We start from the raw sequence: 99120 nt of genomic DNA, 5'->3' as shown, positions 1-99120 counted from the left end.
TTCCGCGTTCTCAATGTCGTCGATGATGTCACGCGCGAATGCCTGGCTGCGATCCCGGACACATCGATCTCCGGACGGCGTGTGGCGCGAGAACTGACGACGCTAATCGAACGACGTGGCAGGCCCGGAATGATTGTCTCCGACAACGGCACCGAACTAACGTCGAATGCCATCCTTGCCTGGTCGAAAGATCACAAGGTCGAGTGGCACTACATCGCGCCGGGAAAGCCGATGCAGAACGGCTATGTCGAGAGTTTCAACGGTCGCATGCGCGACGAACTGCTCAACGAGAGCCTGTTCTTCGGTCTCGATCATGCCCGAAGCGCCATTGCTGAATGGGCGGACGATTACAACCATTTCCGGCCGCACTCATCGCTCGGATACCAAACCCCGGCAAGCTATGCCGGGACCATCGCCGCAACCGGCTCCAACGCTGCGCAAGATGAAAGCTACGCGTTTCCGCCGGTTGCTCACACCGCGCCTGTTGGCGTATTCAAAACCACCGGGGCTCTAGTCGCCGCTGGATGAAAGTTCAGTGGCAGGTCAGATTCAATATAGGTGAATTCAATAGTTACGGGGATTCCATGGAATGCACGTCATAAAGGCCGGGATGGCAATTCCCGGCCTTTATCGATTTCAGCAAGATCGAAATGCTGCAGCATCGGCCCGAAAACCGGAATCGGCTTTCGGAAAACACGATGTGTGGATTCAATAACTTACAACATCCTTTGTGCGTCCCAAAGGACGCACGGTGCTGCAGTGCCGGCTATTCGGCGGCGATCTTGAAAACCGGTTTGGAATGACCTTCGGCCGGCAGGGCAGCGGCGACATGGCCCGCCACCATGTCCGCCGTCGCCGCCGAAAGGGTCCAGCCGAGATGGCCGTGGCCGGTGTTGTAGAAGACGCGGGAGCGTTTGCCCGGCCCGACACGCGGCAACATGTCCGGCATCATCGGGCGCAGCCCGGCCCAGGGAACGATGCTCGACGTGTCCATGCCGGGAAAGAGATTGGTGCTCCAGTCGATGAGAGGCTTGATCCGGTCGTAGCGGATATCGCGGTTTTCGCCGTTGAATTCCGCCGTGCCGGCAACGCGCAGGCGGTCGGCGCCGAGGCGGCTGGTGACGACCTTGGCATCATCGTCGAGCAGGCTCACCCAGGGTGCGGCCTTCTGACTCTGGTTATCGGGGAGATTGATGGTGATGGAATAGCCCTTCACCGGATAGATGTTGACCCGATCGCCGAGCTGGGCGGCGAATTTGCGGCTCGCGACCCCGGCGCAAACGACGATGCCGTCGAAGCGCACCTTTTCGGTTTCCGCTGCTTCACCCTCGGAGGTGATCTGGCCCCACTCGACGTCGATGCCGTCATCGGCATGCGTCAGTTGCCGCACATCCGCGTCGGTGATCATGGTGACGCCCCGGCGTTGACAGGCATCCGCCAGGCCGCGGGTGAATTTATGGATATCGCCGGTGGAATCCGAAGGGGTGAAGAAGCCGCCATAAAGCGGTCCGCCGAGCGCCGGTTCGATGTTGCGTATATCCGCCGCCGCAACGGGATTGCGCTCCAGGCCGCCCGCCGCCAGCAATCTGTTGACGCGCGCCGCGTGATCGTAGCCTTCCCTGCTACGATAGATGTGGAGGATGCCGCGGCGCTCCAGATCGAAATCGATCTTTTCCTCCTCGGCGACCGCGAAGAGATGCTTGCGCGCTTCGATCGCCAGCCTGGTGGTCGCGATCGTGTTCTTTTCATAGTTGGGGATGTTCATGACGAACTCGGCCATCCACGAATATTTGTGCCAGGACGGCATGGGGTTCATCAAAAGCGGCGCATCCCGGCGGAACATCCATTTGATGCCCTTGAGCACGGTCGACCAGCTGTTCCAGACCTCGGCATTGGAGGCGGAAAGCTGTCCGCCATTGGCAAACGAGGTCTCCATCGCCGCATAGCGATTGCGGTCGAAGACGGTAACGTCATAGCCCTGACGGGAGAGCGAATAAGCGGTGGTGATGCCGGTGATTCCGGCTCCGATAACAGCAATGCGGGTCATTTCCAGAGTTCCTTGTGACGCCGGGTTTCTGCCCTGCCACCCCATCGGGCGGCAACGAAACCCCATCTGTCACGGAACCTGAGAGTTTGGCCCGGAGCGGAAGGCCAGGTGTTCTTCACCTGTGTTCCAACCGCCAGCTCCCATCGGCCATGAAGGCACGATCGGATCGGGCTTTCTCCTTCGGTGGGCGCCACATCAGCCCACATCGGTAAAGATGCGGGGACGCCACTCTCCAGATGTTCAAAACCATTCTGGTCCTTTTGCCTGAGAGTTTCCGGGGCGGTTGCTCCGTCGGCGCCGGATTTTACCGGTCTCTCCCAGATGGTCTTTACGAACGCCGACATCATATCGCAGTTGCGAAGGCCAGACAACTCCCTTGCTGCAAGCGCGACGATTTCATTGGCGATTTCGACACATGCCGCGCGCCGTGGTAAACGCGCAATGGCCAGCCTTGATTTCCCTGATGCAACGGTGTTTTGGTTCGCCTGTCCGATGGACCCCGAAATGACCCCAGAAATGGAGATGAGTGATGAAGCCGGTTTTTCTGCAGCTGCAGTGCGCTCCTGGCAAGACATATGAGGTCGCCGACATGCTGTTCGAACGTGAGATCGTCTCCGAACTTTATTCCACCAGCGGGGAATTCGATCTGTTGATGAAGATTTATATCGAGGAAGACAATGATATCGGCAAATTCATCAACGAGAATATCCTCGATATTCCGGGCATCGTCCGATCTTTGACCACGCTCACCTTCAGGGCATTCTGAAACCTCTGTCGATTGACGGTGAAGCCCGTTTAACGATTGGTTTACCGCGATTGCCTCATATTCGAACGATTGCGGAACCTCCGCCTGTGGCGTGCATTGTCTGTTCAACCGTGCCTGTGAAGTATCGCCGCATCGGTATGGAAGAGGAAAGCACAATGGATGATCTTGAGCGCAAGCGAGTTCTCGTCGTCGAGGACGAGGTGTTCGTCGCGCTCGATATGGCGGCAAACATCGAGGATGCGAACGGTACCGTGGTCGGGCCCGTCGCCACCGTCCGTCAGGCTTTGGACCTCCTCAGGGGTGGTGAAGTCGATGCGGCTATTCTCGATGTCAACCTGCCCGATGGTGACATCGGGCCTGTCGTGGACCTACTTTCCGATCAGCACATCTTCACGGTCATCTATACCGGTGGGGGCCTGCCGGACCGGCTCGCCAAGCGCTATCCGGAGCTGCCCGTCTTCCACAAGCCGACGCCGCCGTCGGTGCTGACCCACACCGTCGCCTCAGCGCTGATGCATCCCGCCGGGTAATCCATGATCGGGCTCTTGCAACTTGCCGATGGATATGCGCTTCTCCAGACCTGTCTGGTGTCCGTCGAAAGACGGAAGAATCGGAAATCCGGTGAGAGACCGGAACGTGCCCAACGCTGTGAATGGTGATGGCTGCGCATGATGCCACTGGAATTTACCGGGAAGGCGCGCAGACCAGTTGATCCTCAGTCAGAAGACCGGCCGGACAGGATGGCTCATGCCGCGCGGACAGCGGCGGGAGCGTCGACGCCCAGTCCCGTCATGCGGGCCGGGGCAGTCATTGTTGGGGATCAAACAATGCTTGATAAATCAGCTTCGGATGCATTCGGCGACGCCGAGGCCTTTACAGCCGAGGAACGTGCCGCACTCTATAAGGCGATCTACACGCGCCGCGATGTGCGCGATGAATTCCTGCCGCGTCCCGTTCCGGACGATGTGCTGAAGCGGCTGCTCGATGCCGCCCACCACGCGCCTTCCGTCGGTTTCATGCAGCCCTGGAATTTCGTCGTCATCCGCGACGAAAGCCGCCGTGCGCATATCCATTCGCTTTTCATGCACGCCAATGAGGAGGCGGTGGCGATGTTTCCGCCCGAACAGCGAGCGCTCTATCGCTCGCTCAAGCTCGAAGGCATCCGCAAGGCGCCGGTCAATCTGTGCATCACATGCGACCGGACGCGCGGCGGCAAGGTCGTGCTCGGGCGCACCCATAATGCCCAGATGGACCTCTACAGCACCGTCTGCGCCGTGCAGAACCTCTGGCTCGCCGCGCGCGCCGAAGGCATTGGCGTCGGCTGGGTCAGCATCCTGCATGACGATGCCCTGCGGCAGGCGCTTTCCATCCCGGCGCATGTCGAGATCATCGCCTATCTCTGCCTCGGCTATGTCGACCAACACTATCTCAGGCCCGAACTCGAGGCGAAGGGCTGGCGCCGCCGCCTGCCGCTCGAGGAACTGATCTTCGAGGAAGAATGGCAGCAACCAAAATGAAAGAAATTTGGCCGTAGGTTCGAACATGAATCGGGAGCAGATCGAGAGGCCGGATGGACGCGCGCAGCAGCAGGCAGGATAATCAGGTCGATTTCGCCTCGATTCTGGACGAAATTGCGCGTCAGTCCGCCGCCGAGCCGGAAAGCCTGCGCCCGCTCTCCTTCGATTTTCTCGACGGCCTGGTTCATCTCGGCGCGGCACATACCACCGACCGGCGGTCCGATTTCATCCTTCTCGAACCGGACAGCGAAACCGAATTACCGCTCTTGAGCACCGATCCGGACGATATCGCCCGCGAATTAGGGTTGTCGTCAGGCATGACCCCCACGGCGCTTGCACGGGTCCGTCGCCGGTTTGCGGCGCAGAACCATCCCGACCGGGTGGCCGCACCTTTGCGTGACCGCGCCGGTGACCGCATGAAGGTCGCCAATGCGCTGATCGACAGGGCGATGGCGAGGGCATGATCCCGAACCGAAGGTCGGCGTCAGAAAAAAATGGCAGACTTCCAGGTAAGATCATGCGGCTGAAAACGAACATCACGCGAAATTTAATTTCGTCCAGCCGTCTGTTCTTTTGCTTTATGTTGCGGTTGTGCTAGAGCGTGCCTTTGAAAAGCGCTGATTCAATAACATACAGCGTCCTTTGCGCGTCCAGTGGACGCGCGGCGCTGTATGGGGCAATTTGCGCTTTGCGTGGCTTGTCCTGCTTTAGTAAGACCGGCCGCCACACATAAAACGAGACCTATTCCGGCAAGGATTTGCACGATGCCCGCATATCGTTCACGCACCACCACCCATGGCCGCAACATGGCCGGCGCGCGCGGCCTGTGGCGCGCCACAGGCATGAAGGACGGGGATTTCGGCAAGCCGATCATCGCGGTGGTGAACTCGTTCACCCAGTTCGTGCCGGGCCATGTGCATCTGAAGGATATGGGCCAACTCGTCGCGCGCGAGATCGAAAGTGCGGGCGGTGTCGCCAAGGAATTCAACACCATCGCCGTCGATGACGGTATCGCCATGGGCCATGACGGCATGCTCTATTCGCTGCCGTCCCGCGAGATCATCGCCGACTCGGTCGAATATATGGTCAATGCGCACTGCGCCGACGCCATGGTCTGCATCTCCAATTGCGACAAGATCACGCCGGGCATGTTGATGGCGGCGCTGCGGCTCAATATCCCCGTGGTGTTCGTCTCCGGCGGCCCGATGGAAGCCGGCAAGGTCGTCTGGGACGACAAGGAAAAGAAGCTCGATCTGGTCGATGCCATGGTGGCGGCCGCCGATGACCGCATCTCGGACGAAGAGGTCACCGCCATCGAGCGCTCGGCCTGCCCGACCTGCGGCTCATGCTCCGGCATGTTCACCGCCAATTCGATGAACTGTCTGACGGAAGCTCTTGGCCTGTCGCTGCCCGGCAATGGCTCGACGTTGGCCACGCATGGCGACCGCAAGCGGCTTTTCGTCGAGGCCGGCCATCTGATCGTCGATCTGGCGCGCCGTCATTACGAGCAGGACGACGAAAGCGTGTTGCCGCGCGCCATCGCCAGCTTCGCCGCGTTTGAGAACGCCATGACGCTCGACATCGCCATGGGCGGCTCGACCAACACGGTGCTGCATCTGCTCGCTGCGGCGCACGAGGGCGAGATCGATTTCACCATGTCGGATATCGACCGCCTGTCGCGCCGCGTGCCCGTGCTCTGCAAGGTCGCACCCGCCATCGCCAATGTGCACATGGAAGACGTCCATCACGCCGGCGGCGTCATGGGCATATTGGGCGAACTCGACCGCGCCGGGCTGCTCGACACATCGGTCGGCTCGATCCATGCGGCATCGCTGGGCGATGCACTCGATCGCTGGGACGTGAAGCGGACGCAGAGCCAATCCGTGCATGATTTCTTCCGCGCCGCGCCGGGCGGTGTGCCGACGCAGGTCGCCTTCAGCCAGGAACGCCGCTTCGACGCCGTCGATACCGACCGCGAGACGGGCGTCATCCGTGATGTCGAGCACGCCTATTCCAGGGATGGCGGCCTTGCCGTGCTCTACGGCAATCTGGCCGAGGATGGCTGCATCGTGAAGACCGCCGGCGTCGATGATTCGATCCTGAAATTCTCCGGCCCGGCGCGCATTTTCGAAAGTCAGGACACCGCCGTTCTGGGCATTCTCAACGGCAAGATCGCGCCGGGCGATATCGTGCTGATCCGCTATGAAGGACCGCGCGGCGGCCCCGGCATGCAGGAGATGCTCTATCCCACCAGCTATCTGAAGTCGAAGGGGCTGGGCAAGGCCTGCGCGCTGATCACCGACGGCCGCTTCTCCGGCGGCTCATCCGGCCTTTCCATCGGCCACGTCTCGCCGGAAGCCGCCGAAGGCGGTGCGATCGGCCTGGTCGAGGACGGCGATATCATCGAGATCGACATCCCCAACCGCGGCATTCATCTGGCGGTGGACGACGCCGAACTCACCCGCCGCCGCGAGGCGATGCAGGCGAAGGGCGCCGATGCCTGGAAGCCGACCGAACAGCGCAAGCGCAAGGTGACGACGGCGCTGCGCGCCTACGCGGCCATGGCGACGAGCGCCGCCAAGGGCGCGGTGCGGTTGGTGCCTTGATAGGGGCCAACCGTTTCGAATGAATGAGAGCGTTTAGGTGCAACGCCGACGTCCTTCACCCCCGTCCTTCGAGGCTCGCTTCGCTCACACCTCAGGATGAGGATGAAGGACGCCGGCGTTGCAGTAGTCCTCATCCTGAGGTGTGTAGTAGAGCGAAGCGGAACGGAGCCTCGAAGGACGAGGGCGCTTGGAACCACCTACCCCGCCAGCGCCTTTGCCACCGCAGGCATCAACTCATCCCTAACCGACCGCGCATCGAACGGCCCGACATGCTTGTAAACGATCTTCCCGTCGCGCCCGACGAGGAATGTCTCCGGCACGCCATAGACACCCCATTCAATCGCCGCGCGGCCGCTATTGTCCGCCCCGACAGCCGCGAACGGATTGCCAAGATCGCCCAAGAAACGCCGGGCGTTTTCGGGGCGGTCCTTGTAATTGACCCCCACGAGGCGAAAGCGTTCATCCTTTGCAAGCTGCATCAGCAGCGGGTGCTCGGCACGGCACGGCACGCACCATGAAGCCCAGACATTGACCAGTGTCACCTCACCGGCAAAGGCTGCCGGATCGAGGCCCGGCACCGGTTGTCCGTCTTTCAGCAAGCCTTCCAGCGGCGGCAGCGTCATCGCGGGCGCGGGCTTGCCGATCAGCGCGGAGGGAATGACGGATTCGTCGCGTCCCGACAGGAGCTGGATGGTGAAGATCGCCGCCAGCGCCACGAAAATCGCCAGCGGCAGCAGCGCCAGAAGCAGGCGGCGGCGTCGGCTCGTGTTGCTGTTGCTCACGGCTGTTGTGCCTTTTGCGAGCGCCTGCGGATGCCCTGCGCCTCGAGCCGTTGCAACTCCGTCCGCTGTGCCCGCTGGTCGATCAGGAGCCATGCGACGACGCCGCTGAGGACGAGTGCCGAAACGCCATAGGAAAGAAGAACGAAGGCGAGGTGGCTCATGCCGCCGGATCCTTGCTAAAAATGGCCTCGCTTGCAACGGCATCGTTTCGATCCGCTTTGCGCGCCGCCATGCGCCGCATGGCGATGACGCGCCTGCGCCAGATTTCGTTGCGCATCGCCATCATGTGCAGCGTGAAGAACAACAGCGTAAAGCCGAGCGCCATCACCAGGAGTGGCCGGAGCAGCGAAGGGTCGATGGCCGATCCGCCGGCGCGCAGCACCGATGCCGGCTGATGCAGCGTATTCCACCAGTCGACGGAGAATTTGATGATCGGGATATTGATGAAGCCGACCAGCGTCAGCACCGCTGCCGCTCTGGCGGATTTCGCCGGATCGTCCAGCGCGCGCGATAACGCGATGATGCCGAGATACATCAGGAACAGCACGAAGACGGAGGTCAGCCTTGCATCCCACACCCACCATGTGCCCCACATCGGTTGGCCCCAGAGCGAACCGGTGATCAGCGCCAGCGCCGTGAACGCCGCGCCGATCGGGGCTGCCGCCTTGGCCGAGACATCGGCGAGCGGATGACGCCAGACGAGCGTGCCGACGCTGGAGGCCGCCATCAGCGTGTAGCACATCATGGAAAGCCAGGCGAACGGCACATGGATGAACATGATCTTGACGGTCATGCCCTGCTGGTAATCGTCAGGCGCATTGAACGACATGGTGAGGCCTACCGCCAGCACCAGCGCCGACAGCCCGGCGAGCCATGGCAGGAGCGCCCCCGCCAGCGACAGGAAACGCGTCGGGTTGGCGAGATCGAGCAATCTTGTGGGCTGTGCGGCGGTATCGGTCATGCTGTTTACATAGCGTTGCGAAGCAAATCCGGCAATTCACCTTTACCGAATGCGTCAATCGGTGCGTTAGTCAGTTGAAAACTTCAGCGCCGCCGCCGCAGCAAGCGGGCCGATCACTGCAAAGAACAGGGTGATTGCGGCGAGGATGAGAAACGGCGCAAGAAACGGCGCACTTTCCGTCACAGCACCGTAAGCCGCCGATACCCCGAAGATCAGCACCGGGATCGTCAACGGCAGCACGATCACCGAGACGAGCAGCCCGCCGCGCGGCAGCGAAACCGCCAGCGCGGCGCCTGCCGCGCCGATCAGCGTGATGGCGGGGGTGCCGACGAGAAGGGTCAGCGCCGTGGCGCCGATTGCCGTAGGCGTCATGTTCATGAAGAGGCCGAGCAGCGGCGAAGCGATGACCAGCGGCAGCACCGTGGCGGTCCAGTGCGCCAGGCACTTGGTGAGCACCGTAACGCTCAGCATGTGCCGGTCCGCGGCCATGATGAGAAGATCGAGCGAGCCGTCGTCGCGATCGGCCTGGAACAGCCGGTCGAGCCCGAGCAGCGCCGCCAGCAGCGCCCCGATCCACAGCATGGCCGGGCCGATGCGCGACAGCAACGCCAGGTCCGGCCCGACGCCGAACGGCACGACGGTGATGACGGCAAGGAAGAACAGGATGCCGACCAGCGCCCCGCCGCCGGCGCGCAGCGCCAGCCGGAAATCGCGGATGAAGAGGGCGGTCATATCCACCCCCCTTTGGCTTGCCGGGCATGAACTGTGGAATGCCCCTCATCCGCCTTCCGGCACCTTCTCCCCGCACACGGGGAGAAGGACGAGGCGGCAACGTTGGCGACCCCCTCGCCCCGCTTGCGGGGAGAGGGTAAGGGTGAGGGGCGAATGGCACCATGGCAGGAGGTGATGAAGCTCACTCTCGCCCCCCCAGCACCAATTCCCGCGCATTGCCCAACCCAAGCGGCAGATGCGTCGCGGCGATGATGATTCCACCTTCGTCGAGATGCCCCTGCATGATCCCCGCGAACCGGCCTTCCGAAATCTTGTCGAGCCCCGCCGTCGGCTCGTCGAGCAGCCAGACGGGGCGGTGGCTCACCAGAAGTTTGGCGATCGACACCCGCCGTTTCTGGCCGGTCGAGAGATAGCCGAACGGCAGATGATCGATTCCGTCAAGGCCGACGGTATCGAGTGCTTCATCGATATCCTGCCGCGCCTCGCCGTTGAAAGCCTGCCAGAAGGCGAGATTTTCGCGCACGCTTAGGGCCGGCTTCATCGCATTGTTGTGGCCGAGGTAATGACAGGCGGACGGCAGGTCGGGAAATGCTTCCGCGTCTTCCAGCCGGACATTGCCGGAATATGGCTGGAGCAGCCCGGCGATGATTCGCAGGAGCGTTGATTTTCCGGAACCGTTCGGCCCTGTTACGAGAAGTGCGCCAGCTGCGGCGATCACGAAATCGAGATCTGAAAAAATGAGTTCTCCGCCGCGCTCCCCACTCAATTTCTCGGCCACAAGCCGCATTTTCCCTCCGGAATTGGCAAGACGCGACCGGGACCAAGCCAAGTCGGGGCCAGAATGTGGATCACCGCAACAATTCGCCGCAATCGGCACTTTTGCGCAATAACAGTCTGGAACAGTTATAGGAAACTCTTTATATAGCAGCTACCACGCCAGCGGTCGGTGTGGAAACCATTTTTGGCCGATCTCAGATGCCTGTTTCCTTGATGACAGGCCGCGGGACGGACAGCGGAAATGACTGCACCCGCACCTTGAGTCGCGTCCTTGAAACGCAGCCTAGGCGTTCGTCCTGGTTTTCCGGCCAGCAGCATAAGGACGAACGTTCGTGTCTCATATCGACAGCTTCAAATGCCGTAAGACCCTCACCGTGGGGGATAAGGAATATGTCTATTACAGCCTGACCGAGGCCGAGAAAAACGGTCTGGAAGGCATTTCCCGACTGCCATTTTCGATGAAGGTTCTGCTGGAGAACCTGCTCCGCTTCGAGGACGGCCGCTCCGTCAAGAAAGCAGACATCGAAAACATCGCCAAATGGCTTTCCGACCGCGGCAAGGCCGGCGCCGAGATCGCCTATCGTCCGGCGCGCGTGCTGATGCAGGATTTCACCGGCGTTCCGGCCGTTGTCGATCTCGCCGCCATGCGCGATGCGATGGTTTCGCTCGGCGGCGATCCCGAGAAGATCAATCCGCTGGTTCCCGTCGATCTCGTCATCGACCACTCGGTCATCGTCGATGAGTTCGGCAATGCCCAGGCGTTCAAGCGCAATGTCGATCTCGAATATCAGCGCAACGGCGAACGCTACCGCTTCCTCAAATGGGGCCAGCAGGCGTTCCGCAATTTCCGCGTCGTGCCGCCCGGCACCGGCATTTGCCATCAGGTCAATCTGGAATATCTGGCGCAGGCCGTCTGGACCAAGGAAGAGGATGGCGTCAATGTCGCTTATCCCGATACCTGCGTCGGCACCGATTCGCACACCACCATGGTCAACGGCCTGGGCGTTCTGGGCTGGGGCGTCGGCGGCATCGAGGCCGAGGCCGCGATGTTGGGCCAGCCCGTTTCGATGCTCCTGCCTGAAGTCATCGGCTTCCGCCTGACCGGCAAGCTCAAGGAGGGCGTCACCGCGACCGATCTGGTGCTGACCGTCACGCAGATGCTGCGCAAGAAGGGCGTCGTCGGCAAATTCGTCGAATTCTTCGGCTCCGGCCTCGGCAATATGACGCTGGCCGACCGCGCCACCATCGGCAATATGGCGCCCGAATATGGCGCGACCTGCGGCTTCTTCCCCGTAGACAAGGAAACGCTGAACTACATGCACATGTCGGGCCGCGACGAAGAGCGCATCGCGCTTGTCGAAGCCTATGCGCGTGCGCAGGGCATGTGGCGTGATGCCGGCTCGTTCGATCCGGTGTTCACCGATGCCCTGGAACTTGATCTCGGCGATGTCGTGCCGTCCATGGCCGGCCCGAAGCGTCCCGAAGGCCGCATCCCGCTGGAAGATATCGGCTCCGGCTTCGCCAAATCGCTTGAGACGGAATACAAGAAGACCACCGGCCAGACGACGCGCTACGCGGTCGAGGACGAGGATTTCGATCTCGGCCACGGCGATGTCGCCATCGCCGCCATCACGTCGTGCACCAACACCTCCAATCCGAGTGTGCTGATCGCCGCCGGCCTTCTCGCCCGCAATGCCGTCGCCAAGGGATTGAAGACCAAGCCCTGGGTCAAGACCTCGCTTGCGCCCGGCTCGCAGGTGGTCGCCGCCTATCTCGAAAGCGCCGGGCTGCAGAAAGATCTGGATGCACTCGGCTTCAACCTCGTCGGCTTCGGCTGCACCACCTGCATCGGCAATTCCGGCCCGCTGCCCGCACCCGTCTCCAAGACCATCAACGACAAGGGCCTGATCGCCGCCGCCGTCCTCTCCGGCAACCGCAATTTCGAGGGCCGCGTCTCGCCGGATGTGCAGGCGAACTATCTCGCCTCGCCGCCGCTCGTCGTCGCCCATGCGCTGGCCGGAACGGTGACCAAGGACCTGACCAAGGAGCCTCTCGGCGAGGACAAGGACGGCAATCCGGTATTCCTCAGGGATATCTGGCCGTCCTCCCAGGAGATCCAGGAGTTCATCGCCAAGAACGTCACCCGCAAGCTTTTTGCGGAAAAATATGCCGATGTCTTCAAGGGCGACGAAAACTGGCAGGCGGTGCAGATACCCGCCGGCCAGACCTATACATGGGACGATCAGTCGACCTATGTGCAGAACCCGCCCTATTTCGTCGGCATGGGCAAGGTGCCCGGCAAGATCGACGATATCAAGGGCGCGCGCGTCCTCGGCCTCTTCGGCGACAAGATCACCACCGACCATATCTCGCCGGCGGGCTCCATCAAGGCGCAATCGCCAGCGGGCAGCTACCTCATGGAGCACGGTGTCGGCGTCGCCGACTTCAACCAGTACGGCACGCGGCGCGGCAATCATGAAGTGATGATGCGCGGCACCTTCGCCAATATCCGCATCCGCAACCACATGCTGGGCGAGAATGGACGCGAGGGCGGTTACACGATCCACTATCCCTCGAAGGAAGAGATGTCGATCTACGATGCCGCCATGCAGTACCGTGCCGAGGGCGTGCCGCTGGTGATTTTCGCTGGCATCGAATATGGCAATGGTTCGTCGCGCGACTGGGCTGCCAAGGGCACCAATCTTCTCGGCGTTCGCGCTGTGATCGCCCAGTCCTTCGAGCGCATCCACCGCTCGAACCTGGTCGGCATGGGCGTCATCCCCTTCGTTCTCGACGAAGGCGTGAGCTGGCAGTCGCTTGGCCTCAAGGGCGATGAAATGGTCGAGATCGACGGCCTGAACGATATCAGGCCGCGCCAGAAGACAGTGGCCAAGGTCACCTATGGCGACGGCACGGTGAAACAGGTGCCGATCTTCTGCCGCATCGATACGCTCGATGAACTCGACTATATGAAGAATGGCGGCATCTTGCAGTACGTCCTGCGCGATCTCGCCGCCTGATAGAGCATGATCCTGAAAAGTTGCAGACTTTTCGGATAAGATCATGCGGATAAAACAAAGATCCGTTATCGCTGAAAACGAGCCGCCGGAGCGATCCGGCGGCTCTTTCGTTGACCATGGCAACAGATAGAGCGCCGCGCGTCCAATTTGGACGCGCAAAGGACGCTCTAACACTTTGAAATGCTGCATAATTTCATCCTTAAATCGATTCCGATTTAAGGAATTATGCAGTAGTCTCACCGCAACGTGACTTCCTATTGATCCGGCCTTTTTCTAAAAGTAGATGTCAACGACAACAATTTCGGGAAACGCCAAATACGGCACCGCATGACTGCAATGTCTGGAAGAGCAGGACGGTCAAAATCGATCGCAAGCCGATATATGCTGGGCCGATACATACAGGCCCCGTTTATGCGGGTTGGTCTTTCGCTGTTCGCCGGCGTCGTCGCCCTGTCTGTGCCGCTCGCTTCGGCTCATGCGCATGATCTGGATCAGCCGAGCATAAAGCACGCACCGATCGTCACGCAGGGCGTTGTCGAGCTCTTCACCAGCCAGGGATGCAATTCCTGTCCGCCGGCGGATGCGCTGTTGAGCGATCTGGCCAAGCGGAAGGATGTCGTGGCGCTGGCCTTCCATGTCGATTACTGGGATTATCTTGGATGGCGCGACACGCTCGCATCGCCGGAGAATACGGCGCGCCAGACCGCCTATCGCAACGCGCTGAAAGGCAGCATGATCTATACCCCGCAGGTGATCCTGAACGGCCGGGTGCAGATCAACGGCAACAATGCGGAAGGTATCCGGTCAGGCCTCGCCAGGATGTCCGGCGGCCCCGGCGGTCTCACTGTGCCTGTCTCCATCACCAGGCCGGACGGACAACGCATCGTCATCGAAGCCGGTGCGGGCAAGAAACCTGCGACCCCCGTGCATCTCATCGTCGCCTATTTCGATGACAAGGCGATCGTCCCGATCAGGACGGGCGAAAATAGCGGGCGCTCGATCATCTACCGCAATGCCGTCCGCGATATCGAAACCATCGGCATGTGGGACGGTCAACCGCTTCGTGTGGAAATTCCCGCCTCTGAACTGGCAAAGAAGAAGGCCTCCGGCTGCGCCGTGCTTTTGCAGGAAGTGGGCGACGGCAACCGCCTGGGCGCCATATTGGGCGCATCGATGCTCAGGTCGAACGATATTTCGGCGATTGACGACGCGGCCGTCTCGGGCGTTTCTGATTGAAAGCACGCCGCTGTAGCGGGTTTTCCAGGCATGAAGTCCAGATAAAAAAACAGGCCGGAACATGCCAGCCTGGAGTATCGTAGCTGTTGCCATTTAGGGATGTCGGAAAGCTGAATCGTTTCCAATCATCCACTTCCTGCAGAGCACTGGCGCTCTGATGCTGGTTCGGTCTGGGCAGCCCATTGGGCGGGGGGCTTGGGGTTAGGCTGGTCCAGACCGAACCGTCTCAGGCAACAAGGGGATGTTGCTGTTATATTCGGGCTGCAATGCGAATTGTAAAAGGCGAAAATGTGGCCGAGCGTCACCAATGAAAACAATGTGTAGTGTTTCGTGAGAGCGAATTCACCGGGTTGGTGAACGAATTTTTAACCAATCACGCGCGTTTAGGGCTTGAAAAGAGGCCGCCAAGGACGCACCCTCTGTTCATCGAATTGTCACGCAACTCCTGATGGCGAAATATGGCCGTTGAACGGAAGAGTGGGTCCAGGCGCATTGGCTGACATGCATTAGCCAAGGCGCAGTGACCTCGGACGCTCTGACAAAGAGGATATGATGGACGGCGGAAACGGCGGAAAAGAAGGTTCATCCGAAGTCGAAGCTTCAGCTATATCCATCGATGCGGCGAGAACACGCCGCCAGAGTTCATCCGTGACCTTCGACAGGCACGAACTCAACAAGATCCTGCGCATCTACGGCCGAATGGTTTCCTCGGGGGAATGGCGGGATTATGCCATCGACCATTTGAGCGACCGCGCCGTCTTTTCGATTTTCCGCCGCGCCAGCGAAGTCCCCCTGTTCCGCATTGAGAAGAACCCGAAGCTGGCGCAGCGGCAGGGCGTCTATTCGGTCATCGCCACGAGCGGGCTTATCCTCAAGCGCGGCCACGAGTTGGAACGCGTTCTGCGGGTTTTCGACAAGAGCCTGCGGCTCGTCCAGGCATGAGATAATTGGAAGATTGGCGCTTCTTCACACCCCCCTCTGGCCTGCCGGCCATCTCCCCCACAAGGAGGGAGATTGGCTGTCACTGGTGACGGTATATCATTTGCTGCGTTGGCGATTAGCGAAAGCGGAAATCATAGCCTGATCTCCACCCTTGTGGGGGAGATGGCCGGCAGGCCAGAGGGGGGTATCACCGCGCCGTGTTTCCATCACAACAAAAAAGGGCAGCGTTTCCGCTGCCCTTTCGATGTGTCCGGTTCCGATGCTTATTCGCGGTTGCCCATGAATTGCAGCAGGAACATGAACATGTTGATGAAGTCGAGATACAGTCGCAGCGCGCCCATGACGGTCTTGCGGCCAGCTGTATCGGATGCATCGCCTTCGTAGTACATCTCCTTGATCTGCTGCGTATCGAACGCCGTCAGTCCGGCGAAGATCAGCACGCCGATGACCGAGATGGCGAACTGCAGCGCAGTCGAGCCAAGGAAGATGTTGACGACCGAGGCGATGATCAGGCCGAACAGGCCCATGATCAGGAACGAGCCCATCGCGGACAGGTCGCGTTTGGTCGTATAGCCGTAGAGCGACAGCGCGCCGAACGAGGCGGCGGTCACGAAGAACGTGCGTACGATGCTCTGGCCGGTGAAGACCAGGAAGATCGACGACAGCGACAGACCGACGAGCGCCGCGTAGCCCCAGAAGACTGCCCGCGCCGTGCCGACGCTCAAGTTTTGTATGCGGAAGCTCAGGAAGAACACGGCAGCGAGCGGAGCCAGCATGATCACCCAGCGAAGCGGGCTGGTGTAAAGAAGCTGGGCGAATGCCGGGTTCGACTGGGCGAGAACCGATGTGCCAAGAGCCGAGACGCCGGTGACGGCGAGACCGATGGCCATCATGTTGTAGACGCCCAGCATATAGCTGCGAAGGCCCTGGTCGACGCCTGTGTCTACGCGGACGCCAGCCGGGCTTCGGGCTTGCATGTTTCGATAGTCAACCATGTGTTTCCTCTTGCGTTGTCCCGTCCGGTGTCGGGGGCGCTCCCCAGGCGCCGCTGGCGGGACCCCAGCATGCCTACGCAGATTATGGGGATTCATCGGGCTCTACACAAGTACCAATAGCGAAAAAGCGCACTGGCGCCAGCCTGGAATATCCCGGCTTTTTCTTTTCTGTCCAAGGGGTTAACCGTTCATGGACCGGATTATTACATCTTTGTCATAGATTGCGCAGGACGGGCGCTGCCTTATGGCCGAGCACGCGCCATGTTCCGGCCAGGCCGAAGCCGACCGTCAGCGCCAGGGCAATGGCCACGGTCGAGAGCGCGACATCGGGCAAAAACTGCGCCTGCAGCCGCATGACGCGCGCCACGACATACCAGCCGGCGATGCCGCCGGCCAGAAGCGCAAAGACCGCCGTGGCAAGCCCGAGCATCATATATTCCAGTGAAAATGCCTTGATCAGGGTCCGCCGTGTCGCCCCCAGCGTCTTCAGCACCACCGCATCGTGGATACGCGCCCGGTTGCCCGCCGCCAGCGCCCCGCCGAGCACCAGAACCGAAGCGGCGAGCGCCACGGCGGCCGCAGCGCGAATGGCCGTGGCAAGCTGGCTCACCAGATTATTGGCGACATCGATGGCGTCCTTGACGCGCACCGAGGTGACGGCCGGAAAGGCCTGCGTCACCGCTCGAAGCACGTCAGCCTCCCGCTGCGGCGTCGCATCGGGTTCGGTCAGCGTCGCGAGCCATGCATGCGGTGCCCCGGCGAAGGTGTTGGGCGAAAACACCATGACGAAATTGATGGCAAGCGATTCCCACTGGACCTGCCGGAAATTGGCGATCTTCGCTGTGACATTGCGGCCCAGCACATTGACCGTCACGGTGTCGCCGAGCTTGAGGCCGAGTTCCTGCGCCTCTTGCGCGGAGAAGGAGACGAGCGGCTCGCCGGTGTAATCCCGCGGCCACCATTGTCCCTCGGTCAGCGTCGAATTCTCAGGCAGGTTTTGGGCATAGGTGATGCCCCGGTCGCCACGCAGCACCCATGCGCCCTGCGGCGGAATGGTGAGCTTGGAGATATCGGTTCCGTTGAACTGCACGATACGCCCGCGCAGCATCGGCGCGCTGACGATCTTGCCGCCGGGTGCCGCTTCCTGGAGCAGTTTCTTGAAACTGTCGACTTCGGTGCTCTGGATATCGACGAAGAAGAAATTCGGCGCGCGCTCGGGTATGCTTTGCGCGATCTGGCGGCGCAGATTGCCGTCGATCAGGGCGAGCGCCACCAGAAGCGTCAGCCCAAGGCCGAGCGACAGGATGACGGAGGGTGTCAGCGCGCCGGGGCGATGGATATTGCCGATGGCGAGCCGCAGCGCCGTCGAGCGCACGCGCGGCGACCGCCGCGCCAACCATTGCACGCCCGTGGCGACCACCTGCAGGATCAGGAAGGCGAAAACCGTCGATACGATGAAGATCGTGGCGATCATCCGGTCATAGGCGAAATAGATGGCAAGAACGGCAAGCAGCAGGATCAGGCCCGCGGCCACGGCTGAATAGATGGCGCGCGGCCAGCCGCGCTGGTCGAAGCCCTGCTCGCGGAAAAGCGCTGTGGCGGGAATGTCGCGGGCGCGGCCGAGCGGCAGGATGGCGAAGGCGAGCGTCGTCACCACGCCGAAGATGGCGGCCATCGCCAGCGCGCCGGGGAAGATGCCGCCAGCACGCGCGATCGGCAGGACGGTGGCAAGCGCGGCGGCAGCCGCATAAGGTGCCGCGATGGCCAGGATCAGGCCGATGGCGATGCCGAGCAATGCGATGATGAGGATCTGCGCGAGATAGACCACGAGCACGAAATTGGCGGGCGCGCCCAGCGATTTGAACGTGGCGATGACGCCTCGCTTGCCGTCGAGATAGGCGCGCACCGCATTCGCGACGCCGACCCCGCCGACGATCAGCGCCGTCAGCCCCACAAGCGTCAGGAATTGCGAAAAGCGCTCGATATTGGCGGAAAGGGCAGGTGCGGCATTGCTGCGGGTCCGGATGCTCCATCCGGCTTGCGGAAATTTCTGCTCCGCTTCCGTCTGGACGGCCCTGATGTCTGCATCAGTTGTCCCGGCGGGCAGGGCGAGTTTGTAGACATGCTCCACCAGGCTTCCCGGCTGGACCAGCCCCGATGCCCTGAGCCCTTCGAGCGAAACCATGAAACGCGGCGCAAAGCCGAAGCCGCCGGACAGCATGTCGGGTTCGCTGACAATGATGCTGCGCAGTTCGAACGTCGTCTGTCCGAGCGCCACCCGGTCGCCGAGCTTGAGGTTGAGCCGGTCGAGGAAGAGTTGAGGCACGGCTGCGCCATAGGCGCCGTCCTTTTCGTCGAACAGGGCGTCATGCGGCATCGCCGGTTCGACTTCGAGCTGGCCGAAGAGCGGATAGGCGCCGTCAACGGCCTTGACCTCGACCAGCGCCTGATCAGAACCATCGGTAAGTCGCGCCATCGAGCGCATGGACGCGCTTGTTCCCAGCTTTCCTTGCGCAGCCAGGAAAGCATATTCCTCAGGAGATGCCTCGCGCTGGTTCAACTCGAACCGCATGTCGCCGCCGAGGATCGACTGGCCTTGTGTGGCGATACCCCCGCCGATCGACTGCGCCACGGAATTGACGCCGCCGATGGCCGCGACGCCGAGGGCGATGCAGGCGAGGAAGATGTAGAAACCGGAGAGCCCGCCGCGCATTTCGCGCAAGGCGAAGCGGAGGGCAAGAGCAAGTCCAGGAAAAGTGTGAAGCGGTTTTCCGTCCGGACTTGCGCGAAAAGAAGGACGTAACGAAGCCTCGCCGTTCATGGGTTCACCGCGACGATGCGTGCGGCGGCGGGCGCGTCTGTGCCGTCCGTTTCGATACCTGTTTCTATCCGGCCGGATCGCACGCGGATTTCACGGTCGCAACGCGCGGAAAGCGCGGAATCATGGGTGACGAGCACCAGCGTCAGCCCGTGTTCGCGCTGCGTCTGGAACAGGAGATCGGTGATCTGCTTGCCCGTGGCGGTGTCGAGATTGCCGGTCGGCTCGTCGGCTATGAGGATTTTCGGCGATGGCGCCAGCGCGCGGGCGATCGCCACGCGCTGCTGTTCGCCGCCCGAAAGTTCGCCTGGATAATGCGTCATGCGATGCTCGAGTCCGACCGCCTTCAATTCCCGCGCCGCGATCTCGAAAGCATCCGGATTGCCCGCGAGTTCGAGCGGAACGGCGGCGTTTTCAAGCGCGGTCATGTTCGGAATGAGGTGGAAGGACTGGAAGACGATGCCGATATTGCGGCCGCGGAAGGCCGCGGCCTGGTCTTCGCTCATCGTGTTGAGCGCTGCGCCTGCGACCGAAACCGTGCCGCTGTCGATGCGCTCCAGCCCGGCCAGCACCATCAGCAGCGTCGATTTGCCCGAACCGGACGGACCGACGATGCCGACCGATTGTCCCGGTTCGATTTCAAGCGACATGCCCTTGAGGACGTGAACCGTCGAAGCGCCGCTCCCGAGGGTCAGATGGACGTTATCGAGAGCGATCACGGGTTCTGTCACGGGCAGAGCTTCCTATATGTATGGGATCATGCGGGTGTCGCACGGATTTCCGAGTACTTTCCGAGCACAGGGATTTTCTGATATGGGTTGCCGACTATGAGATTCAAACTGATAGCATCATTTGTTTTCATCCTGGGTCTTATTGTCGCGCCGATGGCGCAGGCCGACCAGATTAGCGGAAACATGGGCGAGGCGGGTCAGCCGGTTCGCATCGTCGGCTTCGGCGATAGCCTCATGGCCGGATATCAGCTCTCGCCTGGAGATGCCTTTCCCGTTCGCCTCGAGCAGGCGTTGAAGAAGGCTGGTTACGACGTGGTGATCGAGAATGCCGGTGTTTCCGGCGATACGACGGCCGGCGGGCTGGCACGGCTCGACTGGTCGGTTCCCGATGGCACGCGGATCGTCATTCTGGAGTTGGGCGCAAATGATGCGCTGCGCGGCGTTTCGCCCGAAATCACCGAGAAGAATCTGGATGCCATGCTGGCGCGGCTGAAGCAGCGCGGCATCGCCGTCATCCTGGCCGGAATGATCGCTCCCCCGAATATGGGAAAGGATTACGGCGACAGGTTCAACGCCATCTATCCTCGCCTCGCGCAGAAATATGACGTGCCGCTTTATTCGTTCTTTCTCGATGGCGTCGCCGCACAGAAGAATCTGCTTCTGGAAGACGGCATGCATCCTAATCCCAACGGTGTCGCGCGTATGGTCGAAGGCTTTTTACCGACCGTCGAGGCGGCTTTGCGAGAGCTTGGAAAGGAGAGGACATAGGCGCCTGTAATTAAGGGACCTGGAATAAACAGCTTGCTCTTGGTCCCGTTCGATGATTCGCTAGAGATGTTGAACGATTCGAGGAGGATGTGCTCATGCCGCGTCTTTTCACTGCCCTCGAAATTCCGCGCGACGCCGCGCTTTCGCTCTCGCTTTTACGGGGCGGTCTCATCGGCGCACGCTGGATCGATGTCGAGAACTACCACATCACGCTGCGCTTTTTCGGTGACATTGAAGGCCATGTGGCCGACGAGATCGCCAACGCGCTCGACCGCATCCACCGTCCGGAATTCATGCTGAACCTTTCCGGTGTCGGCGCTTTCGGCTCGAAAAAGCCGCACAGCATCTTTGCCGGCGTTTCGCCCTCGCCCAACCTCTTCGCGCTTCAGGCGGAGATCGAGCGCATCTGCCAGCGGTTGGGATTGCCCGCCGACCCCAGGAAATTCACCCCGCATGTGACGCTCGCCCGGCTGAAGAATGTCCGCGCCGAGGATGTGGCCCACTATCTTTCCTCACGCGGCAATTTCGCCACGGTACCGTTCCGTGTCGGACGTTTCGTCCTGATGTCGTCCAGGGATTCGGTCGGCGGTGGCCCCTATATCGTCGAGGAAGCTTGGCCGCTCCAGTCACGCCAGAGCAGTCAGAACGTTTCGGAAACCGCCTGGGAAGCCGCCAGGACCATCCGGTAGACCTCCTCGAAATCCGCCGGCCCGCCATGGTAAGGGGCGGGGATTTCGTTCTCCCGCCGCGCGCCTCAGAGAGGGGAGCGGCAGCGTCGCGTTTTGCGGTTCCTCTTGCGTGCCGGGCTTTGCCATCCCATGTTTCCATTCGGAGATGACTATGATGGACGATGTGAAGATAGGCGAAATTCTCGAACCCGGCAGCGAAGAACAGCAGCAACGGCGGGCCGAGCGGGTGCGTGCCGGCTTCTGGAAGACCGTGCGAAAAGCCGGTCGTTCCATACCCTTCATGGACGAGGTGGTCGCGGCCTATTACTGTGCGCTTGATCCCCATACGCCGATGCGGGTGCGCGGCACGCTTCTGGCGGCGCTCGCCTATTTCGTGCTGCCTTTCGATTTTATTCCCGATTTTCTTCTGGGGATTGGGTTCACGGACGACGTGGCGGTTTTGATGGCTGCGTTGGCTGCGATCCGCTCGCATATCACGCCGGCTCATCGCGAAGCCGCCCGCAAGGCGCTTGAAAACCGCGATTGATCATACCTCGAGTGCTGACATAACTGGTAACATATGCGAGTGACGGCTGGGGCGATCACATTCTCGCCGCTTTCTTTTGGATGAAGTCGCTTGCAAGGGTAACGCTTCAAGGCTTGGGTTTTTCATCGAGAAAAGCATAGCGTTTACGCAAAACTTCACCGTTTGGTAACCCAGATTAAGTCAAATTAAGGGGAACTGAGCGGGGGCGGCGCGCATAGCGACGACTATTCCCGGGTTAAGGCACGGGTTTGGAGCCCGGGTTTTGGATTTGAAGCAAACGAAAGAGAACCGGTAGAAAACATGCTTGGAAAATCGATCGTCGCGGCTTCTGTGTTCATGATGGGGACGGCGAGTGCTGCACTCGCGCAGACCCCGAGCCAGATCAGCCAGTTCAACGCGTGGGGCGCGTATAGCTACCAGTCGGGCAACGGCAAGGTCTGCTACGTCCTGTCTGTGCCGACCAAGAAGACACCCGCCAACGTCGATCATGGGGACAATTTCTTCCTGGTGAGCCAGAAGCCCGGCCAGAATGTCAGTTTCGAGCCGCAATTCATGGCCGGATACGAGCTGCGGGCCAATTCCAAGGTAACCGTCACGATCGGCAATCGCAGTTTCACGATGTTCACCAACGGCAAGTCGGGCTGGATGGAGAATGCCGCCGAGGAGCCGCAGCTCGTCGCGGCCATGCGCGCCGGCGCCGACATGACCGTCAAGGCGGTTTCCAAGCGCGGCACCAACACCAGCTATAGCTATTCCCTCAAGGGCGTTTCGGCAGCGCTCGCCGCTATCCAGAAATGTAAGTGAAATTCTGCATGGTTTTGGCATGAAAGGGCTGGAGGAGACTCCGGCCTTTTTGTTTTGGATGTCATGGAATGCCCCTCATCCGCCTACCGGCACCTTCTCCCCGTAAAGAACGGGGAATCGGGCGAAGCGGCAACGCTGACGCCTCCCTCTCCCCGTTCTTTACGGGGAGAGGGTAAGGGTGAGGGGCAATTGCGCCATATGCGGGTGACGCAAAGCCCGTTCCATGCTATGAGCCCGCGCAAGATGCCGCCTTGTGACTGGTGCGGCGACGGGCGAAGACCCATATATTCCGAAATTCCTTAAACGTGAAAAACCAATGTCCATTTCGTTTGACCTGACCACGCATGCAGCCCGTGACGCGCTTGGCGCAACGGCCCGCGCCAGTCTCGCGCCGAAGCCCTCGCTGATCGGCCTGACGCGCGCCGGGATGGGCGAAGCCCTGGCCGGTATCGGCGTGCCGCAGCGGCAGATCAAGATGCGCGTCGCGCAGCTATGGCATTGGCTCTATGTGCGCGGCGTGGCCGATTTCGCCGATATGCTCAATATCTCCAAGGATATGCGGGCGCTATTGGAGCGGCATTTTTCCATCGGGCGTCCGGAAATCGTCGATGAACAGATTTCCAATGACGGCACCCGCAAATGGCTGTTCCGGTTTCCCGCGCGAGGAGCAGGGCGACCCGTTGAAATTGAAACCGTCTATATCCCCGAGGAGGGGCGCGGCACGCTGTGCGTCTCCAGCCAGGTCGGCTGCACGCTGACCTGCTCGTTTTGCCATACTGGCACACAGAAGCTGGTGCGCAATCTGACGGCGGAGGAAATCCTTGCCCAGCTGATGGCCGCGCGCGACCGTCTGGGCGATTTCCCCGACAAGAACACGCCGGATGGCGCGATCGTGCCTGCCGAAGGCCGCAAGGTGACGAATGTCGTCATGATGGGCATGGGCGAGCCGCTCTATAATTTCGAGGAAGTGAAAAAGGCGCTGCTCATCGCGTCGGATGGCGACGGGCTCTCGCTCTCCAAACGCCGCATCACGCTGTCGACCTCGGGCGTCGTGCCGGAGATTTATCGCACCGGCGAGGAGATCGGCGTCATGCTGGCGATTTCGCTTCATGCCGTGCGCGACGACCTGCGCGACATGCTGGTGCCGATCAACAAGAAATATCCGCTTGCCGAGCTGATCAAGGCCTGCCGCGCCTATCCCGGCCTCTCCAACGCCAGGCGTATCACCTTCGAATATGTGATGCTCAAGGACGTCAACGACAGCCTCGACGATGCCAAGGAACTGGTGCGCCTGCTCAGGGGCATTCCGGCCAAGATCAACCTGATCCCATTCAATCCATGGCCCGGCACCAACTATCAGTGCTCCGACTGGGAGCAGATCGAGCGCTTCGCCGATTACGTCAACAATGCCGGCTATGCCTCGCCGATCCGCACCCCGCGCGGCCGCGACATCCTCGCCGCCTGCGGCCAGCTAAAATCGGAGTCCGAGCGTATGCGCAAGACGGATCGCCTGGCGCTGGAGGCCATGATGATCGCAGGGCACGGCGAGGAGTGAGCAAGTTCAGGAAAAGTGGGAACCGGTTTTCCCGGGAAAAGCAAGAGCTTTTCCATCGGGCTTGCGTGGAAAAATGAGCGACTTTTTCTATTATCTCTGGCGCTTCATCCTGGCGTCGATGGCCTGGCTGGCGGCGGTGATCATTGCTGCCTTTGTCCTGACCGCGCTGCTCTTTGCCGCGGGTAACCATGGCCCCGCCGATCAGGCCACCGTGGAAAGCATTCTACAGGTCAGCCTCGCGACCACGCCGTTTACCGTTTTTTACGTGGCGACCGGAACTTTCATTCCGTCCCTTTTCATCCTGGTGTGGGCTGAGTTCACCGCTCGCCGGGACTGGTTGTTCTACAGCCTTGCCGGACTGCTGATGGGCATGGGCATCGTCGGTTACCAGCTTTTTTACAATGCGCAGGCCGGGTCTTCGGATTACGCTCTTTTTTCCACCACCGCAGCCGCCGCGGGCATTGTCGCCGGCTCGGTCTATTGGCTGATCGCCGGGCGCTCCGCCGGGGCGCGGCGGTAGATCCCTTCATCCTCGTGGTTCGAGGCTCATTTCGCTTCGCTCCAATCGCACCTCACCATGAGGATGAAGGGAGCGCCGCACCCTTTTGCCCTCATCCTGAGGTGCGAGCGTAGCGAGCCTCGAAGGGCGAGGGCAAAAGGTTCACTTCGCCTGCGTCATCAAAATCTTGCATGCGAATGCCGAAAAGACTCCCGCAAACAGCCAGTCGGTGACCCGTGTCACCGTCGGGTTCTTCTTCAAAAGCCCGGCAAACCTGTCAGCCGCCAGAATCATCGGCACGACGAAGGGCAGCGATAGCGGGATGAACGACAGCCCGAGGAAGAACAGCTTGCCCGGCGCGTGAGGATCGCTCACCGAGACGAACTGCGGCAGGAAGGTCATGAAGAACAGGATGATCTTCGGATTGAGCAGATTGATGCCGAGCCCCGTCGCCCAGTTCCTGAACAAGCTCTGCTGCCCGCTGCTTTTGTTTTCCGGCGAGAAGGCCGAGCCTTTGCGGATCGCCTGAATGGCTAGCCAGATGAGATAGCCGGCGCCAACGATCTTGAGCGCGAAGAACGCTTCCGGTGATGCGACGATCAAGGCAGACAGACCCAGCGCCACCATCGAAGTATGGATGGCAATGCCGGTGCAGGCGCCTGCAAGGCAGGCCAGCCCCGCCGCCCGTCCTTGCGCCAGCGCCCGCCCGACGAACAGCGTCATGTCCGGCCCCGGCGTGATCGTCAGAATGAAGGTCGCGACGGCGAACTGGACGAGAACAGGCCAATCGGGGATAAAAGACATATTTGTCAGGAACGACATGGGGGGCGTGCTCCGCAAGAGTAACGCACGCTAACATATTTAACGGCTAAAGGAACAGGACCAAAATGCTGCTCATCACCGGAACCGTCCGCCTGCCGCCGGAAAACCTCGCCGACGCCCGCGAGGCCATGCAAAACATGATTCTGGCAAGCCGGGCGGAAGACGGCTGCGTCGACTATCGCTATGCGGAAGATATCCTGCAGCCCGGTCTCATCCATGTGAAGGAGATGTGGCGCGACCGCGTGTCGCTGGATCGGCATTTCACCTCTGCTCACATCGCTGAATGGCGCGCCGCGTGGCCTGGGCTCGGCATCAGCGATCGCAATCTCAAGCTTTATGAAGTCGGCGAACCGCAAGCTATATGACCTTCAGCTTGCGTGGCTGTGCTCAACTGATAAAAGACCCCACAACCCTCTATAGCCTCCATTTTACCGGACAAGAACATGAACAAGTGGAAAGACGTCAAAAAGGTCGTGCTCGCCTATTCGGGCGGCCTGGACACCTCGATCATCCTGAAATGGCTTCAGACCGAACTGGGCGCGGAGGTCGTCACCTTCACCGCCGATCTGGGCCAGGGCGAGGAACTGGAGCCGGCGCGCAAGAAGGCCGAGATGCTGGGCATCAAGGAAATCTTCGTCGAAGACGTGCGCGAGGAATTCGTGCGCGATTTCGTCTTCCCGATGTTCCGCGCCAATGCCGTCTATGAGGGCGTCTATCTGCTGGGCACCTCGATTGCCCGCCCGCTGATCTCCAAGCATCTGATCGAGATCGCGAAGAAGACCGGCGCGGATGCCATCGCCCATGGCGCGACCGGCAAGGGCAACGACCAGGTGCGTTTCGAGCTTTCCGCCTATGCGCTGAATCCGGATATCAAGATCATCGCGCCGTGGCGCGACTGGTCGTTCAAGAGCCGCACCGATCTGTTGGAATTCGCCGAAAAACATCAGATCCCGGTCGCCAAGGACAAAAAGGGCGAGGCGCCATTCTCCGTCGATGCCAACCTGCTGCACTCCTCTTCCGAGGGCAAGGTGCTGGAAGACCCGGCAATGGAAGCGCCGGAATATGTGCATATGCGCACGATTTCACCTGAGGCCGCGCCCGACAAGGCGACGATCATCAAGGTCGGTTTCGAAAAGGGCGACGCCGTTTCCATCAATGGCGAGCGGCTTTCCCCCGCGACCCTTCTGGCCAGGCTCAACGATTACGGTCGTGACAACGGCATTGGCCGTCTCGATCTGGTCGAGAACCGCTTCGTCGGCATGAAGTCGCGCGGCGTCTACGAGACGCCCGGCGGCACCATCCTGCTCGCCGCCCACCGCGCCATCGAATCGATCACGCTCGACCGCGGCGCGGCGCATCTGAAGGACGAGCTGATGCCGCGCTATGCGGAGCTCATCTATTATGGCTTCTGGTTCTCGCCGGAGCGCGAGATGCTTCAGGCGGCCATCGACAGGAGCCAGGCAAATGTCGAGGGCGAAGTGACGCTGAAGCTCTACAAGGGCAACGTCATGGTGATCGGTCGCGAGAGCGACAAGTCGCTCTATTCCGACAAACTGGTCACCTTCGAGGACGACCAGGGCGCCTACGACCAGAAGGACGCCGCCGGCTTCATCAAGTTGAACGCCTTGCGCCTGAGGACGTTGGCGGCGCGTGACCGCAAGGGCTGATTGCCCCCTTCACCCTCGTCCTTCGAGGCTTGGCTCACGCTCGCACCTCAGGATGAGGGTGAAGGGACGCCGCGCTTCAGTAGCCCTCATCCTGAGGTGCGTAGTGAAGCGAAGCGGAACGCAGCCTCGAAGGGCGAGGGCGCTTGGCAGTGGTTCCGTTTAGAGCGGTTCATGTTTTGATGGAATCGTTTGCGCCATGCCCCTCACCCTTACCCTCTCCCCGTAAAGAACGGGGAGAGGGAGGCATCAACGTTGCCGCTTCTTCCTTCTCCCCGCGTGCGGGGAGAAGGTGCCGGCAGGCGGATGAGGGGCATTCCAGTTACACCGACGTCTCCATCTAAAAATGAAATGCCCTAAGCCGCCCGCTTGAGACCCGCCAGCATCTTCTCCTCGCCGGGACGCAGGGTCAACACCCGAACGCCATCGGATGTCACCGCCATCGTATGCTCGAACTGCGCGGAGAGTTTCCCGTCGCGGGTCACGACCGTCCAGCCGTCTTCTTCGGTCTTCACCTTGGCGGCCCCCTGATTGAGCATCGGCTCTATGGTGAAAACCATGCCTTCGCGCAGGCGAACGCCCGTGCCCGGCTTGCCGAAATGCATGACTTTCGGCTCCTCATGCATTTTCCTGCCGATGCCATGGCCGCAATATTCGCGGACCACGCTGTAGTCATGCCGTTTTGCGTGGCGTTCGATGGCATGGCCGATATCACCGAGAAAGGCGCCCGGCCGCACGGCGGCGATCCCCTTCCACAGGGCCTCATAGGTCACACGCACCAGACGCGAGGCGAAGGGCGCGACATTGCCGATCATATAGGTCTTGCTGGAATCGGCGATGAAACCGTCCTTCTCCAGCGTGATGTCGAAATTGATGATGTCGCCTTGCGCAATGATGTCTGCATCGGAAGGCATGCCATGGCAGACGGTTCTGTTCTTCGAGCAGTTCAGCACATAGGGATAATCATATTGCCCCTTACTGGCGGGCCGCGCCTGCAGCGCGCGCGTGATATGATCCTCCACCAGGTCATTGACCTGCATCGTCGTCATGCCGGCGAGATCGGTCCGGTCCAGAAGCGTGAAGACGGAAGCCAGCAGCGAGCCGGCCACCGCCATCTTCTCGATATCCGCGGCCGACTTGATCATGACGGTCGTATCGGCATGGATGGGAAATCGAGATCGACATTGGCGGTGCGCAATTGCAGCTGGACGATCTCGTTGAAAGACATGTCCGGATTGGCCTGTGCCAGCATGCCGATCTTCATCCAATATTCGGCTTGCGCGTTGATCGACCGGCACATGACATCGCTGGCCTTGCGCAGTTCCTCATGCAGTTCGTCGCTGATCTTCACGATACCCATGGTGCCCACCTGGTTAAGTAAACAATATATGGAATATATATGATTCGTATATTTCTTCAAGGTATCGCGCTTCACAGCGTTTCTCGGCTTGACTCTTCCCTGACTCGATTCAATACTGGAACAAATAGAGAACATTTACAGGGATTGATATTGTGAGCACCGTCGACCTTTCGGCGTTGCGGCGCGCTGTTGCGGCCATTGACGGCAAGGATTCCGATCGGGATGGTTCACGCCGCTCCGTCTTCGCATCGGGCTTTGCCGAGGCGGATCAGGCATTTGCCGGAGGGCTGCCGCGGGGCGCGCTGCACGAGATATTCGCGGCGGAGACAGGCGATGCGGGTGCGGCGACGGGATTCGCGCTGGCTCTTGCATTGCGTGCTTCGGATGGCGTTCGGCCGGTCGTCTGGCTGGAGGAGGATGTCGTGGCGCGCGAGAGCGGCGGCATCTATCCGCCGGGCCTCGCCGCGCTGGGCTTCGATCCGAGCCGGCTTCTGGTCGTGCGCTGCCCGTCGGCAAGGGATGTGCTGCGCGGCGCATCCGATGCGTTGGAGGTTGCGGGCATCGGCGCCGTGATGATCGCGCCGTGGGGCACGCCGAAATGCCTCGATCTGACGGTTTCGCGGCGTCTGCAACTGGCCGCGCGCGAAGCGGATGCGCCGGCATTTCTCCTGATGCATGGCAACTCGCCCGGCGGCAGCGCCGCCCTGACGCGCTGGCGGATCGCCGCCGCGCCATCGCAGTCGAGTGGCGCGCGGGCGCCGGGCCGGCCGGCTTTCGATGTGGCCCTGCTGCGCAATCGCCAGGGCACGACCGGACATTGGATCATGGAATGGAATATCGATGAAAACATCTTCAGACACGTCGAGGCACTTTCTGGCACTGTGGTTCCCGCACCTTTCCACGGACCGGCTGCGGCGCGAAAATCCGTGGCGCAGGGCCGTTGACGCGCCGCTGATCGTTGTCGACCGGATCGCCAATGCGCTGCGGCTGACGGCGGTCGACCGCAACGCCGCGGCCGCCGGCCTCCATGTCGGCATGGCGCTGACGGATGCGCGCGCCTTGTTTCAAAACTTGGAGGTGGCCACCGCCGCGCCCGACGAAGACGCGCGGCTTCTCGATCGGCTGGCCGATTGGTGCCACCGCTATTCGCCGCTTGTCGCCTTCGATCCGCCGCATGGCATCGTGCTGGATATCACCGGCTGCGACCATCTCTTCGGCGGGCTGGAGGCCATGCTGCGCGATGTGGTGACTCAGCTGCGCAAGAACGGTTTCGCGGTCAAGGCGGCGATATCAGGCAATGCCCGCGCCGCCCGCGCCCTTGCCCGCTTTTCGCGCGGCGGTGTTTTTTCCGCTGATGACAACGATATCATTTTTAAGAATGACAATATTTTTGATGATGGTAACGATAGCATTTTGCGGAATCTGCCGCTGATTTCCCTGGAAATCGAGGAAATGAGTCTCGTCGGGCTGAAACGGGCGGGCCTGCGGACCATCGGCGATGTCGCCGCCCTGCCGCGCGCCGCGCTGACGGCGCGTTTCGGCGAGGCCGTGGTGGAGCGGCTCGACGCACTTTTCGGCCGGGCCGCCAAGCCTGTCTCGCCGCTGCGCATGATTCCGGTCTGCGTCGCCGGGCGGCGGATGGCGGAGCCGCTGATCGTCATGGATGCGGTCGAAGCGCTTCTCGGGCAGTTGGGCGATGAACTGTTTTCCTTCCTTGAAGAGCGCGGGGAAGGCGCCCGCGAGATAGAAGCTGCCTTCTTCCGCGTCGATGGCCTGGTGCGCCGCATTACCGTCGAGGCCGGGCGTCCGCTTGTCGAAACCGCGCCGTTCTTCCGCCTGATCAGGGAGCGGCTTTCCGCGCTCGCCGAGCCGCTCGACGCGGGCTACGGTTTCGATGCGGTGCAATTGTCGGCGCTCCGCGTGGAGCGCGTCGTTCATCGGCAGACGAGCCTCGACAGCCGGCGGGAAACGGCATCCGGCATCGATGCGCTGGTCGATCGTCTTTCGGCCCGCATGGGGCCGGCCCGAATCCTGCGCCCCCTGGCCGTCGATACCCATATTCCCGAGCGGGCCTTCTCGATGATGCCGGCCATCCACCAGACGGCGGATGCGTATCGCACGGGGCCGCGCCATATGGGCGATCCGCCGGCGCGTCCCATTCGCCTGTTCCAGCCGCCGCAGCGCATCGAGGCCGTGGCGGAAGTGCCTGACGGTCCGCCGATGCAGTTCCGCTGGCGGCGTGTCCTGCATGAGGTAGCGCTTGCCGAAGGGCCGGAGCGGATCGCGCCGGAATGGTGGCGCGAGCAAGTCCAGGAAAAGTGGGAACCGGTTTTCCCGGGAAAAGCAGGAACTGCTTTCCCATCGGACTTACGTAAAACCGTTCTGCAGGCCAGGGCGCGCGATTATTACCGGATCGAGGATGATGCCGGGCGCCGGTTCTGGATATTCCGCGAAGGCCTTTATGATCGTGATCATGCGCCGCAATGGTTCCTCCAGGGGCTTTTCGCCTGAAGGGAGCACGCCATGCAGGAATATTCCGAGCTCGCCGTCGCCAGCAATTTCTCCTTCCTGCGCGGGGCGTCCCATCCGCATGAACTGGTAAAGACGGCCGTGGAACTCGGCCTCTCCGGCATCGGCATCGCCGACCGCAACACGCTCGCCGGCGTCGTTCGTGCGCATATCGCGCAACGCGACCTGAAGGAGAAAGGGTTCCCCGTCAGGCTTTTCATCGGTTGCCGCCTGGTCTTCATCGACGGCACGCCGGATCTGCTCGTCTACCCCCGTGACAGAGCCGCTTATGGCCAGCTTAGCCGCTGCTTGAGCGATGGCAAGGCGCGGGCGGGTGTAAAAGGCGAGTGCCATCTTCTTTGGCAGGATTTTCTGTTCCGGGCGAAGGCCTTCCAGATCGCCGTCCTGCCGCCCGATGAGCCCGATGATGCCTTTCCCGCTTTCCTGCATGAAATCGGGCTTGCCGCACCCGATACGGTCTGGCTCGCGCTGTCCATGCCGCGCCAAGGGGCCGATGCGCGGCGGGCCGAAGCCCTGGCCCGGCTGGCGCGTGATGCCGGCGTGCCGCTTCTGGCGGTCAATGATGTTCTCTACCATGTGCCGGAGCGCCGTCCCCTGCAGGACGTTCTCACCTGTATCCGCGAGCATGTGACGATCGATGCAGCCGGGCGAAAACTCGAAAAGAACGCCGAACGGCATCTGAAGCAGCCCTCCGAGATGGCGCGCCTGTTCCGCAGCTATCCCCAGGCCATCGCCGCCACGCAAGCCTTCACCGCGCCCATCACTTTTTCGCTTGAAGACCTGAGTGAAGCCTATCCCGACGAGCCGGTGCCACCCGGCAAGACCCCGCAGCAGCATCTGGAAGATCTTGCATGGGAAGGCGCGGAAAAGCACTATGGCGCGGGAAAAACCCCGCAAAAGGTCCGCGATCTCCTGGAAAAAGAGCTGAAACTGATCGGGGAATTGCAATATGCGCCCTATTTCCTGACCGTCCACGACATCGTTCGCTTCGCTCGCGATAACAATATCCTGTGCCAGGGGCGCGGCTCGGCGGCCAATTCCGCCGTTTGCTATTGCCTCGGCATCACGGCGGTCGATCCCGCCCAGAGCGATCTTCTTTTCGAGCGATTCATTTCCGCGGAGCGGCGGGAGCCGCCCGATATCGATGTCGATTTCGAGCATCAACGCCGCGAGGAGGTGATGCAATATGTCTATGATCGTTATGGCAGGACGCGCGCGGCCATCGTCGCGACCGTCATCAGCTATCGTTCGCGCAGCGCTATCCGCGATGTCGGCAAGGCGCTGGGCCTGACCGAGGATGTGACGGCGGCGCTTGCCGGCACGGTCTGGGGCATTTCCGGCGGAGGCCTGGAGACGCGCGAGGTGCGCCAGGCCGGCCTCGATCCGGAAAACCCGATGATACGGCGCGCCGTCAGGCTCGCCTCCGAGCTGATCGGCTTCCCGCGCCATCTCTCGCAACATGTCGGCGGCTTCGTGCTGACGCAGGAGCGGCTGGACGAGACCGTGCCGATCGGGCCGGCGGCGATGAAGGACCGCAGCTTCATCGAGTGGGACAAGGACGATATCGATGCGGTCGGTCTCATGAAGGTCGACGTGCTGGCGCTCGGTATGCTCACCTGCATCCGCAAGGCCTTCGACCTGATTCACCTCCATGACGGACGGAAGCTGGAGCTTGCCACGGTGCCGCAGAAGGACAAGGCCGTCTACGACATGCTGTGCCGCGCCGATTCGATCGGCGTGTTCCAGGTGGAAAGCCGGGCGCAGATGAGCATGCTGCCGCGCCTCAAGCCGCAGGAATTTTACGATCTGGTGATCGAGGTGGCGATCGTCCGTCCCGGCCCCATTCAGGGCGACATGGTGCATCCCTATCTGCGCCGCCGCAACAAAGAGGAGAAGGTGGACTATCCAGCCCCGTCTCCCGAGCATGGCGACAAGGACGAGTTGCGCAACATTCTGGAAAAAACCTTGGGCGTGCCGCTGTTCCAGGAGCAGGCGATGCGGATCGCCATCGACGCGGCGAGGTTCACGTCCGAAGAGGCCAACCAGCTGCGCCGCGCCATGGCGACCTTCCGGCATATGGGCACGATTCATGAGCTTCAGGAAAAGATGGTCGGTAAAATGATCGCGCGCGGTTACGATCCCACCTTCGCCGAAAACTGCTTCAACCAGATCAAGGGCTTTGGCGAATATGGCTTTCCCGAAAGCCATGCGGCGAGCTTCGCCGTGCTCGTCTATGTCTCGGCCTGGATCAAATGCCACCACCCGGCGGTCTTCGCCGCAGCCCTTCTCAATTCCCAGCCCATGGGGTTTTATGCGCCCGCCCAGATCGTTCGCGACGCCCGCGAGCATGATGTCGAGGTCCGCCCGGCCGATATCAATTTCAGCACCTGGGACAACACGCTCGAACGCACTGAGGACGGCAGGCTCGCCCTGCGGCTCGGCTTTCGCCAGATCGATGGCTTTTCGGAGAATTGGGCGAAGAAACTATGCGAAAGGCGCGACAGCGGCTCTTATCCCAGCATCGAGGAGCTGCACCGCCGCATCCATCTCGAACGACGCGCCTTCATGGCTCTCGCCGATGCCGATGCGTTCGGCTCGCTCGATATCGACCGCAGGCAGGCGCTATGGGCCGTGCGCCGTCTGCCGAATGACGAAACGATGCCGCTTTTCGAGGCGGCTCAGGCCGCGGAGCTGGCGGCCGAAGCGGAAGTCCGGCTGCCGGCGATGAAAATGCCCGAACATGTCATCGTCGATTACGAGACGACGCGCCTGTCGCTGAAAGGCCATCCCATGCAGTTTCTGCGCGAGGGGTTGTCGGGCGAAGGCGCCGTCAGTTGCCGCGAGGCCGGGGCGGCAAGGAACGGCCGGAGACTGAAAGTCGCCGGCGTCGTCACCATCCGGCAGAGGCCGGGCAGCGCCAAGGGCGTCGTCTTCATCACCATCGAGGATGAAACCGGCATCGCCAATATCGTCGTCTGGTCGAAGCTGATGAAGAGCCAGCGCAAGGAGGTCATGGGCGCCCGCCTGCTCATGGTCGAAGGCCAGGTGCAGCGCAGTAAGGAGGATGTGGTGCATGTGGTGGCGAAAAGGCTTTTCGACCGTTCCGGCGAACTGCTCGGCCTCGCCGACCGGTCGCACCTGGAGCCGCCGCATGCAGGTTCCGTCCAGCCCGCCGGAAAGCCCGCCGCCCGGCACCCACGCAATGTGCGCATCCTGCCGAAATCCCGCGATTTTCATTAGAGCGGTTCATCTTTAAATGGAATCGCTTGTGGGGCAGAGGGGGTACTGTCTCGCCCGGCGTTGCCAATTCAATATGAACCGCTCTAAATGTGAGCTTTCAGGTCGAAGCGTTGGCGCCATTTCATCCCTCTGCCCGCTCCTCGATAAAAACTCGGGAGGGCAAAAGGGAGTGTCAAGAAGCGCCAACCTCAGGACATGGAGATCGAATAGAACACCGCGCAATAATGCAGGGCGGCGCCGGTGACGACGAAGCCGTGCCAGATCGCGTTCTGGAACCGCAGGCGCTCCCAGACATGGAAGATCACGCCGAGCGAATAGACGATCCCGCCGGCTGCGATCAGCCGGACCACTGTCGGCGAAAGCGACGCGGTCATCGCGTCATAGACGAGGACGCCGCTCCATCCAAGCGCCAGATAGAGCAGGATCGACAGGCGGTCGAAACGTCCCGGCAGGAACAGCTTCAACAGGATGCCGATGATGGCGATCGTCCAGATCGCCGCCAGCAGCGGCCATGACTGTGCACCCATCTTGATCGTGAACGGCGTATAGGTTCCGGCGATCAGCAGATAGATCATCGCATGGTCGAAACGGCGCAGAAACCATTTCGTCGGCGTGACCGGCCAGATATTGTAGACCGCGGAGACGCTGATCGCCGCGACGAGGCTCAAGACATAGATGATCGCCGCGGCCGACAGGACCGGCTGTTCGGCATTGAGGGACACCGCGGTCATGGTGACGGCGCCAATGACGGCGAACACCACGCCGATGACGTGAATGACGCCGTCGGCCCATAATTCGGCGATATCGTAATCCCAGCGAACCTGATGTGGCGCACGACCGGCCATCGTAAAATCCTCGTCCTCATGGCCAACGAGGGCGATGAGATATCCTATCCTATCATGAAAGGATAAACCGGAAATTTGTCAATTGGATGTACGGTCAATGGATGTAGGATTTGAAGCCGGACGAATGCGCGCCGTTCCCGCACTTTTCAGATTGAGCATGTTTCCGGCGAGGATGAGCGCGGCGCCGACCACGGTGACGGTATCGACCCGCTCGGAATAGATGAGCCATCCCGTCAGCGCGGTGAGCGGCACGCGCAGGAAGTCCATCGGCACGACCACGGTGGCATCGGCATAGAGCATCGCCCGCGCCATGCAATAATGCGAAAACGTGCCGCCGAAGGCGATGACGAATATCCAGGGCCAGACCTGCGCCGAGGGCCATTGCCAGACCGGGATCGCCGGTATGAGCCCTATCACCGATTGCACGATCAGCATCCAGAAGATGATCTTGACGACGCTTTCCGTCCGGGTGAGTGATTTGACCATCACCACCGAAATGGCGAAGCCGACCGCCGCGGCAAGGGCATAGAGCTGACCTGGATTGATCTCGCCGGCCCCTGGCCGTACGATGATGGCGACGCCGATGAGGCCGAGAACGATGGAGGCGTTCTTCCAGACGTTCATCCGCTCGCCGAGAAAGATGACGGCGAGGATCGCCGTCCAGATCGGCATGGTGAATTCGATGGCGATGAGCTGCGCCAGCGGGATCAGCGTCAGCGCATAGAGCCACAGATATTGCCCGGTATAGTGCACGACATTCCGGCCGATATGGCCGAGAGGCCGGGCCGTCTTCATCGCCGCCAATCCGCCACTGATGCGCACCAGCGGATAGAGCATGAAAAAGCCGATGACCGAGCGCATCAGCATGACCTGGAAGACGTCGAGTTCCCGCGTCGTCTCACGTCCGGCAACCGCCGTGACCAGCATCAGGGAAAGCCATCCGGCCATCCACAAGGCGGCTTTGAAAATCGAGGGTTGCGGCATCATGGCTGTCCAACAGAGCGCCGTGCGTCCATTCGGACGCACAAAGGACGCTCTAACTCTTTGTATCTACGCATCGCGCTTTCCAAAAATCGAATCCGATTTTTGACCGATGCTGTAGCCAAAGCGGCAACCGTCGGACAAATGAATTTCATTGATCGGTCGCAGCCGGTGCGCTGATGTTTGCCTGCGGCTCCGGCGTTTGCATCGGGATTGCGGGTGTAGGCTGTTCGGCGGTGAAAGCCTGCGGCCTCAGGCCTGTTTCTTCAAGCAGCCCCTTGCGCTTGGCGTCATAATAATAGCCGCGCGAATAAAGACGCACGGCCTGTGTCTCATTGCCGCCCGCCACCAGATAGGCTCCCGCCAGATATTTCACGCCATATCGAAGATTGGTTTCGGCATCGAGCAGTCCGCGCGCCGATCCCGAATATCCCATGGTCCGCGCCGTATCGTGCCTTATCTGCATCAGCCCCCAATGGGGGCCGTTGCGCGCCGATGGATTGAACCTGCTTTCACGCGCCACGACGCGCCGCACCAACCCTTCCGGCACTTTGTAGAATGCGGCATATTGGGCGATGAGCGCATCGACACCGTTCCCGGCTTCGGCTTTCGTGCCGGAGGACGCTGCCGTGGCGGGCTTTGAGGGCTTGTTTCCCGCCGTCGTGCAGGCGGAAAGGCTTAAAGAACAGAGGGCGAGCGCCGCCAGCAGAGTGCGGAAGGAAGACAGGGAAGCCTCCTCACGCAGGAAACAGAATGAAAGATCGTTGCCGTCGCATCACGAATCGAAATCGGTTCCGAGCTGCTTTTCGAGCGCCACCAGATCGTCCGGCAAGGGCATGCCGTTGGCTTTCAACTCGTTCAGCTTTCCGCGCAGCGCTTCGCGGATCTCATGCGCATCCTTGGGCTGGTTGACCATTTCCTGGAAAAGAAGCGCGATCTCCGCCTTGATGTCTTCGAATGCCATGGAGCATTTCCTCTCATTTCGGATAGGCCTAGCATGTTTGATTATCGATGCGAAAGCGGGGATTTTTATGATGCCTCGCATTCACGGATGCGGATCGGGAAAACCATGCCGTTGCGAAAGGACGGCGAGAATCCCGTCCTTGTCGGAAACCAAGGCGCGCCCGGCATGAACGCCGCTCTGGTGCACCGATGTTTCTCCATCGGCCAGCACCAGGAGGGCGCCGATCTGCTCCAGATTGGTTGCGGTGAATGTCAGCGGATCGATGCTGAGGCCGTCCGTCGCGTCGAGGAGGGCTACGGTCATCCACGCCAGAGCCAGAAGCAGGATGACCGCCAGCGCCAGCAGGATGGCGAGGCGTTTGCCGAGCGCAGATGCGGGCAGGAACTCAGGCGGCCTGTTGTTCAGATCGCCTGCCATGTCAGCCGTTCCCATATCAGTCGTCCCATATCAGTCGTCATTGCTGGCGTTCAACTCTTCGGGCGGCGTGCCTTCTTCCGGTTCCGCGGGAAGATAGCCGTGCTGCACCAGCCAGTCACGCAGGATCATGGCAATCGCTTCCGACTTGTTGACGGCGCCGTGTTTCCTGGCAATGAAGCGTTCGAGCGCATCCTGCAGATCCTGGGGAAGATAGGTACTCATGTCAGGCTTTTCCTCCAATATAGCCCTTCGCTGCAATGGGTCCATGGTAACAATTATCTGTTGCTGCGATTGTTCCACATAATCAGCGTTGCGTTTTCCGCCTGTTTTCATGCAGCCATGTGCAGGCCGCCGGCAGACTTGATGAATGCCACGACCTGATCGAGCCCGTCGCGGCGCAGCATGTCGGTGAAGACATAAGGTTTCACACCGCGCTGGCTCTTCGTGTCGCTTTCCATCACGTCGAGGTCAGCGCCGACATAAGGCGCGAGATCCTTCTTGTTGATGATGAGAAGATCGGAGCGGGTGATGCCGGGACCGCCCTTGCGCGGGATCTTCTCGCCCTGGCAGACGGAAATGACATAGATCGTCAGGTCGGCGAGATCGGGCGAGAAGGTCGCCGCCAGATTGTCGCCGCCCGATTCGATGAAGACGATATCGAGATCGGGATGGCGCTTGTTCATCTGGGCGATCGCCTGGAGATTGATCGTCGCGTCCTCGCGGATCGCGGTATGCGGGCAGCCGCCGGTCTCGACGCCCATGATTCTGTCCTCGGGCAGCGCCTGAAGCCGGCTAAGGATCAGCGCGTCCTCCTTGGTGTAGATGTCATTGGTGACGACGGCGACGGAATAGCGCTCGCGCATCGCCTTGCACAGCATTTCGGTGACCGTCGTCTTGCCCGAACCGACAGGACCGCCGATGCCGACGCGCAGAGGACCGTTGGATGATTTCATGATCGGAAAACCCTCGAATATTGCGTCTCGTGTTGCATGGCCATGATATCGGACATGATCGCGGCGGAACCGAGATCGTCCAGTGTCGAACCGGCCGCGCGGGCAGCAAGGTCAAGAATGACATGTTCGAGCGCCGCAAGCGTCGCCACGCCGTCGCTCTGGCCGAGCGGCACGAGCCTGACGGCGCCCTGGATGAGATTGGAGGCGAAGGCATGCAGATAGGCGGCAAGCGCTGCTTCGAGCCCGACGCCATGCGCGCCGGCAACCGCCCCGACCGCGATGGGATAGGCGACATCGCCTTCAAGCCGCTGCAGCACCTGATGCGGCCATGCGGCCGCCGCTTTCAGGAAAGCGCCACCCTGCAGCATGGTTTCCATGTGCCGTTCGCGCGATCCGGCGAGCGCTTCGGCGAGCCCGGCCACTTCGTCCGGTTCACCGCCATCCGTCACCTGCCTGAAGCTTTCGGCGAAAAGCACCGCATCGTTCCAGCCGGAGCCATGGCTGAGAAGGTCGCTCAGCCAGTCGCTCAGCGTCTGCCGGTCGCCGATCAGCCCGTCATGGATCGCCCGCTCAAGGCCGTGGCTGTAGGAAAAGGCGCCGACTGGAAAAGCGGGCGACAGCCATGTCAGAAGACGGATCAGCACCTGGCCGGTCGTTGCCTCAGCCATGGTGATGGGCGTGATCGTGGTGGTGCTCATGCTCATGATCGTGCGAATGGCCGTGATAGGCGCCGCGCACCGGGTGGAACGGCTCGGAGATTTCCTTGACCGTCGCGCCGAGGCCTTCCAGCATCGCCTTGATGACGTGGTCGCGCAGGATGACGATGCGCGTCTCCTCGATCTGCGCCGGCAGATGCCTGTTGCCGAGATGCCAGGCAAGTTCGGTGAGATGCAACCGGTCGCGCGGGGTAATTTCGTAGAGATATTCTTCCGCCGCGATGATCTCGACCAGCCGCCCGTCTTCCAGCACCAGCACATCGCCATGGCGGAACGCCACGGGCTCCGGGAAATCGACGAGCACCTGATCGCCATGCACCAGCGTCAGCACCTTGCGGCGCAGATGCCGCTCGTCATGAGCAAGTGTGACCAGGTCGTAGGGAATGCCCTTGGAGTGGCCGGCATGGTCGTGGGAAATGGCGCGGATCATGTTGGTTCACCTTGGGCTGGGGCGATGCCCCCGACCGCGCGGACGCGATCGGGGGGAGTTATACCATCTTAAGCGGCGACCGCTTCGCCCGCCTTCAGATTGGCGAGAATGTTCTGCGGCGCGGAGACGCCATAGGGGTCGGTTTGGCAATTGTCGGAGAAGCCTTCCTCCTCGAACCACCGTTCCACGATGCCGTTGTCGATGACGGCCGCATAGCGCCAGGAGCGCATGCCGAAGCCGAGATTGTCCTTGGCGACGAGCATGCCGATCTTGCGGGTGAACTCGCCCGAGCCGTCCGGAATGAGCTTGACGTTTTTCAACCCTTGCGCCTTGCCCCAGGCATTCATGACGAAGGTGTCGTTGACGGAGATGCAGTAGATCTCATCGATACCCTGCGCCTTGAACTCGTCGTAGAGCTTCTCGAAATCGGGAAGCTGATAGGTCGAGCAGGTGGGGGTGAAGGCGCCGGGAAGCGAGAACAGGACGACCCGCTTGCCGCCGAAATAATCGGCCGTCGTCTTGTCTTGCCAGCGATAGGGGTTCGGGCCTTCGATGCTCTCGTCGCGCACACGGGTGCGGAAGGTGACATCGGGCACTTTTCTCACGGTCATGACAGTTCCTTCGCAATCAAATAATCGGCCATGCCCGGGGGAGGGCGGGCAGGCTTCGCGGTTGGTGTTTTGGCTTTCGGCGGTTCCGGGGAGGACGGCGCCGAACTGGCTGGGCGAATAAACCATGCTGCAATTGCGAAGGAAAGGCTTGGATTGTAAAATCCGCAGCCAATTCAACTTTATCGCCATGGCCGGTTAGAACAAAAAATACCGCTGCGCCATCGGCAGGATGGTCGCCGGTTCGCAGGTCAGCAACTCCCCGTCGGCGCGCACTTCGTAGGTCTCCGGATCGACCTCGATATGCGGCGTGGCGAAATTATGCACCATCGACGCCTTGGAGATGCCGCCGCGCGTGTTCTCGACGGCGACCATTTCCTTGTCGACGCCGAGTTTTGCCTTCAGCCCCGCATCGAGCGAAGCGCGGCTGACGAAGGTCACCGAGGATTGGCTGACATTCTTGCCATAGGCGCCGAACATATAGCGGTAATGCACCGGCTGCGGTGTCGGGATCGAGGCATTGGGGTCGCCCATGGGGGCTGCGACGATGGAACCGCCGAGCAGCACCATGTCGGGCTTGACGCCGAAGAAGGCCGGGCTCCACAACACCAGATCGGCGCGCTTGCCCACTTCGATCGAGCCGACATGGCCGGAGATCCCGTGCGCGATGGCAGGGTTGATCGTATATTTGGCGATGTAGCGCTTGACGCGGAAATTGTCGTTGCCGCCCTTGTCCTCGGGCAGCGAACCGCGCTGCCGCTTCATCTTGTCGGCCGTCTGCCATGTGCGGATCAGCACCTCGCCGACGCGGCCCATCGCCTGGCTGTCCGACGCGATGATCGAGAAGGCGCCGATATCGTGCAATATGTCCTCGGCCGCGATCGTTTCCTTGCGGATGCGGCTTTCGGCGAAGGCGACATCTTCCGGGATCGACGGCGACAGATGGTGGCAGACCATCAGCATGTCGAGATGTTCGGCAATGGTATTGCCGGTATAGGGCCGTGTCGGATTGGTCGAGGAGGGGATGACGTTCGGCAGGCCGCAGATCTTGATGATATCGGGCGCATGGCCACCGCCCGCACCCTCCGTGTGGAAGGCATGGATGGTGCGGCCCTTGAAGGCGGCGACCGTGTCCTCGACGAAGCCGCTCTCGTTCAGCGTGTCGGTATGGATCATCACCTGCACGTCATAGGCATCGGCGACCGCAAGGCAATTGTCGATCGCAGCTGGCGTCGTGCCCCAGTCCTCGTGCAGCTTTAGCGAGCAGGCGCCGCCCAGCACCATCTCTTCGAGCGCCTTCGGCAGCGAGGCGTTGCCCTTGCCGGAAAGTCCGATATTCATCGGGATATTGTCGAAGGACTGGATCATCCGGCCCATATGCCACGGGCCGGGGGTGCAGGTGGTGGCGAGCGTGCCATGCGCCGGGCCTGTTCCGCCGCCGAGCATGGTGGTGACGCCCGACATCAGCGCCTCTTCGATCTGCTGCGGGCAGATGAAGTGGATATGCGCGTCGAAGCCGCCTGCGGTGAGAATCTTGCCTTCGCCGGCGATGGCCTCCGTACCGGGGCCGACGATGATGGTGACGCCAGGTTGCGTATCGGGATTGCCGGCCTTGCCGATGCCTGAGATGCGCCCGTCCTTCAGGCCGATATCGGCCTTGTAGATGCCGGTCACGTCGACGACCAGCGCATTGGTGATCACGGTATCGACGGCGCCGTCGGCCCGCGCCACCTGGCTCTGCCCCATGCCGTCGCGGATTACCTTGCCGCCGCCGAACTTCACCTCCTCGCCATAGACGGTGAAATCCTTTTCCACCTCGATGAAGAGCTCAGTATCGGCAAGCCGCACCTTGTCGCCCGTCGTCGGGCCGAACATCTGGGCATAGGCTGATCGGGAAATCCTGGCGGGCATCAACGGCTCCTTGCGTCTTGCGGCTGATATGTTGCGGAACCTGCCGGCCTTGTTTCCGCCACATTATGGTCACGGAAAAACCCGAGGGATGACCGCTTCACATCGAATTCGTCGTGTGGGTTGTGATCGTCATTCGATGACTGCCGGTCGCTGCGCATTGTCGAGCGGGCGGCGGCCGAAAAGGCTGATCGAAACGCCAACGAAAAGGACACAATATGCGCAGGATGACGATCAAAATGACTGCCCTGGCAGCATTCGCCGCGATGCCCCTTGCCGCGGTTCATGCGCAGGCCCAGCAGACGCCTTCGCAAGCTCCGGCCGCGCAGGCGCCCGACGCGAAGGCCCCGGCCACTCCCGGCCAGAGTGAATCGCAGCCGGCGAGCCCCGGCATCAAGCGTGTTGCCATCGTCGATATCAGCGAACTGCCTGCCGACACGCAGAAACAGGTCAATGCGGCGGTCGCCAAGACCGGCGACGAAGACATCAAGGCCCTGCGCAGTTCCATCGACGCCACGCCGCAGATCACCGCCGCGTTGAAGGAAAAGGGCGTCACCTCGGCTCAGGTCATCGCCGCCAATGTCGACAATAATGGAACGCTGACGCTGGTGACCAAGAAGGCGAGCTGACGTCTCGGTCATCTCAGGCGGCGACATCCCGCGACACCCGGCCATGGCGGAAAAACTTTCGCCGCGGCGGAAGGGAGTATCGCTGTGGAATGCCGCCAATATCGTCATAGCTTGCCCATGACCTGCTGCCGGAAGCCGTAGACGCCGCGCCCGCCTGAAAGTGGCGCCAGTGTCACGTCGCGCTCCTGTCCGGGCTCGAAACGCACGGCGGTTCCCGCCGCGATGTCGAGGCGCATGCCGCGCGCTTTTTCGCGGTCGAAGACGAGACCTTCATTGGTCTCGAAGAAATGATAATGCGATCCGACCTGCACGGGACGGTCGCCGGTATTGGCAACCTTCAGCGTGACGGTCGGCGCGCCGGCGTTGAGTTCGATCTCGCCATCGGCGGTAATGATTTCGCCCGGGATCATGCCATGTCTCCCGTCGCTGCCGTCCCCATCAGGCTACCGCCAGCCAAAGGCCGGCCAGCGCCGTCGCGCCACCCGCCAGGCGGGCGACAACCCTGCCCATGTCGCCGCCGAAAACACGCGGAAGCCCAAGCCCGATACCGATGCCGGCGATGTGCAGAAGCATTGTCGCAAGCGCAAAGCCCAAGCCGTAGGCGGCAGCGCCGGCCGACCCCATCTCGCCGCCATGGGCATGGCCATGGAACAGCGCGAAGAAGCCGACCATGGCCATCGCGGCTGAAGTCGGCACCTTCAGCGCGATTGCCGCAAGAAGCCCGATGGCTACGACCGAGGCCAGAATGACCGGTTCGACGAAGGGCAGCGGCGCGCCGGCGAGCGCAAGCACGAAGCCGGCGCTCATCGTGCCGACGAATGCGGCAGGCACCAGCCAGAGCGCGCGTCCGCCGAGAAGTGCCGCCCACAGGCCGACGGCCACCATCGCCAGAATGTGGTCGGCGCCGAATAGCGGATGCGAAAATCCGGCGGCGAAGGAGCCATGCTCCGCCGGGTTGAGATGAGCGAGGGCCGGCGTCGAGGCAAGTGTCAGGATTGCGGCGGTGAGCAGGGCGGATTTTCGCATCGTGTTGCCTTTTGTGGTCGGTTTGTCGTGTCGGATGATCGATGGCGTCGAATGGTCAGCGGATCGGTTCGTGCACGGTCACCAGCTTGGTGCCGTCGGGAAAGGTCGCCTCGACCTGCACGTCATGGATCATCTCGGCGATGCCTTCCATGACCTGATCGCGGGTGATGACATGCGCACCCGCTTCCATGAGATCGGCGACGGAGCGTCCGTCGCGCGCCCCCTCGACCACGAAATCGCTGATCAGCGCGATCGCCTCGGGGTGGTTGAGCTTGACGCCGCGTTCAAGCCTCTTGCGCGCCACCATCGCCGCCATCGAAATCAAAAGCTTGTCTTTTTCGCGCGGCGTCAGATTCATGTTTCATACCCTGTCTTCAGGTTGACCACACTTTGGGCAGCTCTGCTTTTTTATTGAGCAGGCCGATCAGCGGTATCAGCCTTTTTCTCAGCGAATAGGCATCGTCGTCGACCAGTCGAGCAAGAAGCTTGCCAGACCAGGCCGACACACCGCCGTCCTTGCCAATGATCGTCCGCGCGCCGTCGAGATGCCGCTCGCAATCCTCCGCGACGAGCAGCACGCTGGCGAAAACGCGCTTGCCGCCGAAAAGCGCCGGCCGCGCCAGCATCGCCCCCGCATCGGGCCCGATGGAAAAGTTTTCCGCATGCTCCAGCGTCGCGCCGCGCCTGATGCGCCAGCAATCGCGGAAAGTCGCCGTGCCGATATCCTCGCCCATCGCCTTGCGGCCGAAAACCACCGTTTCGACGATCAGCGCCGTCGCTGTCGGGGCAAGATTGACGGTCAGCCTGCGATGAAGCGCTGAGCGTTCGAAAAGGATCGTTTCCTGCGGCAGCCAGGCCACCGATCCGCCCTCGGCCACGTCGATGACCGTATCCACCGTCGCCGTCGAGCCTTCTTCCGCCTTGTAGATCTTCTCGCAGGCCTGCGTCGTCAGGCTGGCGCGGCAATCCTCACCGAGCGAGAACTGCCAGCGCATCCGGTCGCCGCCGGTCAGTCCGCCAGCCGTATTGATCATCACCGCTTCGAGGTGACCGCCCGGATTCTGCGGAAAGCGCAGTTTTGCCGAACCTTCCTGGAAAAGCCGGTCGATCCGCGTCCTGTCGCCGGTTTTCTTGACCGAAAGCCGTCCCTCGCCGGAGGTCCGTTGCGGACGGGGAGATGTTTCCGGTATGGGCATGATGTCGCTTGGAATTCTCATCGCTTACGCAATAGCTGCAAAAGCGGATGCTCTCAACGCTTTGCAGCCTTAATCCCTGATGACATAATCCGCCGGCCGCGATGACGAAACGACCAGCTCCGCATTGGGAATATCGTTGGACAGCGCGCGGTTGCCCGCCTCCTCCGGCGTGTGGCCGTGCTCGAGCCAGCGCTGGATCAGCCGCTGCTCCAGCTCCATGAACGGCACGTCGAGAAAGATGGTGAGATCGAACAACGGCTGGAGACGGCTCCACGGCGCCTCATCGAGCAGCAGATAATTGCCTTCGACGAGCAGGATGCGATGGCGGGCGGCGACCACCGCTGCCCCGGCGCGCGAAAGGTCGAGCGTCCGGTCGAAGGCCGGGATGACCACATCCTCACCCGCCATCCTGAGCCGCTTCAGCAGCACCTCGAAACCGGCGCAGTCGAAGGTCGGCGGCGAGCCCTTGCGGCTTCTCAAACCCCGTTGGTCGAGGATGGCGTTGTCGAGGTGAAAGCCGTCCATCGGCACGATGGCGGATGGCCCGTCCCCACCCTTGTTCAAGGCGTCGCGCAGATGTTCCGAAAGCGTCGATTTGCCGGCGCCGGGCGGTCCCGCTATGGCGACCAGAAGACGTTCGCCCTCCCCAAGCCGCGACAAGATGGCCGACGGCAGCATGTCGCGGCTGGTGCTCTCCATATCCTCCCCCAAAGACGAAAATCTCAGGCCGCGAGCACGTCCGTCGGCGGAGCCATGGCGCCGGTCATCAGCGCCACCGCATCCGACATCGTGTAATCGGACGGCTTGATAACGGCAAGCCTGCGCCCGAGGCGGTGGATATGAATACGGTCGGCGACCTCGAAGACATGCGGCATGTTGTGCGAGATCAGCACGATCGGCATTCCGCGCGCCTTCACATCCTGGATGAGTTCGAGGACGCGGCGCGATTCCTTGACGCCGAGTGCCGCCGTCGGCTCATCCATGATGATGACCTTGGAGCCGAAGGCTGCGGCGCGCGCCACCGCCACGCCCTGCCTTTGGCCACCCGAAAGCGTCTCCACCGCCTGGCCGATATTCTGGATGGTCATCAGCCCCAGTTCGGAGAGCTTTTCGCGGGCGGTTTTTTCCATGGCCGGGCGGTCGAGCATGCGAAACAGGCTTCCGAGCACGCCGGGTTTGCGGATCTCGCGCCCGAGGAACATATTGTCGGCGATCGACAGCGCTGGCGAAAGCGCCAGATTCTGGTAGACGGTTTCGATGCCTGCCCCGCGCGCGTCCATCGGCGAACGGAAGTGAATCCGCTTGCCGTCGAGCCGGATCTCGCCCTCGTCGGGGGAAACCGCACCTGAAAGCGCCTTGATGAGCGTCGATTTGCCCGCGCCATTGTCACCGATCACGGCGAGGATTTCGCCGGGATAGAGATCGAAATCGGCATGGTCGAGAGCCGTGACCCGGCCGTAGCGCTTGACGAGGCCGCGGGCGGTGAGGATTGGTTGCACTGATGCGTTCATGCTGCAGCCTTTCTGATCCACTGGTCGATTGCGACGGCGCCGATGATGAGCAGGCCGATCATCAGATAGGTCCATTGCGGATCGGTGCCCCAAAGCCTCAGGCCCAGCGCGAAGACGCCGACGATCAACGCGCCGAACATCGTGCCGAGGATCGAGCCACGGCCGCCGAACAGCGAAATGCCGCCGATCACCACCGCGGTGATCGATTCGATATTGGCGAACTGTCCGGCCGTCGGCGAAACGGAGCCGAGGCGTCCGATCAGCGCCCAGCCGGCCAGCGCACAGATCAGGCCGCCCAGCACATAGACCGAAACCAGGATGGGCTTGACGCGCACGCCGGAGAGTTCCGCCGCATCGGGATCGTCGCCGATGGCATAGACATGGCGTCCCCATGCGGTGTGGTTGAGGACATACCAGAGCAGCATGACGAGCAGCACGAAGACGATGACGCCATAGGTGAGCACCGCGCCGCCGAAGCGGATGCTCTGCCCGAAGAATTGCAGGATCGGCGCTTCGGCGCTGATATCCTGCGCGCGGATGGTCTCATTGGCGGAATAAAGGAAGTTCGTCGCGAGGATCACCTGCCACATGCCGAGCGTGACGATGAAGGGCGGCAGCCTGACATAGGCGACGAGAAAACCGTTGATGAAGCCGCAAAGCGCGCCGACGGCAAAGCCGCACAGCACGGCGAGTTCCGCAGGCAGGCCATAGCGGAAGGTGAACTGGCCCATGACCACCGAGGACAGGACCATGATGGCGCCGACCGAAAGATCGATGCCGGCCGTCAGGATCACCAGCGTCTGCGCCGTCGCGACGATGCCGGTGATCGCCACCTGCTGCAGGATCAGCGTCAGCGCGAAGGCGGAGAAGAACTTCGATCCCACCAGGATGCCGAAGACGACCAGCGAAGCCAGCAGGACGATCAGCGGCACGGCGGCCGGGTTCCCGTGCAGGAATTCGCGCCCGCGCTGCATGAACGTCTTGCCGGGACCCTCGAAGGAGGCGACTTCGGCAGGGCTAGCCGAAAGCGCGTTTTCGTAATCCTGGCCTGGCGTCGCCGCCGGTGTCGGCTGGGTCATGGTAGTTCCTCATGTCCTTAAGGGAATAGGGGAGTATGTAAGAAACATATTCCCCTACTGCCCTATTCCCCTACTCCCTTACAATGCGATCAGCCCCAGCACTTCTCCAGTCCGGCCTTCGTATCGATGGAGGGAACACCCTCGACCGGCTTGTCGGTGACCAGAGCCACGCCCGTATCCACGAAGCTCTTGCCTTCGGTCGGCTTCGGCTTTTCGCCCGTATCGGCGAATTTCTTGATCGCTTCGATGCCGAGCGCCGCCATCTGCAGCGGATATTGCTGCGAGGTTGCGCCGATGACACCTTCCTGCACGTTCTTGACGCCGGGGCAGCCGCCATCGATGGAAACGATCAGCACGTCCTTTTCGCGGCCGAGCGCCTTGAGCGCTTCATAGGCGCCTGCCGCAGCAGGCTCATTGATGGTGTGGACGACGTTGATGGTCGGGTCCTTCTGGAGAAGGTTCTCCATGGCGCGGCGTCCGCCTTCTTCGTTTCCATCCGTCAGGTCGCGCCCGACGATGCGTGCGTCGTCCTCGTCGCCAAGCTTCGTCTCGTCCTTGGGGTCGATGCCGAAGCCCTTGTCGAAGCCCTGGTCGCGCAGCACATCGACGCTCGGCTGCGCCGCGGTGAGGTTGAGGAATGCGACCTTGGCGTTCTTGGCTTCATCGCCAAGCGTCGCGGCGGCCCATTTGCCGACCAACTCGCCGGCAAGGAAATTGTCGGTGGCGAAGGTGGCGTCGGCGGCGTCCGCCGGCTCCAGCGGCGTATCGAGTGCGATCACCAGGATGCCCGCGTCGCGCGCCTTCTGCAGGCTCGGCACGATGCCCTTGGTGTCGGAGGCCGTGATCAGGATGCCCTTGGCGCCATCGGCGATGCAGGTCTCGATAGCCGCCATCTGGCTTTCGCTGTCGCCATCGATCCTGCCCGCATAGGTCTTGAGGTTGACGCCCAATTCCCCAGCCTTGGCCAGCGCGCCTTCCTTCATCTTGACGAAGAAGGGATTGGTGTCGGTCTTGGTGATGAGGCAGGCGCCGATATCGGCGGCACTGGCGGGCATGGCGGCGGCACCGAGCGCAAAAGCGGCAAAGGCCGACGATAAGATCATCTTCTTCATGAATTCCTCCCGAGATATGCCGGCAGCAAGCCGGCCTGGCCGAAATATGCCGGCGGCAGCCGGCCTGGATTGAGTGATGGCCGGTGTGCTCGATTGGGAGCGCTGCCAAGCCCGGTTTCAGCGCATGATCCTGCCGCAATGATCTGGCGGCTTTCAGGCAATCATAACACTAAATACGCCGGCTTCATGATCGAACATTTGATCCAGGTACCGGCACATTCGTCCGTAGGGAAACATGTGAAACAGAGCCTGTCAATAAATAAATCCGGTTGATTTATTAATCGCCTGTGCCAAACTTGCCGCCGGAGAAAAGCCGCTGCATGTTGCACGGCGCGCTCGAACGCCACGCGTACAGCGCTGACACTTTGAATTCGAGTGCTCCGTTTCCGGGCGAGGCAGTGGAAAAACGCGATTGGCGGTTCAGGAAAAGCAATGGCTGCAGATACGGGAAGAGAAAAGCAATCTGCCAGGGGAGCGCGCACCGGTGGATTCAAGCCGGAATATGCGGTCGAGCATAGCCCCGCCATCAGCCGTGGATCCAACCAGACGGGGGTGCGCGCTTATAATGAACGGCTCGTTCTGTCTCTCGTCCGCCGCCATGGCGCCTTGCCGCGTGCCGATATAGCACGGCTGACCGGGCTTTCGGCGCAGACCGTTTCGGTCATCATGCGGGGCCTGGAAGAAGACGGGCTCCTGACGCGCGGCGAGCGCGTGCGCGGCCGTGTCGGCCAGCCTTCGACGCCGATGCGCCTTGCCGCGGAGGGGGTTTTTTCCTTCGGGCTGAAGATCGGGCGGCGCAGCGCCGAGCTGATCCTGATGGATTTCCTGGGCAATATCCGGATGCGTCTCCACGAGACCTATCGCTGGCCGGTTCCCGACGCGATCAAGCAATTCACCCTAGACGGGATCGGCCGCTTCAACGCATCGCTCGACGCGGCGCAGCGCCGCCGCATCGCCGGGCTCGGCATTGCCGTTCCTTTCGAGCTATGGAACTGGGTGGAGGAAGTGGGAGCGCCGCAGGCCGATCTCGATGCCTGGCGCAATGCCGATCTCGTCCGCGAATTCGCCGCGCATTTTCCTTATCCCGTCTTCATGCAGAACGATGCCACCGCCGCCTGCGGTGCGGAACTGACCTTCGGGCGCGGTCCTGACTTCACCGATTTCGTCTATTTCTTCATCGGTTCCTTCATCGGCGGCGGCGTGGTCCTCAACAACGCGCTTTATGCCGGACGGACCGGCAATGCCGGCGCGGTCGGCTCGATGCCAGTACCGGGGCCAGTACCGGGGCCAGTTCCCGGACCAGCACTGGGCCAGCCGAGGCAGTTGATCGACGCCGCTTCGGTCTTCGTGCTGGAGCGCATGTTGCAGGAGCGCGGCGACGATACCTCCGCTCTCTGGCTGTCGCCGGAAAATTGGGAAGATTTCGGCGCGCCCGTCGATGAATGGATCGCGCTCACCGCCCGCAATCTCGCCCATGCCATTGTCGCGGCCGCTTCGATCATCGATTTTTCCGCCGCCATCATCGATGGCTGGCTTCCCGTTTCGGTGCGCCACCGCATCGTCGAGGCAACGCGCGTGGAGATTGCCGGGCTCGATCTTCAGGGCATCTCCGCGCCTGATATCGTCGAGGGCAAGGTCGGCGTCCATGCAAAGGCCGTGGGGGCTGCGAGCCTGCCGCTCTTCAACCGCTATCTGTTCGACCAGAGCGTCCTGTTCAAAGATGCGGTTTAGCTCCTTGTCCTGTCGTCATTCTCGGGCTTGTCCCGAGAATCTGCCATAAGACGAAGGAAAGTGATTACCGTTCTGATTGAACGCTTCGTCGTAGATTCTCGGGACAAGCCCGAGAATGACGGCCAGCGGGGAGCTATTTCAAGTTAGTTTTGACAAGCTCAAGCCCCTGCACAAATTGTTATTTGCATAGCGCAAACTTGATCTATGGTGCCGCAAGAACCGCAAACAATGCGGCGATATGCTGCCCTCCCGCATTCAGCCACAGGTGACCGTATGACTGTTCTGACCATTGCCACCAAGCCTTATGACGACCAGAAACCCGGCACTTCGGGCCTGCGCAAGAAGGTGCCTGAATTCCAGCAGCCGAACTACGCGGAAAATTTCATCCAGTCGGTGTTCGATTCGCTCGATGGCTTTCAGGGCAAGACGCTGGTGCTCGGCGGCGACGGGCGGTATTACAATCGCGAAATCATCCAGAAAGTGTTGAAGATCGCCGCCGCCAACGGTTTCGGCCGGGTCATGGTCGGCCAGGGCGGCATTCTTTCGACGCCCGCCGCCTCGCATCTCATCCGCAAATACAAGGCGTTCGGCGGCCTCATTCTTTCAGCCAGTCATAATCCCGGCGGGCCGAAGGAGGATTTCGGCATCAAATACAATATCGGCAATGGCGGCCCGGCGCCGGAGAAGATCACCGAAGCGATCTTCGCCCGCTCCAAGACCATCGATCGCTATCGCATTCTCGATGCGGGCGATATCGACATCGACGAGCTCGGGGACAAGAAACTCGGCGACATGGTGGTCGAGGTGATCGATCCCGTTGCCGATTATGCCGAGATGATGGAGGTACTGTTCGATTTCGACGCGATCCGCGCACTCCTGAAATCCGGCTTCACCCTGCGGTTCGATGCCATGCACGCCGTCACCGGGCCTTATGCGAAGGAGATACTTGAACATCGCCTTGGCGCGCCGGAGGGAAGCGTCATCAATTTCGTGCCGCTTCCCGATTTCGGCGGCCACCACCCCGATCCCAACCTGGTTCATGCCAAGGGTCTCTACGATCTGATGATGTCGGCGGATGCGCCGGATTTCGGCGCGGCATCCGATGGCGATGGCGACCGCAATTTGATCATCGGCCGGGGCATTTTCGTCACGCCATCGGATTCGCTCGCCATGCTTGCCGCCAATGCGCATCTGGCGCCCGGCTATGCCGACGGGTTGAAGGGCATTGCGCGCTCCATGCCGACCAGCGGCGCCGCCGACCGGGTGGCGGAAAAGCTTGGGCTCGGCATGTATGAAACGCCGACCGGCTGGAAGTTCTTCGGCAATCTGCTCGATGCCGATATGGCGACGATCTGCGGCGAGGAAAGTGCCGGCACCGGATCGAACCATGTGCGCGAGAAGGACGGTCTCTGGGCGGTCCTGCTCTGGCTCAATATCCTGGCCGTGCGCCGCGAAAGCGTCAGGGATATCGTGGTCGGACATTGGAAGACCTACGGCCGCAACTATTATTCCCGTCACGATTACGAGGAAGTCGATGCCGGCGCGGCCAATAAGCTCATCACCGAGCTGCGCGGCAAGCTTGCGACCCTGCCGGGCAGGTCATTTGGCGGCTTGACCGTCGCCGGGGCCGATGATTTCGCCTATCACGACCCGGTCGATCATTCGGTGAGTGAGCATCAGGGCATCCGCATCCTTTTCGAAGGCGGCTCGCGCGTCGTCGTCCGGCTTTCGGGCACGGGCACATCCGGCGCCACCATCCGCGTCTATATCGAGCGCTTCGAACCGGACGCCGCGCGCCACGACCTCGATACGCAGGCAGCCCTCGCCGACCTGATCAAGGCGTCACACGCCATCGCGCCGATCAAGGCCTATACCGGACGCGACAAGCCGAGCGTGATTACGTGAGAGAAGGGAATAGGGGAATAGGGGAATAAGGGAATAAGGGAATATGTTCGGAGTAACCTTACTCCCTTACTCCCTTACTCCCTTACTCCCTTACTCCCTTATTCCCTTATTCCCTTATTCCCCTACTTCCCCTATTCCCTCACTCGAAAACAATCGCCGGCGCGGCCCGTCCCGGTGTGGCGCGTGCCGTCTCCACGCCCTGCCAGACCTTGGCGGCGATGTCGCGGTAGATCTTCGCGTGAACGCCGTCGGGCTCGCTGACCGTCACCGGCGTTCCGGCATCGGACGTCTCGCGGATATCCATGTGCAGCGGCACTTCGCCGAGAAAGGGCACGTTGAGACGCGTCGCTTCCCGGCGCGCCCCGCCATGGCCGAAAATATCGTAGCGCGTGCCGGTATCAGGGGCGATGAAATAACTCATGTTCTCGATGATGCCGAGCAGCGGCACATCGACCTTGCGGAACATGTGCAGCCCCTTGCGCGCGTCGATCAGCGCCAGGTCCTGTGGTGTCGAGACGATGACGGCGCCGGCGAGCGGCACCTGCTGGGCCATGGTCAGCTGGGCGTCGCCCGTGCCGGGCGGCATGTCGACGACGAGCACGTCGAGCTCGCCCCATTCCACCTCGCGCAGCATCTGCGTCAGCGCCGAGATGACCATCGGCCCACGCCAGATCATCGGCGTTTCCTCATCGACCAGGAACCCGATCGACATCACCTTCAGGCCGTAATTCTCCATCGGTTTCAGAACGCGGCCGGAGATCGTTTCCGGGCGGCCCGAAATGCCGAGGAGCCGGGGCATCGACGGCCCGTATATATCGGCATCGAGAATGCCGACCTTCAGGCCGTTGGCCTTGAGCCCGAGCGCCAGATTGACCGCCGTCGTCGATTTGCCGACACCGCCCTTGCCGGAGGCGACCGCAATGATGGCGCCGACGCCGGGAACGCCGGGTTTGCGCGGCGGCTGGTCATGCTGCGGCACGCGCGGCGGCGGAACCGCACCCGACGGAGCCGAGCGTTGAACGATGGTTGGCGATGATGGTTGCTGCGGTGCGGATGGGCGCGCCGGCGGCGCATCGTCGCTGGTCCTGCCGCCCTTCTTTTCCGCCGTCAGCGTAACGAGCGCACCCTCGACGCCTTGTATCTCCTTCACCACCTTTTCGGCGGCGGTACGCAGCGGCTCGAGTTCCTGCGCACGGGCAGCCGGCACGGTGATCGAGAAGAACACCTTTTTGTCGGCGATGAATATATCGGAGACGAGGCCGAGGTCGACGATGTCGCTTTCGAAATCCGGCCCGGTTATCGTCTTCAGCCGTTCAAGAACCTGTTCGCGTGTCACGCCTGTCATTTTATTCCATCCCGCCTTGAAATGCAGTGGAGCGGTTCCGATCGCTCCAATCTTATTCCCTTGAGATAATGCAGTTCGGCGCAAAGGCCAATGGCACAGCCATTCAACAATTGGGGTGAGCGGCAACTGGCGGGGGAACGATCCCGTGCCGGTTCCTTCCCTCGGCGTATTTGCGCGCCCCGCCTGCTCGCGTTTGTCGCATTCCAAAGCGTGCGGTCTTGCGTTAGGGACGTTTTGCGGCGCTTAATGCCGGAAAACGGGAAAACCATGCGCGAAACTTTGTTGAACGGGCGGAATATGGTGCGCATCTTCTGCGCGCTCGCGCTCGTTCTGCTTGCTTTTGAGCACAAACCGGTTGATCTCGGCCCGGCCAATCTCGGCTATGGCGGTCAGGTCGATCTCGCCGCCTACACCTTGCCGGATGGAACCGTTCCCGTCATTTGCCAGCCCGCAGGCGGCGATGCCGGCGATCATCATCACCGTGACGACCATTTCTACGGCAATGGCTGCGAAGCCTGCCGCATTTCAGCGGCCTTCACATGCCCGCTGCCACCGAAAACGGCGGGGCCGGTTCTCAGTCCCGGTGAAATCATCGCCATCGCGCCAGTCTCTCCCGTCATCTGGCGGGATGCCTATCCGCCCTCGGCGCCGCCCCAGGCCCCGCCTCTCGTCTGACCTGAAAAACCCGAATCCGGCCGGTTCATGATCGTTTGTGCACGGCCACCGTTGATATCGCTAATTCAGGACAAGACGATGAAAAACACGACATGCGCCGCATTCGCGGCAACGCTTCTGGCATTCACGGCCGGCGCCGCCCACGCCCACGCCACGCTCGAAAAGGGCGAGGCCAAGGCGGGCAGCGCCTATAAGGCCGTCTTGCGGGTTCCGCATGGCTGCGACGCCAAGGCAACCACCGGCGTTACCATCAAGCTGCCCGAAGGGTTCGTTTCCGCCCAGCCCATGCCGAAACCCGGCTGGAAAACCGAAGTGGTGAAGGGCGATTACCAGAAGACATATAGCGTTCACGGCAAGGAAGTTCGTTCCGGTGTGGTCGAGATACGCTGGACGAACGGCAATCTGCCGAGCGATTTCTATGACGAATTCGTCGTTGTCGGCAGGTTGGCCGATTTCGACAAGGACACGACACTCTATTTTCCTGCCACCCAGTTCTGCGGAGCGGACGCTTCGGTTACCTGGACGGAAATCCCGGCCGAGGGGCAGAACCCGCATGATCTGGAAGGTCCCGCGCCTCAGCTCAGGGTCATCGCGGCTTCCGCGGAAGAACATGCCGGCCATAGCCATGGCGGCGATGATCATACCATGCATGGCGGCGCCGAGCAGACGGCCGTCAAGGCCGGGCCGATCGAGATATCAGGTGCGTTCATCCGCGCCATGGTGCCGGGCGCCAAGGTCGGCGGCGGCTATGTCACGCTTGCCAATGATGGCGGGGAAGCCGACCGGCTTGTCGCCGTGCATTCGCCCGCGGCCAAGCGTGTCGAAACCCATGAAATGACCATGGAAAACGATGTGATGAAGATGCGCCCTCTGAAGGAAGGGATCGAATTGCCGGCCGGCGGAACCGTCGAACTGAAGCCGGGCGGCATGCATCTGATGTTCATGGATGTGGCGAAACCTTTCAGGGAAGGCGATACGGTGCCGGTTACGCTCGAGTTCGAAAAGGCCGGCAAGGTGGACGTCACCTTTAAGGTCGGCGCGGCCGGGGCATCCTCGATGGAGCATCATCACTGATGAATATCAGGATCATCCGTTACGGGCTTTGGGCGGCGATAGCCGTCCTCTGCCTGTTCCTCGTCGCAGCCTCCGGGTTCGGTAAATTCCAATCAGGTCAACAGACGGCGGAACTCGGCGTCCCGTTCAATCTGGTCGATCAGGATGGCAAGCCGATGAGCGAAAAGGCGTTCGAGGGGCATCCGAGCGTGCTGTTCTTCGGCTTCACCCACTGCCCGGATATCTGCCCCACCACGCTTTACGAGCTTGCCGGCTGGCTCGGTCAGCTGGGCGAGGAAGGCAAGGATTTGCGCGCGTTCTTCATCACCGTCGATCCCGAACGCGATACGCCGGAGGTGATGAAAGCCTATACCGGCAATTTCACCGACCGCATCACCGGGATCACCGGCGATCCGGCAGAGATGGCCAAGCTGATCGCCGGCTGGAAGATCTATGCCAGGAAGGTGCCGCTCGATGATGGCGGCTACACCATGGATCACACCGCCTCGGTTTTCCTCCTCGACCGAAACGGCCGCTTCAAGGGTACGATCGCCTATGGGGAAAGCGCTGAGACTGCATTGCAGAAACTGAAACGGCTGATCGCCGGCTGATAGGCAGAAGGGTGGGAGATGCAGCCATGATTCCATCGTAGTGGCAGCGGTTCCGCTGCGCTGACGGTGCAGAATGGTTCAACGCCACGATACCGTATAGTCGGGATATGATATAATATGACTATTTTACTCTAGAATAATTCTAACCTATTGATATTTTAAGGCTTTTTCAGAAATAGTATTTGACATTCGGGCGAACTGGCGGCTTTATGCATGCGTGCCTGCATGGGCATAGCCTTTGATGTCTGGGCCTTGAACCCGTTCGATTGGAGGACCTGATGATTGGTCTTGATGTACACCGCCTCAGCGCGGTGGAAGGGCTGTCGTGGCAGCTTGATCTGTTGCCGACAGGCCGTTTTTATCCGCAGCCGGCGCTTTCGCGTCTTGGCTTATCCGGAGCTTGTGCCAAAGCTTGTGAAAGCGTGAAAAGCATGTCCTGTCACGGCGAAATGCCGGGGAGGCGGGCATGAATATCCGCATTTCCGAGCTGAGCGGTTCCAATAGCTGCTATTTCGAGCGCATCCCCGAGAAGCTTGTCCTGGAAGGTTACCGCCGCTGGACCTCGGGCTTCGAGACCGGTTCGGTGATCCCGTGGGAAATGGCGTGGACACTCTATGCTGAAGCGCTCGGCGTCTCCGCCGGCAAGCAGGCGCTGGCCGAACTGTCGCATTTCATACGCATCCTCCAGCACTGCGCCGCCTGTCCGCTCAGGGCTTTCCCGTTCGGTTCGCACCATGTCTGCCGCGAGGAATGCCTGACGCTCGGCCTGGTTTCGGCCATGCAGAATGGTGATGAGCCGGCGGCGCACACCTGCCTTGCGGCCATCTCCTGTTCGGTACGCTGCGACGAAGTGGCCGATGCCGCCCGCATTTTCGCCGACACTCTGGCCGATTTCGGTCAGACTTTGCTGCCAATACCGAAACACGCCATCGACGACATTCTCTTCCGCCCGCAGCGGGCTACCTTTCACTAAGGAGACGGACATGAATTCACGCACCGAAAAACGTCTCGGCCTCGCCGCAGCCGCCGCGCTGACCGTCGCAACGTTCATCATGCCGGCCGGCGCCGGTATGAGTCCGGGCGCCAATATTGCCGCCGAGATTGCCCATGACCGCGCCCTGATCCGCTTCGCCTATGCCGATACGCTGCCGGTGACCAGGGATTTTTCCCACATCGTGCGCAATCATCGATAAACCGGTTCCGGTCGATATCGCGCGGCGGTCATAAGCCGCCGCGCTGTTCGCCTGCCCTGGCCCAGATGCGCGAGACGCGCGCAAGCATTTATCGGTCCAGGGCGCCTTTTGGGATATAATTCCCCGTTTCTCCCGCATCGTGCGGAAAATTTTCATAAATCCTACTAAAATAGATGGTTTATAGCGTTCCCGCATTCTCCAGTGATCTGGTAGCCTCTAATGGATATCAGCACGGAGATAGCGCAATGGTTCGATATGGTCTGTTCATCCCCTGAACAGGCGACGAGGAGGCGGCGCTTGTCCTCGGCGCCGGCGGCTGGCAGACATTCCGTCATGTGACGCTGCCGAACATCAAATGGGGCTTGCTTTATGGCGCGCTTCTCTGCAATGCCCGCGTCATGGGAGAATTCGGCGCCGTGTCGGTGGTCTCGGGCCATATTCGCGGCCATATTCGCGGATTGACCGACACCATGCCGCTGCATGTGGAAATTCTCTATAACGAATATAACCTCGTTGCCGCCTTTGCGGTGGCATGCGGCTTGCGTTGTTTGATAGGGCGGTTCCTCCTGTGCGCCAAAACGGGAACCGCGTCTAGACGCTGAAAGGATTGATGATGGATGTTCGCGCTGTCGATGTGCGCAAGGAGTTCGACCGGTTTCCGGCGCTGCACAATGTTTCGCTGGATATAGGCTCGGGCGAACTGATCGCGCTGCTGGGCCCCTCCGGCTCCGGCAAGACCACGCTCTTGCGCCTTATCGCGGGGCTGGAAACGCCGACGGAAGGGACGGTGTTCTTCGGCGACGAGGATGCCTCGCAAAAGACCGTGCAGGAGCGCAATGTCGGCTTCGTCTTCCAGCATTATGCGCTGTTCAGGCACATGACCGTCCTCGACAATGTCGGCTTCGGCCTCAAGGTGCGTCCGTCTTCGGATCGTCCGGCGAAGGGAGAAATCCGCCGCCGCGCGCTGGAGCTGCTTGATTTCGTCCAGCTGGGCGGGCTGGAGAAACGCTATCCGACACAGCTCTCGGGCGGCCAGCGGCAGCGCGTGGCGCTCGCCCGCGCCATGGCCATCGAGCCGAGGGTGCTGCTGCTCGACGAACCTTTCGGCGCACTGGATGCGCAGGTGCGCAAGGAGCTGCGGCGCTGGCTTCGCGAAATTCACGACAAGACCGGGTATACGACCGTATTCGTCACCCACGATCAGGACGAGGCGCTGGAACTGGCCGATCGCGTCGTCGTCATGAGCCAGGGCCGCATCGAGCAGATCGGCACGCCCGACGAGGTCTATGATCGGCCAAATTCACCTTTCGTCTACGGCTTCATCGGCGAATCGAGCGCGCTTCCCGTCAGGATAGAGAATGGCGTGGTGTGGTGCGCCGACCGCAATATCGGTCTGTCGGCAGGCGACGTGCCGGATGGCGAGGCGACGCTCTTTTTCCGTCCGCATGATGTCGAGCTGATCGAGAGTTCCGGCGGCTGCATCGTCGGCACGGTTGCGGCGAGCCGCCGGGCCGCCGGCACACGCCGCGTCGAACTGGAAATCGGCGGCGGGCGCGATCGCGTCGAAATAGAGGTCCCCGCCGATCATCCATCTGCCGAGAAGAGCCGCGTCGCCTTCAAACCGAAGCACTGGAAGCTCTTCCCCGCCAAGCCATGACATAGGCCTTGCGTGTATACAGCGGCCGCGGCGCGCAGAAGCGCCTTGCGGATGCGTGCCTTCTAACGCAAGATTAACATGCAGAACGATTTGTGCGTTGCGGATGAAGTGATTTAGCCGAACTCGGGACCATCCGACGCAATTTGGCCAAATCTAGTCAGCAACCACGGGTCGAGGCTGGGGCGTATCCATTCAAAGGCTTCGGTACGGAACCAGCCTGTTTGCTCCGGGTCTTCGACCCGGAACGTGAAAACTGTCTCAATTCATAAGGCTGCAAGGGCATATGCCGGCTTTGTCTTTCTCCATGTCGTCGTTCTTTTCCCGCAAGCCTGAGGGGAAGCTTCTTTCCGAGTTGCCGATTCCCATCCGCGCTCCCTACAAGTCGCCTGAAGATCTGCAGAAGCTTGCGGCGGACGTCGCGCAGAATGAGAACATCCGTCTGCCGGAATACGAGCCCTTCGCTTTCGAGAAACGGCTGTCGGAAAACGCCCGGCTGATCCTGCATGCCTATCGCTCCTCCGATGCCGCCTCCCGCGCCGGAGAAACGATCACGCCGGCCGCGCAATGGCTGCTCGACAATCATTATACCGTGGACAAGAACATCCAGCAGGTGCGCCGCGATCTGCCCACACGCTTTTTGCGCCAGTTGCCGCCTTTCCCGCCCGTCGAGGGCATGCCGCGCATCTTCGCGCTGGCCTGGCTCTACGTGGCCCATACCGACAGCAATTTTTCGCTGAAGACGCTGACGGCGATCGTCAATGGTTTCCAGACCGTGGAGCCCCTGCGCATCGGCGAATTGTGGGCGCTGCCTTCCGCCGTGCGTTTCGTTCTCATCGAGAATGCCCGCCGTCTGGCGCTGCGTGTCGATCGCGCCCGCGGAATGCGCAATGCCGCCAACAAGGTGGCCGACGAGATCGCCCTTGCCCAGTCCAAGGAGGAACTGGATCAGGTCCTGTGCAAATATGACGAAGCGGCCCGTGACAGCACTTTTGCGACGCATCTGCTCTATCGCCTGCGCGGCGGTTCGACCGATGTGGGCGCTGCCGCCGATTGGCTGGAAGAGGAACTCGAAAAGCACGGCAGCGATGCCGAGGACGCCATCATCCAGGAACATGCCCGTCAATCGACAGGCGGTGTTTCGATGGGCAACATCGTCCGCAGCCTCAAGTCGATCGATGACGTGGATTGGACCTCGTGGTTCGAGACCGTCAACGAGGTCGACACCATCCTGCGCGAGCATAGCGATTTCCAGAAACTCGATTTCCGTTCCCGCAACGCCTATCGCATCACCATCGAGAAGATGGCGCGCCATTCGCGACTGGGTGAGATCGACATCACATGGGCGGCGCTGAGGCTTGCCGAAGACGGCAACCGCGCCGAGACAGCCGGCCATGAAGAAGCCAGGGGCACCGGCGCCGTCGCATATTATCTGGCGGGCGAGGGCAGGCTCGAACTCGAGCGCATCTGCGGCTACGAGCCGCCTTTGTCGCTGCGCCTGTTGCGTTTCTATCGCAGCCTCGGGCTCTGGGGCCTCGCGGCGCCGATCGGCATCATTTCGCTGATTACGCTCGCGATCGTGCATTATTGCCTGACCAGGCTTGGCCTTTCGTCCGGCACCGTCGCGGCCTTCACGCTGCTGGCCGTCTTCCCGACGGTCGATGCCGCATACGCGTTGTTCAATTCGCTGGTGCCCTGGTTCGTCCAGCCGACGCGGCTCATCGGCTACGAATACAAGGAAGGCGTGCCGGCGGAAGCGCGCACGCTGGTGGCGGTGCCGACCTTCATCACCTCGCGTGATTCCGTCGATGAGCATATCCGCAATCTCGAGGTCCATTACCTCACCAATCCGCGCGGCGAGGTCTATTTCGCCCTGGTCAGCGATTGGCTCGACTCGGACGAGGAGATGGCGGCGGCCGATATGGAGGTCCTCGAATATGCGCGCGCCGAAATCGCCAAGCTGAACTATCACTATACCGGCGAGGGACAGCCGCGCTTCTTCATCCTGCACCGCCGCCGCCTGTTCAATCCCAAGCAGGGATGCTGGATGGGTTGGGAGCGTAAGCGCGGCAAGCTGCACGAGCTCAACCTGCTTTTGCGCGGCGATCAGGATACGAGCTTCTTCCCCGCCGATGAGCAGCTGCCATCGGGCGTGAAATTCGTCATGACGCTCGACGCCGATACAAGGCTGACGCCGGAATCGGTCACCCATCTCGCGGGCAAGCTCAGCCACCCGCTCAACCGACCGGTGATCGAGGAGAAATCGGGTAGCGTGGTTCGCGGCTACGGTATCTTGCAGCCGCGCGTCACGCCATCGCTGACGACCGGCGACGATGCATCGTTCCTGCAGCGTGTCTTCTCGGTCAATCGCGGCATCGACCCATATGTCTTCGCCGTTTCCGATGTTTATCAGGATCTCCTCGGTGAAGGCACCTTCACCGGCAAGGGTCTCTACGATGTCGACGCCTTCGAAAAGGCGATGGCGGGGCGCATCGAGGAAAACACCATCCTCAGCCATGACCTTCTCGAGGGCGGCTATGCGCGCAGCGCTCTGGTCAGCGACGTCGAAATCGTCGAGGACTACCCGACCGGGTATAATGTCGACCTATCGCGCCACCATCGCTGGGCGCGGGGCGACTGGCAGCTTCTGCCCTATCTCTTCTCGTCCGGTCGCGGCGTCACGCCGATCACGCGCTGGAAGATGGCGGACAATCTGCGCCGCTCGCTCAATCCGATCTTCTGGGTTCTCGCTTCCATCGCGGGCTGGTCTCTCCTGCCGCTCGGTGCGGCGGCGCTGTGGCAGTTTTTTCTGCTGGCGAGCATGTTCGTCGCCCCGACCTTCGGTCTGGTCACCAATCTCATACCGGCCAGCATGGACTTTTCGCTGAAGGGTCATCTGCAATCCATCCTGACCGATATGACGCTTGGCATAGCGGATGTGGCGCTGCGCACCACATTCATCGCCCACTCGGCTTTCCTGATGGCAGATGCCATCGTGCGGACGGGTTTCCGTCTCGGCGTCTCGCATCGCAATCTGCTCGAATGGCGCACGGCGGCGGAGGAGAAATCATCGCCCGATACGCTCGGTTATTATGCCAGGCTGATGTGGCCCGCGATGGCCATCGCCGGTGTGGCGTTGCTGATCCCGCTTCTGCTGGAAAGCCAGGCGGTTTTGATCGCTCTGCCCTTCGTGCTCATCTGGTTTTGCTCGCCCCTCATCGCCTGGCTCGTCAGCCGCTCGGCCAAGCCGCAGGATACGCTGGAGGTCCGCTCTTCCGACAAGGGCGATCTGCGCCGCTTCGCCCGCCGGACCTGGCGTTATTTCGAGGCATTCACCAATGAGGACCACAACCATCTGCCGCCGGACAATTTCCAGGAAGAGCCTTTCCCGATTGTCGCGCCGCGCACGTCGCCGACCAATATCGGCGTCTATCTGCTCTCCGTCGTCGCTGCCCGCGATTTCGGCTGGATCGGCTTCGCCGACACGCTGAGCCGCATCGACGGTACGCTTTCGACCGTCGAGAAGATGGAGAAATATCGCGGCCATCTCTACAACTGGTACGATACGACCAGCCTCAACCCCTTGATGCCGCTCTATGTCTCCTCGGTCGACAGCGGCAATCTGGCGGGTCATCTGGTCACGCTTTCCTCTGCGCTGGAGGAATGGGCGGAGGCGCCATCGGTCTATCTGCAGAGCGACCTCGACGGCATCCTCGACGTCAACGATATCCTCGAGGAGACGATTGCGGAAATACCCGATGACAGGCGCATCCTGCGTCCGTTGCGCCGCCGGCTCGAAGAACGCATATCGAATTTCCGCCGCGCCGTCAGATCGGTCAAGGAGGAGCCGGAGACCGCCTCCTTCCGCACGATCAACCTTTCCCTCTACGCCAATGATATCGTCCGGCTGACCGATGAGCTGAACAGCGAGATCGGAAGCCCCGAAAGCCTCGCCGCAAGCCAGTGGGCCCGCATTCTCGTCGACACCTGCAAGGCGCATACCGACGATGCCATCGGCGAGCATGACACGGACGTGCTGCGTGAGCAGCTGCGCGGCCTTGCCACGCGCGCCCGCCAGCTTGCTTTCGACATGCAGTTCGATTTTCTCGAGCGCAAGGAGCGCCGCCTGCTCTCGATCGGCTATCGCGTGCAGGAAAACGAGCTCGACGAGAGCTGCTACGATCTGCTGGCCTCCGAGGCGCGTCTGGCAAGCCTCTTCGCCATCGCCAAGGGCGACGTTCCCGTGGATCACTGGTTCCGTCTCGGACGGCTTCTCGTCCCCGTCGGCTGGAAGGGCGCGCTTCTGTCCTGGTCCGGCTCGATGTTCGAATATCTGATGCCGCCGCTGGTGATGACCGAGCCGCTCGGCTCCATGCTGGATCAGACCAACAAGCTGATCGTCAAGCGCCAGATCGAATATGCGACCTCGCGCGGACTGCCCTGGGGCATCTCGGAGGCCGCCTACAATGCGCGCGATCCGGAGATGAACTATCAATACACCAATTTCGGTGTGCCGACGCTCGGATTGAAGCGCGGCCTTTCCAAGAATGCGGTGATCGCGCCCTATGCGAGCCTGCTTGCCGCCCAATACCAGCCGGCGGAAGCGGTGGCCAATCTCAAGCGCCTGCAGGCGCTCGGCGCGCTCGGCCCCTACGGCTTCCACGATTCCGTGGATTTCACCCCGTCGCGCGTTCGCGAGGGAGAGAAATGCGCCATCGTGCGCAATTATTATGCGCACCATAGCGGCATGTCGATCATCGCCGTCGACAACGTCATATTCGACGGCCGCATGCGGGAACGCTTCCACAGCGATCCGGTGATCGAGGCGGCGGAACTGCTGCTCCAGGAAAAGGCGCCGCGCGAAATTCCGATGGTGCACGCCAAGACGGAAAATCCGATGCGTGTCGACAGCGGCGGCTTCGACGACGCGCCGATGCGCATCATCGAAACGCCGCTCAAGGCGCAGCGCGCCACGCAGCTCATGTCGAATGGCCAATATGCGGTGATGCTGACGGCCAACGGTTCGGGCTACAGCCGCTGGAACAATCTGTCGATCACCCGCTTCCAGCCGGATGCCGCCGAGGACATGCAGGGCACGTTCCTGTTCCTGCGTGATGTGGAAACCGGCAATTGGTGGTCTGCGACGGGCGAACCGACGCGCAGCGTAGAAGATGAGGCGAAGGTCGTTTTCACCGACGACAAGGCGGAGTTTTTCAAGTCCGTCGGCGATATCAACACCGTCGTCGAATGCGTCGTCGCTTCCGAATCCAACGGTGAAGGCCGCCGCATCGATATCGTCAACACCAGTGCGCGCGACCGCGTCATCGAGGTCACGTCCTACGCAGAACTGGTGTTGACCTCGGATGAGGTGGACAGCGCCCATCCGGCTTTCGCCAAGATGTTCGTCGAGACCGAGATCGCCGCCAATGGCGCGACGATCTATGCCACACGGCGCAAGCGCGCGCCGACGGATCCCGATATCCATGTCGCGCATTTCGTTGCCGACCTGACCGGCGCGGCGCGCGAAGCGGAGGCCGAAACCGACCGGCGCGTCTTCATCGGCCGCGGCCGCAGCCTGCGCAATCCGGCAGCGTTCGAGGCGGGTGCGCATCTGACCGGCAGCCAGGGATGCGTGCTCGATGCGATCGCATCGGTGCGCTGCCGCGTCCGCGTTCCCGCACGCAAGAAGGTGAGCCTGGTTTTCTGGACGCTCGCCAGCGATACACGCCAGGGCATCGAGGAAGCCGCTTCGCGCTATCGTCATCCCGAGTGCTTCGCGCGCGAGTTCTCCCTGTCATGGACCCGCTCCCAGGTGCGCCTCCACCATATCGGCATCAGCCCGTCGCAGGCCGCGGAATACCAGAAGGTCGCGACCTATCTCATCTATCCCGACCGCGCGCTCCGCCAGCCGCCGGAAACCATCGCCAGCGGCCTCGGCATGCAATCGGAGCTCTGGCCGCTCAGCATTTCAGGCGATTTTCCGATATTCGCCCTGCGCATGGACAATGACGCCGATCTCGATGTGCTGCGCGACGTGCTCAAGGCACAGGAATATTGGCGCGCCAAGGGGCTGGTAGTCGATGTCGTCGCCATCAACGAACGCTCCTTCTCCTATGCCCAGGATTTCCACCGCGGCATCGAATGGATATGCGAGAATTATCGCGCCAGGGGTGCCCTCCAGGGACCGCGCCAGCACATCTTCGCGGTACGCCGCGACCTGATGAGCGAGGCGACCTATAATACGCTGCTCGCGTCTGCCCGCATCGTCATGCACGCACAGAACGGTTCGCTCACCGAACAGCTGCGCCGCACCGAGGAGATCACCGGCGATCTGGCCGCCCGCAGCGAAAGCCTCACCGAGGCCGAAGACGCGATGGCGGCAGCCGAGCGTGCCGCCGAAACGGTGAAGGCGCCATTGCCGGTCCGCGCTGCACCGAAAAGAAAACCTGGATTGCCGGAAGGCGGAGATCTGCAGTTCTGGAACGGTTATGGCGGTTTCGACGCCGATGGTGATTATGTGGTCCGCCTCAATGGACTGCGCACCACGCCGCATCCCTGGATCAATGTCATCTCCAACCCCTCCTTCGGATTCCATGTTTCGGCCGAAGGCGCGGGCTTCACCTGGGCGGGCAACAGCCGGGACTATCAGTTGACGCCCTGGGCCAACGATCCGGTGACGAACCGTCCGGGCGAGGCGATCTATATCGTCGATCTGGATACGGGCGTCGCCTGTTCGCCGGTGGCGGCCGTGCTGCGCGACGAAACGGCGACCTATGAGGCGAAGCACGGGCAGGGCTATTCCAGCTTCTCCTCCGAGCAGGACAACATGGCGCTGACGCTGACCCACATCGTCGATCCGGAAAAGCCGGTGCGGCTTTCACGATTGCGGATCGCCAATCGCGGCAATCTGCCGAAGCGGCTGCGGGTCTATGGCTATGTCGAATGGGTGCTGGGCAATGTCCGCGCCAAAAACGCACCGTTCATCGTGCCGACGCAGGATATCAAGCTCGGTGCGCTTTTCGCCCGCAACCCCTACCATGTCGATAAATCGGGGCAAATCGCCTTCTTCGCGGCTTCGATGGCGCCGACTTCGGTGACCGCGGACCGCGTCGAGTTCATCGGCGCCACCGGTGCGGTCGAACGGCCTGATACGGTGATCCAGGGAAGACCGCTTTCCAACACGGTCGAAGCCGGCCGCGATCCATGCGCCGCTCTGGCTTTCGATCTGGAGATCGCTGCGGGTGCTGAAAAGGAACTGGTCTTCTTCATCGGCAACGCTGATGGCGAGGACGAGGCACGCCGTCTCATCACCGCTCAGAAGAAGAAATCCTTCGACAAGACGCTTCAGGCAACGCAGGCGTTCTGGCTGGATTTCCTTGGCGGCTTGCAGGTCGAAACCCCGGATCCGTCCTTCGATCTGATGGTCAATCGCTGGCTGCCCTATCAGAGCCTTGCCTGTCGCATCTGGGCGCGCGCTGCCTTCTATCAGGCGAGCGGCGCCTATGGTTTCCGCGATCAGTTGCAGGACACGCTGGCGCTTCTGGCGCTCGATCCATCGCTGGCGCGCAAGCAGCTCCTCAATGTCGCATCGCGGCAGTTCCGCGAGGGCGATGTCCAGCATTGGTGGCTGCCCGCCACGGGCGCTGGCGTACGCACGCTGATATCGGACGATGTCGTCTGGCTCGGTTATGCCGCGGCCCTTTATACCGAGGTAACGGGGGATGCCGCCGTTCTCGACGAGAAGGTGCCGTTCCTTGAAGGAAAGGCGCTCGAAGAGGGCGAGCACGACGCGTTCTATGAGCCGGCGGTGTCGGAGGATAAGGCGAGCATCTACGAGCATTGCGCGCTGGCGCTCGATCTTGCCGTCGCCCGCACCGGCCAGCATGGCCTGCCGCTGATGCTCGGCGGCGACTGGAACGACGGCATGAACCTCGTCGGCATCAACGGCCAGGGCGAGAGCGTATGGCTTGGCTGGTTCCTCGCCCACACACTGCAGAACTTCATTCCGATCGCGCGTGAGCGCAAGGACGGGGCCCGCGCAACCGCCTGGCAGCAGCATGTCGACGATCTCAAGGCTGCGCTGGAAAACGCCGGCTGGGACGGCGCGTGGTATCGCCGCGGCTATTATGACGATGGTTCACCACTCGGCTCGAAGGAAAGCGACGAGTGCCGCATCGATGCCATTGCCCAATCCTGGGGCGTATTGTCAGGCGTCGCCGATCCGCAGCGTGCCGAACAGGCGATGCAGTCGCTGCGCGAGCATCTTCTGGATGAGGAAGGCGAACTCCTGCGCCTGTTCACCCCGCCTTTCGACAAGACGGAGCGTGAACCGGGCTATATCAAGGGCTACCCGCCGGGCGTGCGCGAAAATGGTGGTCAGTACACCCATGGTGCGACCTGGGCGATCCTCGCTTTGACGCAGCTTGGACAGAATGCCGAAGCCTATCGCTGGTTCCAGATGATCAACCCGATCCATCACAGCCGCAATCCCGACAGCTATCGCGTCGAACCCTATGTGGTCGCCGCCGATATCTATTCCGTCGAGCCGCGGCGCGGGCAGGGCGGCTGGACCTGGTATACCGGCTCCGCCGGCTGGCTTTATCGGGTCGCGACGGAAGGTATCCTCGGTCTGCGCCGCCGCGCCGACCGGCTCTTCGTCGATCCGGCACTGCCGCCGGAATGGGATGGCTGCAACGTCTCCCTGCGCATCGGTGAAGCCTCCTACCGCATCACGGTCAGGACCGGCGGAAAGTCCAGGTCGCTCAAGCTCAACGGCAAGAAAGTATTGCAGCCGGAGAAGGGTATCCTGCTGAAGAAGTCGGGCGATCACGAAATTATTGTAGAGCTTCCCAAATCGGCTTCAAAAAGCTAAACGAAGGAGCGGGGTTTTCCCCGCTCTTTCATTTTCCGGCGGCTTTGATCATCTTTGCATGTCGATCCGGGTGCTGGTGGTTCAGTGCGGATGGGCTGTTCCGTCAGCAAATACGACGCGTTGCTTGACAGCGCTGTCCGGCAGCCAGCACATATCACGCGCTCCATGCCTGTCCGGCGAATGGGAGCATTCGGGGGAGACCGAGGCAGCATGGCCAAAACTGATATCGCGCGGCGCGTTTACAACCATACATGGAAGCTCGATCCGATCATCCGCAGTCTGCTGGATACGGATTTCTATAAACTCCTGATGCTGCAGATGATCTGGGGCCTCTACCCCAAGGTCGATGCGACCTTCTCCCTCATCAACCGCACGACCTCCGTGCGTCTTGCCGACGAGATCGAGGAAGCGGAACTGCGCGCCCAGCTCGATCATGCGCGTACGCTGCGCTTCGGCAAGAAGGAGATGATCTGGCTCGCAGGTAACAGCTTCTACGGTCACAAGCAGATTTTCGCGCCGGAATTCCTCGCCTGGCTCGCCGATTTCCAATTGCCGGAATATGAGCTCGTCCGCCGCGACGGCCAATACGAGCTGAACTTCCATGGCCCGTGGATGTACACGACCATGTGGGAGATACCAGCCCTCGCCATCATCAATGAATTGCGCTCCCGCGCGGCGATGAAATCGCTCGGTCCCTTCTCGCTCGACGTGCTTTATGCCCGCGCCAAGGCGAAGATGTGGAGCAAGGTCGAAAGCCTGCGCCAGCTTCCCGATCTCAAGATCTCGGATTTCGGCACGCGCCGCCGCCATTCCTTCCTGTGGCAGCGCTGGTGCGTCGAGGCGTTGAAGGAAGGTATCGGCAAAGCCTTTACCGGCACGAGCAACGTGCTGCTCGCCATGGACAACGATCTCGAAGCGCTCGGCACCAACGCCCATGAACTGCCGATGGTTCTCGCCGCCCTGTCCCGAAACGATGAGGAATTGCGCAGCGCGCCCTATCGCGTGCTGCAGGAATGGAACCGCTATTATGGCGGCAATCTCCTGATTGTGCTTCCCGATACGTTCGGCACCACCGCTTTCCTGCGCGATGCGCCGGATTGGGTGGCCGATTGGACGGGCTTCCGCCCCGACAGCGCCCCGCCGATCGAAGGTGGCGAACGCATCGTCGGCTGGTGGAAGGAGAAGGGCAAGAACCCGCGCGAGAAACTCCTGATTTTCTCCGATGCGCTCGATGTCGATACGATCAAGGAAGCCTATCACCATTTCCACGGCAGGGTCCGGATGAGCTTTGGCTGGGGCACCAACCTGACCAATGATTTTGCCGATTGCGCCCCGACGGATGTCGACGGCCTGACCGCGATCTCACTGGTCTGCAAGGTCAGCGAGGCGAACGGCCGCCCGGCTGTCAAGCTCTCGGATAATCCACGCAAGGCGACGGGCGATCCGAAGGAGGTTCAGCGCTATCTCGAATTCTTCGGCGACGAGGATCGCGTGGAGCATCTTGTGAAGGTCTAAGCAAGTCCGGGAAAAGGGCGCTCGCCCGGACTTGCGTGGGAGACAATGTGCAAGTTGGGAAGCGGGAGCGGTTTTCCACGAAAGTACGGATTACTTTCCGCCCGGACTTGTGCGAGCAAAGCCCGGACTTGTGCAAGCAAAGAATGTGTTGGCCAGACGGAGGAGATGGCACATCATGTATCTTGGAATTGATCTTGGAACATCAGGCATCAAGGCTCTGCTGATTGACGACAATCAGCGCATAACCGCTTCCGCCTCCGCTTCCCTCAGTGTCGCGCGCCCGCATTCCGGCTGGTCGGAGCAGAATCCGGCACACTGGATCGATGCGCTGGAAACCGTGCTCGACGTGATGAAATCCACGTTTCCGGCAAGGCTTGCCGCTGTGCGCGGCATCGGCCTTTCCGGCCAGATGCATGGAGCGACCCTGCTGGATGGTAATGGCGAGGTGTTGCGGCCATGCATTTTGTGGAACGATACGCGCTCTCACAAGGAAGCCGCCGCCCTCGATGCCGATCCGCGCTTCCGCGAGATCACCGGCAATATCGTCTTTCCGGGCTTCACGGCGCCGAAGCTCCTATGGGTGAAGCACAATGAACCGGAGATTTTCGCAAAGGTTGCACGGGTTCTGCTGCCGAAGGATTATCTGCGCTTATGGCTGACCGGCGAATATGTCTCGGACATGTCGGATTCGGCGGGCACCGCGTGGCTCGATGTCGGTCAGCGCCGCTGGTCGCCGGAACTCCTGGCCGCGACCGATCTTGATGAAAGCCATATGCCGTCGCTCGTCGAAGGCACGCAGATTTCCGCCATGCTCAAGCCGGATCTGGCCCGGCGCTGGGGCATGCGCGAAGACGCGGTCGTGGCCGGCGGCGGCGGCGATAATGCCGCATCGGCCTGCGGCATGGGCACGGTCTCGCCCGGCCAGGCCTTTATCTCGCTGGGCACCTCAGGCGTCCTTTTCGCGGCAAACGCCACCTATTCGCCAAATCCGGCAAGTGCGGTGCATACCTTCTGTCATGCCCTGCCGAAAACCTGGCACCAGATGGGCGTCATCCTGTCGGCGACAGATGCGCTCAACTGGTATGCGAATATTGCACGCAGCGATCCCGTCAATCTGACCGCGGAGCTGGGCGACACGCTGAAAGCGCCATCGGGCGTCACCTTCCTGCCCTATCTCTCAGGCGAGCGCACGCCCTATAACGACGCTTCGGTCCGCGGCGCCTTTGTCGGCCTTGGCCGCGAAAGTGATCGCGCCGCGCTGACGCAGGCGGTTGTCGAAGGCGTCGCCTTCGCATTTCGCGACAATCTTGAAGCGCTCGCCGCCGCCGGCACGAGGCTTGAACGGGTGACGGCAGTGGGCGGCGGCTCGCGTTCGGATTATTGGCTGCGGGCGATTGCCACGGCTCTGGAGTTGCCTGTCGACGTGCCCGCCGATGGCGATTTCGGCGGCGCTTTCGGGGCTGCCCGCCTCGGGCTGATCGCGGCGGAGAAGGCCGATCCCTGGGCGATCTGCACATTACCCTCCATTGCCGAAACCATCGAGCCGGAGCCCCGCCTGCGAGACGCCTTCGATGACGCCTATGCCCGTTATCGTGGACTTTATCCGGCGCTTCGAAACTGAAATTGGAAGCCGATACTCTTCCTTGAGCGCTTCACTTTCAGGTAAAAAGCGCTGGCGCGGTAACACCCCCCTCTGGCCTGCCGGCCATCTCCCCCACAAGGAGGGAGATTACGCCTTCATAGATGTTCGGCAGCAATCGCAGGTGTCGCAGGATAAACGTGAAGGGCAGTGTCAGCCAATCTCCACCCTTGTGGGGGAGATGCCCGGCAGGGCAGAGGGGGGTTGAAGAAGCGCCAACCCCGTCTGGCCGGATTAATCCGCCATCTCGCTCTGCCATGGCGGGTTGGCGCCGGCACGCGACACTGTAATGGCGGCGGCGCGGACGCCGAGGGCCACGCAGGCATGGACCTGGTCCTCCCCAAGATTGGCGACGGCTTGCTTGGTGAGAAGGCCTTGCCGGTATAGGCCCACCAGCACGCCGGCATTGACCGTATCGCCTGCGCCCACCGTATCCGCCACGGTGACCTTGACGCCGGGAACGCTGATTTTGCCGCGCAGCGTATAGGCATCGGCCCCTGAGGCACCGCGCGTGATGATGATCAGCTTCGGCCCGCGCGTCAGCCAGTCGGCGGCGATTTTATCGTGTTCGGTGCCTTCCCCGAACCAGGCGATATCCTCGTCGGACATTTTCACGATATCGGCCATGGCGATCATGCGGCGCAGTCGCGCCAGATGCTTTTCGCGGTCGGCAATGAAGCCGGGACGGATGTTCGGGTCGAGCATGATGACCCGGCGTCCCGCCTCGCGCGCCATCAATGCCTCATAGGTGTTGCCGCAGGGCTCGGGGATAAGGCTGATCGCACCGAAAAGCAGTGCCGAGACACGGTCGTCGAGCTCTGGCAGATCGGCCTCGGTCAGCATCCGGCCCGCCGTGCTCTCGTCATAGAAGGCGTAGCTCGCCTGGCCATTGACGAGGCGCACGAAGGCAAGCGTCGTCGGGCGGTCGGCGGTGGCGCAGAAGGAAATGTCGACATTCGAGCGTTTGAGCGCCTCGCGCAGGATATCGCCGAGAAAATCCGAGGAGAGACCGGAGAAGAAGCCGGCCGGCGCGCCCAGCCTGCCGATGGCGATGGCCGTGTTGAACAATGCTCCGCCCGCATGCGGCACAAAAGCCGCCTGGCCATCCGCCGTTTCGCGCGGCAGCATGTCGATCAACGCTTCGCCGCAGGAAAGGATCATGCGGGTTCTCCTCTCTGATATCCGTTCGGGTGGATATCTAAACCGATTGAATTGAGAAAAGCGCTAAACTTTTTGCGCCTTTCAAGCAACATGGAAAATGCCGCGCGCAAGCTATACGTGCTGCCCGCCATTGATATGGATTTCCGATCCGGTGACATAGGAGGAGGCTTCCGTGCACAGGAAGTAGATCATCTCGGCCACCTCCGAAGTCTGGCCGAGGCGGCGCAGCGGCAGGCGCTCGATGAGCTTTTCGGTGCCGGGTGACAGGATGGAGGTTTCGATTTCGCCCGGCGCGATGGCATTGACACGGATGCCGTGCGGCCCGAAATCCGACGCCATCTCGCGCGTCAGTGCGGCGAGCGCTGCCTTCGACGTCGAATAAGCGGTCCCGGCGAAAGGATGCACCCGGTTTCCCGCGATGGATGTGACATTCACCACCGAACCCTGCGCCGCCTCCAACTCCTTGAAGAGGCCGCGCGCCAGCATGATCGGTGCGAAGAAATTGACCTGGAACACGTCGCGCCAGACCTGCATCGGCGTCTCGATGGAATTGAGCCGCCGCCCGCCCTCCGCCTTGGGCGATATGCCGGCATTGTTGACCAGCGCGTAAAGCTTGCTGCCCTCCGCTTCCAGCCGCCGGCGGATCTCCGAAATACCGCGGCCGATATTCTCGGCGTCGGAAAGATCGATCTTGATGTGATCTTCCGGCCCGGCGGGCCATGGACAATTCTCGGAGAAATCCTGCCGCGAGCAGGTGATGACGCGCCAGCCGGCGCGCGAGAAGCGTTTGACGGTCGCATGCCCGATGCCGCGGCTCGCTCCGGTCAGTACAAGCGTCTTCTTGGTGGTGTCGGTCATGTAAGGGTGCCTCGTTGGTGTCTTTTAATAGACGATGCCGCTCAAGATTTCGAGGCCATTGATTGCAAATAGGAAATCATCGAACGCAATGAACACGAACGGGCGCACGAAGACGCTGTAAGTGATTGAATTTGCGCATCGTATGCTTCGAAAACAGATTCCGGTTTTCGGTCCGATGCGCTAGGTTGCTGCTCGAATGGAGGAGGAATCATGCCGGACTACGTACTCGCAATCGATCAGGGAACCACCTCGAGCAGGGCCATCGTCTTTGACGGCGACCGCAGGGTCGTCGGCCTCGGCCAGCAGGAATTCCCGCAGATCTATCCGCGGTCGGGCTGGGTGGAGCATGACCCGGAGGACATATGGCGCTCCGTCGTCGCGACCTGCGGCGAAGCGATCCGCAATGCCCATATCGAGGCGGGACAGGTCGGCGCGCTGGGCATCACCAACCAGCGCGAGACGGTCGTCGTCTGGGAGAAGGCGACCGGCAAGCCTGTCCATAACGCCATCGTCTGGCAGGACCGCCGCACCGCCAATTTATGCCGCAGGCTGAAGAAGCAGGGCCTGGAGAAAATGGTCACCGGCAAGACCGGCCTGCTGCTCGATCCGTATTTTTCCGGCACCAAGCTTTCGTGGCTCCTGAGCAATGTGCCGGGCGCGCGGGCAAGGGCGCGCAAGGGCGAGCTTCTCTTCGGTACGATCGACAGCTTCCTGATCTGGCGCCTCACCGGCGGCAGGAACCATGTGACGGATGCGACCAACGCGGCACGTACGCTTCTTTTCAATATCGCCGAAAATCGCTGGGACGAGGAATTGCTCGAGCTCTTCGATATTCCCGAGGCGATGCTGCCGGAGGTCAAGGACTGTGCCGCCGATTTCGGCAGCACCGATGCGGAAATCCTCGGCGCGGCGATCCCGATCCTTGGCGTGGCGGGTGATCAGCACGCCGCCGTCATCGGGCAGGCCTGCTTCGAGCCCGGCATGATCAAATCGACCTACGGCACCGGCTGCTTCGCGCTCATCAACACCGGCTCGGAAATGGTGCGCTCGAAGAACCGGCTGTTGACCACCATCGCCTATCGCCTCGATGGCCGCACGATCTATGCGCTGGAGGGCTCGATCTTCATCGCCGGCGCGGCGGTGCAATGGCTGCGCGACGGGCTGAAGATCATCGGCACGGCGGCAGAATCCGGCAAGCTCGCCGACAGCGCCGATCCAAGTCAGGACATTTATATGGTCCCGGCATTTGTCGGTCTCGGCGCGCCACACTGGGATGCGGATGCACGCGGTGCGATCTACGGCCTGACGCGCAATTCCGGTCCGGCGGAATTTTCCCGTGCCGCGCTCGAATCGGTCGCCTACCAGACCCGCGACCTGCTTGAAGCCATGAAGAAGGATTGGAAGGCGTCGGACCGCAAGACGGTGCTGCGCGCCGATGGCGGCATGGTGGCCTCCGACTGGACCATGCAGCGCCTTGCCGACATTCTCGACGCTCCGGTGGATCGACCGGTCATTCTGGAGACGACGGCGCTGGGTGCCGCCTGGCTCGCCGGATCGAAGGCGGGAATCTGGCCGAAGCAGGCGGAGTTCTCCAAGAGCTGGGCCTTGGAAACCCGCTTCCTGCCGAAGATGGACGACAAGACACGCAAGGCCAAGATCGCCGGCTGGAAAAATGCGGTCCGGCGGACGCTGACGGTATAGGCTGTCCGCATTCAAATAAAACGCTGGCACTTGTAATACACCCCCCTCTGCCCTGCCGGGCATCTCCCCCACAAGGGTGGAGATTGACTGACGCAGCTCTGGCTGTTCATTCTTCAACGTCTGCGATTGGTGCGGACCTTGATGAAAGCCAATCTCCCCCCTTGTGGGGGAGATGCCCGGCAGGGCAGAGGGGGGTGTAAGAAGCGCTACCTCGCCAGTTTTCCTTGGAAAAGCAAAAACCGGCCTCCCGTCCTATTCGGCGTTGCCCATGATCAAATCCAGCAGCGTCGTCGACTTGCGATTGGGCTGCAGGCCGTCGCCGACATTGCCGGGCGGCACAGGGCCGCGTGAGGCGACGGGGGCGCTGTCGATCGTGCCGGTCGGGGCGGCGTCGGGTGCGGGCGGCCAATAGCCGTCATCACCGTTGGCAACAGGCATATCGCCCGCCGGGTTGTTCGGATCATAAGGGGATGGTGCATTCGAATCAGGCAGTTCGTCGCTGCCGCCCGGCAGTACGTTCTCGATATTGTAATTGCCGGGAAGTTCGGCGACCGGGACGCCCTTATGCGCCGCGACCATGAATGCCTTCCACGCCAGCACCGGTAGCGAGCCGCCGCTGACATGCTTCATCGGCGTGCCGTCATCATTGCCGAACCAGACGCCGGTGGTCAGGTTCGCCGTATAGCCGATGAACCAGGCATCGCGAAAATTCTGGCTGGTGCCGGTCTTGCCCGCTGCCGGCCAGCCGAACTTCCCCCTTTTTGCCGTTCCGTCTTCCACGGTCCGGCGCAGCATGGCGTTCATCATGCCGACATTTCTCGGGTCGATGACGCGCTCGCCGCCGCTTTGCGTGTTCTCGTAGAGCACCTTGCCATCGGAATCGGTCACGCGCTTGATGATGTGCACCGGCGCTTTGTAGCCGCCATTGGCGAAGGGGGCGAAGGCATCCGTCAGTTCAAGCAACGTCACCTCGGACGTGCCGAGCGCCAGCGATGCATTGGCCGTCAGCTTCGACTGGATGCCGAGACGGTGGGCCGTATCGACGACCGTCTGCGGGCCGACCTCCATGACGAGCTGGGCGGCGACGGAATTGAGCGAGTGCGAGAGCGCGGTCGCCAGCGTCACCGGGCCGAAATATTTGCCGTTGTAATTGCCCGGCGTCCATTTGCCGATCTTCACGGGGGCGTCATTGCGCACGGAGTCCGGCGTGCGGCCCTGTTCGAGCGCGGAGAGATAGACGAAGGGTTTGAATGTCGAGCCGGGCTGGCGCTTGGCTTCCGTGGCGCGGTCGAATTGGCTGTTGGCATAGTCGTAGCCGCCGACCATGGCGCGCACGGCGCCCGTCCCGTCGATGGAGACCAGCGCGCCCTGCGAAACTTTCTTCTTCTTGCCGTTGGCGGAGATCAGATCGCGGATCGCTTCCTCGCCGATCTTCTGCAGATGCAGATCGACCGTGGTATCGACGGTCACGTCGTTTTTTGTCGTGCCGATCAGCGCCGGCAGTTCCTGCATCACGCGGTCCGCGACATAGTTTTCCGAGCCGGACCAATAGGCGGCGGCGCGTGTCGCCGGCTCGCTCATCGCCACGGCCAACTCGTTGTCCTTGATCATGCCCTGCTCGCGCATGGCATTCAAAACCAGCTTGGCCCGCTCAGATGCGGCTTCCGGGTCGCGGGCCGGCGAAAGACGCGAGGGCGCCTTCAAAAGGCCTGCCAGCGTCGCCGCCTCCATCAGGTTGACGTCGCGCGCCGGCTTGTCGAAATAACGTCGCGAGGCGGCGGCGACGCCATAGGAGCCGGAACCGAGATAGACCCGGTTCAGATACATTTCGAGGATCTGGTCCTTGGAATATTTATGCTCGAGCCACAGTGCCAGCAGCACTTCCTGGACCTTGCGCTCGATGGTTCGCTCAGGCGTCAGGAACAGGTTCTTGGCGAGCTGCTGGGTTATCGTCGAGCCGCCCTGCACGGTGCGCCCGCTCATGATGTTGGCGACGACAGCGCGGGCAAGGCCGATCGGGTCTATGCCGAAATGCGAATAGAAGCGCCGGTCCTCGATGGCGATGACCGCCTGGGGAATATAGGGCGACATGTCGTGAAGGCCGACGGCCTCGCCGCCTGTCGTGCCGCGATTGGCGATGAGATTGCCACCGACATCGACGATCTTGACGTTGGGCGGCCTGTCCGGGATCGTCCATGTTGTCGTCTGCGGCATCTGTGCCGCGAAATAGATGACGATCCCGCCAAGGGCGATGCCGCCCCACAGTCCAAGCACCAGCGACCAATAGACCATGCGGCGGATAAGCCCGAAAAAGCCGCGCCGCTGGCCGCGTCCGGAATTCTTGCGGCTCCGCTTCGATCCGGCTTTTGCGGATTTGCGGTGTGTGGGCGCGGGCGCGGCGCGATCATCCTCATGAGCGCGCAAATCATCATCGGCCCGTGTTCCGCGGGCATCACCACCGAACGATGGTTCGATGCGCTTGCCCTTGTCTCCGCCTGAAGCCATACCGTTTAAAAACCCGCTTGCTGAATTCCTGTCGTGATCGACAATCCGGTTGCAGAGTAAATGCGGCGGTTTAAAGGGGTGTTAAGTCGCAATTTGCGCCATGCCGCGCGAAACCGGGTAGGGGCGTAAAGAAAAAGGCCCCGCGAGTGTCGCGAGGCCTTGATGCGGATTGTCGCGGAAGCGATCAGAATTTGTAGGCGACGCCAAGACGAATGTCGTGCGACTTGAAATCGACATTGTAGTCGTTGCCGCCGAGATCGTAATCCTCGTCGCCGAGATCGGTATAGCGATATTCGAGACGCAGGATCAGATTGTCCGTGGCGGCGTAATCGACACCGGCACCGAGCGTCCAGCCCGTCTGGGTCTTCTTGTCATCGAGGATGCTCAAACCTTCGAAGTTGGCATTGTGCTCGACTTCACCGAAGGCGACACCGCCGGCGATGTAGGGCAGGAAGCGGTCAACCGCATAACCGGCGCGGGCACGAACCGCACCCTCCCAGCGCAGCTTGGATTCGCCGGTGAAAAGATAGGTGCCGCCATTGAAGAAATCGCTTTCCTCCTGGAGATCGGCATAGTTGATGTCGGCATCGATGCCGAGAACGACGCTTGGGCTGACTTCCCAATTGTAGCCGCCATAGATGCCGCCGAGAAAGCCGTCCGGCTTCAGCTCAGCGGAAAAGTCGGCCGTATCGCCTTCGGACTTGCCCCATCCATAGCCGACCTGGGCGCCGATATATGCACCCGACCAGCTGAAGACCGGAGGCATGTACACCGGCGCGGGTTCCTGATCGTAAACGACGTCCGCTGCCTGGGCGCTGGTCGCTGCGAACAGCGCGATTGCGGAAGCTGCGATGAAATGCGAAATCTTCATGGCGTTTCTCCAGTAATTTGATGTCCCACTTATATACGCCAAGGTTGCAACGTGTCTGTAGCACAAAGGACACAGCGCCGGGAAAAGCGAGCCTGTTCCTGATGCGGACTCGTCACGAACCTGTCACGAGGTCGTGAACGGTTCAACCGCAGGCTGAGTATCGCGCGATAGCCCGTTTTGGCTGCGGGCGTCGCCTAAGCCCTTTGCAAATAAGGATTTCTCCATCATCGGCGAATATGCTACCCCTCTGTCGGCAGCACACGAAGAGAACCATGGAAAAGCAGAGGATCGACTGGGTCGATATCGCCAAGGGCATGTGCATCATCTTTGTGGTGATGATGCATTCCACCCTGGGCGTCGAAAAAGCCGCCGGTGCGGAAGGCTGGATGCATTATGTCGTCGCCTTCGCCAAGCCCTTTCGCATGCCCGATTTCTTCATGATTTCAGGATTGTTCCTGGGCCTGGTGATCGACCGCCCGTGGCGCCGCTATATCGACCGCAAGGTCGTCCACTTCCTTTATTTCTATATTCTCTGGCTGACGATCCAGTTTTTGTTCAAGGCGCCGGGCATTGCCGCTGAGGAAGGGGCAGGCGGCGTTGCCTCCGCCTATCTCATGTCATTTGTCGAGCCCTTCGGCACGCTCTGGTTCATCTATATCCTGCCGGTATTCTTTCTGGTGACGCGGCTCGTCAGGAGGGTGCCTGTCTGGCTCGTCTTCGCAGCGCTTGCGCTTTTCGAGACCCTGCCCATCCACACCGGCTGGACCATGATCGATGAATTCTGCGGCCGTTTCGTCTATTTCTTCGCCGGCTACGCCTTCGCGCCTTTCATTTTCAGCGCTGCCAACTGGTTGCGCCAGCGGCCGCTGATCGGGCTTGCCGGGCTCGCCGCCTGGGCGGCCGCCGAATACCTGCTGGTGTTCACGCCGGTACCGCCGATGCTCAGCTCATTGCTGACGCCCGAAGCCTTCATGGCCGGCGGGCGCGGCGGCTGGAGCGAATTGCCGCTCGTTTCGCTCTTCCTCGGCCTTGCCGGCGCGTTCGCGATCGTCGCGACGGCGGCGCTCCTCTCGCTCCTGGCCGAAGCCAATCCGCTGCACCGGGCGCTGAGTTGGCTTGGCGCCCATTCGATCGTCGTCTATCTCGCCTTCTTCCTGCCGATGGCAGTGGCGCGCACCGTGCTTCTCAAGAGCGGCATCATCACCGATGTCGGTACGATCTCATTCCTGACGACCGCTTCGGGCGTCGTCGGCCCGGTCATTCTTTATGCCCTGGTGCAATGGAGCGGCTATGGCCGTTTCCTGTTCAGGCGTCCCGCATGGGCCATCATCGACCGGGCGCCGCAAAAGAAAACGGCGGCTGTTGCCGCCGAGTAATCACTGTTTGTATGTGGGAGGGGGAGTTAGAGCAGTTCCTGTTTTGATGGAATCGTTCGTGTTCTCATCCCCCTCTGCCTTGCCAGGCATCTCCCCCTCAAGGGGGAGATTGGCTGACACAGCTTTCAAGGCCCGTTCTGCAAACGTTTGCGATTGGTGCCAAACATTCATGAAGGCGTAATCTCCCCCCTTGAGGGGGAGATGGCTGGCAAGCCAGAGGGGGGTGCAGTGCCCCGCCAGCGTTTCCATCTAAAAATGAAATGCTTCAACTATGCGCAAATATGTCCGTTTCATCCCAGCCCATCAGATCGAGCCTGGCGCGGGTCGGCAGGAAGCGGAAGCAGGCCTCGGCCTCCTTCGCCCGCCCATCACGCGTGAGCCTTGCCTCCAGCACATTCCTCAGGCGATGCAGATAGAGGACGTCGGACGCCGCATATTCGAGCTGTGCGGGCGAAAGCACCTCCGTGGCCCAATCGGAGGATTGCTGCTGCTTGGAAATCGGCACGTCGAGAAGTTCGCCGCAAAGTTCCTTCAGCCCGTGCCGGTCGGTATAGGTGCGGGTAAGCTTCGAGGCGATCTTGGTGCAGAAGACCGGCTGCGCCATGACGCCGAACGCATGGGCCATGACGGCCAGGTCGAAACGGCCGTAATGAAAGATCTTGGTGATCGAGCGGTCTTTCAAAAGCCGCACCAGATTGGGCGCTTTCTTCTGTCCGGGCGCGATCTGGATCACGTCCGCCGTGCCGTCGCCGGGCGAAATCTGCACCACGCAGAGTCTGTCGCGATGTGGTTTCAGGCCGAGTGTTTCGGTATCGATGGCGACGGCGTCGACCTGATAATGGACAAGGTCGGGCAGGTCGTGCTTGTGAAAGCGGATGCTCATGCGGCGGTTCCCTTAGCGAGCGCGGCAAGGATGCGCGCCCATGAGCGCTGCCCCTTGTGGAAGGATTGGAGTTCGTATTTCTCGTTCGGCGAGTGGATGCGGTCGTCCTCGAGCCCGAAGCCGACCAGCAGCGATTCCATGCCGAGCATCGACTGGAAATCCCCGACGATCGGGATCGAGCCGCCCATGGCGATCAGCACTGCGGGTTTTGGCCATTCATCCGAAAGCGCATCCTTGGCCTTGGTGAGAAGCGGTGAATCGTAGGAAAGCTGGATCGCCGGCGAGCCGCCATGCGCATCGAACTCGACCGAGCAATCGGCAGGGATGCGCGCGTGCACGAATTCGCGGAAGGATGCGCGGATCTTGTCCGGATCCTGGCTGTGGACGAGGCGGAACGAAACCTTCGCCGAAGCTTGCGCCGCGATCACCGTCTTGAAGCCCTGGCCGGTATAGCCGCCGGTGATGCCGTTGACCTCCGCCGTCGGCCGCGCCCAGGTCAGTTCCAGGACGCTTCTGCCCTTTTCGCCTGACGGAACGGAAAGGCCGATCGGCCCCAGAAAACTCTCCGCCGTGCGGCCAAGGCCTTCCCACATTTGCAGAATCTGCGTCGGCGTTTCCTCCACGCCGTCATAAAAGCCCGGCAGGGTGACGCGTCCGTTCTCGTCATGAAGATCGGCAAGGATGCGCGAGAGGATATGGATCGGGTTTGCCGCAGCACCGCCGAAGAAACCCGAATGGAGATCGCGGTCGGCGGCCTTGATGGTGATTTCCTCGCCCACCAGTCCGCGCAGGCCGACCGAGATGGCGGGGGTCTCGCGGTCCCACATGCCGGTATCGCAGACAAGCGCGAAATCCGCTTTCAATTCGTCGGCATGTGCCTTGAGAAAGGGCTTCAGTGATGGCGAACCGGATTCTTCCTCGCCCTCGAAAAGGATAGTGATGCGGCAGGGCAGGCTGCCATGAACCGCCTTATAGGCCCGGCAGGCCTCGACGAAGGTCATCAACTGGCCCTTGTCGTCGGAGGTGCCGCGCCCGGTGATGATCTTGCGGCCTTTTTCCACCTCCTCGATCGCGGGTGCAAAAGGGTCGTGTTCCCAGAGGTTCAGGGGATCGACCGGCTGCACGTCATAATGCCCATAGAACAGCGCATGCGGTGCGTCCGGCGCAGCCCCTTCATGATGGGCGACCACCATCGGATGCCCCGGCGTGTCGCGAACGCTCGCATCGAAGCCTATTGCTTTCAGATCCTCCACCAGCCATTCCGCCGCCTTGCGGCATTCGGCCTTGTAGGCGGGATCGGTTGAAATCGACTGGATTTTCAAAAGTTCGAACAGCCTGTCGAGGCTTTTGTCGAGATGGGCATCGAGATGGGAAAGAACGGGATCGAGCGTGGACATGCGCATTACCTGATTTCGATTCGCGAAGAAGAACCGCAGACTATTCCATTTTGCAGGATTGTGCACAGGGGTTACTTGGGGCGTTCTTGGGGGATATCCGCATCCGACAGGGAGTGCGAGGGGTGGCCATAAAAGATTTGACCGCTACGGTGAGGGGGATACCGCAGCGGCCAGATCATTATACTTTAAGCGGCAGCCCGGAGAGGGGGAAATGAGGCTGCCGCCTGATCCGGAAATCCAGCGGGGGACGGGCCAGAGAACCGGATATCGACATGTCGTCGATGGTTATGATTTGGTTAGATGAACGTGGCGATTCAAGGGCGCGGAACATTACATATTCGTAACAAAAGCGTGATATGGAGTTGCCCGCAATTCGCGCTGCCGGTTGCGCGCGCACTTTGGCGTGGATCGTTCCATCTCCTGACACAGACTTCATTCCATTTCTCGCGGGTTTGTTTTAAGTCTTGCCCCATGAAAAACGGCGATCACCTCTTTCTCGTTGACGGCTCGGGCTATATCTTCCGCGCCTATCACGCTCTTCCCCCGCTCACCCGCAAGAGCGACGGCCTGCCCGTTGGCGCGGTTTCCGGTTTCTGCAACATGCTGTGGAAGCTTCTCAAGGATGCGCGCAATACCGATGTCGGCGTGGTGCCGACCCATTTCGCCGTCATCTTCGATTATTCCTCGAAGACCTTCCGCAACGAGATCTATCCCGAATACAAGGCCAATCGCAGCGCACCGCCGGAAGACCTCATTCCGCAGTTCGGCCTGATCCGGCAGGCGACGAAGGCGTTCGACCTGCCCTGCATCGAGAAGGAAGGCTATGAGGCCGACGATCTGATCGCCACCTATGCCAGGCTTGCCGTGGAGGCGGGAGGCGACGTCACCATCATTTCCTCCGACAAGGATCTGATGCAACTCGTCAACGGCAAGGTGTCGATGTATGACGGCATGAAGGACAAGCAGATATCGGTCGCCGAAGTGATCGAGAAATGGGGCGTGCCGCCGGAAAAGATGATCGATCTGCAATCGCTGACCGGCGACAGCACCGACAATGTCCCGGGCATCCCGGGCATCGGGCCGAAGACGGCCGCGCAGCTTCTCCAGGAATATGGCGATCTCGATACGCTTTTGGCCCGCGCCTCTGAAATCAAGCAGCAGAAGCGCCGCGAGAACATCATCGCCTTTGCCGACCAGACAAAGCTGTCGCGCCAGCTGGTGACGCTGAAGAACGATACGCCGATCGATATCGGCCTCGACGGACTGGTGCTGGAGCCGCAGAACGGGCCGAAGCTGATCGGCTTCCTCAAGGCGATGGACTTCAACTCGCTGACCCGCCGCGTCGCCGAAACGACAGGAACGGACGCGGCCGAAATCGAGCCGGTCCCCGTCGAGACGCAATGGGGTGCCGAGGCGCATGGCCCGGATATGGAGAGTAGCCCCTCATCCGCCCTTCGGGCACCTTCTCCCCGCACGCGGGGAGAAGGAAGAGGCAGTGACGTGGATGCCCCCCTCTCCCCGTCCTTACGGGGAGAGGGTAAGGGTGAGGGGCGAAGCACCCCCGCGAATCTCGCCAAGTCCCGCGCCGATGCGGCGGTAGCCGAAAAGATCGACACGACGGCCTATGTCTGCATTCGTGATCTCGCCACCCTGCAGAAATGGATTGACGAAGCCGTCGAGAACGGGATCGTCGCTTTCGACACCGAGACCAGTTCGCTCTATCCGATGGAGGCCGAACTGATCGGCCTTTCCCTGGCGCTGGCGCCGGGCCGCGCCGCCTATGTGCCGCTGGCGCATAAATCCGGCGCGGGCGATCTCCTGGGCGGCGGAACGGTGGAAAACCAGATCCCGCTCGATCAGGCGCTTAGCCTCCTGAAGCCGATGCTCGAGGACCGTTCGGTCCTGAAGATCGCCCAGAACATGAAATTCGACTGGCTGCTCATGCACCGCTACGGCATCGATATCGCGTCTTTCGACGATACGATGCTGCTCTCCTATGCGCTCGATGCCGGACCCGGCGGGCATGGCATGGACAGCCTGTCGGAACGCTGGCTCGGCCACAAGACGATCCATTACAAGGACGTGGCGGGCAGCGGCAGATCCGCCGTCACCTTCGATATGGTCGATATCGAACGCGCCACCGCCTATGCCGGCGAGGATGCCGACGTGACGCTCAGGCTCTGGCGTGTTCTGAAACCCCGCCTGGCGGCCGAAGGTGCCGCTTCCGTCTATGAGCGGCTGGAGCGGCCGCTGGTGACGGTCCTGGCGCGCATGGAGGCGCGCGGCATTTCCGTCGACCGGCAGATATTGTCGCGGCTTTCCGGTGAACTGGCGCAGTCGGCGGCGGCGATCGAGGATGAGATCTACAAGCTCGCCGGCGAACGCTTCAATATCGGCTCGCCCAAGCAGTTGGGCGACATATTGTTCGGCAACATGGGCTTCCCCGGCGGTTCCAAGACCAAGACGGGCCAATGGTCGACGTCGGCACAGGTTCTGGAGGATCTGGCCGCCGCAGGCCATGAACTGCCGCGCAAGATCGTCGACTGGCGTCAGCTCACCAAGCTCAAATCCACCTATACGGACGCATTGCCCGGCTATATCAATCCTGAGACCAAGCGCGTCCATACCTGCTATGCGATGGCCGCCACCTCGACCGGCAGGCTTTCCTCCTCGGACCCCAATTTGCAGAACATCCCGATCCGCACGGCGGAAGGCCGCAAGATCAGGACGGCCTTCATCGCAGCACCTGGCAACAAGCTCATCTCCGCCGATTACAGCCAGATCGAGCTGCGCGTGCTGGCCCATGTCGCCGATATTCCGCAGCTCAAGCAGGCTTTCGCCGACGGCATGGATATTCACGCCATGACGGCGTCCGAAATGTTCGGCGTTCCGGTCAAGGACATGCCGAGCGAAGTGCGCCGCCGCGCCAAGGCGATCAATTTCGGTATCATCTATGGCATTTCCGCCTTCGGCCTGGCCAACCAGCTGTCGATCCGGCGCGAGGAGGCGGGGCAGTATATCCGCACCTATTTCGAGCGCTTTCCCGGCATTCGCGACTATATGGAGGCGACCAAGGCCTTCGCTCGTGAGCACGGCTATGTCGAGACGATCTTCGGACGGCGCGCACACTATCCGGAAATCCGCTCGTCGAACCCGCAGATGCGCGCCTTCAACGAGCGCGCCGCGATCAATGCGCCGATCCAGGGTTCCGCCGCCGATATCATCCGCCGCGCCATGATCCGCATGGACGATGCGCTCGCCGAAGCCGGGCTGGCGGCACGCATGCTTCTGCAGGTCCATGACGAACTGGTCTTCGAGGCGCCGGATAGCGAGGTGGACGAGACCATCGCCGTCGTCCGCCGCATCATGGAAAACGCCGCCATGCCGGCCGTCTCGCTCTCCGTCCCGCTACAGGTGGATGCGCGCGCGGCGCGCAATTGGGACGAGGCGCATTGAGGATACAGGCTCCATTTCGTATTTAAACGTAGTGCGCCCTTCACCCCCGCCCTTCGAGGCTCCCCTTCGACAGGCTCAGGGTCACACCTCAGGATGAGGGTGAAGGGTCGGCAACGCTGCAGTAGCCCTCATCCTGAGGTGTGACCCTGAGCCTGTCGAAGGGGAGCCTCGAAGGGCGAGGGCGCTTGGTGGTTCGCTCAAAAACAGGAACCGCCATAGTCATCCTGCAATTGACGCATGACGCATGAACCGTTAAACAGCGCCAAACACGCAATTTGTTTCCCGTACCGCCCGCCGCGCAATCGCTCGATCCGGAAGGATCATGCTCCAAGGCACATGGCGGTAGCGGTGATTTAGCGAAAGTCATCAATGTCCCTGCCTGCTTCCATCGCTCCGGCACTGTCCGGCGCTCTTGCCGCTCGTGGTTATACGGCGCTCACCTCCGTCCAGACCGCTGTGCTGGCGCCCGAAGCCGAGGGCGCCGACCTCCTCGTTTCGGCGCAGACCGGTTCCGGCAAGACCGTCGCCTTCGGCATCGCCATCGCGCCCACCTTGCTCGACGGCACCGAGCGCTTCGGCCAGGCCGGCGCACCCCTGGCGCTGGTCATCGCGCCGACGCGCGAACTCGCCCTGCAGGTCCGCCGCGAACTGGAATGGCTCTATGCCGACACCGGCGGGCGGATCGCATCCTGCGTCGGCGGCATGGATATGCGCACCGAGCGCCGGGCGCTGGAACAGGGCGCGCATATCGTCGTCGGTACGCCGGGCCGCCTGCGCGATCACATCACGCGCGGCGGGCTCGACATGTCGGCATTGCGGGCCGTCGTTCTCGACGAGGCCGATGAGATGCTCGATCTCGGCTTCCGTGAAGATCTCGAATTCATCCTGGGCGAAGCGCCGGAGGATCGCCGCACGCTGCTTTTCTCCGCGACCGTTCCCAAACCCATCGCCCTGCTTGCCAAGCGCTTTCAGCGCAACGCCCTGCGCATTACCGCGGCGAACGAAAAAGAGCAGCACGTCGATATCGCCTATCAGGCGATGGTCGTGCAGCCGCGCGAGCGCGAAAACGCCATCATCAACACGCTGCTGCTGTTCGACGCGCAGAATACCATCATCTTCTGCTCGACGCGCGAGGCGGTGAAGCATCTCACCAGCCGCCTGTCCAATCGCGGCTTCTCGGTCGTCTCGCTTTCCGGCGAGCTCAGCCAGGCGGAGCGCACCAACGCGCTTCAGTCGATGCGTGACGGACGGGCTCGTGTCTGCGTGGCGACCGACGTCGCGGCGCGTGGCATCGATCTGCCCAATCTCGATCTCGTCATCCATGCCGATCTGCCGACCAATCCCGAAACGCTGCTTCACCGCAGCGGACGGACGGGCCGCGCCGGCCGCAAGGGGACCTGCGTCCTGATCGTGCCGTACTCGCGCCGCCGCAGTGCCGAACGACTGTTGCAAATGGCAAAGCTCGACGCGGCGACCGTGAGCGCGCCGGGCATCGCGGCCATTCAACAGAAGAACCGCGAGCGCATCCTGCAGGATCCGGCGCTGTCGAAGCCGACGGCTGAGGATGAACTGGATTTGGTCAAGGAGCTTCAGGCGCTTTATACGCCCGAGCAGATCGCCGCCGCCTATCTGCGCCGCGAGCTTGCGGCACGTCCGGCGCCGGAGGAACTTTCCGACGCGCCCGTCCGCCCGCTGGACGGCGGCCGCAAGGGCAGTGAACGTACCGGTCGGGCGGACCGCCCGGAACGCGGCGATCATGCGGGACGGTTCGAGAAATTCGAAGGCGGCGGCGTCTGGTTCTCGCTTTCCATCGGCCGCAAGCAGCGTGCCGATCCGCGCTGGCTGCTGCCGCTGATCTGCAAGGCCGGGCAAGTGACGAAGCGTGACGTCGGCTCGATCCGCATTCTGGAAACGGAAACCCGTTTCGAGATCACCGCTTCGAAGGCCGGTGAATATCTGACCGCCATCAAGGAACGTGGTTCCGGCGAAAAGGGCGTGACCATTCGGCCCGCCGCCGACAGCGCCCCGTCTGGAGCACCTGCGCCGCGCCAGTCGAAACCATACTCGCAGGACCGGGGCGCCGAGCCGAAGGCGAAAAGCTGGGCGAAGAAGGACAATGCCAGCAAGCCCTATCGGAATGATAAGCCGGCCAAGGCGAAGAAGCCGTATTAGGGGTGTGTCATAGTTTAATTGAAACGCGGGCAGAACAACGCTCCTTGCTCTGCCGTCATTCTCGGGACAAGCCCGAGAATGACGGCCAGGGGGAAGCTGTTTCAAGTTAGTTCTGACACGCCCTCCAACAACTAACCCCTATTAATTCAATTTTTAAGAACTTGGTGGAGTCTGCAACCCAATGGGGAAATCCGTCGCAAGGGGAAAATGCGGCGGGTGGAAATTGGGGGATTGTGGAGATGTTCTTAAAGGCATCCAATAGAAACCGGCTGCGCAGCATAGAGCGGATGTATCTCGTTTGGGGTGTGACCCTCGGCGCGGTGCTCACGGTTTCGGGGTTCGTTCTCGACACGCGTTTCAGGCTGTTTATGGGGCTCGGTAGCGATGCCTGGGCGACCTTCACCGGTACGGTCATGCATTTTCTCATGCTGTTCCTGCCGTTTATCATGGGCGGGATCTTTCTCGAGCTTGGCCGCCGTCAACAACGTTTTCTCGATCAGATGCACCGGTTCGAGCAGGCGGAGGAGCTGACGCGCAAGCAGGCGCACAGCGATACGCTGACCGGGCTTTTCAACCGCACCTATCTGAGCAAGATGATGGAGGAGGGGCTTTCGACCGGGCAGTGGGAAGCCCGTCAGGCCTATGCCTATCTCCTTGATCTCGATGATTTCAAGCATATCAACGACACGATGGGTCATGTCGCCGGCGATCATGTGCTTGTCGCCGTCGCCGCGCAATTGAAGCAGACGGCCTCGGATGGCGATGTGGTGGTCCGCCTCGGCGGCGACGAGTTCTTCGTCGTGCATTTCCTCGACGGGAAGGAGCAGGATGCCGGCAGCTTTGCCGACCGCATCATTGCAGCCCTGACCAAGCCCATCCCGTTTGGCGACGCTCAGATAACGCCGAATGCCAGCATCGGCATCGCCAGGATCGGTCACGATGGCAAGACACGTTCCGACATATTGCGTTGCGCCGATCTTGCGCTCTACGAGGCGAAGGGAGAGCCGACCAGCACCTATCGCTTCTATAGCGCCGAATTGAAGCTCGTCAGCGATCGCCAGGCGGTGCTCGAAACGGAAATGCGTAAAGGCATCACCGATGGCGAGTTCGAGGTCTATTACCAGCCGATTTATTCTGTCTCGACGGGAAAATTGCGCAGTTTCGAGGCGCTTTTGCGCTGGAAACATCCACAGCGGGGCATGATTTCGCCGGTCGAGTTCATCCCCATCGCCGAGCGCTCGGGGATGATCATCCCGATCGGCTATCAGGTTTTGCGCGATGCCTGCCGGGCCGCCGTCTCGTGGCCGGATCACATTGGCGTGGCGGTCAACCTGTCGGCGGTTCAGTTCAAGGATTGCGCGCTTGTCGAGGGGATCGAGGAAACCTTGCGGGAAAGCGGGCTTTCGCCCGACAGGCTCGACCTCGAAGTCACCGAAAGTCTGCTGCTGGAGCCTTCTCCACGTGTCGTCAGCGCTATCGAGCGTTTGCGCGAACTGGGCGTGCGGCTGACGATGGATGATTTCGGAACGGGTTTTTCCAGCCTCAACAATCTGCGCCGCTTTCGCTTCGACCGCCTGAAGATCGACAGGTCGTTTACCCGCGACCTCGACAAGAGCGACAGCGCCGAAATCATCAAATCGATGATCAGCCTGTCGAAGGCGCTCCAGATGCAAGCGACCCTCGAAGGCGTGGAGAACGAGACGCAACTTGCTTTTGCCCGCAACGAGGGCGCGACCGAGGTGCAGGGATTTTATTATGCAAAGCCGATGACCGTCGTGGACGTTGGCATCCTTTTGCGTGATCATCTCGGCACGACGAAACAAGGCGGCATCGCCGCCTGAGCGGGCCGCTTCATGAAGGGCCGCACGGCCCTTCAGCCTGTTTCGCATTCAGCCTCACATATAGGGCGAAACGCACCGGCGGCGCGGGCCGTTATAGGGCTGGTAGGTGTTGTCGTAAGCCCTGTACGACCGGTAACGATTATAGCACCAGCGCACATGCGCGCTGCCGCCGCGATTCTGGTTGGCGATGGCGCCGCCGATGATGGCGCCGCCGAGGAATGCCGCTGGCGGGAACCACCAGCCATTGTGCCGGCGCCAGCCGCGACGGTGGCGGCGAGAGCCGCGATGTCCGCGGTAATAGCCGCGGCGATCGCGATAGCCGTCGCGGTCACGACGGAAATCACGCCGCGAGCCTCCCCATTTTCTTCGTAAACGGCGGTCTTGGACTTTTTGCACGTCCGGTCCAGCCGCTTCGACCTTCAGCGGCTGAATCGGGCCTGCGAGAGCGGGTGCAGCGACGATTTCAGCCGAGGAAACGGCCATCAGCGTCGCGCAGAACGCTGCAACGAGCTTCTTCATATTGCCCTCCTTTTCTCCCTTCAATGTACACGGATTTTTCCGCCATGCCCATACAAGGCGCCATCAGGGCTAAGTAGAAGGCATCGCCGGCAAGTCAAGCAGCCGCTCTTGCAGGTCGTGCCGGTTCATCAAAGCTTCATGGGAACGTCAATCGGCCGACATCGACAGGCTCTATCGCAGGAGGACGATAAACCTTGGACGCAGGAACTTTCCATGAAAGCGCTTCTTCTGTCGACGACCGCGGCGATCGTCGTGCTGATTTCCACTCAGGCTTTCTCCGAGGAGACGAGATTTCCCGCCAGGCTCGAAGCGCAGGCCATCCTGCCGGCCAATTCGATCATCAAGGCGCCGGAAGATGCGCCGGAGCACCTGCAGACCTCGGGCAAGTTCACCGCGCCGAACCGCCATCGCACCGCCGGCATCGGCACCGTCCCCGGCATGGATGGGAACCGTCCGACGGGGCCGGCCCTGCCATTCGACGGGCAGCCGCTGCAGGGCTTCTCCGGCATCAAATCGATGGGTGACGGTACCTTCTGGACGCTCTCGGACAATGGCTTCGGCAGCAAGCTCAATTCGCCCGACGCCGCTCTCATGCTGCATCACATCAAGTTCGACTGGGATGCCGGCAAGGTCGAGCCGATCGAAACCCTCTTCCTCTCCGATCCCGACAGGAAGATACCGTTCCCGATCGTGCTCGAAGGCACCGACAAGCGCTATCTCACCGGTTCCGATTTCGATGTGGAATCCATCCAGCCTGTGGAAGACGGCTTCTGGATCGGCGAGGAATTCGGTCCCTTCCTGGTCCATGTCGACCGGGCCGGCAAGGTGACGGATGTGGTCGAGACGATGGTGGAAGGCGAGCCCGTCCGCTCGCCGGATTACCCCTCCTTCACGCTGCCTGGAAATCCGACCATGAAAATGCCCGCCATCAACCTGAAGCGCTCCGGCGGCTTCGAGGGCATGGCGCGCTCGAAGGATGGCGGCAAACTCTACGCGCTTCTGGAAGGCCCGCGTTATCTCGCCGACGGTTCGGTCGAAAAATCAGGCGATAATCCGGCATTGCGTATTGTCGAGTTCGATATCGCGGGAAAGAAGTGGACCGGCCGCAGCTGGCTTTATCCCTTGAGCGAGGGCGGCCGGGCGATCGGCGATTTCAACATGATCGACGCGACCACCGGCCTCGTCATCGAGCGCGACAATGGCGAGGGCGTGGCGGCGAAGGCTTGCGCCGATCCGAAGAACCCGCAGCCGGATTGCTTCTCGACGCCCGCCAAATTCAAGCGCATCTACAAGATCGAGATGAATGACGCCAATGTCGGCGGCCCGGTTCGCAAGATCGGCTATATCGATCTGCTTGCCGTTGAAGATCCCGGCAAGAAGGCGCGCCAGGGCGGCGAAGAGGGTATCTACGATATGCCCTTCGTCACCATCGAGAATGTCGATGTGGTCGACGAGAACCATATCGTCGTCGGCAATGATAACAACCTGCCGTTCTCAGCCGGCCGCGCGCTCGATAAGGCCGACGACAATGAATTCGTTCTTCTCGAAGTGGGGGAATTCCTCAAGGCGAAGTAAGGCAGGTCAGTGAGTTCCGCAGTCCGGCCAGACGGATAGATTGGTACTTCACCACACCCCCCTCTGGCCGGCAGGCCAGAGGGGGGTGTTATAGCCCACTACCTAGAAATGAACCGCTCTAAACGTCCAGATTCGCGACATTCAGCGCATTGTCCTGGATGAACTCGCGGCGCGGTTCCACATTGTCGCCCATCAGGCGGCTGAACAGTGAATCGGCGTCGGTGGCATCGGAGACCTTGACTTGCAGCAGCGAACGGGCGTGCGGATCGAGCGTGGTTTCCCAGAGCTGGTCGGCATTCATTTCGCCAAGGCCCTTGTAGCGCTGCAGCGTCAGGCCTTTCCGCCCGGCGGCAAAGACCGAATCGAGCAGCGACAGCGGCCCGGAGATCATGTCGCTCTTGTCCTTGCGCCGCAGCACCGGCGGTGTGTCATAGATCTCGTGCAGCCGCGCTGCGTAGCGGTCGATCTGGCGCGCATCGGCGGAACCGATCAGCGCCATGTCGAGTGTCGTGACATCCTTGACGCCGCGCAGTATCCGCTCGAAGCGATAGCCGCCATCCTCGGCGACATGCCCGGTCCAGCCGCGCTCCGTCTCCTCGGCGATGAGGTTGAGACGCCGCGCGATATCGTTGGCTGCCTGTTGCGTCTTTTCGGCGTTGCTGACGGCTTCCGGATTGAGCCCGCCAGCGATCGCCGCCTGTTCGACGACATTGCGGCTGTAGCGCGTATGCAGTCCGGTGAGCAGCTGACGGACACTCAGCGCGTCGTTGATGACGGCGCGAAGATCGGCGCCGGTCCGCACTTCGCCATTGGCGAGCGCCAACGCAGTTTCCTCGAGGCCCGTTTCGATGAGGAATTCCTCAAAGGCCTCTTCGTTCTTGATATATTGCGTGGACTTGCCGCGCGAGACCTTATAGAGCGGCGGCTGGGCGATATAGAGGTGCCCGCGCTCGATCAGCTCCGGCATCTGCCGGAAGAAGAAGGTGAGCAGCAGCGTACGAATATGCGCGCCGTCCACGTCGGCATCGGTCATGATGATGATCTTGTGATAGCGCAGCTTGTCCGCGTTGAACTCGTCCTTGCCGATAGAGGTGCCGAGCGCCGTGATCAGCGTCCCGATCTGGTCCGACGACAGCATCCGGTCGAAACGCGCGCGCTCCACATTGAGGATCTTGCCGCGCAGCGGCAGGATCGCCTGGTTCTGGCGCGAGCGCCCGCCCTTGGCCGAGCCGCCGGCCGAATCGCCCTCGACGATGAAGATCTCGGATTTGGCCGGATCGCGTTCCTGGCAGTCGGCGAGCTTGCCCGGCAGCGAGGTGATGTCGAGCGCGCCCTTGCGCCGCGTCAGTTCGCGCGCCTTGCGCGCCGCTTCGCGGGCGGCGGCGGCCTCGACGACTTTGCCGATCAGGATCCTGGCTTCCGAGGGATGTTCCTCGAACCAAGTGGAAAGCGCTTCGTTGACCAGGCCTTCGACGACGGGACGCACTTCCGACGAAACCAGCTTGTCCTTGGTCTGCGACGAGAATTTCGGATCGGGAACCTTGACCGAGAGAACCGCGGTCAACCCTTCGCGGCAGTCGTCGCCGGTCAGTGAAACCTTTTCCTTCTTGGTGATGCCCGAGCTCTCGGCATAGCTAGTCACCTGGCGCGTCAGCGCGCCGCGGAAGCCTGCAAGATGCGAACCGCCGTCGCGCTGCGGGATGTTATTGGTGAAGCACAGGACCTTTTCGTGGTAGGAATCGTTCCACCACATCGCCACCTCGACGGTCATGCCGTCGCGCTCGCCCCTGATATACATCGGGTTTTCGAGAAGCGGCTTCTTGGCCTGATCGAGATATTTGACGAATTCCTGCAGCCCGCCATCGTAATGCAGCTCCTGCTCCTTGACGTCGGCGTGCCGCTTGTCGGACAGAAGGATGCGCACGCCTGAATTGAGGAACGCAAGCTCCCGCAGGCGATGTTCCAGCGTGGCATAGTCGAACTCGACCATGGTGAAGGTTTCGGTCGAGGGCAGGAAGGTGACTTCCGTTCCCGTCTCGCTGCCTGCATCGCCGGTGACAGTGAGCGGCGCGTCGGGAACGCCATGGGTAAAGCTCATCTCGAAGATCTTGCCCTTGCGGCGGATCTTCAATTTCAGCCAGACCGAAAGCGCGTTGACCACCGAAACACCGACGCCGTGCAACCCGCCCGATACCTTGTAGGAATTCTGGTCGAACTTGCCGCCTGCGTGGAGTTGCGTCATGATGACTTCAGCCGCCGATACGCCTTCGGAGTGCATATCCGTGGGGATGCCGCGGCCATTGTCGGTGACGGTGCAAGAGCCATCCGGATTGAGCGTGACGGTCACGAGCGTGGCGTGTCCGGCAAGCGTCTCGTCGATCGCATTGTCCACGACTTCATAGACCATGTGATGCAGGCCCGAACCGTCGTCCGTATCGCCGATATACATGCCGGGGCGCTTGCGCACCGCGTCCAGTCCCTTCAGAACCTTGATGGATTCCGCCCCATATTCGGGGGATGCGCCGGAGATGTTTTCCGGTGTCGTCTCGGGTATCTCGCTCATGAAAAACTTTCGTCTGTCTACCGAAAAGGCGGCGCGTGCGAAGTCCCCTCGAATCACGCGCCAACGATGAGGTTAATATAGGTGTTAAAGCCAGTTTTTCCAAATCTTTGCGGCGTTTTTACGGGGATTGACGCCGTTGTCGACAGCCGTGCTGGCCGCCATGTGGCGCGATGGTGTTTCAAGGCCTATATCTAGGTTTTTCATCGGAGTTTTCGTCCATGAGCGATATGGTGATGGGTAGCACGGGATGCACCAGGGCGGCGGGCCCCGCAAATCCTTTCGTTCCGCCCGCTCCCGTCCCGCGGGCAAAGCCGGTCGGCCGTCTCGAACTCATCCGCATCATCTATCGCAATCCGCTCGAACTGTGGGGCGAGCCCTCCTATAACGAGCCATGGATCGAGGTCGACTGGATGGGCATGCATACCATCATCGCCAACGATCCCGGCCTGATCCGCCATGTGCTGGTCGACAATGCGAAGAACTATCGCATGGCGGCGGTGCGCCAGCGTATCCTGCGCCCGATTCTGCGCGACGGCCTTCTGACGGCGGAAGGCGAGGTCTGGAAACGGTCGCGCAAGGCGATGGCGCCGGTCTTCACGCCGCGCCATATCCATGGTTTCGCCAAAGCGATGCAGGAGCGTTCTAAGGCCTTTGCCGAGCGCTATGAAACGCCGGGTCTCGTCACCGACGTCGCCCGCGACATGACATTGCTGACCTATGACATCCTGGCCGATACGCTTTTCTCAGGCGAGATTGCCGGCGAACCGGGCCAGTTCGCCAAGGAAATCGACAATCTGTTCGAGACCATGGGCCGCGTCGATCCGCTCGATCTATTGGGCGCGCCGCAATGGCTGCCACGTTTCACCCAGATCAGGGGCCGCCGTTCGCTCGCCTTCTTCCGCAAGATCGTCGCCGATACCGTTGCCATGCGAAAAGTCCGCATGGCCAAGGGCGATGACGTGCCCAATGATTTCCTGACATTGCTTCTGAAGACCGAAGGTCCGGACGGGCTGACGCGCGCCGAGATCGAGGACAATATCATCACCTTTATCGGCGCTGGTCACGAGACCACCGCCCGCGCGCTCGGCTGGACGCTCTATCTCTTGGCGGAGGCGCCCTGGGAGCGCGATATCGTCGAAGCCGAGATCGACGGCTTCATGCGCAGTGGTCCCGTGCCGCCGCACCAATGGCTGGACAGGTTGCCCCTGACCCGCGCCGCCTTCGAGGAGGCGATGCGGCTTTATCCGCCGGCGCCATCGCTCAACCGTGAAGCCGTGGAAGACGATCGATATCGTGATCTGAAGATCGAGAAGGGCTCGACAGTGCTCGCCATGCCCTGGACCATCCACCGCCATCGTCTCTACTGGGAAAACCCCGACGCCTTCATTCCGGCAAGATTCCATCCGGAAAATCGCGGCAAGATCGACCGTTTCCAGTACCTGCCGTTCGGCGCCGGCCCGCGCGTCTGCATCGGCGCGAGCTTCGCGCTGCAGGAGGGCGTCATCGCGCTGGCCGCTCTTTTATCCAGATACCGCTTCGATACGGTGAGCCAGACCAAGCCGTGGCCCGTGCAGAAATTGACCACCCAACCGCAGGGCGGCCTGCCGATGAAGGTGACGCCGCGGCGGTAAAGCTGACGGCGGCTTGATTTCCTGTGAAATTATTCTATATTTTGTTTCATGAGAAAGAGAGAAAGACAATGCAGGCTCCATCGATGATGCAAGGTTCATTCGGTCGGGAACAGCCCGAGCCGGCGTTGTCGGACCGCACATCCGTCATCGCCAAGGCGCTCATCCGCGCCGCAGACCTTCTGGGCGTCAGCGGTAAGGAGCTTGCGGCCATTGTCGGGCTCTCCGAGGCCACGCTTTCCAGGCTAAGACGCAGTGACGGCAAGGCCGCGCTGGCCGGAAAGCCCTATGAACTGGCTCTTCTGTTCATCCGCCTCTACCGCTCGCTCGATGCGATCATGGGCGGTGATGATGCGACGGCGGGACAATGGTTGCGCGCCGACAACACGGCCCTTGGCGGCAAGCCGCTGGAACGGATCAAAACCATAGATGGCCTTGCCCATGTTCTCGCCTATCTGGACGCCCGACGCGCTCCGGTCTGAGGCGCATCCGCATCAAGGGAGCTGCTGGCGGCTGGTCGAGGCGCAGCACCGCGTTTCCACCATGAAGCTGGTCGATACGCTGGACGAGCAGGCGCTTCTGGAACAGGAGCTCGAGGCCAGCAAACCGCCCTTGCCGCCGGAATGCCGGGGGCTCGATTATCTCTTGGCGACGCCTTTCCGCTATGGCCGCTATCCCGGGGACTCGCGTTTTCGCCGTGCCGGCTATTCGCCAGGTGTCTTTTATGGCAGCGAGGCAATGGAAACCGCCGTCGCCGAAACGGCCTTCTACAGGCTCCTGTTCTTTGCCGAGAGCCCGCAAACATCCTGGCCGCGCAATGCGCTGGAACTCACGGCCTTCCAGGCGAAATTCGCAAGCGATGCCGCAATCGACCTGACGGCCGGGCCATTCGTGAAGGACGAGGCGCGCTGGATGCATTTGACCGATTATTCCGCTTGCCTCGATCTGTGCGATGCGGCGCGGGTCGCGGAAATCGGCCTCATCCGCTACCGTTCGGTGCGCGATCCCAAGGGAGGCGCGAATGTCGCCATTCTCTCCTGCCGCGCCTTCTCGAGCCCGCGTCCGATACGCTTCGCCACCTGGCGCATGATGTTTTCCGATTATGGCGTCAGCGCGCTTTGCGACATGCCGGAACTGCGGCTTGGCTTCCCGAAAGCTGTGTTTGCCGCCGATCCACGCGTCGGACGGTAGCCGTCTATCCCTTCAGCCGTTCCGCATGCCAGCCAATATGGTCGGCCATGAAGGTCGAGATGAAGAAATAGGAATGGTCATAGCCGTCGCGCATGTTGAGCGTCAGCGCAATGCCTGCCTTGCGGCATGCGTCCTCTAGGAGCCATGGACGCAAGCCGTCATCGAGAAAGCCATCCGCCGTGCCCTGATCGACCAGCAGTTCCGGCACGCGGTAGCCATCCTCGATCAGAAGCGTCGAATCATAGGCGCGCCAGGCCATCTCGTTCGGCCCCAGATATTTCTCGAAGGCGGGCTGCGACCAGCCGGCGGTCGAAGGCTGGACGATCGGCGCAAAGGCGGAAACCGATTTGAAACGGCCGGGATGTTTCAGCGCGAGCGTGATGGCGCCATGTCCGCCCATGGAATGGCCGAAGATGCCCTGGCGCGTCAGGTCGACGGGAAAGTTCTGCGCCACCAGCGCGGGCAATTCCTCGGCGATATAGGTCGCCATGCGGTAATGGGCGGCATAGGGCGCTTGCGTGGCGTCGAGATAGAAGCCGGCGCCGCTGCCGAATTGCCAATTGTCCTTTTCATCGGCAATGGTTTCGCCGCGCGGGCTCGTGTCGGGGCAGACGATGGCGATGCCGAGTTCGGCCGCCGCCCGCCGATATTCGCCCTTGTCCATGACGTTTTGATGCGTGCAGGTGAGGCCTGAGAGATACCACAGCACCGGCACGGGACCCTTCGCCGCCTGCGGCGGCAGGAATACGGCGAATGTCATGTCGCAGGCGCAGGCCTCGCTCTTGTGGCGGTAGACGCCCTGCGTGCCTTCGAAGCTCTTTGCGGTCGAGATGGTTTCAAGTGTCATCGGCCCTCCCTTCATTGCTAGGCTGTAAGACGCATGTCGATATGCGGAATGCCGTCCTTGATGATTTCGTCCGAGATAGGCGTGAAGCCGACCGAACCATAAAATGTCCTGAGATGGCTCTGTGCGCACAATTCGATATCGAGGCCCGGAAAGCGTTCCCGGCAATGCGCGATGGCCTCAAGCATGATCTTCTCGCCGAGTTTCCTGCCGCGATGGCCGGGCGCGACGATCACCCGGCTGATCCGTGGCAAACCATCGCCCGCGGGAGCGAGCACGCGCAGATAGGCTGCGAGATCGCCATCGTCCAGCACATGCAGATGCTGTGCATGCAGATCCTTGCCGTCCAGTTCCGGATAAGGACAGTTCTGCTCGACGATGAAGGTATCGACGCGCAACTTCAATATGGCATAGAGATCGCGGAGGCTGAGCGCATCGAACTCGCTCCAGACGAACTGTAGCTGCGCCTCGGCCATCAGTAAACCACGACAGAACGAATCGACTTGCCCTCGTGCATCAGATCGAAGGCGGTGTTGATTTCTTCGAGCGGCATGGTGTGGGTGATGAGCGAATCGATATCGATCTTGCCCTCCATGTACCAGTCGACGATCTTCGGCACGTCGGTGCGGCCGCGCGCGCCGCCGAAGGCAGAGCCCTTCCAGACGCGGCCCGTGACCAGTTGGAACGGACGCGTGGAAATCTCGGTGCCCGAGGGAGCGACGCCGATGATGATCGATTCGCCCCAGCCGCGATGGCAGCATTCCAGCGCCTGGCGCATGGTGTGGACATTGCCGATGCACTCGAAGGAGAAATCCGCGCCGCCGCCGGTCAGATCGACGATCGCCTCGACCACCTTGTCGCGGCCGACCTCGTCCGGATTGACGAAATGCGTCATGCCGAATTTCTTCGCCATTTCCACCTTGGCCGGGTTCAAATCGACGCCGATGATCTTGTCGGCACCGACCATGCGCGCGCCCTGGATCACATTGAGCCCGATGCCGCCAAGGCCGAAGACCACGACATTGGCGCCCGGCCAGACCTTGCCCGTGTAGACCACCGCGCCGATGCCGGTGGTGACGCCGCAGCCGATATAGCAGATCTTGTCGAAGGGAGCGTCCTCGCGCACCTTGGCGAGCGCGATCTCCGGCAGGACGGTGAAATTGGAAAACGTCGAGCATCCCATATAATGGAACACCTCGCCGCCATCACAGGAAAAACGCGAGGTGTGATCGGGCATCAGGCCCTGTCCCTGCGTGGCGCGGATGGAGGTGCACAGATTGGAGCGCTGCGACAGGCAGGTTTTGCACTGGCGGCATTCGGGCGTGTAGAGCGGGATGACGTGATCGCCGACCTTGACCGATGTGACGCCGGCGCCGATTTCGCGCACGATGCCTGCGCCCTCATGGCCGAGGATCGCCGGAAACTTGCCTTCCGAATCGAGGCCGGAAAGCGTATAGGCGTCGGTATGGCAGATACCCGTCGCCATGATCTCGACCAGCACTTCCCCGGCCTTCGGCCCGCCGATCTCGACGGTTTCGATGGTGAGCGGCTTGTTGGCTTCCCAAGCCACGGCTGCGCGAGATTTCATGACGATACTTCCCTTCCAGTTCGATATTATTCCAAGG

85 protein-coding genes, 2 pseudogenes and 2 riboswitches are annotated in these 99120 nt (G+C 61.5%); of the genes and pseudogenes, 44 read left to right on the top strand and 43 right to left on the bottom strand.

Annotation, left to right across the window (positions count from 1 at the left end; translation table 11 throughout):
* Positions 1-528 (top strand): integrase core domain-containing protein (locus C5748_RS12250; protein WP_146119512.1); only part of this gene is annotated, 528 nt, incomplete at its 5' end.
* A 238-nt stretch (positions 529-766) separates the two neighbouring features.
* Here the strand turns inward: C5748_RS12250 and C5748_RS12245 are convergent.
* Positions 767-2047 carry a D-amino acid dehydrogenase gene (locus tag C5748_RS12245; protein WP_105742197.1) on the bottom strand — a complete coding sequence of 427 codons (1281 nt, stop codon included), beginning with the start codon at positions 2045-2047 and terminating at the stop codon, positions 767-769.
* Between the two features lie 242 nt (positions 2048-2289).
* Positions 2290-2377, bottom strand: a riboswitch (glycine riboswitch).
* On the opposite strand from C5748_RS12245, the gene C5748_RS28575 reads away from it, so the two are divergent.
* The 6 genes from C5748_RS28575 to ilvD all read left to right on the top strand — a co-directional run bounded on the left by C5748_RS28575 (position 2369) and on the right by ilvD (position 6936).
* Positions 2369-2626: a hypothetical protein gene (locus C5748_RS28575; protein ID WP_146119511.1), complete on the top strand. Its 258-nt coding sequence runs from the start codon at positions 2369-2371 to the stop codon at positions 2624-2626. It overlaps the preceding riboswitch by 9 nt.
* Positions 2577-2813: an Lrp/AsnC ligand binding domain-containing protein gene (locus tag C5748_RS12240; RefSeq protein ID WP_105742196.1), complete on the top strand. Its 237-nt coding sequence runs from the start codon at positions 2577-2579 to the stop codon at positions 2811-2813. The genes C5748_RS28575 and C5748_RS12240 overlap by 50 nt, the downstream gene beginning before the upstream one ends.
* Before the next feature lie 155 nt (positions 2814-2968).
* Positions 2969-3343: a response regulator gene (locus C5748_RS12235; protein ID WP_105742195.1), complete on the top strand. Its 375-nt coding sequence runs from the start codon at positions 2969-2971 to the stop codon at positions 3341-3343.
* A 38-nt stretch (positions 3344-3381) separates the two neighbouring features.
* A riboswitch (cobalamin riboswitch) is annotated at positions 3382-3563 on the top strand.
* A gap of 77 nt (positions 3564-3640) precedes the next feature.
* Positions 3641-4330 carry a 5,6-dimethylbenzimidazole synthase gene (gene bluB, locus C5748_RS12230; protein WP_105742194.1) on the top strand — a complete coding sequence of 230 codons (690 nt, stop codon included), beginning with the start codon at positions 3641-3643 and terminating at the stop codon, positions 4328-4330.
* Positions 4331-4383: 53 nt separating this feature from the next.
* Entirely contained in the window at positions 4384-4794 is a 411-nt protein-coding gene (locus C5748_RS12225) for a hypothetical protein (protein WP_105742193.1), read from the top strand.
* A 300-nt stretch (positions 4795-5094) separates the two neighbouring features.
* Positions 5095-6936 (top strand): dihydroxy-acid dehydratase, encoded by a 1842-nt coding sequence (ilvD, locus tag C5748_RS12220; RefSeq protein WP_105742192.1) that lies wholly within the window; start codon positions 5095-5097, stop codon positions 6934-6936.
* 197 nt (positions 6937-7133) lie between these two features.
* On the opposite strand, the gene C5748_RS12215 is transcribed toward ilvD, so the two are convergent.
* The 5 genes from C5748_RS12215 to ccmA form a co-directional block, all read right to left on the bottom strand.
* Positions 7134-7718, bottom strand: a complete 585-nt coding sequence (locus tag C5748_RS12215; RefSeq protein ID WP_199194782.1) for a DsbE family thiol:disulfide interchange protein — start codon at positions 7716-7718, stop codon at positions 7134-7136.
* Positions 7715-7879, bottom strand: a complete 165-nt coding sequence (gene ccmD / locus C5748_RS12210) for a heme exporter protein CcmD (RefSeq protein ID WP_105742190.1) — start codon at positions 7877-7879, stop codon at positions 7715-7717. Before ccmD ends, C5748_RS12215 begins: the two co-directional genes overlap by 4 nt.
* Positions 7876-8679 carry a heme ABC transporter permease gene (locus C5748_RS12205; protein WP_105742189.1) on the bottom strand — a complete coding sequence of 268 codons (804 nt, stop codon included), beginning with the start codon at positions 8677-8679 and terminating at the stop codon, positions 7876-7878. Before C5748_RS12205 ends, ccmD begins: the two co-directional genes overlap by 4 nt.
* 66 nt (positions 8680-8745) lie before the next feature.
* Positions 8746-9411, bottom strand: coding sequence for a heme exporter protein CcmB (gene ccmB, locus C5748_RS12200; protein ID WP_105742188.1), 666 nt, complete (start codon positions 9409-9411; stop codon positions 8746-8748).
* A gap of 181 nt (positions 9412-9592) precedes the next feature.
* Positions 9593-10198 (bottom strand): heme ABC exporter ATP-binding protein CcmA, encoded by a 606-nt coding sequence (ccmA, locus tag C5748_RS12195; RefSeq protein ID WP_105742187.1) that lies wholly within the window; start codon positions 10196-10198, stop codon positions 9593-9595.
* A 322-nt stretch (positions 10199-10520) separates the two neighbouring features.
* On the opposite strand from ccmA, the gene acnA reads away from it, so the two are divergent.
* The 3 genes from acnA to C5748_RS12180 all read left to right on the top strand — a co-directional run bounded on the left by acnA (position 10521) and on the right by C5748_RS12180 (position 15386).
* On the top strand, positions 10521-13208 hold the full coding sequence (acnA, locus tag C5748_RS12190) for an aconitate hydratase AcnA (protein ID WP_105742186.1): 2688 nt from the start codon (positions 10521-10523) through the stop codon (positions 13206-13208).
* 411 nt (positions 13209-13619) lie between these two features.
* Complete coding sequence (locus C5748_RS12185; protein WP_105742233.1) at positions 13620-14444, top strand: DUF1223 domain-containing protein; 825 nt, start codon at positions 13620-13622, stop codon at positions 14442-14444.
* Between the two features lie 549 nt (positions 14445-14993).
* Positions 14994-15386: a DUF2794 domain-containing protein gene (locus tag C5748_RS12180; RefSeq protein ID WP_105742185.1), complete on the top strand. Its 393-nt coding sequence runs from the start codon at positions 14994-14996 to the stop codon at positions 15384-15386.
* A 263-nt stretch (positions 15387-15649) separates the two neighbouring features.
* Here the strand turns inward: C5748_RS12180 and C5748_RS12175 are convergent, their stop codons facing one another.
* From C5748_RS12175 to C5748_RS12165, 3 genes are all read right to left on the bottom strand, one after another.
* On the bottom strand, positions 15650-16381 hold the full coding sequence (locus tag C5748_RS12175; RefSeq protein ID WP_105742184.1) for a Bax inhibitor-1/YccA family protein: 732 nt from the start codon (positions 16379-16381) through the stop codon (positions 15650-15652).
* Positions 16382-16595: 214 nt separating this feature from the next.
* On the bottom strand, positions 16596-19094 hold the full coding sequence (locus tag C5748_RS12170; RefSeq protein ID WP_245429047.1) for an ABC transporter permease: 2499 nt from the start codon (positions 19092-19094) through the stop codon (positions 16596-16598).
* A 104-nt stretch (positions 19095-19198) separates the two neighbouring features.
* A complete protein-coding gene (locus C5748_RS12165; RefSeq protein WP_105742182.1) occupies positions 19199-19930 on the bottom strand; it encodes an ABC transporter ATP-binding protein in 732 nt (243 codons plus the stop codon).
* Between the two features lie 96 nt (positions 19931-20026).
* Between C5748_RS12165 and C5748_RS12160 the strand changes: the two genes are divergently transcribed.
* The 6 genes from C5748_RS12160 to C5748_RS12130 all read left to right on the top strand — a co-directional run bounded on the left by C5748_RS12160 (position 20027) and on the right by C5748_RS12130 (position 24792).
* The gene (locus C5748_RS12160; RefSeq protein WP_105742181.1) at positions 20027-20698 is read left to right on the top strand and encodes an arylesterase; all 672 of its coding nucleotides are present in this window, start codon (positions 20027-20029) and stop codon (positions 20696-20698) included.
* 95 nt (positions 20699-20793) lie between these two features.
* Complete coding sequence (gene thpR / locus C5748_RS12155; protein WP_105742180.1) at positions 20794-21387, top strand: RNA 2',3'-cyclic phosphodiesterase; 594 nt, start codon at positions 20794-20796, stop codon at positions 21385-21387.
* A gap of 154 nt (positions 21388-21541) precedes the next feature.
* On the top strand, positions 21542-21913 hold the full coding sequence (locus C5748_RS12150; protein WP_105742232.1) for a YkvA family protein: 372 nt from the start codon (positions 21542-21544) through the stop codon (positions 21911-21913).
* Between the two features lie 300 nt (positions 21914-22213).
* On the top strand, positions 22214-22717 hold the full coding sequence (locus tag C5748_RS12145; RefSeq protein ID WP_105742179.1) for an invasion associated locus B family protein: 504 nt from the start codon (positions 22214-22216) through the stop codon (positions 22715-22717).
* 316 nt (positions 22718-23033) lie between these two features.
* On the top strand, positions 23034-24272 hold the full coding sequence (rlmN, locus tag C5748_RS12135) for a dual-specificity RNA methyltransferase RlmN (protein WP_105742178.1): 1239 nt from the start codon (positions 23034-23036) through the stop codon (positions 24270-24272).
* 73 nt (positions 24273-24345) lie between these two features.
* Positions 24346-24792, top strand: coding sequence for a hypothetical protein (locus C5748_RS12130; RefSeq protein WP_105742177.1), 447 nt, complete (start codon positions 24346-24348; stop codon positions 24790-24792).
* Between the two features lie 141 nt (positions 24793-24933).
* Here C5748_RS12130 and C5748_RS12125 read toward each other — a convergent pair whose 3' ends face one another.
* Positions 24934-25593, bottom strand: coding sequence for a LysE family translocator (locus C5748_RS12125; RefSeq protein WP_105742176.1), 660 nt, complete (start codon positions 25591-25593; stop codon positions 24934-24936).
* Between the two features lie 65 nt (positions 25594-25658).
* Here C5748_RS12125 and C5748_RS12120 point away from each other — a divergent pair, with 65 nt between their 5' ends.
* Positions 25659-25958, top strand: a complete 300-nt coding sequence (locus C5748_RS12120; RefSeq protein ID WP_105742175.1) for a putative quinol monooxygenase — start codon at positions 25659-25661, stop codon at positions 25956-25958.
* Positions 25959-26036: 78 nt separating this feature from the next.
* Positions 26037-27260, top strand: coding sequence for an argininosuccinate synthase (locus tag C5748_RS12115; protein WP_105742174.1), 1224 nt, complete (start codon positions 26037-26039; stop codon positions 27258-27260).
* Between the two features lie 353 nt (positions 27261-27613).
* On the opposite strand, the gene map is transcribed toward C5748_RS12115, so the two are convergent.
* Entirely contained in the window at positions 27614-28402 is a 789-nt protein-coding gene (gene map / locus C5748_RS12110; protein ID WP_105742173.1) for a type I methionyl aminopeptidase, read from the bottom strand.
* The gene (locus C5748_RS12105) at positions 28399-28617 is read right to left on the bottom strand and encodes a ParD-like family protein (RefSeq protein WP_105742231.1); all 219 of its coding nucleotides are present in this window, start codon (positions 28615-28617) and stop codon (positions 28399-28401) included. The genes map and C5748_RS12105 overlap by 4 nt, the downstream gene beginning before the upstream one ends.
* 152 nt (positions 28618-28769) lie before the next feature.
* Here C5748_RS12105 and C5748_RS12100 point away from each other — a divergent pair, with 152 nt between their 5' ends.
* The 3 genes from C5748_RS12100 to C5748_RS12090 are packed head-to-tail and all read left to right on the top strand — an operon-like array spanning position 28770 to position 34386.
* Positions 28770-29561 (top strand): ImuA family protein, encoded by a 792-nt coding sequence (locus tag C5748_RS12100; protein WP_105742172.1) that lies wholly within the window; start codon positions 28770-28772, stop codon positions 29559-29561.
* Positions 29458-31128 (top strand): Y-family DNA polymerase, encoded by a 1671-nt coding sequence (locus C5748_RS12095; RefSeq protein WP_105742171.1) that lies wholly within the window; start codon positions 29458-29460, stop codon positions 31126-31128. Before C5748_RS12100 ends, C5748_RS12095 begins: the two co-directional genes overlap by 104 nt.
* 12 nt (positions 31129-31140) lie before the next feature.
* On the top strand, positions 31141-34386 hold the full coding sequence (locus C5748_RS12090; RefSeq protein WP_105742170.1) for an error-prone DNA polymerase: 3246 nt from the start codon (positions 31141-31143) through the stop codon (positions 34384-34386).
* A gap of 188 nt (positions 34387-34574) precedes the next feature.
* On the opposite strand, the gene trhA is transcribed toward C5748_RS12090, so the two are convergent.
* From trhA to ureC, 11 genes and pseudogenes are all read right to left on the bottom strand, one after another.
* Positions 34575-35231, bottom strand: a complete 657-nt coding sequence (gene trhA / locus C5748_RS12085; protein ID WP_105742169.1) for a PAQR family membrane homeostasis protein TrhA — start codon at positions 35229-35231, stop codon at positions 34575-34577.
* Between the two features lie 78 nt (positions 35232-35309).
* Positions 35310-36218 carry a DMT family transporter gene (locus tag C5748_RS12080; RefSeq protein ID WP_105742168.1) on the bottom strand — a complete coding sequence of 303 codons (909 nt, stop codon included), beginning with the start codon at positions 36216-36218 and terminating at the stop codon, positions 35310-35312.
* Positions 36219-36363: 145 nt separating this feature from the next.
* A pseudogene (locus C5748_RS28855) lies at positions 36364-36804 on the bottom strand (transglycosylase SLT domain-containing protein); the annotation flags it as partial.
* A gap of 183 nt (positions 36805-36987) precedes the next feature.
* Positions 36988-37176 carry a hypothetical protein gene (locus tag C5748_RS12070; RefSeq protein ID WP_105742166.1) on the bottom strand — a complete coding sequence of 63 codons (189 nt, stop codon included), beginning with the start codon at positions 37174-37176 and terminating at the stop codon, positions 36988-36990.
* An 81-nt stretch (positions 37177-37257) separates the two neighbouring features.
* Positions 37258-37593, bottom strand: coding sequence for a hypothetical protein (locus C5748_RS28190; RefSeq protein ID WP_105742165.1), 336 nt, complete (start codon positions 37591-37593; stop codon positions 37258-37260).
* Between the two features lie 30 nt (positions 37594-37623).
* Positions 37624-37815, bottom strand: a complete 192-nt coding sequence (locus C5748_RS12060; RefSeq protein WP_105742164.1) for a ribbon-helix-helix domain-containing protein — start codon at positions 37813-37815, stop codon at positions 37624-37626.
* 107 nt (positions 37816-37922) lie between these two features.
* A complete protein-coding gene (ureG, locus tag C5748_RS12055; protein WP_105742163.1) occupies positions 37923-38546 on the bottom strand; it encodes an urease accessory protein UreG in 624 nt (207 codons plus the stop codon).
* Positions 38543-39244, bottom strand: coding sequence for an urease accessory protein UreF (locus C5748_RS12050; RefSeq protein WP_245429037.1), 702 nt, complete (start codon positions 39242-39244; stop codon positions 38543-38545). The genes ureG and C5748_RS12050 overlap by 4 nt, the downstream gene beginning before the upstream one ends.
* Complete coding sequence (gene ureE, locus C5748_RS12045; protein WP_105742161.1) at positions 39207-39692, bottom strand: urease accessory protein UreE; 486 nt, start codon at positions 39690-39692, stop codon at positions 39207-39209. The genes C5748_RS12050 and ureE overlap by 38 nt, the downstream gene beginning before the upstream one ends.
* Positions 39693-39760: 68 nt before the next feature.
* The gene (locus tag C5748_RS12040; RefSeq protein ID WP_105742230.1) at positions 39761-40303 is read right to left on the bottom strand and encodes a peroxiredoxin; all 543 of its coding nucleotides are present in this window, start codon (positions 40301-40303) and stop codon (positions 39761-39763) included.
* A gap of 195 nt (positions 40304-40498) precedes the next feature.
* The gene (ureC, locus tag C5748_RS12035; protein ID WP_105742160.1) at positions 40499-42211 is read right to left on the bottom strand and encodes an urease subunit alpha; all 1713 of its coding nucleotides are present in this window, start codon (positions 42209-42211) and stop codon (positions 40499-40501) included.
* Positions 42212-42447: 236 nt separating this feature from the next.
* Here ureC and C5748_RS12030 point away from each other — a divergent pair, with 236 nt between their 5' ends.
* Complete coding sequence (locus C5748_RS12030; protein ID WP_105742229.1) at positions 42448-42837, top strand: hypothetical protein; 390 nt, start codon at positions 42448-42450, stop codon at positions 42835-42837.
* A gap of 104 nt (positions 42838-42941) precedes the next feature.
* On the opposite strand, the gene C5748_RS12025 is transcribed toward C5748_RS12030, so the two are convergent.
* The 8 genes from C5748_RS12025 to C5748_RS11990 form a co-directional block, all read right to left on the bottom strand.
* Positions 42942-43247 carry an urease subunit beta gene (locus tag C5748_RS12025; protein WP_105742159.1) on the bottom strand — a complete coding sequence of 102 codons (306 nt, stop codon included), beginning with the start codon at positions 43245-43247 and terminating at the stop codon, positions 42942-42944.
* Positions 43248-43275: 28 nt separating this feature from the next.
* Positions 43276-43863: a HupE/UreJ family protein gene (locus C5748_RS12020; RefSeq protein WP_105742158.1), complete on the bottom strand. Its 588-nt coding sequence runs from the start codon at positions 43861-43863 to the stop codon at positions 43276-43278.
* A 55-nt stretch (positions 43864-43918) separates the two neighbouring features.
* Complete coding sequence (locus tag C5748_RS12015) at positions 43919-44221, bottom strand: urease subunit gamma (RefSeq protein WP_105742157.1); 303 nt, start codon at positions 44219-44221, stop codon at positions 43919-43921.
* A gap of 16 nt (positions 44222-44237) precedes the next feature.
* Positions 44238-45059, bottom strand: coding sequence for an urease accessory protein UreD (locus tag C5748_RS12010; protein ID WP_105742156.1), 822 nt, complete (start codon positions 45057-45059; stop codon positions 44238-44240).
* Between the two features lie 69 nt (positions 45060-45128).
* Positions 45129-45758: a nucleoside/nucleotide kinase family protein gene (locus tag C5748_RS12005; protein WP_105742155.1), complete on the bottom strand. Its 630-nt coding sequence runs from the start codon at positions 45756-45758 to the stop codon at positions 45129-45131.
* A 23-nt stretch (positions 45759-45781) separates the two neighbouring features.
* Entirely contained in the window at positions 45782-46570 is a 789-nt protein-coding gene (locus C5748_RS12000; RefSeq protein WP_105742154.1) for an ATP-binding cassette domain-containing protein, read from the bottom strand.
* Entirely contained in the window at positions 46567-47649 is a 1083-nt protein-coding gene (locus tag C5748_RS11995; RefSeq protein WP_105742153.1) for an ABC transporter permease, read from the bottom strand. Before C5748_RS11995 ends, C5748_RS12000 begins: the two co-directional genes overlap by 4 nt.
* A gap of 89 nt (positions 47650-47738) precedes the next feature.
* Positions 47739-48761: a sugar ABC transporter substrate-binding protein gene (locus C5748_RS11990; protein ID WP_105742152.1), complete on the bottom strand. Its 1023-nt coding sequence runs from the start codon at positions 48759-48761 to the stop codon at positions 47739-47741.
* A gap of 432 nt (positions 48762-49193) precedes the next feature.
* Here C5748_RS11990 and C5748_RS11985 point away from each other — a divergent pair, with 432 nt between their 5' ends.
* Positions 49194-50492 (top strand): ROK family transcriptional regulator, encoded by a 1299-nt coding sequence (locus tag C5748_RS11985; protein ID WP_105742151.1) that lies wholly within the window; start codon positions 49194-49196, stop codon positions 50490-50492.
* A 273-nt stretch (positions 50493-50765) separates the two neighbouring features.
* On the top strand, positions 50766-52397 hold the full coding sequence (locus C5748_RS11980; RefSeq protein WP_105742150.1) for an alpha-D-glucose phosphate-specific phosphoglucomutase: 1632 nt from the start codon (positions 50766-50768) through the stop codon (positions 52395-52397).
* A gap of 139 nt (positions 52398-52536) precedes the next feature.
* Here C5748_RS11980 and C5748_RS11975 read toward each other — a convergent pair whose 3' ends face one another.
* Complete coding sequence (locus C5748_RS11975; protein ID WP_105742149.1) at positions 52537-53742, bottom strand: Mrp/NBP35 family ATP-binding protein; 1206 nt, start codon at positions 53740-53742, stop codon at positions 52537-52539.
* A 267-nt stretch (positions 53743-54009) separates the two neighbouring features.
* Between C5748_RS11975 and C5748_RS11970 the strand changes: the two genes are divergently transcribed.
* The 11 genes and pseudogenes from C5748_RS11970 to xylB all read left to right on the top strand — a co-directional run bounded on the left by C5748_RS11970 (position 54010) and on the right by xylB (position 70936).
* Entirely contained in the window at positions 54010-54417 is a 408-nt protein-coding gene (locus C5748_RS11970; RefSeq protein ID WP_105742148.1) for a hypothetical protein, read from the top strand.
* Positions 54418-54495: 78 nt separating this feature from the next.
* Complete coding sequence (locus C5748_RS11965) at positions 54496-55491, top strand: DUF1775 domain-containing protein (RefSeq protein WP_105742228.1); 996 nt, start codon at positions 54496-54498, stop codon at positions 55489-55491.
* Positions 55491-56081, top strand: coding sequence for an SCO family protein (locus tag C5748_RS11960; RefSeq protein ID WP_105742147.1), 591 nt, complete (start codon positions 55491-55493; stop codon positions 56079-56081). The genes C5748_RS11965 and C5748_RS11960 overlap by 1 nt, the downstream gene beginning before the upstream one ends.
* 278 nt (positions 56082-56359) lie before the next feature.
* Complete coding sequence (locus C5748_RS27870; protein WP_146119510.1) at positions 56360-56551, top strand: hypothetical protein; 192 nt, start codon at positions 56360-56362, stop codon at positions 56549-56551.
* Positions 56548-57054 carry a hypothetical protein gene (locus C5748_RS11955; protein ID WP_105742146.1) on the top strand — a complete coding sequence of 169 codons (507 nt, stop codon included), beginning with the start codon at positions 56548-56550 and terminating at the stop codon, positions 57052-57054. The genes C5748_RS27870 and C5748_RS11955 overlap by 4 nt, the downstream gene beginning before the upstream one ends.
* Before the next feature lie 10 nt (positions 57055-57064).
* Complete coding sequence (locus tag C5748_RS11950) at positions 57065-57274, top strand: hypothetical protein (RefSeq protein ID WP_105742145.1); 210 nt, start codon at positions 57065-57067, stop codon at positions 57272-57274.
* Between the two features lie 275 nt (positions 57275-57549).
* A pseudogene (locus C5748_RS11945) lies at positions 57550-57876 on the top strand (ABC transporter permease subunit); the annotation flags it as partial.
* A gap of 11 nt (positions 57877-57887) precedes the next feature.
* A complete protein-coding gene (locus C5748_RS11940; RefSeq protein ID WP_105742227.1) occupies positions 57888-58931 on the top strand; it encodes a sulfate/molybdate ABC transporter ATP-binding protein in 1044 nt (347 codons plus the stop codon).
* Positions 58932-59214: 283 nt separating this feature from the next.
* Complete coding sequence (locus C5748_RS11935) at positions 59215-67800, top strand: glycoside hydrolase family 94 protein (RefSeq protein ID WP_105742144.1); 8586 nt, start codon at positions 59215-59217, stop codon at positions 67798-67800.
* 210 nt (positions 67801-68010) lie between these two features.
* Positions 68011-69315 carry a nicotinate phosphoribosyltransferase gene (gene pncB / locus C5748_RS11930; protein ID WP_105742143.1) on the top strand — a complete coding sequence of 435 codons (1305 nt, stop codon included), beginning with the start codon at positions 68011-68013 and terminating at the stop codon, positions 69313-69315.
* Between the two features lie 175 nt (positions 69316-69490).
* Positions 69491-70936: a xylulokinase gene (gene xylB / locus C5748_RS11925; protein ID WP_105742142.1), complete on the top strand. Its 1446-nt coding sequence runs from the start codon at positions 69491-69493 to the stop codon at positions 70934-70936.
* 252 nt (positions 70937-71188) lie between these two features.
* Here xylB and C5748_RS11915 read toward each other — a convergent pair whose 3' ends face one another.
* Positions 71189-72115, bottom strand: a complete 927-nt coding sequence (locus C5748_RS11915; RefSeq protein WP_105742140.1) for a carbohydrate kinase family protein — start codon at positions 72113-72115, stop codon at positions 71189-71191.
* A 111-nt stretch (positions 72116-72226) separates the two neighbouring features.
* A complete protein-coding gene (locus tag C5748_RS11910) occupies positions 72227-72973 on the bottom strand; it encodes an SDR family NAD(P)-dependent oxidoreductase (RefSeq protein ID WP_105742139.1) in 747 nt (248 codons plus the stop codon).
* 210 nt (positions 72974-73183) lie between these two features.
* Here C5748_RS11910 and glpK point away from each other — a divergent pair, with 210 nt between their 5' ends.
* Positions 73184-74674 (top strand): glycerol kinase GlpK, encoded by a 1491-nt coding sequence (gene glpK / locus C5748_RS11905; protein ID WP_105742138.1) that lies wholly within the window; start codon positions 73184-73186, stop codon positions 74672-74674.
* Positions 74675-74926: 252 nt separating this feature from the next.
* Here the strand turns inward: glpK and C5748_RS11895 are convergent, their stop codons facing one another.
* Together C5748_RS11895 and C5748_RS11890 are read right to left on the bottom strand one after the other, a co-directional pair.
* Positions 74927-77179 carry a transglycosylase domain-containing protein gene (locus C5748_RS11895; protein WP_105742137.1) on the bottom strand — a complete coding sequence of 751 codons (2253 nt, stop codon included), beginning with the start codon at positions 77177-77179 and terminating at the stop codon, positions 74927-74929.
* Between the two features lie 184 nt (positions 77180-77363).
* Positions 77364-78050 carry an outer membrane protein gene (locus C5748_RS11890; RefSeq protein WP_105742136.1) on the bottom strand — a complete coding sequence of 229 codons (687 nt, stop codon included), beginning with the start codon at positions 78048-78050 and terminating at the stop codon, positions 77364-77366.
* Between the two features lie 272 nt (positions 78051-78322).
* On the opposite strand from C5748_RS11890, the gene C5748_RS11885 reads away from it, so the two are divergent.
* Positions 78323-79426 carry an acyltransferase family protein gene (locus C5748_RS11885; protein ID WP_105742135.1) on the top strand — a complete coding sequence of 368 codons (1104 nt, stop codon included), beginning with the start codon at positions 78323-78325 and terminating at the stop codon, positions 79424-79426.
* A gap of 265 nt (positions 79427-79691) precedes the next feature.
* Here C5748_RS11885 and C5748_RS11875 read toward each other — a convergent pair whose 3' ends face one another.
* A complete protein-coding gene (locus tag C5748_RS11875; protein ID WP_105742134.1) occupies positions 79692-80309 on the bottom strand; it encodes a ribonuclease D in 618 nt (205 codons plus the stop codon).
* Complete coding sequence (locus C5748_RS11870; protein ID WP_105742226.1) at positions 80306-81706, bottom strand: M20/M25/M40 family metallo-hydrolase; 1401 nt, start codon at positions 81704-81706, stop codon at positions 80306-80308. Before C5748_RS11870 ends, C5748_RS11875 begins: the two co-directional genes overlap by 4 nt.
* Before the next feature lie 471 nt (positions 81707-82177).
* On the opposite strand from C5748_RS11870, the gene polA reads away from it, so the two are divergent.
* The 3 genes from polA (at position 82178) to C5748_RS11855 (ending at position 89175) form a co-directional block, all read left to right on the top strand.
* Positions 82178-85162, top strand: coding sequence for a DNA polymerase I (gene polA, locus C5748_RS11865; RefSeq protein WP_105742133.1), 2985 nt, complete (start codon positions 82178-82180; stop codon positions 85160-85162).
* 369 nt (positions 85163-85531) lie between these two features.
* Complete coding sequence (locus C5748_RS11860) at positions 85532-87334, top strand: DEAD/DEAH box helicase (protein WP_105742132.1); 1803 nt, start codon at positions 85532-85534, stop codon at positions 87332-87334.
* A gap of 239 nt (positions 87335-87573) precedes the next feature.
* On the top strand, positions 87574-89175 hold the full coding sequence (locus tag C5748_RS11855) for a putative bifunctional diguanylate cyclase/phosphodiesterase (RefSeq protein ID WP_105742131.1): 1602 nt from the start codon (positions 87574-87576) through the stop codon (positions 89173-89175).
* A gap of 54 nt (positions 89176-89229) precedes the next feature.
* On the opposite strand, the gene C5748_RS11850 is transcribed toward C5748_RS11855, so the two are convergent.
* Positions 89230-89694, bottom strand: coding sequence for a BA14K family protein (locus C5748_RS11850; RefSeq protein ID WP_105742225.1), 465 nt, complete (start codon positions 89692-89694; stop codon positions 89230-89232).
* A gap of 213 nt (positions 89695-89907) precedes the next feature.
* Between C5748_RS11850 and C5748_RS11845 the strand changes: the two genes are divergently transcribed.
* A complete protein-coding gene (locus C5748_RS11845) occupies positions 89908-91269 on the top strand; it encodes an esterase-like activity of phytase family protein (protein ID WP_105742130.1) in 1362 nt (453 codons plus the stop codon).
* Positions 91270-91387: 118 nt separating this feature from the next.
* Here the strand turns inward: C5748_RS11845 and gyrB are convergent, their stop codons facing one another.
* Entirely contained in the window at positions 91388-93832 is a 2445-nt protein-coding gene (gene gyrB, locus C5748_RS11840) for a DNA topoisomerase (ATP-hydrolyzing) subunit B (RefSeq protein WP_105742129.1), read from the bottom strand.
* 218 nt (positions 93833-94050) lie between these two features.
* Here gyrB and C5748_RS11835 point away from each other — a divergent pair, with 218 nt between their 5' ends.
* The 3 genes from C5748_RS11835 to C5748_RS11825 all read left to right on the top strand — a co-directional run bounded on the left by C5748_RS11835 (position 94051) and on the right by C5748_RS11825 (position 96651).
* Positions 94051-95463, top strand: coding sequence for a cytochrome P450 (locus C5748_RS11835; protein WP_245429031.1), 1413 nt, complete (start codon positions 94051-94053; stop codon positions 95461-95463).
* Between the two features lie 83 nt (positions 95464-95546).
* The gene (locus C5748_RS11830; protein WP_245429028.1) at positions 95547-95942 is read left to right on the top strand and encodes an antitoxin Xre/MbcA/ParS toxin-binding domain-containing protein; all 396 of its coding nucleotides are present in this window, start codon (positions 95547-95549) and stop codon (positions 95940-95942) included.
* Positions 95902-96651, top strand: coding sequence for an RES family NAD+ phosphorylase (locus tag C5748_RS11825; RefSeq protein WP_105742128.1), 750 nt, complete (start codon positions 95902-95904; stop codon positions 96649-96651). The genes C5748_RS11830 and C5748_RS11825 overlap by 41 nt, the downstream gene beginning before the upstream one ends.
* Positions 96652-96655: 4 nt before the next feature.
* On the opposite strand, the gene fghA is transcribed toward C5748_RS11825, so the two are convergent.
* The 3 genes from fghA to C5748_RS11810 are packed head-to-tail and all read right to left on the bottom strand — an operon-like array spanning position 96656 to position 99083.
* Positions 96656-97498, bottom strand: a complete 843-nt coding sequence (gene fghA / locus C5748_RS11820; protein ID WP_105742127.1) for an S-formylglutathione hydrolase — start codon at positions 97496-97498, stop codon at positions 96656-96658.
* 17 nt (positions 97499-97515) lie between these two features.
* Positions 97516-97971, bottom strand: coding sequence for a GNAT family N-acetyltransferase (locus C5748_RS11815; protein ID WP_105742126.1), 456 nt, complete (start codon positions 97969-97971; stop codon positions 97516-97518).
* Positions 97971-99083: an S-(hydroxymethyl)glutathione dehydrogenase/class III alcohol dehydrogenase gene (locus C5748_RS11810; RefSeq protein ID WP_105742125.1), complete on the bottom strand. Its 1113-nt coding sequence runs from the start codon at positions 99081-99083 to the stop codon at positions 97971-97973. Before C5748_RS11810 ends, C5748_RS11815 begins: the two co-directional genes overlap by 1 nt.
* Between the last annotated feature and the right edge of the window lie 37 nt (positions 99084-99120).

It is taken from the genome of Phyllobacterium phragmitis (assembly GCF_002980495.1).
In the GTDB taxonomy this organism is placed as follows: domain Bacteria; phylum Pseudomonadota; class Alphaproteobacteria; order Rhizobiales; family Rhizobiaceae; genus Paramesorhizobium; species Paramesorhizobium phragmitis.
Note: the sequence above shows the minus strand (reverse complement) of the source record. Positions and strands in the feature narration are given on the sequence as shown.

What these genes read in the sequence shown, in the direction of transcription:
- C5748_RS12245 (WP_105742197.1), bottom strand. Translation starts at nt 2,047, where the DNA reads ATGACCCGCATTGCTGTTATCGGAGCCGGAATCACCGGCATCACCACC.
- C5748_RS28575 (WP_146119511.1), top strand. Translation starts at nt 2,369, where the DNA reads ATGGTCTTTACGAACGCCGACATCATATCGCAGTTGCGAAGGCCAGAC.
- C5748_RS12240 (WP_105742196.1), top strand. Translation starts at nt 2,577, where the DNA reads ATGAAGCCGGTTTTTCTGCAGCTGCAGTGCGCTCCTGGCAAGACATAT.
- C5748_RS12235 (WP_105742195.1), top strand. Translation starts at nt 2,969, where the DNA reads ATGGATGATCTTGAGCGCAAGCGAGTTCTCGTCGTCGAGGACGAGGTG.
- bluB (WP_105742194.1), top strand. Translation starts at nt 3,641, where the DNA reads ATGCTTGATAAATCAGCTTCGGATGCATTCGGCGACGCCGAGGCCTTT.
- C5748_RS12225 (WP_105742193.1), top strand. Translation starts at nt 4,384, where the DNA reads ATGGACGCGCGCAGCAGCAGGCAGGATAATCAGGTCGATTTCGCCTCG.
- ilvD (WP_105742192.1), top strand. Translation starts at nt 5,095, where the DNA reads ATGCCCGCATATCGTTCACGCACCACCACCCATGGCCGCAACATGGCC.
- ccmD (WP_105742190.1), bottom strand. Translation starts at nt 7,879, where the DNA reads ATGAGCCACCTCGCCTTCGTTCTTCTTTCCTATGGCGTTTCGGCACTC.
- C5748_RS12205 (WP_105742189.1), bottom strand. Translation starts at nt 8,679, where the DNA reads ATGACCGATACCGCCGCACAGCCCACAAGATTGCTCGATCTCGCCAAC.
- ccmB (WP_105742188.1), bottom strand. Translation starts at nt 9,411, where the DNA reads ATGACCGCCCTCTTCATCCGCGATTTCCGGCTGGCGCTGCGCGCCGGC.
- ccmA (WP_105742187.1), bottom strand. Translation starts at nt 10,198, where the DNA reads ATGCGGCTTGTGGCCGAGAAATTGAGTGGGGAGCGCGGCGGAGAACTC.
- C5748_RS12185 (WP_105742233.1), top strand. Translation starts at nt 13,620, where the DNA reads ATGCGGGTTGGTCTTTCGCTGTTCGCCGGCGTCGTCGCCCTGTCTGTG.
- C5748_RS12180 (WP_105742185.1), top strand. Translation starts at nt 14,994, where the DNA reads ATGATGGACGGCGGAAACGGCGGAAAAGAAGGTTCATCCGAAGTCGAA.
- C5748_RS12175 (WP_105742184.1), bottom strand. Translation starts at nt 16,381, where the DNA reads ATGGTTGACTATCGAAACATGCAAGCCCGAAGCCCGGCTGGCGTCCGC.
- C5748_RS12170 (WP_245429047.1), bottom strand. Translation starts at nt 19,094, where the DNA reads ATGCGCGGCGGGCTCTCCGGTTTCTACATCTTCCTCGCCTGCATCGCC.
- C5748_RS12160 (WP_105742181.1), top strand. Translation starts at nt 20,027, where the DNA reads ATGAGATTCAAACTGATAGCATCATTTGTTTTCATCCTGGGTCTTATT.
- thpR (WP_105742180.1), top strand. Translation starts at nt 20,794, where the DNA reads ATGCCGCGTCTTTTCACTGCCCTCGAAATTCCGCGCGACGCCGCGCTT.
- C5748_RS12150 (WP_105742232.1), top strand. Translation starts at nt 21,542, where the DNA reads ATGGACGATGTGAAGATAGGCGAAATTCTCGAACCCGGCAGCGAAGAA.
- C5748_RS12145 (WP_105742179.1), top strand. Translation starts at nt 22,214, where the DNA reads ATGCTTGGAAAATCGATCGTCGCGGCTTCTGTGTTCATGATGGGGACG.
- rlmN (WP_105742178.1), top strand. Translation starts at nt 23,034, where the DNA reads ATGTCCATTTCGTTTGACCTGACCACGCATGCAGCCCGTGACGCGCTT.
- C5748_RS12130 (WP_105742177.1), top strand. Translation starts at nt 24,346, where the DNA reads ATGAGCGACTTTTTCTATTATCTCTGGCGCTTCATCCTGGCGTCGATG.
- C5748_RS12125 (WP_105742176.1), bottom strand. Translation starts at nt 25,593, where the DNA reads ATGTCGTTCCTGACAAATATGTCTTTTATCCCCGATTGGCCTGTTCTC.
- C5748_RS12120 (WP_105742175.1), top strand. Translation starts at nt 25,659, where the DNA reads ATGCTGCTCATCACCGGAACCGTCCGCCTGCCGCCGGAAAACCTCGCC.
- C5748_RS12115 (WP_105742174.1), top strand. Translation starts at nt 26,037, where the DNA reads ATGAACAAGTGGAAAGACGTCAAAAAGGTCGTGCTCGCCTATTCGGGC.
- map (WP_105742173.1), bottom strand. Translation starts at nt 28,402, where the DNA reads ATGATCAAGTCGGCCGCGGATATCGAGAAGATGGCGGTGGCCGGCTCG.
- C5748_RS12105 (WP_105742231.1), bottom strand. Translation starts at nt 28,617, where the DNA reads ATGGGTATCGTGAAGATCAGCGACGAACTGCATGAGGAACTGCGCAAG.
- C5748_RS12095 (WP_105742171.1), top strand. Translation starts at nt 29,458, where the DNA reads ATGAAAACATCTTCAGACACGTCGAGGCACTTTCTGGCACTGTGGTTC.
- C5748_RS12090 (WP_105742170.1), top strand. Translation starts at nt 31,141, where the DNA reads ATGCAGGAATATTCCGAGCTCGCCGTCGCCAGCAATTTCTCCTTCCTG.
- trhA (WP_105742169.1), bottom strand. Translation starts at nt 35,231, where the DNA reads ATGGCCGGTCGTGCGCCACATCAGGTTCGCTGGGATTACGATATCGCC.
- C5748_RS12080 (WP_105742168.1), bottom strand. Translation starts at nt 36,218, where the DNA reads ATGATGCCGCAACCCTCGATTTTCAAAGCCGCCTTGTGGATGGCCGGA.
- C5748_RS12070 (WP_105742166.1), bottom strand. Translation starts at nt 37,176, where the DNA reads ATGGCATTCGAAGACATCAAGGCGGAGATCGCGCTTCTTTTCCAGGAA.
- C5748_RS28190 (WP_105742165.1), bottom strand. Translation starts at nt 37,593, where the DNA reads ATGGCAGGCGATCTGAACAACAGGCCGCCTGAGTTCCTGCCCGCATCT.
- C5748_RS12060 (WP_105742164.1), bottom strand. Translation starts at nt 37,815, where the DNA reads ATGAGTACCTATCTTCCCCAGGATCTGCAGGATGCGCTCGAACGCTTC.
- ureG (WP_105742163.1), bottom strand. Translation starts at nt 38,546, where the DNA reads ATGAAATCATCCAACGGTCCTCTGCGCGTCGGCATCGGCGGTCCTGTC.
- C5748_RS12050 (WP_245429037.1), bottom strand. Translation starts at nt 39,244, where the DNA reads ATGAGCACCACCACGATCACGCCCATCACCATGGCTGAGGCAACGACC.
- ureE (WP_105742161.1), bottom strand. Translation starts at nt 39,692, where the DNA reads ATGATCCGCGCCATTTCCCACGACCATGCCGGCCACTCCAAGGGCATT.
- C5748_RS12040 (WP_105742230.1), bottom strand. Translation starts at nt 40,303, where the DNA reads ATGACCGTGAGAAAAGTGCCCGATGTCACCTTCCGCACCCGTGTGCGC.
- ureC (WP_105742160.1), bottom strand. Translation starts at nt 42,211, where the DNA reads ATGCCCGCCAGGATTTCCCGATCAGCCTATGCCCAGATGTTCGGCCCG.
- C5748_RS12030 (WP_105742229.1), top strand. Translation starts at nt 42,448, where the DNA reads ATGACTGCCCTGGCAGCATTCGCCGCGATGCCCCTTGCCGCGGTTCAT.
- C5748_RS12025 (WP_105742159.1), bottom strand. Translation starts at nt 43,247, where the DNA reads ATGATCCCGGGCGAAATCATTACCGCCGATGGCGAGATCGAACTCAAC.
- C5748_RS12020 (WP_105742158.1), bottom strand. Translation starts at nt 43,863, where the DNA reads ATGCGAAAATCCGCCCTGCTCACCGCCGCAATCCTGACACTTGCCTCG.
- C5748_RS12015 (WP_105742157.1), bottom strand. Translation starts at nt 44,221, where the DNA reads ATGAATCTGACGCCGCGCGAAAAAGACAAGCTTTTGATTTCGATGGCG.
- C5748_RS12010 (WP_105742156.1), bottom strand. Translation starts at nt 45,059, where the DNA reads ATGCCCATACCGGAAACATCTCCCCGTCCGCAACGGACCTCCGGCGAG.
- C5748_RS12005 (WP_105742155.1), bottom strand. Translation starts at nt 45,758, where the DNA reads ATGGAGAGCACCAGCCGCGACATGCTGCCGTCGGCCATCTTGTCGCGG.
- C5748_RS12000 (WP_105742154.1), bottom strand. Translation starts at nt 46,570, where the DNA reads ATGAACGCATCAGTGCAACCAATCCTCACCGCCCGCGGCCTCGTCAAG.
- C5748_RS11995 (WP_105742153.1), bottom strand. Translation starts at nt 47,649, where the DNA reads ATGACCCAGCCGACACCGGCGGCGACGCCAGGCCAGGATTACGAAAAC.
- C5748_RS11990 (WP_105742152.1), bottom strand. Translation starts at nt 48,761, where the DNA reads ATGAAGAAGATGATCTTATCGTCGGCCTTTGCCGCTTTTGCGCTCGGT.
- C5748_RS11985 (WP_105742151.1), top strand. Translation starts at nt 49,194, where the DNA reads ATGGCTGCAGATACGGGAAGAGAAAAGCAATCTGCCAGGGGAGCGCGC.
- C5748_RS11980 (WP_105742150.1), top strand. Translation starts at nt 50,766, where the DNA reads ATGACTGTTCTGACCATTGCCACCAAGCCTTATGACGACCAGAAACCC.
- C5748_RS11975 (WP_105742149.1), bottom strand. Translation starts at nt 53,742, where the DNA reads ATGACAGGCGTGACACGCGAACAGGTTCTTGAACGGCTGAAGACGATA.
- C5748_RS11970 (WP_105742148.1), top strand. Translation starts at nt 54,010, where the DNA reads ATGCGCGAAACTTTGTTGAACGGGCGGAATATGGTGCGCATCTTCTGC.
- C5748_RS11965 (WP_105742228.1), top strand. Translation starts at nt 54,496, where the DNA reads ATGAAAAACACGACATGCGCCGCATTCGCGGCAACGCTTCTGGCATTC.
- C5748_RS11960 (WP_105742147.1), top strand. Translation starts at nt 55,491, where the DNA reads ATGAATATCAGGATCATCCGTTACGGGCTTTGGGCGGCGATAGCCGTC.
- C5748_RS27870 (WP_146119510.1), top strand. Translation starts at nt 56,360, where the DNA reads ATGATTGGTCTTGATGTACACCGCCTCAGCGCGGTGGAAGGGCTGTCG.
- C5748_RS11955 (WP_105742146.1), top strand. Translation starts at nt 56,548, where the DNA reads ATGAATATCCGCATTTCCGAGCTGAGCGGTTCCAATAGCTGCTATTTC.
- C5748_RS11950 (WP_105742145.1), top strand. Translation starts at nt 57,065, where the DNA reads ATGAATTCACGCACCGAAAAACGTCTCGGCCTCGCCGCAGCCGCCGCG.
- C5748_RS11940 (WP_105742227.1), top strand. Translation starts at nt 57,888, where the DNA reads ATGGATGTTCGCGCTGTCGATGTGCGCAAGGAGTTCGACCGGTTTCCG.
- C5748_RS11935 (WP_105742144.1), top strand. Translation starts at nt 59,215, where the DNA reads ATGCCGGCTTTGTCTTTCTCCATGTCGTCGTTCTTTTCCCGCAAGCCT.
- pncB (WP_105742143.1), top strand. Translation starts at nt 68,011, where the DNA reads ATGGCCAAAACTGATATCGCGCGGCGCGTTTACAACCATACATGGAAG.
- xylB (WP_105742142.1), top strand. Translation starts at nt 69,491, where the DNA reads ATGTATCTTGGAATTGATCTTGGAACATCAGGCATCAAGGCTCTGCTG.
- C5748_RS11915 (WP_105742140.1), bottom strand. Translation starts at nt 72,115, where the DNA reads ATGATCCTTTCCTGCGGCGAAGCGTTGATCGACATGCTGCCGCGCGAA.
- C5748_RS11910 (WP_105742139.1), bottom strand. Translation starts at nt 72,973, where the DNA reads ATGACCGACACCACCAAGAAGACGCTTGTACTGACCGGAGCGAGCCGC.
- glpK (WP_105742138.1), top strand. Translation starts at nt 73,184, where the DNA reads ATGCCGGACTACGTACTCGCAATCGATCAGGGAACCACCTCGAGCAGG.
- C5748_RS11895 (WP_105742137.1), bottom strand. Translation starts at nt 77,179, where the DNA reads ATGGCTTCAGGCGGAGACAAGGGCAAGCGCATCGAACCATCGTTCGGT.
- C5748_RS11890 (WP_105742136.1), bottom strand. Translation starts at nt 78,050, where the DNA reads ATGAAGATTTCGCATTTCATCGCAGCTTCCGCAATCGCGCTGTTCGCA.
- C5748_RS11885 (WP_105742135.1), top strand. Translation starts at nt 78,323, where the DNA reads ATGGAAAAGCAGAGGATCGACTGGGTCGATATCGCCAAGGGCATGTGC.
- C5748_RS11875 (WP_105742134.1), bottom strand. Translation starts at nt 80,309, where the DNA reads ATGAGCATCCGCTTTCACAAGCACGACCTGCCCGACCTTGTCCATTAT.
- C5748_RS11870 (WP_105742226.1), bottom strand. Translation starts at nt 81,706, where the DNA reads ATGTCCACGCTCGATCCCGTTCTTTCCCATCTCGATGCCCATCTCGAC.
- polA (WP_105742133.1), top strand. Translation starts at nt 82,178, where the DNA reads ATGAAAAACGGCGATCACCTCTTTCTCGTTGACGGCTCGGGCTATATC.
- C5748_RS11860 (WP_105742132.1), top strand. Translation starts at nt 85,532, where the DNA reads ATGTCCCTGCCTGCTTCCATCGCTCCGGCACTGTCCGGCGCTCTTGCC.
- C5748_RS11855 (WP_105742131.1), top strand. Translation starts at nt 87,574, where the DNA reads ATGTTCTTAAAGGCATCCAATAGAAACCGGCTGCGCAGCATAGAGCGG.
- C5748_RS11850 (WP_105742225.1), bottom strand. Translation starts at nt 89,694, where the DNA reads ATGAAGAAGCTCGTTGCAGCGTTCTGCGCGACGCTGATGGCCGTTTCC.
- C5748_RS11845 (WP_105742130.1), top strand. Translation starts at nt 89,908, where the DNA reads ATGAAAGCGCTTCTTCTGTCGACGACCGCGGCGATCGTCGTGCTGATT.
- gyrB (WP_105742129.1), bottom strand. Translation starts at nt 93,832, where the DNA reads ATGAGCGAGATACCCGAGACGACACCGGAAAACATCTCCGGCGCATCC.
- C5748_RS11835 (WP_245429031.1), top strand. Translation starts at nt 94,051, where the DNA reads ATGAGCGATATGGTGATGGGTAGCACGGGATGCACCAGGGCGGCGGGC.
- C5748_RS11830 (WP_245429028.1), top strand. Translation starts at nt 95,547, where the DNA reads ATGATGCAAGGTTCATTCGGTCGGGAACAGCCCGAGCCGGCGTTGTCG.
- C5748_RS11825 (WP_105742128.1), top strand. Translation starts at nt 95,902, where the DNA reads ATGTTCTCGCCTATCTGGACGCCCGACGCGCTCCGGTCTGAGGCGCAT.
- fghA (WP_105742127.1), bottom strand. Translation starts at nt 97,498, where the DNA reads ATGACACTTGAAACCATCTCGACCGCAAAGAGCTTCGAAGGCACGCAG.
- C5748_RS11815 (WP_105742126.1), bottom strand. Translation starts at nt 97,971, where the DNA reads ATGGCCGAGGCGCAGCTACAGTTCGTCTGGAGCGAGTTCGATGCGCTC.
- C5748_RS11810 (WP_105742125.1), bottom strand. Translation starts at nt 99,083, where the DNA reads ATGAAATCTCGCGCAGCCGTGGCTTGGGAAGCCAACAAGCCGCTCACC.